Source organism: Novimethylophilus kurashikiensis (genome assembly GCF_003112435.1).
Lineage (GTDB): Bacteria > Pseudomonadota > Gammaproteobacteria > Burkholderiales > Methylophilaceae > Novimethylophilus > Novimethylophilus kurashikiensis.
In genome coordinates this window covers 517070-629559 of sequence record NZ_BDOQ01000003.1, presented here as the reverse complement: position 1 = coordinate 629559, position 112490 = coordinate 517070, and the positions used below count along the sequence as shown (strand labels likewise).

Genomic DNA, 112490 nt, shown 5'->3' with positions numbered 1-112490 from the left:
GCTGTACAAGACAGAAAAAATCAATCCTATGGGCGGCTGTTTGCCAATTCTGGTTCAAATTCCGGTATTCATCGCGTTGTATTGGGTGCTGCTAGGCAGCGTTGAAATGCGTCACGCACCCTTTATCTTGTGGATCAAGGATTTGTCTGCGACCGACCCCTATTATGTCCTACCTATCCTGATGGGCTTGACCATGATTATCCAGAGCAGCTTGAATCCCCCGCCGCCGGATCCTGTGCAGGCTAAAGTGATGAAGATCATGCCGGTCGCTTTCAGCGTATTCTTCTTCTTCTTCCCTGCTGGGTTGGTGTTGTACTGGTTAGTGAACAATATTCTGTCCATTGCACAGCAGTGGGCGATCAACCGTTCGATTGAAGGCGCCAGCAAAGGTGCCAAGGCCTGATGAAGGCACTATAGCCGCCATCGCCACCGCACCGGGGCGAGGCGGCATCGGTGTGATACGAGTTTCAGGGCGGGCCGCGCCCGATATCGCAGTCACCATTCTTGGACGCTGCCCCTCCCCCAGACACGCTACATATATCGACTTCCTCGATACCGATGGTTCCACTATTGACCGTGGTATCGCTATCTATTTTCCAGCGCCTCACTCTTATACCGGAGAAAATATCCTCGAGTTGCAGGGGCATGGCGGAACCGCTGTTCTCCAACGCTTGCTGCAACGATGCCTTGCTTTAGGTGCCAAGCTTGCCGAGCCCGGTGAGTTTACCAAGCGGGCCTATCTCAACGACAAGTTGGATCTTGCTCAAGCAGAGGCTGTAGCGGATTTAATCGACGCCTCTACCGATTTGGCTGCGCGTAGCGCCATGCGCTCTCTGTCCGGAGAGTTCTCTTCACATGTCCACGCCTTGCGCGAGCGGCTCATCAATCTTCGAATGTATGTCGAAGCGTGTCTGGATTTCCCAGAAGAAGATATCGATTTCATCACAGAGGGTGGCGTAATCGATAAATTGGAGTCCATCAGAAACGAATTGTCGCTCCTTTCGACTACGGCAAAACAAGGGAGCATTCTTCGCGAAGGCATTCAGGTCGTCTTGATCGGTCAGCCGAATGTTGGCAAATCGAGTCTCATGAATCAGTTGGCAGGACAGGATATTGCCATAGTGACCGCTATCGCCGGAACAACACGGGATACTATACGCAGTGAAATTCAGTTGGAGGGGGTCCCTATTCATGTGATCGATACCGCCGGGCTGCGCGAAACAGTCGATGAAGTGGAAATTTTTGGCATTCAGCGAACTTGGCGAGCCGCAGAAACTGCGCATATCGCATTAATTCTGGTTGACGCAACTCATGGCATTACCGAAAACGAAAAATCGATTTTGGCGCGATTAAGTGGCGTTCCTCAACAAATATGGATTCACAATAAAATCGATTTGGTTAATTCGAGTCCTGAAATTCGGGAGGTGGATGGAAAAACGCATATTTTCCTGTCCGCCAAAACGGGACATGGTATTTCCCTCCTGAAGCAGCATCTACTCGAACTTGCCGGATGGCGAGCTGGGACAGAAGGCGTTTTCATGGCTCGCCAGCGTCACTTAAAAGCGCTGGATGGTGTTTCACAATCTATTGAAAATGCGAAGAAAAACCTCAATCAGGCCGAGCTCTTAGCGGAAGATTTAAGGCTGGCGCAAGAGTCTTTGAACGAAATCACCGGCGAGTTCACTTCAGATGATTTGCTAGGAGAAATTTTCGGTCGATTCTGTATCGGCAAGTAAACGTTCCACGTGAAACACAAGGTTTTGGCCTGACAACGCGTGTTTCATGCAGTATCATTAACGACTTTTCTCAATGGGCAGAAAAGCCGTTTTCTAATGCAATTCCCTGAAATATTTGATGTAATTGTGGTGGGTGGTGGCCATGCCGGCACAGAAGCCGCATTAGCCAGTGCGCGCATGGGGCGAAAAACCCTTTTATTGACTCACAATATCGAAACTTTAGGGCAAATGTCATGCAATCCGTCCATTGGCGGGATTGGTAAGGGACATTTGGTCAAGGAAGTGGATGCGCTTGGTGGCGCAATGGCCACTGCGACCGATGAGGGTGGTATCCAGTTCAGGATACTCAATTCATCCAAAGGCCCTGCAGTCAGGGCTACTCGCGCTCAGGCTGATCGCATTCTTTACAAAGCAGCTATCCGGTGGCGCTTGGAAAACCAGCCCAACCTATGGCTGTTTCAGCAGGCGGTCGATGACGTCATTATTGAGGGTGACCGTATTGCTGGAGTCATTACCCAAATCGGTCTACGGTTCAAAGCCAAGGCGGTTGTGCTGACGGCGGGAACCTTCCTGAATGGGCTCGTGCATGTTGGGCTAGAAAACTACCGTGCAGGGCGAGCCGGAGATCCCCCGGCAATTTCATTGGCTGCGCGGTTGCGGGAGTTGAGCCTGCCTGCGGGGCGTTTGAAAACAGGTACACCTCCTAGGATTGACGGTCGCACGATCGATTATTCCGTACTGGAGGAACAACCAGGGGATGATCCTGTACCCGTGTTTTCTTTTCTAGGAAGTCCCGAACAACATCCACAACAGCTGCCTTGCTGGATTGCGCACACCAACGAACGTACGCACGAAATCATCCGCAGTGGGTTGGATCGCTCGCCCATGTATACAGGTGTGATTGAGGGGGTCGGTCCGCGCTACTGCCCTTCGGTTGAAGATAAGATCATGCGATTTGCCGGAAAGGAGTCGCATCAGGTTTTCCTCGAGCCTGAGGGATTGGCGACAAACGAAATTTATCCGAACGGGATTTCTACTAGTCTCCCTTTCGACGTGCAAATCAACCTCGTACGCAGCATCAGGGGTTTGGAGAACGCACACATTCTTCGGCCTGGCTATGCCATTGAATACGATTATTACGACCCGAGAGGGTTAAAGAATTCGTTTGAAACGAAAGCTATTCAAGGTCTGTTTTTCGGCGGGCAAATCAATGGTACGACTGGCTATGAAGAAGCCGCGGCGCAAGGTCTGTTAGCGGGTATTAACGCTGCCTTGTATGCCTGGGATGAGCCGGCCTGGTGTCCGTCTCGGGATCAAGCTTACATTGGCGTGCTGGTAGATGATTTGATTACTCGTGGCGTCAGCGAACCCTACCGTATGTTTACCAGCCGAGCCGAGTATCGGTTGATGCTGCGTGAAGATAATGCCGATATACGATTGACAGAGGTTGGCCGCAAAATAGGGGTTGTCGATGATGTTCGTTGGGAGGCATTTAGCAGGAAACAAGAAGCTATTGCGCGGGAAACTGAGCGTTTGAAAAGAACTTTTGTTTACCCGGCAATGTTGGATGAGACGATAGCTACCGCTGTCCTTGGTAAGCAGATCGAACGTGAATACCCGCTCTTCGAATTGCTACGTAGGCCCGAAGTGAGTTACGAAGCCCTCCTCTCGCTAACTGGAGATGAAGGTGAAAGTGATCCCCAGGTACGGCAGCAGCTGGAGATTAGTGCTAAATATCAGGGGTACATCGATCGCCAGCAAGATGAGATTCAGCGCTCTCGTTATTATGAATCGTTAGAAATACCAGAGGATCTCGATTACCGAGATGTGAAGGGGTTGTCGATTGAGGCGCAGCAGAAACTCAATGTCTACAAGCCCCAGACGCTGGGCCAAGCCGGACGAGTGTCTGGCATTACCCCGGCGGCAGTCTCATTATTGCTTGTATATCTTAAGAAAAAGTACAAAGCCAAAAATACCAAGGATTTGGGAGACGCTGCTTGAGCCAAGAACAATTGCTGGGGGATGGCTTGTCTGCATTAGGGCTGGCCTTGTCGCGGGAAACACAAGAAAAACTGCTCGAATATCTGGCGTTGATCAGTAAGTGGAACAAGGTGCACAACCTAACCGCAGTGCGAGATCCGGAGGAAATGGTGGGTTTGCATCTACTAGATAGCCTCGCGGTGCTCCCTCATTTGAAATGCTCGACGCTGTTGGATGTTGGCAGCGGCGCAGGCCTCCCAGGAATTCCGCTAGCTCTGGCGCGACCAGATCTTAAGGTGACGATCCTTGATTCAAGCCATAAAAAGACAACATTTCAGCGACAGGCAAAAGCAGAACTTGGAATTTCTAACCTTGAAGTTGTGTGCTCACGCGTAGAGCAATTCAAGCCTGCTCAACAGTTCGATTGTGTCATCTCCCGCGCGTTTTCAGATATTGCAGAATTTTTGAAACTGACTGCGCATCTAGTGGAACCTGATGGGCATTGGCTCGCGATGAAGGGGGTTTACCCCTATGAGGAGCTTGCTCAGGCTGGATTAGAGAATGTGGAAGTAGTCCCCCTGAGTGTGCCGGGTGTGGAAGCACATAGGCATCTTGTTCGTATTGAGGCAAAAAAATGAAAATCCTTGCAGTAACGAACCAGAAAGGTGGGGTTGGCAAGACGACCACTTGTGTCAATCTCGCTGCATCCTTAGCCGCAACCAAAAGAAGAGTTCTACTGATCGACCTTGACCCACAGGGTAATGCAACGATGGGGAGCGGGATCAACAAGGATGCCCTTGCTTCCTCGGTGTATGACGTACTCATTGATGACAAGGCGCTTACGGAAGTTATGGTACGAACCGAAAAGGGTAAATACGATGTGGTGCCGGCGAATCGCGAGTTGGCTGGGGCGGAGGTTGAGCTAGTCAATGAGTTTGCGAGAGAAACGCGACTTAAAAGCGCATTGGCAAAACTACAAGATGAATATGATTACATCTTGATCGACTGCCCACCTGCATTGAACCTAATTACCGTTAATGCACTGACAGCTGCACAATCGGTCCTGATTCCCATGCAATGTGAGTACTACGCGCTTGAAGGTTTGTCCGATTTAGTTAAAACCATCAAAAAAGTCCGCGCACATCTTAATCCTGTACTGGAAGTAGAAGGCTTGCTCAGGACGATGTTCGATAACCGAAATATGCTGGCGCAGCAGGTCTCGGCTCAGCTGGAACGTCATTTCGGCGACAAGGTATACCGGACGGTGATCCCAAGAAACATCCGTTTGGCTGAGGCGCCGAGTTATGGCGTCCCTGTGTTATTCCATGATCGCGCATCGAAAGGTGCCCAAGCTTATCTTGCGTTAGCAGGCGAGATTATCAATAGAGGTGTTAAGAATGGCTAATATGAGGGGGTTGGGGCGTGGGTTGGACGCTTTGTTGGGCGGCGATTTGGAAACGGTTGCCAGCAATGATGCGCTTCGTACGATGAAGGTTGGCGCCTTGCAGCCGGGCAAGTATCAGCCCCGGACACAAATGGATCAGGATTCCTTGCAGCAACTGGCCAGTTCAATCAAGACGCAGGGCATCATGCAGCCAATTCTAGTGCGGGCTGTGACTTCAGAAAAATACGAAATCATCGCCGGTGAGCGCAGGTGGCGCGCCGCTCAGCTGGCTGGGCTTGCCGAAGTGCCAGTCCTGGTCCGTGAAATCCCGGACGAAGCCGCTTTGGCGATGTCTTTGATCGAGAACATCCAGCGCGAAAACCTGAACCCCTTGGAAGAAGCAGTTGGGATCAAGCGGCTGGTGGATGAGTTCAGCATGACACATCAACTTGCGGCGGATGCGGTGGGCCGGTCGCGAGCTGCAGTAACCAATCTCTTGCGTTTGCTTAATCTAGCGCAACCAGTCCAGGATTTGTTGATGCAGGGAAAGATCGACATGGGGCATGCGCGCGCTCTGCTCTCCCTCAATGGAGCTAAGCAAATCACGACGGCGGAATATATTTCCCAGAAACAACTTTCGGTGCGCGAAGCTGAAGCCTTGGTAAAGCGGTTGATGGATAACGGTGAAAGCAATTCCAAGCCGGACAAGAAAGAAGACAAGGACGTATTGCGACTTCAGGAAGAGTTGGCTGAAAGCTTGGGTGCGAAAGTTAGGATTCAAGCATCTAAGAGCGGTTCTGGGACGGTAAGTATTCGCTATCACAATTTGGACCAATTGGATGATTTGATCGCCATTATGAAAAGACGATGATTCTCAAGCCAAGCAAAGTGAAATGAAAAAATCACTTTTGACTTGACTAGAAGGTCCGAAATCGTTGAAAATCTTTTGGTTTAGCTAAGCCGATGTGGGACGAGGGCAAGCAATGGATAATGTAACAAGTATTGCTACGGCTTTCGATAAGGCCCTTCGCCGGCAGCTGATCGTGACGCTGGTGCTAAGCATCTTGGCATATTTCGCTGCTGGCATGAACGCGGCCACATCAGTATTAGGCGGTGCTGCTGCAGCAATTTTAGGCGGATATGCAGGCATGAAAGTGGCAGAGGGCGGTAAAGCAAGCACGCCGGGCGGCGCACTCATGGTGCTGCTTAAGGCTGAGGCTGTAAAGCTCGGTGTGATTGCCGTGCTGCTGTTTGCGGTATTTAAGTTTTATAAGGGGTTGGTTCCACTGGCCCTGATTGGTGGTCTTGCTTGTGCGGCGCTCATCTCGGGCGCAGCGTTGCGGACCTTGGATGCTGATAAAAATTCGTAGGGTTTAGGAATGTCGACTGAACAAGCGCTGACGCCAGCGAGCTACATTGAGCATCACCTCAGCTTCAATGCGAAGGCTGTGGGGGATGGTGGTTTTTGGACGCTCCATATGGACACCTTGGTAATGTCCTGGTTGTTGGGTGCGGTTGCCTTTGGTTTGCTGTGGTGGATCGTTCGTGGCGCAACCGCTGGAGTGCCTACCAAGCGTCAGGCCTTTGTGGAGTTGCTGGTGGATTTTGTTGATACCCAAGTTAAAGGTATTTTTCACGGCAATCGTCATGCTTTCGTTGCTCCAGCAGCCTTGACAGTGTTTGTCTGGGTTCTGCTGATGAACGCAATGGACTTCCTGCCTGTGGATGTGATGGGGCAGCTTTATCACAATGTGCTGGGTTTGCATGCATGGCGTAGCGTCCCGACTTCGGATGTGAACACGACCTTCGCATTGGCGCTCTCAGTATGGCTGCTGATGATTTTCTTCAGCATCAAAGTCAAAGGTATTGGAGGGTGGGTTCACGAGTTATTCTGCTCCCCTTTCGGTTCTAATCCTTTAGTGTGGCCAGCCAACTTCCTGTTCAATCTGATTGAGTATGTGTCTAAGCCCCTTTCTCATTCGCTGCGTTTGTTCGGCAATATGTATGCGGGCGAAATTATTTTCCTGCTGATCGGCATGTGGGCGGCAACCGGGCTTTCCGGTTCCATCTTCGGTTCGATTCTTGGTGCAGGTTGGGCAATCTTCCATATCTTGATCGTTGTGCTCCAGGCATTCATTTTCATGATGTTGACCGTCGTCTACATTGCGATGGCTCACGAAAGTCACTAACCCTTTTCTTCACCCTCTTAAAATCTCGAAAGGAAATCTAAAGATGGAAAACTTGCAACTGTTGGCGATGATTCAGGCGTACACCGGTATCGGTATCGGTTTGATCATCGGTCTGGGCGCTGCTGGTGCTTGCGTGGGTATCGGTATCATGTGTGCCAGCTTCCTGGAAGGCGCTGCTCGCCAACCCGAAATGATTCCTGCACTGCAAGCAAAGGTTTTCCTGCTGCTGGGTCTGATCGACGCTTCCTTCATTATCGGTGTTGGTCTCGCCATGATGTTCGCGTTTGCAAATCCGCTGTTGGGCGTTGTTGCTGCTCACTAAGTTATAGGCTGGGTTTTAACAGCTAGGAGCTGAAATGAACATTAACCTGACACTGCTGGCACAGGCCGTATCGTTCGCGATCCTGATCTGGTTCACGGTGAAGTTCGTATGGCCGCCGTTGCTGACGGCGGTTGAAACTCGCCAAAAAACCATTGCCGACGGTCTGGCCGCTGCTGAACGCGGCAAGCATGATCTGGAACTGGCATCCAAGCGCGCAGCACAAGAGCTGCACGCTGCCAAGGAAAAGGCATCTGAAATCATTGCTCAAGCTGAAAAGCGTGCAACTGAGATCATCGAAGAAGCCAAAGGCAACGCTAAGATCGAGGGTGATCGCATCATCACCGGTGCCAAGGCTGAAATCGAGCAGGAAGTGAATCGTGCCAAGGAAGGTCTGCGTCAGCAGGTTTCCGAATTGGCGATTACTGGCGCCGAGAAAATTCTGCGCCGTGAAATCGATACCAAGGCGCATGCCGACATGCTGAGCGCCATCGCCAAGGAGCTGTAAGACTATCATGGCTGAAGCGGTCACCATTGCAAGACCTTATGCCGTAGCCGTATATCGGCTGGCTAAGGAAAAGAACGCGCTAGCGCGCTGGTCCGAAATGCTGGCATTTGCGACGGCGGTTTCTTCCGACCCGCAAATGCTGGCGCTCAACGATGATCCCAACACCCCCTCCTCGCAAGTAGAGAAGGTGTTTCTGGCAGTCTGTGGCGACAAGCTGGACGAGAGCGCAATCAATTTGATCAAGCTGCTCGTCGAATACGACCGCCTTAACCTGTTGCCTGAAATCGCTCGGTTGTTTGAAGAGTTGAAGGCTAACGACGAAGGTGTGCTGGATGCCGAAATTACGGCAGCTACCCAACCTGACGAAACGCAAGTGAACATGCTGGTAAGCCAGCTGGAAGCACGTTTCAAAAAGAAGGTTCTGGCACACGTCAAGGTTGATCCGGAAATTATTGGTGGCGTGATGATCGAGATCGGCGACACCGTTATAGACGCTTCGGTGCGTGGCCGCCTCCAAGAGATGGCGTATACGCTGAAAGGTTAGGAGACATAAATGCAGTTAACCACTTCTGAAATCAGTGAACTGATTAAGAGCCGGCTGGAAAATTTCAATGCCAGCGCTGAGGCTCGTACTCAAGGCACCGTGGTCTCCGTGACCGACGGTATCGTACGCGTCCACGGTCTTTCCGACGTGATGCAGGGCGAAATGCTTGAATTCCCGGGCAATACCTTCGGTATGGCCCTTAACCTGGAACGCGACTCCGTCGGTGCCGTGGTTCTGGGTGAATATGAACACATCTCCGAAGGCGCTACGGTCAAGTGTACCGGCCGCATTCTGGAAGTACCGGTCGGCCCGGAGTTGCTCGGTCGCGTGGTCAACTCCCTAGGTCAGCCGATCGACGGCAAGGGACCGATCAACGCCAAGCTCTCCGACAAGATCGAAAAGGTGGCTCCTGGCGTTATCGCCCGTCAGTCGGTTTCGCAGCCTGTGCAAACCGGCCTCAAGGCAATTGACTCCATGGTGCCGGTTGGCCGCGGTCAGCGCGAACTGATCATTGGCGACCGTCAGACCGGTAAGACGGCTGTTGCGGTCGACACCATCATCAATCAAAAGGGCCAAGGCGTTAAGTGTATCTACGTCGCTATCGGTCAAAAGGCTTCGACCATTGCTAACGTGGTGCGTAAGCTGGAAGAGCACGGCGCGCTGGAATACACCATCGTCGTGGCTGCTTCAGCTTCCGAATCCGCAGCGCTGCAATTCATTGCACCGTACGCAGGTTGCACCATGGGTGAATACTTCCGTGATCGCGGCGAAGACGCGCTGATCGTGTATGACGACTTGACCAAGCAAGCTTGGGCTTATCGTCAAGTGTCCCTATTGCTGCGCCGTCCTCCCGGCCGCGAAGCTTATCCTGGCGACGTTTTCTACTTGCACTCCCGTCTGCTCGAACGTGCTGCTCGCGTGAACGAGGAGTATGTTGAGAAGTTCACGAACGGTGAAGTCAAGGGCAAGACCGGTTCTTTGACCGCGCTGCCGATTATTGAAACCGCTGCTGGCGACGTATCTGCATTCGTGCCGACCAACGTGATTTCTATTACCGACGGTCAGATCTTCCTGGAAACGGACCTGTTCAACGCTGGTATCCGCCCCGCTATCAACGCCGGTATCTCTGTGTCTCGCGTCGGCGGTGCTGCGCAAACCAAGGTCATCAAGAAGCTGGGTGGCGGTGTTCGTCTGGCATTGGCTCAGTACCGCGAACTGGCTGCATTCGCGCAGTTTGCATCTGACCTTGACGAAGCAACCCGCAAGCAGCTCGAGCGCGGTCGTCTGGTGACGGAACTGATGAAGCAGGTTCAGTACTCGCCGATGAGCGTCTCTGAAATGGCTGTGTCTCTGTACGCTGCTAACGGCGGTTACCTGGACGATGTGGCGGTAAACAAGGTTCTATCCTTTGAATCCGCACTGCTCTCCTTCCTGAAGTCCAAGTACAAGAGCCTGATGGACAATATTGAGTCCACCAAGGATCTGAGCGGCGACGACGACAAGGCTTTGGCCGCCGCCATCAAGGACTTCAAGGCGACCAACGCTTACTAAGCCGGAGGCCCGAATGGCTGGCAGCAAGGAAATACGAACCAAGATCAAGAGCGTTGAAAACACGCGCAAGATCACCAAGGCCATGGAGATGGTGGCCGCATCCAAAATGCGCAAGGCGCAGGAACGGATGCGTGCTGCCCGCCCCTATGCCGAAAAAATCCGTAACGTGGCAGCGCACTTATCGCATGCTCACCCTGAGTACAAGCACCCTTTCCTGGTCGCACGTGAGAACGTGAAAAATGTCGGGATTGTCGTGGTGACCTCGGACAAGGGTTTGTGCGGTGGCTTGAACACCAACGTGCTGCGTCTCTCGCTCAACAAGATGAAAGAGTGGGAAAGTTCTGGCAAGAAGGTATCTGTGAGCGCTATTGGCAACAAGGGCCTGGGATTCATGAGCCGTATCGGCGGTAATGTGCGCTCCCAAGTGACCGGGCTCGGTGATGCGCCGCATATGGATAAGCTCATCGGACCGCTAAAGGTCATGCTGGATGCTTATGTCGCTGGCGAGATCGATGCGCTGTACGTTAGCTACACCCGCTTCATTAATACCATGAAGCAGGAAGCTGTCGTTGAGCAGATTCTTCCGCTTTCCGGTGAACGGCTGGGAGCTGCTGAAGGCCGTTGGGACTACATCTACGAGCCTGATGCGCAAGTCATTATTGACGAGTTGATGGTGCGTTACGTGGAATCGCTGATCTACCACGCTGTTGCTGAAAACATGGCTTCCGAACAGAGCGCTCGTATGGTCGCAATGAAGGCTGCATCTGACAATGCCAAGAATGTGATCGGCGAATTGAAGCTGGTGTACAACAAGGCACGCCAAGCCGCGATTACCAAGGAAATTTCCGAAATTGTCGGTGGCGCAGCTGCGGTTTAAGCGCCGTTACGGGTTAACGAATTAAAGATAGACGGGAAATCAACATGAGTTCTGGAAAAATTGTTCAGTGTATCGGCGCGGTGGTTGACGTAGAGTTTCCTCGCGAATCGATGCCTAAGGTATACGATGCCCTGGTGTTGGATGACACCAGCAGTACTTTCGCCGAAGCCGGCTTGACGCTGGAAGTCCAGCAGCAACTGGGCGACGGCGTGGTGCGTACCATTGCCATGGGTTCCTCCGATGGCCTACGCCGCGGTATGGCTGTGAAGAATACTGGTTCGCAAATTAGCGTTCCGGTCGGTCACGGCACTTTGGGTCGCATCATGGACGTGCTGGGTCGTCCGATCGATGACGCAGGTCCGATTGCAAGTGACGAAAAGCGTTCTATTCACCAAGAAGCTCCGAAGTTCGACGAACTCTCCCCTTCCGTTGACCTGCTGGAAACCGGCATCAAGGTGATCGACCTGGTTTGCCCGTTCGCCAAGGGCGGTAAGGTCGGTCTGTTCGGCGGCGCCGGTGTGGGCAAGACCGTGAACATGATGGAACTCATCAACAACATCGCCAAGCAGCACTCAGGTCTATCGGTGTTCGCAGGGGTGGGTGAGCGTACCCGTGAAGGTAACGACTTCTACCACGAAATGAAGGACTCCAACGTTCTGGACAAGGTGTCCATGGTGTTCGGTCAGATGAACGAACCTCCGGGCAACCGTCTGCGCGTGGCTCTGTCCGGCCTAACCATGGCCGAGAAGTTCCGCGATGAAGGTCGTGACATTCTGTTCTTCGTGGATAACATCTACCGTTACACGCTGGCCGGTACCGAAGTGTCTGCACTCCTGGGCCGTATGCCTTCCGCCGTGGGTTACCAACCGACGCTGGCTGAAGAAATGGGCCGTCTGCAAGAGCGTATTACTTCGACCAAGGTGGGTTCCATTACCTCCATCCAGGCCGTTTACGTCCCTGCTGACGACTTGACCGACCCTTCTCCGGCAACCACCTTCTTGCACTTGGATTCCACCGTGGTGTTGAGCCGCGATATTGCAGCCTTGGGCATCTACCCCGCTGTTGACCCGCTCGACTCGACCTCGCGTCAGCTCGACCCGCAAATCGTAGGCGAAGAGCACTACAGCGTGGCTCGTGCCGTTCAGTCCACGTTGCAGCGCTACAAGGAACTGCGCGACATTATCGCGATTCTGGGTATGGACGAACTGTCTCCTGAAGACAAGCTCAGCGTTGCTCGCGCACGTAAGATCCAACGTTTCTTGTCCCAGCCGTTCCACGTTGCTGAAGTGTTTACCGGTTCTCCCGGCAAGTACGTTCCGCTTAAGGAAACCATCAAGGGTTTCAAGGGCATCGTCAACGGCGAATACGACCATCTGCCTGAGCAGGCTTTTTACATGGTCGGCGGCATCGAAGAAGCTGTTGAAAAAGCGAAGTCCCTGTAATTACAGAGGCAAAGAGAGATTATGGCAATGACCATCCACGTCGATGTGGTAAGCGCTGAAAAATCCATTTACTCCGGGCTGGCAGAAATTGTGGTCGCCCCTGGCGTAATGGGTGAGCTCGGCATTCTGCCACATCACTCTCCGCTCATTACTCGCATCAAGCCGGGTCCGGTCCGCCTCAAGGTGCCGGATCAGGCCGAAGAAGAAGTTTTCTTCGTTTCCGGCGGAATCCTCGAAGTCCAGCCAGGTGTGGTAACTGTCCTTGCCGACGTTGCTATGCGTGGTCATGACATCGATGAAGCCAAGGCGCTTGAAGCCAAGGCAGCCGCAGAAGATGCAATGCGTAATAAAGGCTCTGAAATCGATTATGCGCGTGCTCAAGCTGAGTTGGCAGAAGCTGTCGCTCAGATTGCAACGCTTGAGAAGATCAAAAAGAAAACGCACTAATTCAGTAGGTTATAACTATATCAAGGCAGCCAGTGGCTGCCTTTTTTGTTTTATACTTACGCAATGCAAAAACCCCCCCTTAACGTCGTTATCCTTGCTGCAGGCAAGGGGACGCGCATGTACTCCGATCTTCCAAAAGTTCTTCATCCGTTAGCTGGCCGCCCTTTACTCAATCACGTCCTAGATACTGCTAGAAATGTCGATGCGAACAAAGTGTGCGTTGTATATGGTTTTGGCGGGAATATGGTTCCAGACACTATTGCAGACCAGAGCATCGCATGGGCTCTTCAGGCTGAGCAGAATGGAACAGGTCATGCAATGCAGCAAGCACTGCCACATCTTGACGTCGATGCGACTGCATTGATGCTATTAGGGGACGTACCGTTAATTGAGGAAAGCACCTGTCGCGAGGTTATTCAGCAAGCCGAGAACGGTAATCTGGTCGTATTGACCATGAATAAAACTGATCCTAAGGGTTATGGGCGGATTGTTAGGAATGCCGATGGGAATATCACATCCATCGTTGAACACAAGGATGCAACGGAGCACCAACGAACAATCCGCGAAGTAAATACCGGAATCATGGCTGCACCTGTAGAACGGTTGAAGAAATGGTTACAACAACTGCGCAACGATAACCAGCAAGGCGAGTACTACTTGACGGATATCATCGGTATGGCCGTCATGGAAGGCTTGCCCGTGACAAGCGTACAAGTCAAGCATGAACACGAAGCCATGGGCATTAACAGCAAGGCTGAGCTTGCCTTGGCCGAGCGTATTTTCCAGCGACGACAGGCAGATGCACTGCTGGCGAAGGGAGTCACGCTAGCAGATCCGAGCAGAATAGACATCAGGGGATCAATAAATTGCGGACGTGATGTCTTCATAGACATTAATTGCCTATTCGAAGGTGATGTAGAACTAAGCGACGGCGTTACGATCGGACCCAACTGCATCATCAAGAACTCGTGTATAGCATCAGGAACCACTATTCAGGCCAACTCAGTCATGGAAGAGGCACGTATTGGCGAAAATACCAGAATAGGTCCATTCGCACGAATTCGCCCTGGCACTGTCATCGAAAACCAGGCCCATGTCGGGAATTTCGTTGAAGTGAAAAACAGCCGCATTGGTGAGGGTAGCAAGGTCAATCATTTGAGTTATATTGGCGACAGCGATGTTGGCTGCGATGTGAATGTGGGCGCTGGAACAATTACCTGCAATTACGATGGCGTTAACAAGCACAGAACGGTCATCCGCGACCGTGCCTTTATTGGTTCTGATTCACAGTTGGTGGCACCAGTTGAGATTGGGGAAGGCGCAACCATCGCGGCCGGATCGACCATTACGAAAAACGCTCCGGCTGGTGAATTGACCTTGTCTCGGGGCAAGCAAGTTACGATTAGCGGCTGGAGACGGCCAGAAAAGAAGAAATAGTATGTGTGGAATTGTCGGGGCGATCGCAAGCGGCGATATCGTTCACACCCTGGTAGATGGCCTTAAAAGGCTCGAATACCGTGGGTACGATTCGGCTGGGGTAGCGGTTCTGGATCAAGGTGAGATCAAACGTGTGCGCCGCATCGGCCGTGTAGCTGAGATGGAGCGTGCTGTTAAAGAGACCGGGCTGGAAGGGGCTGTTGGCATTGGCCATACTCGCTGGGCAACCCACGGTGGTGTAACAGAGCCGAATGCTCATCCGCATATATCAGGCGAACTTGTTGCGGTGGTGCACAACGGAATCATCGAGAATCACGATGAAGAGCGAGATTGGTTGAAGTCCTTGGGCTATGTTTTTGAATCCCAGACCGATACAGAGGTCATCGCACATCTGGTGCACCATTATTACAAGCAAACAGGCGATTTATTCGATGCGGTACGGCAAGCGATCAAGCGCTTGAAGGGGGCTTATGCCATCGCCGTAATCGCTGCAGATAAGCCCGATCAAATGATTTGTGCGCGCATGGGGTGTCCACTGCTGGTTGGCCTCGGCGAACATGCCAATTACGTGGCTTCGGATGTCTCTGCACTGCTTGCTGCAACCCGTCGGGTGATATTCCTCGACGAAGGCGATGTTGTCGAGTTAAGTCGCGAAGCGGTGAAGGTCATCGATAAGAATGGCAATGCGGCCGACCGCGCCGTACATGTCTCCGACGTCAGCCTCACATCGTTGGAACTTGGGCATTTCAGCCATTTCATGCAGAAGGAAATTCATGAACAGCCTAAGGCACTATCGGACACTATCGACCAGGTAATCGAAGGTGGATTGGACCCCAGCCTGTTCGGGGAAAATGCCTTGCAGTTGCTGCAAGACATTGAAGGAGTGCAGATCCTCGCTTGCGGCACTAGTTACTATGCCGGGATGGTGGGCAAGTACTGGCTGGAATCAATCGCCGGGATTCCAACCAATGTCGAAATCGCCAGCGAATACCGCTACCGCGACGTTGCGGCCAATACCAATTATCTCATTCTCACGCTTTCGCAGTCCGGGGAAACGCTGGATACGATGGAAGCGCTGAAATATGCGATCTCCTTGGGCCACGAAGCGACATTATCGATCTGTAATGTTCGGGAGAGCGCCCTCCCTCGTGCTAGCCGCATGGTGTTCTACACTCGTGCTGGCGCAGAAATTGGCGTGGCGTCGACCAAGGCGTTTACTACTCAGTTGGTTGCGCTGTTCACCCTCTGTCTGACGTTAGCGAAATTACGTGGCAGGCTTGATGCGAAGCAGGAAAGCGAGTACCTCGATGCACTGCGCCACTTACCGGGCAGCGTTCAGCACGCGCTCAATCTTGAACCCCAAATTAAGGCATGGGCCGAACGGTTCGCTGATAAATCGCATGCCTTGTTCCTGGGACGCGGTCTGCACTATCCCATCGCCCTTGAGGGTGCGCTCAAGCTCAAGGAGATTTCGTACATTCATGCCGAAGCCTACCCAGCCGGAGAATTAAAGCACGGACCTTTAGCGTTGGTCGATGCAGAAATGCCGGTCGTGGTCATTGCGCCTAACGACAGCTTGCTGGAAAAGGTGAAATCCAACATGCAGGAAGTTCGGGCGCGAGGCGGTGAGTTGTTCGTATTTGCCGACCTTGATAGCCATTTCGGTGAGCAAGAAGGCGTGCATGTAATCCGGACGCCGCGTCATGCGGGTGTACTATCACCGGTTGTGCATGCGATACCGGTACAGTTGCTGGCCTACCACACAGCCTTAATGCGAGGTACGGATGTGGATAAGCCACGCAATCTTGCCAAGTCAGTTACCGTGGAATAAGGATAAAAAATGTCGGTTGTGGCGGTGTTCAATCAAAAGGGCGGCGTGGGGAAAACCACCACGAGTTTGAACTTGATGGCAGCGCTGGCACAGCGAGGCCGATATCCGCTTGGTATCGATCTAGACCCACAATCTCACCTGACGCTGGCATGCGGCATCAAATCCATCCCCAGTTCGGAAACCGTATACGCCTTCTATGCCGAAAACAAGCCGCTTTCGCAGATCATGCGAGAACTGCCAAGCGGGGCGCATATCATCCCGGCACACATGGAGTTGTTCAAGATTGATTCGCTCTATGGTCGTAATCCCAATATCACGAGCCAGCTAAAACGCGGCCTAACGCAGGAATTACTGCCGGACGAGATGATCCCGGTGCTCATCGACTGCTCGCCGATGCTTGGAGTGCTTTCCCTCAATGCAGTATTTGCATCCCAACGGTTGCTGATTCCGGTATCAGCAGATTATCTTTCCATGCAGGGCGTTAACCGGTTGGATGCTGCCTTGCGTGTACTCGAAAAGCCCCTGGGCAAGCGCATCGATCGGCGTATCGTGGTGACGCGTTTCGACTCTCGCCGCAAGCTCTCATACGATATCTACGACAAGCTGCGGGAGCACTACGGTAAGGATTTGTGCGAAACCCGCATTGCTGAGACGGTTGGACTTGCCGAAAGCCCGGCACACGGGAGAGACGTCTTTACCTTTGCCCCTCACAGCCAGGGTGCCAAGGATTACAACGCGCTTGCAGAGGAGCTGCTGGATAGTGGGTTCTTTAACCCGAACTAGTTAAAGCGGTTTATCCTCCAGCCGTGGTTTGCGAGGCGCACGTCGTGTAAGCCAATCCCACAGCGGTGCCGGTAAAACCCGCATGAGTCGGCCAAGGGCAGCCATCTGCCAAGGTAGGATCGCATAGCGGCGCTTCTTTTCAATGATTGCCATCATCTTCCCCGCGGCTGCATCCACTTCCATCATGAAAGGCATGCGGTAGTGGTTCACATCGGTCATCGGAGTTCGAATATAGCCGGGGGAGATGGTAGTAACGCTCACACCGCTGCCTGAGAGCTCCGAACGCAAACTTTCCAGATAGGTGATGGCTGCTGCCTTAGATGCAGAGTAAGCGCTAGCCCCAGGAAGGCCTCGGATGCCTGCAACACTGGCAATCCCAACCAGCCTCCCTTCACCCTTCTGCCGCATGAGGGATACAAACGGTAAAAAGGTGTGCACCATTCCCAGGACGTTGATATCCATTATCGCGCGAAAAGCCGAAGCATCTTCGGGACGTTCGGTTAGCGTGCCGCGGGATACGCCGGCATTGGCGATAACGATATCCGGCAGACCAAATTGATCGATAAAATTGGACGCAGCTTGCTGCATTGCGATGGGATCGCGCACATCTACCAGGTAAACGGCACAGGGAACATCCAGCGACTCGGCAAGCATCTGCAGACGCTCGGCATTGCGGCCAACTAATCCCAAGTGCGCACCTTCAGCAGCGTATTGTCTAGCCAGCGCAGCCCCGATCCCGCTGGAGGCACCAGTAATAAAAACCCGCCGAGCGGCGGGTTCTGTGCGGGATGAAGCTGTTGGAATCAACGCTTCTGGGCCTTTTCCTGGCGTACCTTTTCAATCAGGTAGTCTGCAACCTTCAAGGCTTGCTCGTTACCGCCGGCCAAAGTGCTGGAGGTGTAGTAGCGTCCATCGATAATTAATGTCGGAACGCCGGTCGCGCCGGAGGCGCGGAACACTTGTGCAGCCTTCATAAGCTTGGTGTTGACCGAGAAGGAATTGAAGGTTTCTTCGACTTTCTTGCGGTCGAGGCCGCTCTGCTTGGTGATCCAGTCAACCGTTGCCGCTTCATCGTTGGGCAGGAAGAGATGCTGCTTATGAAGTGCATCGAACAGCGGCTGATGCAGCTTCTCAGTCAGCCCCAAGGCTTCGAGTGTATAGAAGGCTTTGGCCATGGGGGCCCAATCAGGACGCGGCAAACCGGGAATGCGCTTGAAAGCGACATCCTTGGGCAGCTTCTTGACCCAGGCATTGAGCGTGGGCTCAAGCTGGAAGCAGTGCGGGCAGCCGTACCAGAACAATTCCGTGACTTCGATCTTGCTCGGATTATCCGTAGGAATTACGGCCTGGGTTTGCATATAGTCGAAACCAGGCTGCGGCTCGGCGGCAGCAAGCGAGGCGAACAGCATGAGAACAGCAGCGACAAACGATTTCATGTGGATTCCTTCTATCTCTATTGGTCTGGAACGTTGTTGCGAATCTTGATCAGATCTGCATTGAAGCCATTACGGGCCAACTCGGCGCGCGCCTTGTTGATCTCGTCAAGGTTTGATAACGGGCCGACGCGTACGCGATGCAAAATACCTTTATCGGGAATATTGGCAGTCTGTACCACAGCTTCCAAGCCGATCAACGCCAGCTTGGCTTTGGCATTGTCCGCTTCCTGCTCGGTCTGAAACGCGCCGACTTGCAGGAAGTAGCTTTCAGTGGCGGGCTTCTCGCTCGGCTGAGACTTTTGCTCGCTTTGCTTGATTTCCTGCTCTGAAACGGGAGACTCATTGCCAGTCAGGATGCCGTAGAAGGTGAAACGGTCTTCCTTCTTGGCATCCGGCTGGGCTTCAGCCTTATCAGCTGGAGCATTCTTATCTGCTTTTTCGGCTGGTTTTTCTGCAATCGAAGGCTGCTCAGCTGCTGGTTGAACGCGCTCATGGAATGCGCTTCCACCTTGCTTCACGAAAACAGCTACGCCGACGGAAGCCCCGATTCCGAGTAAGAGTCCGACCAGCAATCCGGAGAGAAACGGGCTACCCTTACTGCCGCTTGATTTGGACTTGGGAGCCGGTTTGTAGTCTTTACTCATTTACATTTTCTCCGGGGCGGTAACGCCAAGCAGGTCTAGGCCCGACTGCAGCACCTGGCGCGTGGCTAAGACTAGGGAAAGGCGCGCCAGTTTCACAGCCTCGTCATTTACCAGGAATTGGTGGGCGTTGTAATAGCTGTGTAGATCGCCAGCGAGGTCTTTTAGGTAATAAGCGGCGATATGGGGCGAGAGTTCGCGGGCCGCGTTATCGACGACGTCGGGATACTCTGCCAAGCGTTGCAACAGCGCCGTTTCATGGGGCTCCTTCAGTACCGACAAATCGACATCGATCAGGCTGGCTTCATTGCCGCCCCACTGCTCCAGAACACTGCAAATCCGGGCATGCGCGTACTGGATGTAGTACACCGGATTGTCATTGGTCTGGGCGCGGGCGAGGTCGATATCGAACACCAACTGCGAATCGGCACGACGCGCAGCGAGGAAGTAGCGGGTGGCATCGCAGCCGACTTCGTCGATGAGGTCGCGCAAGGTGACGTAGCTGCCGGCCCGCTTGGAGATCTTAACCTCTTCACCGCCGCGCATCACGGTCACCATCTGGTGCAGCACATAGTCCGGCCAGCCTTGCGGAATACCAACGTCCAAGGCTTGAAGCCCGGCCCGCACGCGGGTAATCGTGCTGTGGTGGTCAGCGCCCTGTTCGTTGATGACGCGCTCGAAGCCGCGTTGCCATTTGTCCTTGTGATAGGCAACATCCGGTACGAAGTAGGTATAGCCGCCTTCGCGCTTTCGCATCACACGGTCTTTGTCATCGCCGAAGCTGGTAGTGCGCAGCCACAACGCGTCGTCCTGCTCATAGGTATGGCCGCTGGCGATTAAGTTCCTGACGGTTTCCTCGACCTTGCCTTCGGTATAAAGCGCGGATTCCAGCGAGAACACGTCGAAGCTGACCTGGAAAGCCTTGAGATCCAGATCCTGCTCCCGGCGTAGATAAGCCACCGCAAAATGGCGAATCGCCTCCATATCGTTTGGATCGCCCTTGCCGACGATGTGTTGGTCTTCAGCATCGATGGTCAGACGTGCCATATAGGCATTGGCGACATCGATGATGTAATCGCCGCGGTAACCGTCTTCTGGCCAGGCAGGATTATCCGGGCCAATGCCTTTGCAGCGCAGTTGAACGGACAATGTCAGGTTATCGATCTGTTGGCCGGCGTCGTTGTAATAGAACTCGCGGGTTACGTCCCAGCCCGTGGCATCCAGAAGCCGGCACAAGCAGTCGCCGACTGCTGCACCCCGCCCATGGCCGACATGCAGCGGGCCAGTCGGGTTGGCGGAAACGAATTCGACCATGACCTTGCGGCCTTCGCCCGTGGTATTTCTACCGAACGCAGCACCTTGCGCATGAATCTGGCCGACCACGGCCGTCTTGGCGGCAGGCGACATGAAGAAATTGATGAAGCCGGCGCCGGCGATTTCTGCTTTTTCGAGATACGGTGAACCAGGCAGTGCCTTGAGCAATGCTTCGGCGATGGCGCGTGGATTCTGGCGCAACGGCTTGGCCAGCGACATCGCCAGGTTGGTGGCGAAATCCCCGTGCTGAGCAGTCTTGGGGCGCTCAATCAGGATGGAGAAATCTTGCAGGTCGGGGGCAACGGCCTTTGCCGCTTGCGCCAGCAATTCGGTAAGATGCGCTTTCAAAGTATTCTTTTATATAAAAAGCAGTATTTTAACGTTTTCCATTAACGGCTGCATTGCAATAACGCGTCGGCCACACCTTCTGATGACATCCCGATGAGCATTTTGCGCGTCGCCCTGGACGTGCCGCTGGACACGCTGTTCGACTATCTCGATGCCGGCCATCAGGCAGAGGTCGGTATGCGCGTTCTCGTCCCTTTTGGCAGGCGGCAAATGGTCGGCGTCGTGCTTGAGATCGTGGAGCAATCGCAGCTTGATAACGACGCACTCAAACCAGTGCTCGAAGTTTATGGCGGTGAGCCCACGCTTTCATCAGAAATACTACGGCTACTTAATTTTTGTGCGGACTACTACCATTATCCGCTGGGGCAGATCGTTATGTCCGTGCTGCCGGGAAGATTGCGGGAGGCCCGCCTTGCCCTGCTGGAAAAAATTCTGGGATATCGCCTGAGCGAGCTTGCTCGGCAGGCCAGTTTGGAAGTATTGCCCAAGCGGGCCTTGATTCAACGCCGACTATGGCTGGCGTTAGAGAAACAAGGATCGTTGACGGCTGAAAACCTCGGGGAAACCAGCGACAACTGGCACACTGCAATCAAAGCCATGCAAGCCGCAGGATGGGTGGAATGCGTTGAACTAAAACACGTCATCCCATCAGCGCCGTCAGCGATTGCGAGGCCGGCACTAAACGAGGATCAGGCCGCAGCAGTAGAAGCGGTTACCCGGCAATTAACGGGATTCAAGGCTTGGTTGCTGCACGGCATCACTGGCAGCGGCAAAACCGAGGTCTACATGCGCTTGTTGGAAAGCGCATTGGCCGCGCCTGAAGCCCAGGTGCTGGTCTTGGTGCCCGAGATCAATCTCACCCCCCAGTTGCAAGCGCGCTTCAAGGCTCGGTTTCCGCACGAACCCATGGTCGCCCTTCACAGCCAGATGAGCGACGGCGAGCGGCTGCGCAATTGGCGGCAAGCTGAATCCGGTTTGGCTCGCATCGTCATCGGAACGCGGCTTTCCGTTTTCACGCCCATCCCCAACCTCAAGCTTGTGGTTGTGGACGAAGAGCACGACGGTTCCTACAAGCAACAGGACGGTATGCGCTACTCGGCGCGGGATGTGGCCGTGGTGCGGGCCAAACAGGCCGGCATTCCTATCGTCCTTGGATCAGCCACGCCTTCGCTGGAAACCTGGCACAACTCCCAAGCCGGTCGTTATGCCTTGCTGACGCTTGGCCAGCGCGCCGTAGCGCAGTCGCAACTCCCGGACATCATCACCCTGGATGCCCGCACTCCCCAGCTTAAGGACGGGCTGACGCCGGCGTTGATCAATGCCCTGCATGATCGCCTGGCGAAGGGAGAGCAAAGCTTGCTGTTCATTAATCGGCGAGGATATTCGCCGGTGCTGCTTTGTTCAGCCTGTGCTTGGGTCGCGCCATGCGAACGGTGTAGCAGCCGCTTGGTAGTGCACTTGCGCCAACGACGTCTCAAGTGCCATCACTGCGGGCATGAAGAGCGTATCCATGTTCAATGCCCCAACTGCGGCAATCCCGATCTTCATCCCACAGGTCATGGAACACAGCGGCTCGAGGCCACCCTTGCGGAGCTTTTTCCCGAAGCCAGGGTGCTGCGTGTGGATCGGGACAGCACGCGCCGCAAAGGCGCGCTGGAAGACATGATGGCCGAGGTGCATGGCCGGCGGGTCGATATCCTGGTCGGAACGCAGATGCTGGCGAAGGGGCACGATTTTCCCAATCTCACCCTTGTTGGCATCATCGATACCGACAGCGCCTTGTTCAGCCCGGATTTTCGTGCGGCTGAGCGCTTGTTCGCCCAACTCATGCAGGTGGCAGGGCGCGCAGGGCGTGCAGAAAAACCAGGGGAAGTCCTGATCCAGACGGCGTTTCCGGACCATGTGTTGTTTGAAGCACTCAAACGCCACGATTATGCGGCCTTTGCCACAACGCTGTTGCAAGAGCGCAAGACGGCCATGTTCCCGCCCTATTGCTTTCAAGCGCTGTTGCGGGCCGAGGCGCAGAAGTTTGAACCGGTACGGGATTTCATCGCTGAAGCTGCCAATATTGCCTATGGTTTGGACGGCGCCGTGATGGTTTACGATCCAGTGCGTCCGACTATGGCGCGGCTCAACGGTATGGAACGCGCGCAGCTCCTGGTACAAGCCGAGCATCGTCAAGCATTGCAGGCATTCCTGAAGCAGTGGATGGGGATGCTGCGGAGCTTGCCGCTGGCTGCCAAGGTGCGTTGGAGCCTGGACGTCGATCCGCTGGAAATCTAGTGACCGGGAATCAAGCCGGTCTTGGGTTTGGGCGTGACGTAACGCGTGTTGATCGAACCATCCGGCTCAAGCAGCTTGTGCTCATGCTGCCATAACTGTTCCGCTCGATCGCGCATCTCGGCGCTTGAATAATTACGTTCCTCAAGCACGATGCCGAACGGCCCTTTGAATTTGGCGTGATAAGCGGTGGCTGTTGTCCCAGGCTGAGTCTTCCTGGATTTGGCTGGCAGAGAGGTGACTTTGGCAGAGGACTCCTGTTCAGCAGTTTTGCCGGGCGCAGTATTTACCATAGGACCTGAAATTTCCGGAACGCTGATGCCCAGTGCCTGTTGTAAACCTGCTTTGGCCTGTGCCTCATCGCTGAAACATCCTGCACGTTGCCAGGTTTTTCCACCGTCAGTGCTGTAATGCGCCCAAAACGGCTGGGCTGGAGAGCAGCTAGGATCCTTCACCGAGCCGTTACCTCCGACGCAATAGCGTATTCCCTCCGGGCATGCGGCGATTTCATCCTGGGGTGTCGTTGAAGCGGTTTTATTTGCTGGAGGAATCGTTACCTTTGCCAATTCGGCGATTTCGCCCGTTTTATGGTGGCGATAAAGTGCCACGGTGAGTGCGAACGCGCCGGCAAGCAGCAGCGATAAGCCGATGACGAGGCTACGACGCAATGTTTCAGGCTCCGGCTGGGCCGCGTAGAAGTCGCTGAAAGGATTGCTACGGGGTGGACTGTCGGATGATGGGTGTGGGGTGGAGCTTGAGGACGCCTTATGTTGCGAGGCCGTCTCGGCGACAAGCGGAGTCCCGCATTGCGAGCAAAATCTTGCACTGTCCTCGCTGTCGGTTCCGCATGTCGCGCAATGCATCCTGTCTCCTGTGATAGTCCGCCTTATACGCCGTGGTACGGGCGGCTTAGTTCATGAACGGCTTCGATCAATGCCGCGGCATTTTCGGGTGGCGTGAATTGCGTAATGCCGTGGCCGAGGTTGAACACGTGCCCGCTGCCCTTGCCGTAGCTGGCGAGAATAGCTGCTGTCTCGCGCTGGATTGCCGCAGGGTTGGACAACAGCACGGCCGGATCCAGGTTGCCTTGCAATGCAACCTTGTGACCCACGCGAGCACGCGCCTCGCCGATATCGATGGTCCAATCAAGGCCCAGCGCATCGGCGCCGATGTCGGCCATGGCTTCAAGCCAGAGCCCGCCACCCTTGGTGAAGACGATGCAGGGAACGCGGCGCCCCTCGTTCTCCTTCTTCAAGTTGGCGACGATCTTCTGAATGTAGGCCAGCGAGAACTCGCGATAGGCTGCATGCGAAAGCGCACCACCCCATGAGTCGAAAATCATCACAGCCTGTGCACCGGCTTCGATCTGGGCATTCAAATAAGTCGTTACCGATTGTGCCGTCACATCCAGGATGTGATGCAGCAAATCGGGACGCTCATAGGCCATCTTCTTGATGACCAGGAAGTCGGTCCCGCCCTGCCCTTCCACCATGTAGGTCGCGAGTGTCCAAGGGCTGCCGGAAAAACCGATCAACGGTACTGAGCCGTCCAGCGCGTGGCGAATCTGCTTCACCGCGTCGATCACGTAGCGCAAGTGATCGTACGGGTCAGGGATCGTCAAGTCGCGGATTTCCCATTCCTCGCGCAGCGGACGTTCGAATTTTGGACCTTCGCCCTGGGCAAAGTACAGACCCAAGCCCATCGCATCCGGAATGGTGAGAATGTCCGAGAACAGGATGGCGGCGTCAAGCGGGAAGCGCGCCAATGGCTGCAGGGTGACTTCCGTGGCGAGATCCGGGCTCTTGCACAGGTTGAGGAAATTGCCGGCCCGCTTGCGGGTTTCGTTGTATTCGGGAAGGTAGCGGCCTGCCTGGCGCATCATCCAGACCGGCGTGTATTCGGTGGGTTCGCGCAGGAGGGCGCGCAGAAAGGTATCGTTCTTGAGATGCGTCATGAAATCGGCCGCTTATAAATGACGATGAGCGCAGATGAAACCGAATACTGCCAGCGGTTTTCTGCGCTCATTCAGGTTTTTAAAATTGGTTAGCGAGGTAGCGTGCTGCTGCCCATCAGGAATTCGTCCACGGCGCGAGCGCACTGGCGGCCTTCGCGAATTGCCCAGACCACCAGGGATTGGCCGCGGCGAACGTCGCCAGCTGCAAACACCTTGGGGACGGAAGTCGCATAAGCGTTATCGCCCTCGGTCGAGGCCTTGGCGTTGCCGCGAGCGTCCTTGTCCACGCCGAAAGCTTCCAGCATGGAGCCGACCGGATTGGTAAAGCCCATCGCCAGCAGCACTAGATCAGCCTTCATTTCGAATTCCGAACCGGGAATTTCGACCATTTGGCCGTCCTTCCACTCGACGCGAGCGGCGATCAGCTTTTTCACCTGGCCGTTTTCGCCTTCGAAGCGCTTGGTCACGACGGACCAGTCGCGCTCGCAGCCTTCCTCGTGGGAGCTGGAGGTACGTAACTTGATCGGCCAATTGGGCCAGGTCAGCGGACCGTTTTCCTGCTCGGGCGGTTGCGGCATGATTTCGAACTGGGTGATGGACGCAGCACCATGACGGTTGGACGTCCCCACGCAGTCGGAACCGGTATCGCCGCCGCCGATGACGACGACGTGCTTGCCTGTTGCTCGGGTCGGATTGGGCTGGTCGCCCGCCACTTCCTTGTTCTGCGGGATCAGGAATTCCAGCGCATAGTGAATGCCGTTCAGCTCGCGGCCGGGAACCGTCAAATCACGTGGTTGTTCGGCGCCGCCGGTGAGGATCACCGCGTCGAATTCCTTCAGCAGTTCTTCCGGCGAAACGCTTTGCTTGGCGTCGTTAACGATCCCCTTGCTCGGCATTGTCTTGCCGACCCAGACGTTGGTGCGGAACTCCACGCCTTCGGCGCGCATTTGCTCCATGCGGCGGTCGATATGGCTTTTCTCAAACTTGAAGTCGGGAATGCCGTAACGCATCAACCCACCGATGCGATCGTTCTTCTCGAACAGCACAACGGAATGGCCTGCGCGCGCCAATTGCTGCGCAGCAGCGAGGCCGGCCGGGCCGGAGCCTGCAACGGCAACCTTCTTGCCGGTCTTGACTGCGGGAACCTTAGGTACGACCCAACCGTTTTCCCATGCCTTGTCGATGATGGCATGTTCGATCGACTTGATGCCGACGGCATCGGTGTTGATGTTGAGCGTGCATGCGGCTTCGCAAGGTGCCGGACAGATGCGGCCGGTGAACTCGGGGAAGTTGTTGGTGGAATCCAGCACTTCCCACGCGCGTTGCCAATCCTGACGGTAGACCAGGTCATTCCAGTCGGGAATGATGTTGTTGACCGGGCAGCCGTTCATGCAGAAAGGAATGCCGCAGTCCATGCAGCGTGCGCCCTGAACCTTGGCTTCATCGTCGGACAGGTGGACGACGAATTCCTTGTAGTTCTTGACGCGCTCTTCAACCGGGCGGTTGGCCTCGGACAAACGCTGATACTCTAAAAATCCAGTGGGCTTGCCCATTGTTACGCGGCCTCCAGCAGTTTCTGTTCGGCGAGCTCAATGAGGGCTCGCTTGTACTCGTTAGGCATGACCTTGACGAACTTGGCGCGGTACTCGTCCCAGTTTTCCAGGATGGCCTTGGCGCGCGGGCTGCCGGTATAAGCGGCGTGCTTCTCGATCAAGGACTTCAAGGTGATTTCGTCGGGTTGGCCCATGTGGTGCACGGCGTCGGACGGTACGTTGTCGACGTGATGGACTTGTTCCAACGACACCATGCTCATGTTGCAGCGCTTGGCGAACAAGCCGTCTTCGTCCAACACGTAGGCGACGCCGCCCGACATACCGGCGGCGAAGTTGAGACCGGTTTGGCCCAGCACGACCACGGTACCGCCGGTCATGTATTCGCAACCGTGGTTGCCTACCCCTTCGACGACGGCGGAAGCACCGGAGTTACGCACGCAGAAACGTTCGCCTGCGACACCGCTGAAATAGCTTTCGCCGGTGGTGGCGCCGTACATCACGGTGTTGCCCACGATGATGTTGTCGGCAGGTTGACCACGGAAGGCTTGCGGCTTGCGAATGATGATCTTGCCGCCGCACAGGCCCTTGCCCACGTAGTCGTTGCCTTCGCCGACGAGGTCGAAGGTAATGCCATGCGCCAGGAAGGCTGCAAAGCTCTGGCCAGCGGTGCCGGTCAGCTTCACCGTGATGGTGTCGTCAGGCAAGCCGTCGTGACCGTGGCGCTTGGCGACTTCATGCGACAGCATGGTGCCCGCGGTGCGGTTGATGTTGGTGATCGGTGTTTCGATAACCACCTTCTCGCTCTTTTCCAGGGCCGGTTTTGCTGCAGCGATGAGCTTGTTGTCCAAGGCGTGTTGCAGGCCGTGGTCCTGTTCTTCACTGTGGAAGCGGGCCACGCTGGCGTCCATCTTCGGTTGATAGAAGATGTTGCTGAAATCGAGTCCCTGGATCTTCCAGTGGTCGATGCCGGCTTGCATGTCCAGCAGGTCGGCGCGACCGATGAGGTCGTCGAACTTGCGGATACCCATTTGCGCCATCAGTTCGCGTACTTCTTCAGCAACAAAGAAGAAGTAGTTGACCACGTGCTCGGGCTGACCGGTGAACTTCTTGCGCAGCACCGGATCTTGCGTGGCCACGCCCACCGGGCAGGTGTTGAGGTGGCACTTGCGCATCATGATGCAGCCTTCGACAACCAGAGGCGCCGTCGCGAAGCCGAATTCGTCGGCACCGAGCAGCGCACCGACCACGACGTCACGACCGGTCTTCATCTGGCCGTCGACTTGCACGGCAACACGGCCACGCAGGTGGTTCAGCACCAGGGTCTGCTGGGTTTCGGCAAGGCCGAGCTCCCACGGCGTACCGGCATGCTTGATAGAGGACAAGGGCGAAGCGCCGGTGCCGCCGTCATAGCCGGAGATCACGATGTGGTCGGACTTGGCCTTGGCCACGCCTGCTGCCACCGTACCCACGCCTGTCTCGGACACCAGCTTGGTGGAGATCGAGGCGGACGGGTTCGCATTCTTCAGATCGTGAATCAGCTGTGCCAGGTCTTCAATAGAGTAGATGTCGTGGTGCGGCGGGGGCGAAATCAGGCCGACGCCGGGCACGGAGAAGCGTAGCTTGGCGATGTACTCGGACACCTTCCCGCCGGGCAGCTGGCCGCCTTCGCCGGGCTTTGCGCCTTGCGCCATCTTGATCTGGATCTGGTCGGCGGACGACAGGTATTCGGCAGTAACGCCAAAACGGCCCGAGGCGACCTGCTTGATCTTGGAACGCATGGAATCGCCGGCCTTGAGCGGGATATTGGATTCGACGCGGCTCTTGCCGATCATTTCGGCCAGCGTCGTATCCTTGCCCACAGGTTGGAAGCGGACCGGATCTTCGCCGCCTTCGCCGGTGTTGGACTTGCCGCCGATGCGGTTCATGGCGATCGCGAGCGTGGTATGTGCTTCGGTCGAGATCGAGCCCAGCGACATGGCGCCGGTGGCGAAGCGCTTGACGATATCCTTGGCGGATTCCACTTCTTCCAGCGGCACGGGTGCGCCGGCAGGCTTGATCTCGAACAGGCCGCGCAGCGTCATGTGACGGCGACTCTGGTTGTTGATCAGCTTGGCGTATTCCTTGTACGTGTCGTACTTGCCGCTACGGGTAGCATGTTGCAGCTTGGAGATCGATTCCGGCGTCCAGAGGTGGTCTTCGCCGCGCACGCGGAAGGCGTATTCACCGCCGGCGTCCAGCGCATTCGCCAATACCGGGTCGTTGCCAAACGCGGCTTGGTGCTGGCGCAGGGCTTCTTCCGCCACTTCGTCAAGGCCGATGCCTTCGATCTTGCTGGCGGTACCCAGGAAGTACTTGTTGATGAACGCGCTGTTGAGGCCGATGGCTTCGAAAATCTGCGCGCCGCAGTAGGACTGGTAGGTTGAAATGCCCATCTTGGACATGACCTTGTACAAGCCCTTGCCGATCGCCTTGACGAACTTCTTGCCGGCTTCCTTGGCATCCGGCACGTTGAGCGAGGCAATGGTCTCGAACGCGAGCCACGGACATACGGCTTCGGCGCCGTAGCCGCCCAGCAGCGCGAAGTGGTGGACTTCGCGGGCAGAGCCGGTGTCGATCACCAAGCCGGTGTTGGTTCGCAGGCCGCCCTTCACCAGGTGATGGTGCACGGCAGCGGTCGCCAGCAGCGCCGGAATCGCAACGCGATCCTTGCTGACGTTGCGGTCGGACAGGATCAGGATGTTGTAGCCGTCGTGCACGGATTGCTCGGCAGCGGCACACAGGGCTTCAATCGCAGCGCTCATGCCTTCCTTGCCGTTGACGGCCGGATAGGTCATGTCGACCACGAGCGAGCGATAACGGCCGTGGGTGGACGCTTCGATGTTCTTCAGTGCTTCCAGGTCTTCCGGCAGCAGCACGGGTTGGCTGGCTTCCAGGCGCGGCGGCGGGTTGATTTCGTCGATGCCGAGCAGGTTGGGCTTGGGGCCGATGAAGGTGACCAGCGACATGACCAGTTCTTCGCGGATCGGGTCGATCGGCGGATTGGTCACTTGCGCGAACAGCTGCTTGAAATAGGTGTAGAGCACCTTCGGGCGGTTGGAGAGTACCGGCAAGGCGCTGTCGTTCCCCATGGAGCCCGTGGCTTCTTCGCCGTTGGTGGCCATCGGTTGCAGGATGAACTTGAGATCTTCCTGTGTGTAGCCGAAGGATTGCTGTACGTCGAGCAGTTCGGCCTTCAGTTCCGGTTTGGCGTCGGACTTGGGCAGATCGCCCAGGAAGGTGCGGGATTGCTCGATCCACTGGCGGTAAGGCTTGGCCTTGGCCAGTTGATCCTTGACTTCGGTGTCGTCGATGATGCGGCCTTGTTCCATGTCGATCAGGAACATCTTGCCGGGCTGCAGGCGCCACTTCTTGACGATCTTTTCTTCCGGGAAGGTCAGCACGCCCATTTCGGAGGCCATCATGACGTGGTCGTCGTCGGTGACCAGGTAGCGTGCGGGACGCAGGCCGTTACGGTCGAGCGTAGCGCCGATCATGCGGCCGTCGGTGAAGGCCACAGCAGCCGGACCGTCCCACGGTTCCATCAGGGCTGCGTGGTATTCGTAGAAGGCGCGACGATCTTCGTCCATGAGGGGGTTGCTGCCCCAGGCTTCGGGGATCAGCATCATCATGGCGTGCGGCAGGGAATAGCCGCCGGCGACCAGCAGTTCGAGCGCGTTGTCGAAGCAGGCGGAGTCGGACTGGCCGTCGTCGATCAACGGCCACAGCTTGTCGAGGTCTTCGCCCAGCAGCGCCGAGCGCATGGCTTCATGACGCGCAGCCATCCAGTTGACGTTACCGCGCATGGTATTGATTTCGCCGTTATGGGCGATCATGCGGAACGGGTGTGCCAAATCCCAGGCCGGGAATGTATTGGTGGAGAAGCGCTGGTGCACCAGGGCAAGCGCGGAAACGACACTTTCGTCCTGCAAGTCCTGGTAATAGGTGCCGACTTCGTTCGCCAGCAGCATGCCCTTGTATACGATGGTGCGGGAAGACAGCGACGGGACGTAGAACTGGTCGCGGTCGTCCAGCTTGAGCGCACGAACGGCGTGTTCGACGCGCTTGCGGATCACGAACAGCTTGCGTTCGAAGGCGTTCTGGTCGGCGGCGTTGCTGCCGCGGGCGATAAACACCTGGCGCATGACCGGCTCGATGGCGCGGGCGGCGGCGGCGATATCGCTGTTGTCGCGAGGCACGTCGCGCCAGCCCAGGAAGCTCTGCCCTTCTTCATGGATGATGCGGGCAATGGCGGATTCGCAAGCCAGACGGCCGTTTTCGGATTGCGGCAGGAACACCATGCCGCAAGCGTATTCACCGACCGCAGGCAGCGTGATGCTCATCTTAGCGGCTTCCTTGCGCAGGAATGCGTCCGGCAGTTGAAGCAGAATGCCTGCGCCGTCGCCCAGCTTGGGGTCGTACCCGGTGGCGCCGCGGTGCGTCAGGTTGCGCAGGATTTGCAGGCCCTGCTGAACGATCTGATGACTCTTTTGACCCTTGATGTGCGCGATGAAGCCGACGCCGCATGCGTCGTGTTCATTCGACGGGTCGTATAAACCTTGCTGCTCTGGCATTTCCTGCCCCTGTCCAATCCCTCGTCTAACCATTCGACAAAACCGTCAACGCTCGCAAACCGAGGGTGTTCGCGGCGCTTGCGCCTATCCGTAGATAAGCGTTTATGAAATCTGGAGTGAAACTTTACTATCATACCCGCGTTCGGCCCTCCAATTCAACCGTGCCGTTGCTGCGGTTGTTTGATTTCTTTCGTTTTTGACAGAAGAAATGCCGGCTTGTTTTTCCTCTATGAGGATATGAGTTAAATCAGGCACGACTTGTGCATGGGATAGGTAAAGTATTCGAGGAACACGTCATGACAATGTCAGCTACTCCCTACATCGCAGCCTTCAGCCAACTCCGGTCGCAAGCGCTGTCTTCTCTCATTGGCCCGGATCAGGACGGGAGTAGTTTGTTCATGGCAGCAATCAGCGGACAATGGCCTTCGCAGGGCGCCTCGGGCGATCTCTGGAGCACCTTGTCGCCGTCTTCCTCTGGCACAGGGCTTTCCGCTACCGGCCGCAACCTGGCCTTGTTCGATCCTGAATCTGCTTATCAGATGATGACGGTGATCAACAACAAAGACGTGCTGTATAAGGCGCAGTATTTCGAACTGAACAGCATGAAGGACGGTTTGGCCTCGATGCAGCAGGCAGCACAGTCACTCGATATCACATCGGCGATGGATAACGACAGCATCCGTTCCCAACTCCAGAGCTTTGTGGATCGCTTCAACAGCTGGATCAAGCAGTTCGGCGCGGACATGCAGCAAGGCGGTTTGCTGGCCGGTACTCAAGCCGCTCAGGTAGCGCGGCGCGAGTTGGATCAGAGCATTAAAAATATGTTCTTCGGAGTGCAGGACGGAGTACATGGCTTGGCCGATCTGGGGATTTCCATCGACGCCAGGACGGGTAATGCCGTTCTCGATACCGCTAAGTTAGACAGCATGTTGGCGAGCAACAAGCAGGGGGTGGTCGATACGGTCCAGGCATTCGCCGCAAATTTTGCCGAGGCGGCAAAATTGCTCAACTCGGACGGCAATTTCATGCCGCGCCAACTCGATAACCTCAACCGCGCCATTCACTACATCGACGATCATAGCAGTGCCTTGCAAGCGGAGTTCGGCACCGGCGATGCAGTTCATCCTACTGGCGCTATCGCGCAGGCTTTGGCGGCGTACAACCGCGTTTTCGGAAGCTGAGAAGCGATGGTTGTGAACCGTCGCCCCAAGTGACCTACTGATTAGATGTTTGATTCTGCCGTTGCCGCAGCGGCCAATGCTTCATGTGCCTGCTGGTCGGCGTGATAGCTGCTGCGTACCATGGGGCCGCAGGCGGCATGGGTGAATCCCATGGCCAGCGCTTGTTCCTCGAACCACGTGAAGCGATCGGGCTCCACGAAACGCAGCACGGGCAGATGGTGGGCGCTGGGTTGCAGGTATTGGCCCAAGGTCAGCATATCTACGTCATGGGCTCGCAGATCGCGCATGACCTCCAGGATTTCCTCGTCGCTCTCCCCTAGTCCCAGCATCAGGCCGGATTTGGTCGTTACGTGCGGATGTGCGGCCTTGAAGTCGCTCAGCAATTTGAGCGAGTGTGCGTAGTCGGCACCGGGGCGGGCTTGTTTATAAAGACGCGGCACGGTTTCGAGGTTGTGGTTAAGCACGTCGGGAAGCGCTGTGCTCATGGCGGCCAGCGCAGGTTCCAGGCGGCCGCGAAAATCCGGCACCAGGGTTTCGATGCGTATGGCTGGAGAGGCCGCGCGGACAGCGCTGATGCAATCGGTAAAATGCTTGGCACCGCCGTCGCGCAAATCGTCGCGGTCGACGCTGGTGATGACCACGTACTTGAGCCGCATGGCAGCAATGGTGCGCGCCAGGTTATGCGGCTCTTCGGCATCGGGCGGCAGCGGCTTGCCGTGGGCCACGTCGCAGAACGGGCAGCGACGAGTGCAGAGATCGCCCAGGATCATGAAGGTCGCCGTGCCGCCGCTGAAGCATTCGCCGATATTGGGACAAGTGGCCTCTTCGCAGACCGTGTGCAGCTTGTTCTCGCGCAAAATCTCCTTGATCTCGCGGAAGCGTGGGCTGTCCGGCACTTTCATGCGTATCCATTCCGGCTTGCGCGGTGCCGGTTGCGGAACGATCTTGATGGGGATGCGCGCGGTTTTTTCCGCGCCTTTCTGTTTGACGGTCATAAGCGGTTGAGCTGGTTCAGCAGCAATGTTTTCAGTTGGGCCGACAAGGTTGCCATATCGGCCGGTATGCCTAGATCACGGGTCTGGGTTACTTCCAGCCCGCGATAGCCGCAAGGATCGATGGCATCGAACGGCGACAAATCCATATCGATATTCAGGCTGAGCCCGTGATAGCAGCAGCCGTTTCGCACTCTCAATCCCAAGGAGGCGATTTTTCGGTTTTCCACATACACGCCCGGCGCATCGGCACGGGCTGCGGCAGCGATCCCGTATTGTCCGAGCAGTGCAATCACCGCGTTTTCCATGAGGCTCACCAAAGGTCGGATGGAAAGGTCGCGTCGCTTGAGGTCGATCAGGAAATAGACGATGAGCTGCCCTGGTCCATGATAAGTAATCTTGCCACCGCGGTCCGTCTCGACTAGCGGAATATCCTGTCGAAGCGGCGGCTGCACATCGCGTTTATTCAGGCCCAGCGTATAGACCGGCGGGTGCTCGGTGATCCACAGCTCGTCCGGTGTGTCGGCAGACCTTGCAGCGTTGAACGCCTGCATCGCCCGCCAGGTATCGGAGTAGTCGGTCCTGCCGAGTTCGCGTGTCTGCAAGGGAATTACAGGACGACCTTCACCCATGGATGCGAGGTGAGTTCACGGTACAAATCGTCCAGCTGCGGCTTGGAGGTCGCGGTGACGGTGCAGGTTACGCTGAGGTATTTGCCGCCCGAACTGGCACGCATGGCAAAGCCTGTCATGTCGAAGTCCGGCGCGTGCTTGCGCACCACGGTTACGATTTCCTCGGCAAAGCCTTCACGCGTCTCGCCCATGATCTTGATGGGAAAATCGCAGGGAAATTCCAATAGGGTTTCTTCGTCGGCCATTAGTCGGGCCTCCTCATCACATGCGCCTTGTAGTCCTGATAAAGCGCGTACATTTTCTTGAACAGTGGTCCGGGTTTTCCATTATTGATGGGCTGCCCGTCCAGTTGGGTGATCGGAAGCACTTCCCGCGTGGAGGACGTCATCCACAATTCGTCAGCCCGGCGCACCCGCTCCTGATCATACTTGCCGATTTCATACGGCATGCCGTGGGCATCGGCGAGTTCGAGCACCAGGTCGTAGGTGATGCCCGGCAGCATATGGTTGTCCTTGGGTGGCGCCATGATGACGCCGTTTTCCACGAAAAAGATATTGCTGGCTGAGCCTTCGGTCAGGATGCCATCGCGGAACATGACCGCTTCTGCAGCTTGATGGTCCACGGCCGTCTGGCGCAGCAGTACGTTGGGAAGCAGCGAAATCGCCTTGATGTCGCAACGGTCCCAACGATTATCTACAACCGAAACTGCTGCAACGCCTGTCTCTACCAGTGCCTGAGGCGGATGCACAAGCAGGCTGCTCATCATGAACACCGTGGGCGTGACTTCCTTGGGAAAAGCGTGATCGCGCTTGGCGACGCCACGGGTCAACTGCAAGTACAGGTACTGGTCTTCGCCATCGTTGCGGGCGATCAGTTCCTCGATCAGCTCGATCCATTGTTCGCGGCTGAACGGGTTGTCCAGCCGGATACCGTCGAGGCTATGTTGCAAGCGGTGCAAGTGCTCCTCGATCCGAAACGCCAGTCGCGAATACACCGGCACCACTTCGTAGATCCCATCGCCGAACACAAACCCGCGGTCCAGCACCGGCACGAACGCTTGGTCGAGCGGTAGGAACTGGCCGTTGAGGTAGACGATAGGCTGCATGCGCTTAACTTAGTGGAACTTGAGCTTTAGGGTGTCCCACAAGCGACCGAAGATGCCGGCAACCGGCACTTCCTTGGCTGCTACCAGGTTGCGTTCCTCGATCACCTTGCCGTCCAGGGTGAATTGAATCTTGCCCACCACCTGGCCCTTGGCGACCGGCGCGATCAACGGTTGCATGCTGGTGACGCTGGCCTTGATCTGGCTGTAGGTGCTCTTGGGATAGGTCAACGCCAAATCGCTGTCGACCGTGGCGGCCAGCGTGTTGTCGCTGCCCTTCCACACCTTGAGATTGCTGATGGTCTGGCCCTGCTTGTACATCATGCGACTTTCATAGAACTGGAAGCCGTAATTCAGCAGCTTCTGGCTCTCGGTCGTGCGCGCTGTGTCGGTCGGGGCGCCCAGTACCACGGAAATCAGACGCATGTCGCCCTTCTTGGACGAAGCGATCAGGCAATAGCCGGCGGAAGACGTATGACCGGTCTTCATGCCGTCGACGGTCGGATCGATCCACAACAGGCGGTTGCGGTTCATCTGCGTGATGTTGTGGTAGCGGTATTCCTTCACGCCATACAGACGCTTGTATTCGCTCGGATAGTCGCGAATCAACGCTTCGGAAAGCAGCGACAGGTCGTAGGCCGAGGTGTAGTGGTTGGGGTCGGGCAGGCCGGTGGCGTTGACGAAGTGAGTGTCCTTCATGCCGAGGCGTGCTGCTTCCTTGTTCATCAGGTCGGCAAAGGCTTCTTCAGTCACGGCGATGCCTTCCGCAAGCGCCACGCTGGCGTCGTTGCCCGAGATGATGATCATGCCTTGCAGCAGTTCGTCGACCGTGACCGGCTTGTTCGGCTCGATGAACATGCAGGAACCCGCGCCACCGCCGCAGCCCGCGCCGCCGCCCTTCCAGGCCTTGACGCTCACCGGCAACTGTTGGGTCAGCGTGAGATGGCCGTTCTTGACGGCCTTGAACACCAGGTACGCCGTCATCAATTTGGTTAGCGAGGCCGGCTCGATGCGTTCATGCGCACCTTGCTGGGCGATGATGTTGTCGCTGCTGAAATCTCGCAGGACGAAGGACTTGGCAGCGAGTGACGGCGGCGGAGGAATGGTGTCGGCCAGCGACGGCAGCGGCATCAGCAAAGGCGTTGCCGCCATCAGCAGAATGGAAAGAGTGCGTTTCATGGTCTCGAAAAGTTATTGATTAGTGACGACGGCGTTGAGCCCCAGGGACTGCTTGAGCTGCGAGGCGGTGCGTTCGGCTTCGTCGCGATTGGTGAATGGCCCGAGCCGGACGCGGTGGATGCCGTCATTATACCAGCTCTCCACATTGCCTCCCTGAAGCAGGCCGCTGTTCAAAATTCGGTCGCGCAGTTGATCGGCGTTGTCCTTCTGCTTAAAGGCACCTACCTGCACGAATGTTCCAGATGCGGCTGATTTGTCGGATTTCAAGGGTGTGGCGGTCGCGATAGTCGGTTGTCGCGGGTCGATCAGCTCGACCTCGACGATACCGCTGCCCTTGCCAATCAGCCCCAGTTTGTGGGCTGCCGCATAGGAAAGGTCGATCAGCCGATTGTCCTTGAATGGACCGCGATCGTTGACCCTGACGATGACTGAACGGCCATTGTCCGGGTTGGTGACGCGTACATAACTCGGGATCGGCAGGATGGTATGCGCGGCGGTCATGCCGAACATGTCATAGACCTCGCCGGTGGAGGTTTTCTGGCCGTGATAGCGCTTACCGTACCAGGTCGCCACACCCCGTGCCTTGTAAGGCTGGAACGAAGTCATGGGGGTGTAGTTGACGCCTAGGGCGGCATAAGGCTTGTTGGCTCGCGCCATGAGGGGTTCGTCACGCGGGACGGCATCGGGAATGGCATCGAAATCCGGTTGCGGGCCGTCCATGGGGCCGTCGTCGAGATAATAGCCGCCCTTGCGAGGCTTGCCGGAGGCAGACTTGTCCGTGGCGGCATCCTTGCTACCGCTTTTCTCTACCGATGCCGGTTCCGGCTTGGTATTGGACATGCCGCCCATGCTGCCGCAACCGGCGAGAACCAATATGCTCACGACCCAGATGAGGTGCTTGATCATGATGCCACCAACTTCTTATGTGTTTGAATACTCATCAAAATACCAAATCCAAGCAGCAGCGTCACCAAGGAGGTGCCGCCGTAGCTGATCAGGGGTAGCGGTACGCCGACCACGGGCAGGATGCCGCTCACCATGCCCATGTTGACGAAGGCGTAGGTGAAGAAGGTCAAGGTGATGCTGCCCGCCAGCAACCGGCTGAACATGTTCTGCGCATTGGCCGCAATGACGAGACCGCGGGCGATGATGGCGAGGAACAAGAGCATCAATAATGAAATCCCCAATAATCCGAACTCTTCGCCGAACACCGCAAAGATGAAGTCGGTATGACGTTCCGGTAAAAAGTCGAGCTGGGCCTGCGTGCCGTGCAGCCAACCCTTGCCCGCAAAACCGCCGGAACCCAGCGCGATCATGGCCTGGATGGTGTGGTAGCCGGCGCCCAGTGGGTCTTGGCTGGGGTCGAGCAGAATCAGCACGCGCTTGCGCTGGTAATCGTGCAGCAACGGCCACACGATGGGGATGAGCGCGCCGATGATGACCGCCAGGCCGCCCATGATGCGCCAGCTCAAACCCGCTAGGAACAACACATAAAACCCGGACGCGCCGATGAGCAGCGCAGTACCGAGATCGGGCTGCTTGACGATGAGTCCTAACGGTAAGGCCAGCAGGATGGCTGCCATACCGTAATCAGCGAGGCGAAGCGTGGCTTCACGACGCGCAAAGTACCAGGCCAGCATGAGCGGGACGGCGAGTTTCATGCCTTCAGATGGCTGGATACGAGCCACGCCCAGGTTGAGCCAGCGACGTGCCCCATGGCTAACATCACCGAACAACGCGACCCCAACCAGCAGCAGCAAGCCCAGCACGTAGGCAGGCACGGCAATGCTCTCGAGGCGCTGCGGCGGGATGTGGGACACCACCCACATCAAGGTAAGCGCCGCGCCCAGATTGATGATCTGGCGCAACACTTGATCGGTACTTTGACCGGAGGCGCTATACAGGACGAACAGGGCCACCATAATCACCAATAGCAGCATGCCCAGCAGAAAGCGGTCGATGTGGACGAACGCTTTTTTCAGCCAAATATCAATCATGCGGCGCGTCTCCCGATTCCGATTCCAATGGAGCAGGTTGGTTGGGTTCCTTGCCCAGCAGGTAATAATCCATCACTTGGCGCGCAATCGGGCCTGCGGCCGAACCGCCGTGACCGCCGTTTTCCACAATGACGGCGACCGCGATCTTGGGGTCTTCCGCCGGTGCGTAAGCAATGAACAAAGCGTGGTCTCGATGGCGCTCGTCGAGCGCGCTGGCGTTGTACTTTTCGCCCTGCTTGATGCCTACCACCTGCGCCGTCCCGGTCTTGGCGGCAATATCGTAGGTGGCGCCGGCACCTACGCTTGCGGCTGTACCGCCGGGCTTGGTCACGTCGACCATGCCCGCTCTGACCAGATCGAGATGCTCCGGGTTCAGGTTAAGTTTGTCGACAGTTTGAATGGGAACCGGGCGCGTCACGCCGGAGCGGCTTTCCTGGATGCTGGTGACGAAGTGCGGCTTCACGGCGGCACCGTTGTTGGCGAGAATGGCCGTGGCGTACGCGAGCTGGAGCGGAGTCACTAGCGTGTAACCCTGGCCGATGCCGGTAATGACGGTTTCGCCGGGGAACCACTTCTGTTTCCAGCGCTTGGCTTTCCAGGCCGGTGTCGGCAAGAGGCCGCTGCGTTCGCCTTCGATATCGATGCCGGTTTTCTGGCCGAAGCCGAAATGCGTCAAAAATCCAGCGAGCCGGTCGATGCCGAGGTCGAGCGCAAGGCCGTAGAAAAACGTGTCGCAAGAGACCGTAATGGCACGGCGTACATCGACCTGCCCATGACCTCCGGGTTTCCAGTCGCGGTATTTGTGGGTACTGCCCGGCAGCATGAAGTAGCCGGGATCGGGCACGGAATAAGGCGGTTCGCGCTTGCCGTTCTCCAGCCCCGCCATCGCGACGAAGGGCTTGAAGGTCGAACCCGGCGGGTAAATCCCCTTGAGTGGGCGATTGATCAAGGGCTTGTCGAGCGATTCGTTGAGCGCCTTCCAGTTTTCCGAATCGATACCGTCCACGAACAGGTTGGGATCGAAGGTCGGCATGCTGGCATAGGCCAGGATTTCGCCGTTGGTAGGATTGATCGCGACCAAGGCGCCACGGTGTTCACCGAAGGCTTTTTCCGCAATGTCTTGCATCTTGCTGTCGATGGAAAGCACCAGGTTGTCGCCGGGAATGGGCGCTGTGCTGGACAGCACACGCACCGCATGGCCGTCTGCATCGATCTCCACTTGCTGAAAGCCGGTGGTGCCGTGCAGCTGGCGCTCGTAGCTTTGTTCCAGGCCTGATTTACCGATGTGGTCCGAGCCCTTGTAGTTCGAGATGTCGCCGCTCTTGTCCAGCATCTTGAGGTCGGCGTCGTTGATGCGGCTGATGTAGCCGAGGATATGCGCGCCCATGGCCCCTTGCGGGTAATGGCGGAACAGGCGGGACTTGATCTCGACACCGGGAAAACGATAGCGGTTGACCGCGAACAGCGCCGCTTCAGTTTCGGTCAGATGGGTGCGCAGCGGAATACTCTCGAAATTGTGGCTCTGGTCGCGGAATTTCTTGAACTGCTTGCGATCGTTCGGCGTGATTTCGATGATCTTGCTGATGTCGTTGACGGTTTTTTCAACGTCGTCGACCTTGGAAGGCGTGATTTCCAGCGTATAGGCGAAGAAATTGTGGGCGAGCACGACGCCCTTACGGTCGAGGATCAGGCCGCGATTGGGGACGATTGGGACTAGCGAAATGCGGTTGTTTTCAGCCAGCGTCTGGTAGTGGTCGTAGCGCAGCACCTGCAAGTGGAACAGGCGTGCCAGCAAAATGGAGAAGCATACGAGTACCATGGCCGCTGCCACCCCCAAACGGAGACGGAACTGGTGTTGCTCGCGCTGCGGATTCCTGAGTTCGGACGACTTCACGCTTCGCGCTCGCCGGTCACCTTGATTTTGGAGTAGATCACCAGTTGCCACAGCAGGATGCCGGAAACGCTGGACAACAGATAACTCCATTCCGGCACTTCGCTGCCACTGAACAACTTGAGGATCAGCAGCACGACTTGGGCGATCACCAGCAGGCCGAAGACGAAGCCCAGTTGCTGCCAACGCGTGAACAGCGTGACACGACGTTGGTAGTACACCGCGACGAACGCGGGCACGACATAAGCCAGTGCGTGTTGGCCGAACAGGTCGCCGCCAGCCAAATCCACCAGCATGCCCATGAACCACGCCGTACCGATGTTGCACAAATGCGGCGTGCGAATCAGCCAGTACAACAGTACCAGCAGCACGAAGTCCGGCCGCAGCATCAGCCCGAACCCAGCCCAGGGCAACATGTAGAGCATGAGCCCGGCGAACAGCGAGCCATAGACCTGGCCGACACTAACGGGGCGCATGGTGTCGGGATTCCTTCTTCTTCGGGAGGGGATGGGGTTCGTCCAGCGGAATCGCGGCGGACGGCATGGTGGTGAGGATCAACACCTGGCGATGACGGTCTGTGCCAGCAGTGGGTACGCAAATGATATGGGCAAAGGGCGAATCGACATTGCGCTCGACCTTTTTCACGATGGCGACCGCCAGACCCACGGGATAAGTCCCGTCTATGCCTGATGTGACCAGCTTATCGCCTTCGTGAATGTCCACATTTACCGGCAGATAAGGCAAGTCCAGCATGTTGTCGCGCCCATGGCCGAATGCAATGGCGCGTAGGCCGTTGCGTTCCACTTGCACCGGCACGGCCAGTTCGCGGTCGGTAATCAGGGTGATCTCGCTCGAGAAAGGGTAGGCGCGGGTGACTTGCCCGATGACGCCTGCGCCATCCACCGCGGCCTGGCCGGCAAGCACGCCCTGCTGGCTACCGAGGTTGACGATGATGCGCTGGGCGAACGGGTCGCGGCTGACGTGGAGGATTTCAGCCATGCGCGCTGGCTGCTGCATGGCTTGGCGCGCCTCGAGCAGTTGCCGTAAATGGTCGTTTTCGGCTTGCAGGGAGGGCAGTCGCTGGAGGTCGACGGCCAGGCGCGCGGTCTTGTCGCGCAGGACTTGTGTTTCCTGGTTGAGCGACTCGACGGTGGTGAAATGGTCCTGGATGCTGCGATAAAGCCGAACCGGGCTGGTGGCGATGATTTCCAGCGGGTGCAGCAGCGTGGCGAAGCCCTGACGGACTTCACCCAGGTAATGCAAGCGAGCATCGACCACCATCAAAACCAGCGAAACCGCCGCGAAAAAGGTGAGGCGTGCGAGAGGGCTGGGGCCGCGGACGAAAAAGTTGGTCTGCTGGTGTTCCATCGGGCGTGGTCAGCTTTCAGTCATCAGCAACAAGGCTGCTGGCGGCTGAAAACCGATCGACGTCTTACTCATAGGCAAATACGTTGCCCAGCTTGTCCATTTCTTCCAGCGCACGGCCGCTGCCGCGTGCCACGCAGGTGAGCGGGTCTTCGGCGACGATGACCGGCAAGCCGGTTTCTTCCTTGAGCAGGATGTCGAGATCGCGTAGCAGTGCGCCGCCCCCGGTAAGCACCATGCCTCGCTCGGCGATATCGGCGCCCAGTTCAGGCGGGGTTTGTTCCAGTGCTGATTTCACGGCGCCGACGATGCTGTTGAGCGGTGCGGTGAGTGCTTCCAGGATTTCATTGCTGGAAATGGTGAACTTGCGCGGCAGGCCTTCAGCCAGGTTGCGGCCGGTGACTTCCATTTCCTTGACTTCGCTGCCCGGGAAGGCGGAGCCGATGTTCTTCTTGATCAGTTCGGCAGTCGGCTCAGAAATCTGCATGCCGTAGTTGCGGCGGATGTAGTCGATGATCGCTTCGTCGAAGCGATCGCCGCCGACGCGTTCGGACTTGGCGTAGACGACGCCGCCCAGCGAGATCACGCCGACTTCCGTCGTGCCGCCACCGATGTCCACGACCATGGAGCCGGTCGCATCGGCCACGGGCAGGTCTGCGCCGATGGCGGCCGCCATCGGCTCCTCGATCAGGAACACTTGGCGGGCACCTGCGCCGATGGCGGATTCGCGAATCGCGCGGCGTTCCACCTGGGTAGAACCGTAAGGCACGCAAATGATGATGCGCGGGTTTGGCGAGAACATGCGCGATTCGTGCACCTTGCGGATGAAGTACTTGAGCATCTGCTCGGTGATGGTGAAGTCGGCGATCACGCCGTCCTTCATCGGGCGAATCGCCTGGATCGAGGCCGGGGCCTTGCCCAGCATGCGCTTGGCTTCCGCGCCGACGGCGAGAATGGTTTTCTTGCCGGCCGGACCACCTTCGGTGCGGATGGCGACAACCGAGGGCTCGTCGAGCACGATGCCTTTGCCGCGCACGTAAATCAGCGTGTTGGCGGTGCCGAGGTCGATGGCGAGATCATTGGAAAAATAACTGCTTAGGAAACCTAACATCTGATAAATCCTGGGTCGTTGCGGCGCAGGTGGGGCACCGTTTAGGGGGCGTTAGCAAATCGGGATATAATACCGGATATTGCCTTGAAAATTAAGCTATGTCACTGACAACCGACGACGTAAAACGCATTGCCCATCTTGCTCGTATTGAAATCGGCGACGATGAGGCGCAATCCACGCTAAAGCAGCTTTCCGGCATCTTGGGGCTGATCGAGGAAATGCAAGCGGTCGATACCGCCGGCATAGAACCCATGTCGCACTCGCAGGACCTGACGCAGCGTTTGCGAGACGATGTGGTCACGTCAACCAACCAGCGCGAACTGTTCCAGTCCATCGCGCCGGCCGTGGAAAACGGTCTCTACCTCGTTCCCAAAGTCATCGAATAATACCGCCTATCATGATCCACGCAAGTCTGAAAGACCTCGCGGCCGCGCTTGCCGCCAAGAAAATTTCCAGCGTTGAGCTAACGCAGCTCTACCTCGACCGCATCGAACGGCTCAACCCCGACATCAACGCCTACATCACCGTCGATGCTGAGAAAAGCCTGGCTCAGGCCCGTGCTGCCGATGAGCGCATCGCCAAGGGCGAAACCGGCCCATTGACCGGCGTTCCCATCGCGCAAAAGGATATTTTCTGCGCCAAGGATTGGATCACGACTTGCGGCTCCAAGATGCTGGGCAACTTCGTCGCGCCGTATGACGCTCATATCGTCGAACAGTTCAATCGTGCGGGCGCCGTCAATCTCGGCAAGACCAACATGGACGAGTTCGCCATGGGGTCTTCTAACGAAACGTCTTACTTCGGCAAGGTAAAAAACCCCTGGGATCGCGAACGCGTCCCCGGCGGCAGCTCGGGCGGTTCGGCCGCAGCCGTAGCGGCGCGCCTGGCACCGGCTGCTACCGGCACTGACACCGGCGGCTCCATCCGTCAACCAGCCTCGTTGTGCGGTCTTTCCGGCCTGAAGCCTACCTACGGCGTGTGCTCGCGCTACGGCATGATCGCGTTCGCTTCCAGCCTCGATCAAGCAGGCCCGATGGCGAAATCGGCCGAAGACCTAGCGCTCATGATGAACGTCATGGCCGGCTTCGATCAGCGCGATTCCACCAGTTTGCAGCGCGAAAATGAAGATTACACACGCGATCTCGACAAACCGCTGGCCGGCCTCAAGATCGGCCTGCCCAAGGAATACTTTGCCGAAGGCCTCGATGCCGGTGTGGCGCAAGCCGTGCAGGAAGCCATCGACCAATACCGCAAGCTGGGCGCGGAAACCGTCGAGATCAGCCTGCCCAACACGCGCCTCTCTATTCCTGTTTACTACGTGCTGGCGCCCGCGGAAGCTTCGAGCAACCTGTCGCGCTTCGACGGCGTGCGCTACGGCTATCGCGCACCGGAATATACCGATCTGCTGGACATGTACTCCAAGACCCGTGCCCAGGGCTTCGGCGCCGAGGTCAAGCGCCGCATCATGATCGGCACCTATGTGCTCTCCGCCGGCTACTACGACGCTTATTACCTCAAGGCCCAGAAAATCCGCCGCCTCATCGCGCAGGATTTCGAGGAAGCCTTCAAGCATTGCGACGTCATCATGGGTCCGGCTGCACCTGGCACTGCATTCAAGGTGGGCGAAAAGACCAGCGACCCGGTACAGATGTACCTGGAAGACCTTTACACCATCGCCGTCAACCTGGCGGGCCTGCCCGGCATGAGCATCCCGGCTGGGTTCTCGAATGGCCTGCCCGTCGGCTTGCAGATCATCGGCAACTACTTCAGCGAATCGCGCATGCTGGGGATCGGTCACGCCTTCCAGCAGGCGACGGATTGGCACACCAAGGCCCCGGCCGGTATCGAGTAAGGATTGCCATGCGCTACTGGCTCATGAAATCGGAACCGTCGGACGTCTCGATTGACGATCTGGCGTCATTTCCCAACCAGACTGTGGACTGGTACGGCGTGCGCAATTACCAGGCGCGCAATTTCATGCGGGACCAGATGCAGGTGGGCGACGGCGTGCTGTTCTACCACTCCAATTGCGATGAACCGGGAATTGCCGGGATTGCCGAAGTAAGCAGGCTGGCCTATCCGGATCGCACGCAGTTCATCGAAGGCCACAAGTATTTCGATCCCAAGGCCACGCAGGAAAGCCCGCGGTGGTTCAACGTGGACGTGAAACTGGTGCGCAAGACGAGGCTGCTCAGTCTCAAGGAGCTGCGCGACACGCCGGAACTTGCCAACCTCCGCATCCTCCAAAAAGGCAATCGCCTTTCCATCACGCCGGTCGATCCGCGCGACTGGGAAATCATTCTCGACAAGCTCAAGTAAGGGGTAGACATGGGTCAGCGGTATAGTGAGTTAACGCCCGATCTGACCCGTTTCATCTGGGAGCAAAACATGTTCTTTGTGGCCTCGGCGCCTGCGGAAGGGCATGTGAATGTGTCGCCCAAGGGGCTGGATACTCTGCGGGTGTTAGGTCCCAAGACTGTGGTCTGGCTGAATGTCACGGGCAGCGGCAACGAAACGGCGGCGCATGTACTCGAAAACGGCCGCATGACCTTGATGTTCTGCGCCTTTACCGGGCGCCCCATGATCCTGCGGTTGTACGGCAAGGCGCGGGTTATTCATCCACGGGAAGAAGACTGGTCGGCATGGCTTTCGCATTTCGGCGACCTGCCTGGCGCTCGGCAGATTTTCATTTTGGATATCGAGCTGGTGCAGACTTCGTGCGGCATGGCGGTGCCATTGTTCGACTTCAAGGGCCAGCGCCAGGAGTTGATCGGCTGGGCCGACAAGAAAGGCCCAGACGGGATTGCGGAGTATTGGGAAAAGAAGAACCAGGTCAGCCTGGACGGCAAACCCACAGGCATTTTCGAGGGCGGCGAACTCTAGCGCAGAAGGCCTTGCCTGCATTCAAAGTAAGCCGATTCATTCTAGCCAATCGTCCTCAATACGACCGTTGCTGCAGGCGAGGCCGCCTGCGCTACAGTCCCTTAACCCAGGAAGAGTTTGTACGCCGGGTTCTTGCTTTCGTCCCAGTAGATATAGCCCAGCTTGTCCAGGAATTCCTGGAAGGCTTTTTTCTCCCCTTTCGGCACCTGCATGCCGACCAGTACGCGACCGTAATCCGCGCCATGATTGCGGTAGTGGAACAGGCTGATGTTCCAGCCCGCACTCATGCTATCCAGGAAGCGCATCAAGGCGCCCGGGCGTTCGGGGAATTCGAAGCGGTAGATCAGCTCATCCGTGACCCCCGGCGCGTGACCGCCGACCAAATGCCGGATGTGTAGCTTGGCCATTTCGTCGTCGGTGAGATCGATGGCGGCGAGATCATGCTTTTTCAGGCTTTCCACGATCTTGGCGGCTTCGGCACGATTGGAAACCTGTACACCGGCAAAGACGTGCGCGGCGGTGGCATCGGAATAGCGGTAGTTGAATTCTGTGATGTTGCGCGAGCCCAGCAAAGCGCAGAACTTCTTGAAGCTGCCCGGCGTTTCGGGGATCGTCACCGCCAGCACCGCCTCGCGCTGTTCGCCCAGTTCGGCGCGTTCGGCTACATGGCGCAGGCGGTCGAAATTCATGTTAGCGCCCGAGGCGACGGCGATCAGCGTCTTGTCCTTGAGCTTGTGGCGCTTGGCGTATTCCTTGGCGCCGGCAATGGCGAGTGCGCCGGCCGGTTCCAGGATGGAGCGGGTGTCCTCGAACACATCCTTGATCGCGGCGCAGATTTCATCGGTATCGACCAGGATCATCTCGTCCACGTATTCCTGGCAGAGCCGGAAAGTCTCCTCGCCTACCAGCTTGACCGCGGCACCGTCGGCAAACAGGCCGACCTGGTCGAGCTGAACGCGCTTACCGGCATTGAGAGAGCGGTTCATCGCATCGGCGTCAGTCGCTTCCACGCCGATGATCTTGATCTCTGGGCGCAGGCGCTTGATGTAAGCCGCCACCCCCGAGATCAGGCCGCCGCCCCCCACGCAGCAAAACACCGCATGGATGGGATCGGGATGCTGGCGCAGGATTTCCATGCCGATGGTGCCCTGCCCGGCAATCACTTCCGGGTCGTCGAACGGATGCACATAGGTCAGCTTTTCGCGCTTTTCCAGCATGTGGGCATGCGCGCTGGCTTCGTCGTAGGAGTCGCCTGCGAGCACGACTTCTCCGCCGCGTCGCGCTACGGCATCGACCTTGATTTGCGGCGTGGTGGTCGGCATCACGATGACGGCGCGACAACCCAGTTTTTTGGCAGAAAGCGCCACGCCTTGCGCATGGTTGCCGGCCGAGGCGCAGATCACGCCGCGCTTACGCTGCGCTTCGGTGAGCTTGGCCATTTTGTTGTACGCGCCGCGAATCTTGAACGAAAACACCGGCTGCATGTCTTCGCGCTTCAACAGGATGCGGTTGTTGATGCGGCGCGACAGATTGGAAGCCTCTTCCAGCGGGGTTTCCACCGCAACGTCGTAGACGCGGGCGGTCAGGATTTTTTCCAGGTAATCGTTTTTCATCAGCGAATGGCGCGTGTATTATTGAGGATTCGGGCAATTATAAAGAATTTAGGAGCACTACATGGCATCACAAGACGAACTCAAGCAGGCCGTGGCCAAAAAGGCTGCCGAATATGTCAAGGGCGGCATCATCGGCGTGGGTACCGGTTCCACTGCCAACTTTTTCATTGAAGAGCTGGCCAAGGTCAAGAGTAAGATCGACGGCGCCGTGGCAAGCTCGGAAGCAACGGCTCAGCGCCTGCGTAACCATGGCATCGAAGTGCTCGACCTGAACGACGTCAGCCCCGGCGACCTCGAAATCTACGTCGACGGCGCGGACGAAATCACCGAACACATGCACATGCTGAAGGGTGGTGGCGGTGCATTGACCCGCGAGAAGATCGTGGCAGCCGTGGCACAGAAGTTCATCTGCATTTGCGACCAGACCAAGCTGGTGCCGGTTTTGGGCAAGTTCCCACTGCCGGTTGAAGTGCTGCCGATGGCACGCAGCCATGTGGCACGCGAACTGGTCAAGCTCGGCGGTCAGCCCAAGCTGCGCGATTTCACCACCGATAACGGCAACCTCATTTTGGACGTGCACGGTCTAACCATTCTTAACCCGGTCGAGATGGAAGCGCAGATCAACCAGATCGTAGGCGTGGTGACCAACGGTCTGTTCGCCGCTCGTCCGGCTAATGTGTTGTTGCTGGCAACCGATGACGGCGTGAAGACCATCACCAAGTCATAATACTTTCATACAGGTGCAATAAACTGGTGATTTCCGATACCAGGCAAGGAGTTTCCTGATGCAATCCGAACATACCTTCAAACAATACGATGCTGAGCTGGAAGCGGTACGTGCCAAAGTGCTGCAAATGGGTGGCATGGTGGAGGAGCAGATTGTCAACGCGATCGACGCCTTGCTGGAAGCCAACGTTCCCCTCGCCAACCAGGTCGTCGAACGCGATCACGCGATCAATGCGCTCGAAGTCGCGGTTGACGAGGCTTGCACCACCATCATCGCGCGTCGCCAGCCGACTGCAGGCGACTTGCGCATGATCATGATGATGGTGAAAACCATCACCGACCTGGAACGTATCGGCGACGAAGCCACCAAGATCGCCCGTGTCGCCAACAAGATCTACGAATCGGATCGCCTGTACACGCCTCGCTTCAACGAAATCAAGGCAATGTGCCTGCAAGTGTGCGAGATGCTGCGCATTGCTTTGGATGCTTTTGCCCGCCTCGACGTCAGCCGCACCGTCGAAGTGGCGCGCCAGGACATGCAGGTGGACGACGATTTCCGCGCTGTCACGCGCCAGCTGATTACCTTCATGCTGGAAGACCCGCGTACCATCTCGATGTCGTTGGAAATCATGTTCATCGCCAAGGCCATCGAGCGCATGGGCGACCACGCCAAGAACATCGCCGAATACGTGGTGTACATGGTCAAAGGCAAGGACGTGCGCCACACCACCGTGCAGGAAATGGAAAAGGAAGCCCTGCGCTGACCTTGAATCCGGACAGGGCAGTTTCCCGTCCTGTCATGATGCCTCCCGGCATCTGCATGCTGTAGACAAAGAAGGATATTTTGAAGCCCTCCGCACAGCCGACATTCTCAGAAATTGCCGCCGTCGATCTCGGCTCCAACAGTTTCCGCCTGCAAATGGCGCGCGTGGTAGACGGCCAGTTGTTCATGCACGACTCCCTGCGCGAAATGGTTCGCCTTGGCGCAGGGCTCAATCCCGATAAAACCCTCTCCCCAGAAGTCATGCAGCGCGCCATTGACTGCCTCAGTCGATTTGGCGAGCGTTTGCGCGGTGTCGACCCGCATGCGGTGCGAGCCGTGGCGACCAATACTTTTCGTGTTGCCAAGAACGCCCGCGAACTGCTGGAGCGAGCGCAGGATGCGCTGGGTTTTCCCATCGAAATCATCGCTGGGCGCGAAGAGGCGCGGATGATCTTCATCGGTGTTTCGCACGGTTTGCCGCCGTCTGCCGATCCTCGTCTTGTCATCGACATCGGCGGCGGTTCGACGGAATTCATCGTCGGCCAGAATTTCGAGCCGCAGAAGATGGAAAGCCTGTACATGGGCTGCGTGAGCTACAGCATGAGGTATTTCGCCGACGGCAAATTGTCCGAAGGCAACCTGCGCCGTGCAGAAATTGCCGCACGTTCGGAAATCCAGGGCATCCGCCGGGAATTTTCTGCAGGACATTGGGGCGAAGCCATCGGCTCGTCCGGCTCAGCCCGGGCGTTGGGTGAAATCCTCCGGCTCAACGGCTGGTCGGACGGCGCCATTACGCGCACCGGTCTGGCCGAGCTGAAGAACGCCCTGCTGCGAGCCAAGGATCTGCGCAAGCTGGATTTGCCCGGCCTATCTTCTGAACGCGCGCCCGTACTGCCCGGCGGTTTTTCCATCATGTCCGCGGCCTTTGCCGAGCTCGGCATCGAGCGCATGACCGTCGCCAACGGTGCGTTGCGTGAAGGCGTGCTATACGAGCTGCTGGGCCGTATTCAACATCAGGACACGCGCGAAGCAACGGTGCGGCAGTTCAAGCGGCGCTATCATGTTGATGGGCCGCAGGCGACCCGCGTCAATGCGCTGGCTCAGGGCTTGCTGAAGCAGATCGAACACAAGCTGGAAATGGAGCGGGAAGTTGCGCGTCAATATCTGGGATGGACCGCCCGATTGCACGAAATCGGTATTTCCATTGCACATTCCGGCTATCACAAGCATTCGGCCTACATCATCGAGAACGCCGATATGCCCGGCTTTTCTCGCATGGACCAACAAATGATCGGCATGCTGGTACGTGCGCAGCGCCGCTCGCTGAACAAGCTGCCCACGTTATCCCATGACCCCGATCATCTCGCCATGATCCTGGCGCTGCGCCTTGCCGTACTGTTCCATCGCAACCATATGGATGTCGATTTGCCGAAAGTCAGGCTGCAGTGGGGTGACAATGGCTACAAGCTGAGCGTGGACGAGGCCTGGCTGGCCGACAACCCTTTGACCGATGCCGCACTCGCTGCCGAAATTGCGTATTGGCAAGACATCGGCATGACGCTGCAGGTCAATGCCTGAGTGAGTCTGCAACGGCTCAATTCTTTAGGAAACAAATCAAATGGCTGCGTTTACCAAAGTCGTGCTCTATACCGATACCGACGGCTATGCAAAATTTCGCGAGGAAACGGTCGAACTGACCGAGGGCAAGCCGGAAGCGCGCCTTTCCCAGATTCTCCCAGCCACCGGCTGCCAGTTGCGCCAGAGTCCCGTAGGCTTCCGCAGCCAGTTTCATTGCACTGAAAAGCCGCAGTGGCTGTTCGTATTGTCAGGCGCGATGGAGATCGGGTTGCAGGACGGTAGTTCGCGGATTTTCAGGGCGGGCGAGCATTTCTATTCTGCCGATGTGCTGCCGGAAGGGGCGGCATTCGACTCCAAGGTACACGGCCATTGGAGCCGCCAGGTGGGCGACGAGCCGTTGGTCACCTTGTTCGTCAAGGAATAAACGGGGCAGCTTCGCCCCGATTACTCTTCCCGGGCCAGTTCCTGGCCGAAATTCGCCAATAGGTGTTCCTGGGCGCTGTAAGGCTGCGCCCGGCCCGGTTTCTTGTGTCGGTAGCACCCGTCTGCCTGCATTTCCCAGGCTTGCAGGTTATCCTTGAGGTAAGGCTCGAGGCCTTCTTTCAGCACGCGTTTCTTGAGTTTTTGATCAAGCACCGGAAAGCAGGTCTCGATACGGCGGAAGAAGTTGCGGTACATCCAGTCGGCGCTTGCCAGGTAAACATCCTGCGCGCCGCCATTGAGGAAGTAATAAATGCGCGAATGCTCAAGGAATCGCCCGACGATGGAGCGCACGCGGATGTTCTCCGATACGCCTGGAATGCCGGGCTTCAGCGCGCACACGCCGCGGACAATGAGGTCGATCTGCACGCCGGCGACGGAAGCCTCGTAAAGTGCCTTGATGATGTCCGGGTCAAGCAAGGCATTCATCTTGGCGATGATGCGCGCCTTGTGGCCAGCCTTGGCCTGCTCGGCTTCGTTGTGGATCGCCTTGATCAGCTTCTGGTGCAGTGTGAACGGCGACTGCCACAAATGACGTAGCTTGGTGGCTTTGCCGAGTCCAGTAAGCTGGGCGAAGATGTCGTTCACGTCCTCGCAAATTTCAGCATGGCATGTGAGCAGGCCGAAATCGGTATAAAACCGTGCTGTGCGCTGGTGGTAGTTACCTGTGGAAAGGTGCACATAGCGATGCAGCTTGCCGTCCTCGCGTCGTACCACCATCGCCATCTTGGCGTGTGTCTTATGGCCCACCACGCCGTACACAACGTGAGCGCCTACTTTCTCCAGTTTGGCCGCCCAATTAATGTTGGCCTCTTCATCGAAGCGTGCCATCAACTCCACGACCACGGTCACTTCCTTGCCTGATCTTGCTGCATCGATCAACGCTGTCATCAGGGTCGAATCCGAACTGGTGCGGTAGACGGTTTGTTTGATCGCCAGCACGTCCGGGTCGGCCGCTGCCTGCTTGATGAACTCCACCACCGGGTTGAAGGACTGGAAAGGCAGGTGCAGCAGGATATCGCCCTTGCGGATCGCCTTGAAGATGTCCGGTTCCTTGGTGACCTCGCGGGGAATGCTGGGCATGTATCGGGTGTACTTGAGGTCCGGGCGGTCTACCCAGTCGGGAATCTGCATCAGGCGCACCAGGTTCACCGGGCCGTTGACGCGATAAAGGTCTTCCGGATTGAGGCCGAATTGCCCGAGCAAAAAGGCCGCCATTTCCTGTGAACAATTATCCGCGACTTCCAGCCGTACCTCGTCGCCGAACTGGCGCTGGGTCAGTTCGCCCTGCAAGGCCAGGCGCAAATCCTTGATTTCTTCCTCGTCCACGATCAGGTCGCTGTTGCGGGTCACGCGGAACTGGTAGCAGCCGCGTGCCGTCATGCCTGAGAACAGTTCATCGACATGGGCATGCAGGATCGAAGACAGGAACACGAAGCCGTATTCGCACCCGGCGATTTCCGACGGCAGGCGAATGACGCGCGGCAAGGCACGCGGCGCTTGCACGATGGCCATGCCGGAGTTGCGGCCGAAGGCGTCCTTGCCTTCCAGTTCCACGGCGAAATTCAAGCTCTTGTTGAGCACACGGGGGAACGGATGAGCCGGGTCCAGCCCGATAGGCGTCAATACAGGCATCAATTCGCGGAAGAAATATTCGCGGATCCAGGCCGCCTGTTCCTCGTTCCAATGCGTACGCCGGATGAAGTGGATGCCTTCTGCCGCCAGTTCTGGCGTGAGGACTTCGTTGAAAATCCGGTATTGGCGTTCCACCAGTTCGTGCGCGATGTGGCAGACCTGCGTGTAGGTCTGGGTCGGTGTCATGCCGTCCACGCCGGCCAGTGCCGTCTTGAACTCGATCTGCTCTTTCAATCCGGCGACGCGGACTTCGAAAAACTCATCGAGATTGCTGCTGACGATACATAGGAACTTGAGCCGCTCCAGCAGCGGGTTTCGCTGATCCTCGGCTTGGGCCAATACCCGTTGGTTAAAGGCCAGCAGGCCGAGTTCGCGATTGAGGTAATACTCTGGTGAAGTCAACTTGGTCGGTGGGGCCATTGTTCGGACTTGGCAGAATATTTAAGAAAGATGACGTTTTTATGACAACTTATTGCGGGACGAAACCGGACGGCTTTTCAGCGCCTTCGCCGAAGAAATAAGCCTCGGTCTGCTCGGCCAGGTATTTGCGTGCCTGGGGGTCGGAAAGGCTCAGGCGATGCTCGTTGATCAGCATGGTCTGGTGTTTTTTCCAGCCTTCCCAGGCTTCCTTGGAAACGTTTTCATAAATGCGGCTGCCGAGTGCGCCAGGATACGGCGGAAAATCCAGGCCTTCGGCTTCGCGACCGAGTTTGATGCATTTAACCATTCTTGCCATGACTGCTCCTTGAAACTGTGTGAAAACGAGGCCATCTGCAAAGGCCAGCGTGACGGTTGGCGCTTTGTTGTTTTATAGCCGGGGGATGGCTTCCATCATAGCTTAAAGCCGCGCAGATTGGCGAGAATGCCCATGCCCGCCAAGCACCACACGATCACCGCGCCGGAAGGCAGGTCGAACACGGCGGACAAGGCCAGGCCGATGGCATAGGCCAGTCCGCCAATCACATAACCGCCGGTCAATTTTCGTTTTTCCGGCCAATTGCGCACCGCCAGCGCAGGCAGGATGAGGCTGGAAAACACCAGGTACACGCCCACCAGTTGCACCGAGGCCGTGACTGCGACGGCAAACAGCGCGTAAAAGCCGAAGTGCTCCAGCCGCTTCCTGCTACCGAACCAGATCGCCAGCGTCAGCACGGCCACGGCTGCTGCCGGAATCAACTGCGTCGGCGTCACCCAAAGGATCTGCCCAGAGAGCAGGTCTTTCAGATGCTCGCCGCCATGCGGATTGTTGGCAAGCAGCAGGATGCCGGCGGTGGCCGCCAGCACGAAGACGGCGCCGATGAGGGCTTCCTGGACCTCGGGCCAGCGCTTTTCCGTCCAGGTCAGCAGCCAGGCACCAGGGATGGCTGCCGATAGCGCCGCTATCTGCACTGCCCAGCCTTGCGGCTCGAAGCCGAGCAAGTCGGCGGCGATCACCCCGAGCCCGGCGATCTGTGCCACGGCCAGGTCGATGAACACGATGCCGCGTTTCAACACCTGTTGGCCTAGCGGCACATGCGTGGCAAGTACCAGCAACCCCGCCAGCAAGGCGGGGCCGAGGATGCTCAAATTAAGGGTGTCGAGGTTCATTTGGCGGCATCCAGCAGGCGTTGAATGGTGTCGTCGAACAGGCTGAACAAGTCCTTGGCCTTGTCGTCGCCACCTACGGAGAAGGGCAAGGCTACGGCGGGAATCTTGGCGCGTTCGGCCAGCCACTGCGACGCGCGGTCGTCGTTGTAGGCAGCGCGGATCACCATTTTGGCGGGTTGGCGCTTCAGCTGGTCCAGCACTTCGGCAAGATGGCTGCTGGTGGGTTCCACGCCGGGCTTGGGTTCCAAAGCCGCCACTTCCTTGAGGCCCAGCCAGTCTTCCAGATACGGGAATCCCTTGTGCTGCACGACGATGGACATGCCCTTGAGCGGTGCGGCTTGTGTCTCCCAGCGCTTGATGGCGTCTTGCCAGCGTTGCGAGAAATCCTGATGGCGCTGTTTGTAGAACGCGGCATTGGCAGGGTCGACCTCGGCCAGCCGTTGGGCCAGCGCATCGGCGACCTTGGCGATATTGCGTGCATCGGTCTGGATATGCGGGTTGCCCTGGGCATGCACGTCACCGTCGGCGCGATCCAATCGCGAAGGAATCTCCAAACGGCGCACGTAATTGCCTGCCTCGAAATATCCGGGCTTGCCCGGCTGAATCTCGCTGTTACCGCTCTGGCGCAGCACCATGGGCAGCCAGCCGATCTCCAGTTCCATGCCGGTGCATACAGCCAGGTTGGCCGAGCGTGCCTTGGCGATCAGGCTGGGCTTGGCTTGAACGTGGTGCACGTCCTGCAAGGCCTGGGTGGCGTTATAGACTGAGACTTTGTCGCCACCTAGTTCCTGGGTCAATGCGCCCCACTCTGGTTCGCAAGCAAAGATATTCAGCGCGGCCTGCGCAGGGAGGACGGCCAGGGTGAGCAGCGCGAAGGCCAGGGTTTTAATCAATTTGTGCATGGTCGAACTCCTTAGAACTTGTGGGCACCGTGGGCGCCCAGGCTCATGATGTATTGAACGAAGAACTGATTGTCGGTCTGGTTCTCGCGCGATTTGTCCTGCGCCAATTGCAGGCGGATGCGGCTGAACTCGCTCGGGCTGTAATCAAGCATGGCGGTGATGCGGCTCGGGTCGTAGCCGTCGTTGACGATACTGGCCGTGTTGCTGTCGTAGCTGGCACTGCCGCTGTCGAGCTGGTCGTAGCGCAAGCCAACGCGCCAATACGGCCGGAACTGGTACACACCCTGCAAATACCAACCGGACTGACTGGACGAATAGCGGTCGGCGGAGGCCACGTGGTCGATGTCGTAGGTGAGATCGCCGGTTTCGCTGCGATGCAGGTATTCGCCTTGCAGCTTGAAATTGGTCACGTTGGTATTGCCGTTGGGCGCCCATTTCCAGACGAAATCGGCAATCCACAGCCTGCTGGTACCGCTGAACTGGTTGGTGATGAAACTGCCGGCGGTGTCGAGGTCGGGAGATTGACGCTTGTCGGGCGAGGTGCGGAGGTAGGAAAGCCCGGCGCGCCAGCTGCTGCTCACGCCGATGTCGCCGCCCACATGGGCAAACAGGCTGCCCATGGCGGCGCCGTTCTTGTCCTTGCCTTCGGTCCCGGCGATACGTCCGCGGCCAGCTTCGGCCCCCAGTTCGAGGAACAAATCGGTCGGTGCTACCCATTTCACCTGGACGCCGTCGTCCCCGTATTGGCCGCCGAGGAAGGCTTGGTAGACGAGCGGATTGTCGACGAAATCCCAGGTATGTGCGTGCTGTTCGTTGAGGTAGCCCACTCCGGAGAAAAAACGCCCGCCTTTGACGGTCAAACCTGCCGGCAGCGCCGTAGTCTGCACGAAGGCTTCTTCTACGCTGACGGTGTTGTCCGGGGCCAGTGCCAGGTTGAGCCCGCCGTAGAAATAGTGGTCGATATTCGCGTACACCCCCAGCTCCGATTCCGCCAGGCTCAAGCCGCGCACGCCCGGCCCAATTTCGCCGCCGGCCTGGAATCCGGTGATGTGGTAATCGGAATTCTGCGAACGGTTGGCGTAGATGCCGGAAAGGATCAGGGAGATGTCCGGGTTGAACGCATTGCTGCTGGCGGGTGCCTTGCTGGCAGAGGCTTCGATGGCAGCAGATTCGGCCTTGGCTGCGCTTTCCTCCGCTTTGCCGGCACTGGCTTGTACCTGTTCCAGCTTGGTTTCCAAGGCTTGAATGCGCGATTCGTAGCTGTTGCGCATCTGCTGGACTTCTGCCCGCAGTTTTTCCATTTCGTCGCTATCGTTGGCGGACGCCAGCAGGGGCGTGCCGAAGGCCAGCGCTACAGCGCTCGCCACGAGTTTTTTTGTAATCATGATGACCTCGGTTAAAAATGAGCAGACGCACCGCTGGCAAACAGCCTGCGGTGCGGATTAGAGCTATCGTTAAACGAGGATAGGTGGTGCGCGGGCGGCGTAGTGGCGAGTGGTATCGGTCGCGTGACCGATATGGTCCTCGGCCGACACTGCTTGCTGGTCGGAGGTGACGGCGAAAACAACGTGGCTGATGCCGACGGCGCTGCCGAGTGAAGCATAGGTGACGCACTTGTCGCAAAACGCGGCATGCGTGGCCTTGTTGTCTGGAGAGGAGCCGCCTTGGGTTTGCCCTTGCTCGTCCGCCAGGTGCGAGAGCGCGTGCACAGCCGCACCCTGTTGCCCGAAGGCGAACAGGAAGGCGAGCGTGAAGACGAGGAACAAACGGCGAATCATGGGCTTATTCTATCTCAACTTTGCTGACCGATTCTGACCGCATGAAGGATGCCGCACTGTCGGCCTTTGCGGCTTTTCCGTTAAAATGCGGTTTTTATCCCACGGTTGCAGCTGTTCGCTGCGCCTCCAGTACCCCACATGAATCCAACGCCTCCCGTCGTACTCACCTTTGCCGGCACCGACCCCACCAGCGGCGCAGGCTTGCAGGCTGACATCCTTACCTTGTCCAGCATCGGCTGCCACCCGGCGTCAGTGGTTACGGCGGTCACCGTGCAGGATACGTTGGGCGTGGACAACGTCATGGTGTTCGACCCCGAATGGGTGGAAGAGCAAGCGCGCGCTGTGCTGGAAGACATGGAAGTCGGCGTGTTCAAGCTTGGCATGCTGGGCAGCGTGGAGAACGTTGCCATCATTGCGGAAATCCTCGCCGATTACCCGGATGTGTTGCTGGTGATGGATACCGTGCTCGCCTCCGGCCGCGGCGATGAGCTGGCGACCGAGGAAATGCAGGAAGCCATGCGTGACCTGCTGCTGCCGCAAGCTTCCATCATCACGCCCAACAGTATCGAGGCGCGGCGCCTGGCATTCTTCGACGACAGCGAGGAAGACGAGGAAAACGCCTCGTTGGACGAATGTGCCAAGCGACTTCTGGAAATGGGTTGCGAGCACGTGATGATCACCGGCACGCACGAACGCAGCCTGGACGTGACGAATACGTTGTACGGCCACAAAGGCCACAAGCGTTCCTGGCAGTGGGAGCGGCTCCCCGGCAGCTATCACGGCTCCGGCTGTACCTTGGCATCGGCAATTGCAGCCTGTCTCGCGCACGGCCTGACCATGGAAGAAGCCGTTGCCGAAGCGCAGGAATATACCTGGGCCACGCTCAAGGGCGCCTTCCGCCCCGGCATGGGCCAATACATTCCGGATCGCCTGTTCTGGGCGCGCGACGAGGATCAAAAGCGCGAGGATGAAGACCATCAGCATTAACGGCTTATACGCCATTACGCCGGACTCGGACGACCGTGATGCGCTGTTGCGCAAAGTCGAAGCTGGGTTGACCGGTGGTGCGCGGGTGATCCAGTATCGCAACAAGACCGAAGGTGCGCCGCACCTAGAGATGGCGAAGGGCATCGCCGCGCTTTGCCGACAGTTCAATGCCGTATTCATCGTCAACGATGACGTGGAACTGGCACTGCAAACCGATGCCGACGGCGTGCATCTGGGCCGCGACGATGGCGATATCGCCCCAGCACGGTCAAGCTTGGGTGCCGGCCGCATCATCGGCGTGAGTTGCTACGGCAGCTTGGCGCGGGCGTTGGAAGCGCAAGCCGCAGGTGCCGATTACGTGGCCTTCGGCAGTATGTTCCCCTCTTCTACCAAGCCGCAGGCGCCGCACGCCCCGCTCTCGCTGCTGACCGAGGCACGGCAGGTGCTGCAAGTTCCCATCGTTGCGATCGGGGGCATCACATTGCACAATGCGCCTCAAGTCGTGGATGCCGGTGCCGACGCCGTGGCCGTGATCAGCGCCGTATTCGATACCCCCGACATTGCGCAGGCCGCGCAGGCATTTTCCAATCTTTTTTAGAAACCCAGACATCATGAGCAAAAACCAGCAGTTGTTCGAACGATCCCAGAAACTCATTCCAGGCGGCGTCAACTCGCCGGTACGCGCCTTCCGCTCGGTGGGCGGCACGCCGGTGTTCTTCAAGCGCGGCCTAGGAGCGTATGTCTGGGACGAGGACGACAACCAGTACGTGGATTACGTCGGCTCCTGGGGGCCGATGATCCTGGGTCACGCGCATCCTGAAGTGATCGAGGCTGTTCGCGAAGCGGCGGGTAATAGTTTGTCGTTCGGCGCGCCCACGGCTCGCGAGCTGGAAATGGCGGAGCTCCTGATCAAGCTGGTGCCCAGCATGGAGCAGGTGCGCCTGGTCAGCTCCGGCACTGAAGCGACCATGAGCGCAATCCGCCTGGCACGCGGTTTTACCGGACGCAGCAAGATCGTCAAGTTCGAAGGCTGCTACCACGGCCACGCCGATGCCTTGCTGGTGAAGGCCGGTTCCGGCGCTCTCACTTTCGGCCAGCCGAGTTCGGCCGGCGTGCCGCCTGAAGTCGCAGCGCACACCATCACGTTGTCCTATAACGACATCGCAGGCGTGGAAGAGCTGTTCGCCACCATCGGCAGCGAAATCGCTTGCGTCATCGTCGAGCCCGTCGCAGGCAACATGAACCTGATCGCGCCCGCCCCCGGCTTCCTGCAAGCCCTGCGTGCGCAGTGCTCCCAGCGCGGCGCGGTCCTGATTTTCGACGAAGTGATGACGGGTTTCCGCGTGGCCCTGGGCGGTGCGCAAGGGCTCTACGGCATTACGCCCGACCTCACTACGCTGGGCAAGGTCATCGGCGGCGGTCTACCTGTAGGTGCTTTCGGCGGACGCCGCGACATCATGCAATGCCTGGCGCCGGTGGGTCCGGTGTATCAGGCCGGTACGCTGTCCGGCAATCCGGTCGCCGTGGCAGCTGGGTTGACGACGTTGAAGCTGGTGCAGCAAGCCGGTTTCTACGATCGCCTGACCGCCCGCACCGCGCAGTTTGTAGATGGGTTGAAGCAGGTGGCCAAGGAGAAAGGCGTGACCTTCAGTGCGCAAAGCGTAGGCGGCATGTTTGGCGTGTATTTCAGCGAACAAGCGCCATCGAGTTACGCCGAAGTCATGCAGTCGGATAAGGATGCCTTCAACCGCTTCTTCCATGCCATGCTGGAAAACGGCGTTTACCTGGCGCCTTCGGCGTTCGAAGCCGGCTTCGTCTCCGCTATGCACGGTGATGCGGAAATCGAGAAGACGCTGGACGCGGCGCGCAGGGCTTTTGGCGCCTGATCGACAGCAGTAGAAATAAAAACGGCGGCAGGTCTGCGAAGACCGCCGCCGTTTTTTATTTGGGCTTTGGGTTTATTCCACCTTCAAGCGTTCTACGACCTTGCCCTGCTTGATGTGGGATTCGATGATTTCGTCGATGTCTTCCCGGTCAATGAATGTGTACCAGACAGCCTCGGGGTACACCACCATCAAGGGGCCTTCGCCGCAGCGGTCGAAGCAACCGGCGCGATTCACGCGCGTCTTGCTCTCGCCGTTGAGCTTTTCGGCCTTGATGCGCGACTTCATGTAGTCGAACAGCGCCTCGGTATTGCCGGTGCCGCAGCATAGGGCGCCGTCCTCACGCTGGTTGAGGCAAAAAAATACGTGATGTTGGAAGTGGCTCATAATGTTATGGCGAGTTTTTAAAAGCTAGTTGGCGGATGAGGCGAGAGATTCTTCGCGGGTGAAGGTCCAGGTACGGGTGATGCTGAGGATGTCGGTGTCCTTGCGTATGTCCGGGGTAAAGGCGGCATAGGGTGCGGCTAGCTCGACGATGCGCTTAGCGGCGTCATCGAGCACCTTGTAGCCTGAGCTTTGGTTGATTTCCAGGCTTTCGATAGTGCCGTCGGCGCGAATGGACACCGTCATTTTGAGTTTGCCGTAGATCTTCTGGGTTTTGGCCGCTTCGGGATAATTGAGGTTCCCCACTTTTTCCACCTTCTGGCGCCAATCCTCGACGTAGGCGGCAAACTTGTATTCTGCAGCGCGGGCACCGATGAACTTGCGCTTGGGGCGGCGCTGGTAATCGTCTTGTTCCTTGGCGATCTCGGCCTCGAGTTGTGCGGCTTGCAACAGGCTCTTGCTCAAGAGATCGCTGGCTTCGACCTGAGGTTTGGCCGCGGCAGTCGGGGTGGGCGTCTGCTCGACTTGGCGTGTGGATTTGAGCTGCGTCATGGTCTGCTGCACGCGCTGTTCCAGTTGCTGCACCTTTTGCTGGCGTTCGACGCGATCGGCCTCGATCTGCGCGACTTGCGCCGCCATGCGCTTCTCGGAGGCATCCGGCGTGGCGCTGGTATCGACCGCCATTTTTTTCGCCGAAGGCAACGGCGACTTCATGCGCCGTTTTTCTTCCGTATTGCCGCCGCGATCCAGGTTGGTCTGCGCCAGCGCATCGGCCTTGATGGGGCGCGAATTGGTCTTGGCGTTGACCAGGATCACATCCAGCGTTGCCAGGTTGTCCTGAAGTTTTTTGAGATCGGGCAGGCTGAAATTGATGCCGCCAATGACAATGGCATGCAGCGCCAGGGAAACCCCTAGCGCGACTTCGAACAGATGGGTCCGGGCGTAGGCCAACCAGGATTTCAAGCCGCCAACCTCTCCAGCAATTTACTGTGAATGCCGCCGAACCCGCCGTTGCTCATGACCAGGATATGGTCGCCGGGTCGGGCCTCACGGGCAATGGCCTCGACCAAATCGTGCAAATCGTTCTTAGTGACGGCTTTATTTCCCAACGGCGCCAGGGCCTCTGCCGCATCCCAGCCCAGGTTGCCGGCATAGCAGAAGACCTGGTCGGCATCCTTCAGGCTGCCCGGCAGCGCAGTTTTCATCACGCCCAGTTTCATGGTGTTGGAGCGCGGTTCCAGCACGGCGAGGATGCGGGCCTTGCCGGTCTTGGCGCGCAGCCCTGCCACGGTGGTCGCTATCGCAGTGGGATGGTGGGCGAAATCGTCGTAGACGGTGATGTCGTTGACCACGCCGCGGATTTCCATGCGGCGCTTCACGTTCTCGAAACGGCCCAGTGCATCGCAGGCAGTCTTTGGCGTTACGCCGATGTGTCGTGCTGCGGCGATTGCGGCCAGTGCGTTGCTTCGGTTGTGGGCGCCCATCAGGCTCCATTCCACACGGCCTTGCGGCTGTCCGGACAATTCCACGGTAAAGCTGCCGTCTGGTTGTACATTGGTAGCGCGCCAGCCGGTGGCGTGATTGAAATGTTCAGTGGGCGTCCAGCAGCCTCGCGCCATTACGCGCTCCAGGCTGTCTTCCTCGCCGTTGGCGATAATGAGTCCTTGCCCTGGCACCGTGCGTACCAAGTGGTGGAACTGGGTTTCGATGGCGTTGAGGTCGGCGAAGATATCAGCGTGGTCGAACTCCAGGTTGTTCAGCACCGCCGTGCGTGGGCGGTAGTGGACGAACTTGGAGCGTTTGTCGAAGAAGGCCGTGTCGTATTCGTCGGCTTCGATCACGAAGAACGGCGATTTGCCCTTGGGTTCCTGCCGGGGAGCACCGGGCAGGCGAGCGGAAAGGCCGAAGTTCTGGGGCACCCCGCCGATGAGGAAGCCTGGGCTCAAGCCCGCGTCTTCGAGGATCCAGGCCAGCATGGAGGTGGTCGTCGTCTTGCCGTGTGTGCCGGCGACAGCCAGCACCCATTTGTCGTGCAGGATGTTCTCGGCGAGCCATTGGGGGCCAGAGACGTATGGGAGGCCACGATTGAGAATGGCCTCCATGAGTGGATTGCCGCGCGAGACGACGTTGCCGATGACGTAGATATCCGGGTTGAGCTCAAGCTGATCTTCGGAGTAGCCCTCGATGAGATCGATGCCCTGCGCTTCCAGCTGAGTACTCATGGGCGGATAAACATTGGCATCGCAACCGGTGACGCGGTGACCGGATTGCTTGGCGAGGGCGGCGATACCGCCCATGAACGTGCCGCAAATGCCGAGGATATGGATGTGCATTAGTCGGATTTCTTGGTGAAGGACGCTTTGGCCGGCTGCTTGTCCAGCTTGAGGCTCGCGCCTGAAAAGTTCATGAGGGCCGCCATGATGCTGCCGGCGTCCGTTTTGCCGTTGATGTTGGTAATGACCAGCCGGCCCTGGCCCTGTTTCAACGCATTTTGAAAATCGTAGATAGCGCCGATGATTGTCAGTTTGCCTGCGCTCACTTCGGCGTCGAATTTGTTGAGCGCGAACGTGACTTGCAGGTTGACGTTGGTCTGCACGCCGGTCAGCCATTGTTCCTCGGCATCTTGCTTTGGGTTCTTGGGCGGGAGCTTGATGGTGGCGAGCTCGCGCTTGATGGCAGGTGAGTTGTCCGCGTCCTTGCTATACGCGGCCTTGATGGCACCGCAGGCCGAATGGCCGATCACAATAAGCAGCGGCGTATGCAGCTGGCGCACGCCGTATTCCACCGATCCCTCGGACGTGGCGATCTGGTTGCCGATGTTGCGCACCACGAATAAATCGCCGTCCGGCGTTTTGTCGAAGGCTTGCATGTGTACGCGCGAATCGGCACAGGTGACGACAGTGGCGCGAGGCTGCTGTTTTTCCTGGAATGGCTTGAAGTAATCGGGCTTGTGGGATTTGACGAAGGCGGCGTTGTCGTCCATGAGGTTGCGCACTACGCCGCGCAGCTGTGCGAATTCGTCGCCGGCGGCATCTTCCTGGGCCAATGAAGGCAGACTGGCAAGCGCTAAATACGCCAACCCCAGCCAACTACTCAATCTCATGCCGTTTAAAACCACTCGCACCCCGAACCCGTTATTTTGCCTGCGACGCCAGCCCATGCCCTGCCGATTCAGGGCTGGCAATAAACGGCGTATAATAAGGCATTTATCGCATCAGTAGGAATTGCCGGCGGGGTGCCGGCCGCCGGGGCTGAAGCGCCGGTCGATTGCCATGACACCAGATGGGTTTGCCCAGAAACAACAAAAATGGATTCGACACCTTGCCGCGTATTTCGTGAGGGCCTAGCTCAGGTGCTGGCGTTTATCCCGCTGAACCGGGAGCGCATTTAGCCTTGAACCTGCCAGAACACACCGAGATATTCCTGGGGCGCCAGCCGATCCTGGACGCCAGCCAGAACGTGGTGGCCTATGAGCTATTGTTCCGCTCGGGCTGGAACCTGAGTGCGAACGTCACCAACGACGTGCTGGCGACTGCAACTGTGATTACGAACACAGTCAGTCATTTCGGTATCGACAACGTGCTGGACAAGCAACTCGGGTTCATCAACGTGTCCTACGAGTTGCTGATGAGCGACGTGCTCGAGCTGTTGCCTAAGGAACGCATCGTGCTCGAGATCCTAGAGACGGTGAAGATCGACCCCAAGGCAGTCGAGCGCTGCCGCGAGTTGAAGGCCAAGGGCTTTCGCCTGGCTTTGGACGATTTCGAATACGACGATTCGTACGATGAGTTGTTCGAGGTCGTCGATATCATCAAATTCGATATGCTGCTTTCCTCACCCGAGCAGGTCGAGGCGTCTTTGGAGCGCATACGGCGATGGCCGCAGATTCAGCTGCTGGCGGAAAAGGTGGAAGACCTCGAGCAGTTCCATCGCTGTCATGCCTGGGGATTTTCGCTGTTCCAGGGCTACTTTTTCGCGCGGCCGGCGATTTTGTCAGGCAAGAAAGCCAATCCTCGCCAGCTGGTGCTGTTGCGGGTAATGAACCAGATCATGAACGACGTCGAGATCCGCGAGATCGAGAATACGTTCAAGGAAAGCCCCAACTTGGTGTTGGGCCTGTTGCGCTTGGTGAATTCGGTCGGCATGGGGCTGCGGCTCAAGATCAGTTCGCTGCAACAAGCGCTGGTAGTGCTGGGACATAAGCATTTGCAGCGCTGGGTCCAGCTGTTGTTGTATGTGCAGGACGGTACCATCGCCACCAATCCTCTGATGCAAATGGCGGCCACACGGGCAAGAACAATGGAATTGCTGTGCCAGTCGCGCAGCAAGCAGGTGGATGCCGATGCTGCGTTCATGACTGGCATCTTGTCGCTGGTGGACGTGCTGTTGGGCATGAACATGGAAGACATCCTCAACCAGCTAAGCCTGTCCGAGGATGTACGCGATGCCATTCTGTTGCGTCAGGGTTACCTGGGGCGGCTTCTCGCGCTGATGGAAAGTGTGGAAATCGGCGATTTTTCGTCGGTTGCCGAAGGCCTGGAAAGCCTGCACCTCACCGCGGCCGATCTCAGCCATGCCGAGTTGGAGGCCATGCAATGGGTCGGCCAGCTGGGCGAAATGGTCGATTAACAATTTTTCCGGTTTGTTCAAAACCGACGATTGCTTGAAAGCAGGTCAATGACTTACACACTCTCCCCGACTGAAATTCAACTTCGGGACATCCTGTCGCGCCGCATCATGATCCTGGACGGTGCCATGGGCACCATGATCCAGCAGTACAAGCTGACCGAGCAGGATTATCGCGGCACGCGCTTTGCCGATTTCCAGGGCCCGCTGGGTGAAAAAACGGGCGAGCCCAATCATGTCCACGGGCCGGGCTGCGGTTGTGGCGGGCACGAGGCGCCGCAAGCCAATGGTCGCGAGTTGTTCCTTAAGGGCAACAACGAGCTGCTGACGCTGACGCAGCCGCATGTCATCAGCGAAATTCACGAAAAATATCTCGCTGCCGGTGCGGATATGATCGAGACCAATACCTTCGGCGCGACCGGCGTTGCGCAGAGCGATTACCACATGGCGCATCTCGCCTATGAGATGAATGTCGAGGCCGCCAAGTTGGCCCGTGCCGCTTGCGATAAATATTCGACACCGGACAAGCCGCGCTTCGTCGCCGGTGCACTCGGCCCGACACCCAAGACCGCGTCGATTTCGCCTGACGTGAACGACCCGGCTGCGCGTAATGTGACCTTCGACCAATTGGCCGAATCGTATCTTGAACAAGTGCGTGGGCTGGTGGCTGGTGGTGCGGATATCCTGCTGGTCGAGACCATTTTCGATACGCTCAATTGCAAGGCGGCGTTGTTCGCCATCGAAACCTTCTTCGACGAGGTCGGCTACCGCATGCCGATCATGATTTCGGGTACGGTGACGGACGCTTCCGGTCGTATCTTGTCCGGACAGACCGTGGCGGCCTTCTGGAACTCGGTGCGTCATGCGCGGCCGTTGTCCATCGGCCTTAACTGCGCACTGGGCGCGACGTTGATGCGACCTTACGCCGAGGAACTGTCGCAAATCGCCGATGCGTTCGTCAGCGTCTACCCCAACGCCGGCTTGCCGAACCCGATGAGCGATACCGGCTTCGACGAAACACCGGACATCACCTCGTCGCTGGTCAAGGAGTTCGCTGAAAGCGGCTTCGTCAACATCGCCGGCGGCTGCTGCGGTACGACGCCGTCGCATATCAAGGCTATCGCAGATGCCCTCAAGGACGTGCCGCCGCGCAACATTCCTGAGATTCCGCAGGCGACGCGCCTTTCTGGCCTGGAGCCTTTCACCATCGACGACAGCTCGCTGTTCGTGAACGTCGGCGAACGTACCAACGTCACCGGTTCCAAAGCCTTCGCCCGCATGATCCTTAACGGGCAGTACGAAGAGGCCTTGAGCGTGGCGCGCCAACAGGTGGAAAACGGCGCGCAGGTGATCGACATCAACATGGACGAGGGCATGCTGGACGCGGTTGCCGCGATGACGCATTTCCTCAACCTGATCGCTTCCGAGCCGGATATCGCTCGTGTGCCCATCATGATCGACTCGTCCAAGTGGTCGGTCATTGAAGCGGGCCTGAAGTGCGTGCAGGGCAAGGCCATCGTCAATTCGATTTCCATGAAGGAAGGCGAAGAGGAATTCCTGCGCCAGGCCAAGCTGTGCCGTCGCTATGGCGCGGCCGTGATCGTGATGGCCTTCGACGAGAAGGGTCAGGCCGACACCTTTGAGCGCAAGACCGAAATCTGCAAGCGTGCCTACGATTTGCTGGTGGAAAAGGCCGATTTCCCGCCTGAGGACATCATTTTCGACCCCAATATTTTCGCCATCGCGACGGGGATCGAAGAGCACAACAACTATGCCGTGGACTTCATCGAAGCGACGCGTTGGATCAAGCAGAACTTGCCCTTTGCAAAAATCTCCGGCGGTGTTTCCAACGTAAGCTTCAGCTTCCGCGGCAACGACGCGGCGCGCGAGGCCATCCATACGGTCTTCCTCTACCACGCCATCAAGGCAGGCATGACCATGGGCATCGTCAACGCCGGCATGATCGGCGTATACGACGATCTCGACCCCGAGCTGCGCGAGCGTGTCGAAGACGTGGTGCTCAACCGCCGTCCTGACGCCACCGAGCGCATGATCGAATTCGCCGGTACGCTGGTGGCGGGAGGCAAGAAAGAAGCCGCCACGCTGGAATGGCGCGGGACGGCGGAGAATCCGGTACCCGTTAACAAGCGCATCGAACATGCGATGGTGCACGGCATTACCGAATTCATCGTTGAGGACACGGAAGAGGCACGACAGCAGGTCATGGCCAACGGCGGACGCCCGATCCACGTCATCGAAGGTCCGCTCATGGACGGCATGAACGTGGTGGGCGACTTGTTCGGCCAGGGCAAGATGTTTTTGCCGCAGGTAGTGAAGTCCGCTCGCGTGATGAAGCAGGCCGTGGCGCACCTGATTCCGTTCATCGAGGAAGAAAAGCGCCTGGAGGAAGAACGCACGGGCATCGTCGCCAAGCCCAAGGGCAAGGTAGTGATCGCGACGGTGAAGGGCGACGTGCACGACATCGGCAAGAACATCGTCTCGGTGGTGCTGCAGTGCAACAACTTCGAGGTGGTGAACATGGGCGTCATGGTGCCGGCCTCGGAAATCCTGGCCAAGGCCAAGGAAGAAGGCGCGGACATCATCGGCCTCTCCGGACTCATCACACCTTCGCTGGAAGAAATGGCCCACGTCGCCAAGGAAATGCAGCGCGATCCGCATTTCCGCGGACTCAAGACGCCACTGCTGATTGGAGGCGCCACGACTTCTCGCGCCCATACCGCAGTGAAAATCGCGCCCAACTATGAAGGGCCGGTGGTCTACGTGCCGGATGCCTCCCGTTCTGTTTCCGTGATGCAGTCGCTGCTCACGCCGGAACAGCGCGATACTTACATCGCCGAATTACAAGCGGACTATGAACGCGTTCGGACTCAGCATGCCAACAAGAAAGGCACGCCACTGCTGACGCTGGCCGAAGCACGCGCCAACAAGGCCAAGGTGGAGTTCGCAGGCAACAACGCACCGACCAAGCCCAAGTTCATCGGCCGTCGCGTGTTCAAGAACCTCGACCTCAACCTGCTGGCCGACTACATCGATTGGGGTCCGTTCTTCCAGACCTGGGATTTGGCCGGGGCTTATCCCGCCATTCTGCAAGACAAGGTGGTTGGCGATGCCGCAACCAAGGTGTTCGCCGAAGGCCAGGCCATGCTGAAGAAGATCATCGAGGGCCGCTGGCTCACCGCAAACGGTGTGATCGCACTAATGCCGGCTAACAGCGTCCACGATGACGATATCGAGATATATACCGACGAATCGCGACAGGAAGTCGCCTTCACCTGGTACGGCATGCGTCAGCAGACGGTAAAGCCGGTGATCGATGGCGTGCCTCGCCCTAACCAGTGCCTGGCGGATTTCATCGCACCTAAAGGCTCAGGAATTGCCGATTACATTGGACTATTCGCCGTCACCGGCGGGCTGGATATCGAGAAGCACGTGCAGCGCTTCCTCGATGCCCACGACGATTACAGCGCGATCATGGTCAAGGCGCTGGCCGACCGCTTGGCCGAAGCCTTCGCCGAATACATGCACGAACGCGTTCGCACCGACCTGTGGGGTTATGCCGCGGATGAAAAGCTTTCCAACGAGGCGCTTATCAAGGAGCAGTACCGCGGCATTCGTCCGGCGCCCGGCTATCCGGCCTGTCCAGATCACACGGTGAAACCCGACATGTTCAAGCTATTGCAATGCGACGAGATCAGCATGACGTTGACTGATTCCTTTGCCATGTCGCCCGCTGCATCGGTCTCCGGTTTTTATCTCGCGCATCCGGATGCCAAGTATTTCAGCGTGGACAAGATCGGTGAAGATCAGCTTCTGGATATGGCGCAGCGACGCGGCGTGGATCGGGAATACCTGGAGCGCTGGCTGGCGCCCAATCTGTCTTAATGGCTCACGGATAAGGACAAGCTCATGGTAACGAAATCGGCGCAAAAAGAGCTGGAAGGGCCGGAGATCAAGGCGATTCTCGAGCAGGGCATTGCTATTCCGTCTCAGCCCAAGGTGCTGATGGAGCTCGATGAACTTGCCAGCCAGCCTAATGTGAGCGTAAAGGCGGTGGCCAAGGTGATCGCCAAGGACCCGGCGTTGCTGGCGAGTGTCTTCAAGGTGGTGAATTCGCCCGCTATGGGGCTCTCAAAGCGCATCGATTCTGCCGAGACGGCGGTGACGTTGTTGGGACTCAAGCAAATTACCAATTTGCTCAAGAGCATCGCCATCCGCCAGGCGCTGGGCGGTAAATCCCTTGCCTACGAGAAGTTTTGGGAGCGCTCAGGCGATATCGCGAAACTTGCGGCCATCATCGCCAAGAAACAGGTCTCGGTGTGCAATATCTTCCCCGATCAGGCCTATATGGCCGGGCTGTTTCATGATTGCGGTGTCCCTGTCCTGATGCAGCGCTTCCCGAATTATTGCAAGGCGCTCGATAGCCAGAATCTCGAACACTGGCCGGAGCTCGACGCCGAGGACAGGCTGTTCAACACCGATCATTGCGTGGTGGGCTATCTGGTCGGTAAGCACTGGCGCCTGCCGGATTTTATTCTTCGATCGGTACGTTTCCATCACGAAATCTGGTCGGTGGCGCACCCGGCCATCACTATGGTGGCCATGCTGCAAATGGCAACGCACTTGTACAACCTGATGATGAAGCTGCCGCAAGAAATAGTCTGGGAAGACAATTGGCGCAACGTGATCGAAGAACTCGGGATTCCCGAAGACGGCTTGCTCGAGTTTGAAGAGGATGCGTTGGAGACATTTACCCTGGGCGGATAATGAAGGTGGACAAAACCGGCCTGGATTAGTTAAATAGTGCTTTCAGCATGCAATAACAGGTAACAATCCACCCCATGCTAGTAGCGTCCCAACCCAAAGAAATCGAGCCAGCAGAAGTTCAGGCCATACTCGGCCAAGGCGTCACCTTGCCACCCCAGCCCAAGGTGCTCATCGAGATCGATCGATTAGCCAATGAGCCCCGGGTCAGCGCCAAGGCCATTGTAGCTAGCATTGCGACAGACCCTGCCTTGATGGCGGGCTTGTTCAAGGTCGTCAATTCGCCCGCAGTCGGCCTTTCCAAGCGTGTGGATTCCGCGGAAATCGCCATTAATGTGCTAGGCCTGACGCAGGTCGTCAATATTGTCAAAAGCATCGCCGTCCGTCAGGCTTTGGGGGGCAATTCCGCAGCATTCGAGAAATTCTGGGAGCGTTCCGGGGATATTGCCCAGATCGCCGCCATTATCGCCAAGAAGCAATATTCCATCTGCAGCATTCCGCCCGACCAGGCTTATATGGCCGGGCTTTTCCACGATTGCGGCGTGCCGGTGTTGATGCAGCGTTTCTCCGATTATTGCCAGAGTCTGGCGAGCGGAGCGTGGCCCGACCTGGTCGAAGAAGACAAACGCCACGACACCGATCATTGTGTCGTGGGGTATATGGTGGGTAAGCATTGGCGCCTCCCCGACCTCATTCTGGGCGCAATTCGCCATCACCATGAAGTCCCGACGGTTATTCATCCATTCAAGACGATCATCGCCCTGCTGCAAACAGCAACCCATATCTACAATGTCATGCAGAAATTGCCGGTAGAGCGCGAATGGGCTGCTTGTGCGGAATTGGCCGTCGAAGAGCTGGGCATCAGCCTCAACGGGATGGAAGAGTTTGAAGAAGAGGTGGCAGAGAACTTTACCGCCGGTTGAAATGAAAAGGGGAGCACCTTGAAAGAGCTCCCCCTATTAGGCCTTACTTCAGTTTTGCGAGCTGTGCTTGCAATTTTTCCAGCGTGGAGCGGAAATTCTCCAGTCGTTCCTTCTCCTGGGCCACCACTGCAGCCGGGGCGCGTTCTACGAAGCTGGCGTTCGATAGCTTGGCATCCGCTTTTGCGATTTCACCTTGCAGACGTGTCACTTCTTTGGATAGACGCTCCTTCTCGGCGGCAACGTCGATTTCCACCTTGAGCATCAAGCGGAACTCGCCGGCCAGGGCCACGGGCGCATCGGCATCCGGAAGTTCAGCCACGATCTCAACCTCGGCTAACTTGGCAAGCGGCTTGAGGTAAGGCGCGACAGCCTCCAAATCGGCCTTGGGACCGGCAGCCACCAGCGGCACTTTCTGGGCCGGGGACAGATTCATCTCGCCGCGCAGGCTGCGGCAGGCGTCCACGGCTTGCTTGAGGTTGGCCACCCAGGTTTCCGCAGCCTCGTCGATCTTGGCGGTATCACTCTTGGGATACGGTTGCAGCATGATGCTCTCGCCGTGGCGATCTGCCAGCGGTGCAACCTTCTGCCAAAGTTCCTCGGTGATGAACGGGATGACCGGATGTGCCAGGCGCAGCACGGTTTCCAGCACGCGCAGCAGGGTACGGCGCGTGGCGCGCTGCTGGGCTTCGGTACCGTTTTGCAGTTGGACTTTAGCCAACTCGACGTACCAGTCGCAGTACTCGTCCCAGACGAACTTGTAGATCGCCTGCGCCACGTAGTCGAAGCGGTAATCGGCAAAGCCTTTCTCGACCTCGGCCTCGGTGCGCTGCAAAAGACTCACGATCCAGCGGTCGGCCGGCGAGAAGTGCAGGTAGCCCTCCGGTCCGCAGTCGTGGTTGCAAGGTTGCATACCGCAATCCTTGCCCTCGACGTTCATCAGTACGAAGCGTGTCGCGTTCCACAACTTGTTGCAGAAGTTGCGGTAGCCCTCGCAGCGGTGCATGTCGAACTTGATGTCGCGGCCGGGGCTGGCTAGCGAGGCGAAGGTGAAGCGCAGCGCGTCTACACCGAACGCTGGAATGCCCTCGGGGAATTCCTTGCGCGTCTTCTTCTCGATGCTTTCGGCCTGTTTGGGGTTCATCAGACCAGTGGTGCGCTTCTTGATCAGCTCGTCCAGGCTGATGCCGTCGATCAGGTCGATCGGATCGAGCACGTTGCCCTTGGACTTCGACATCTTCTGTCCTTCCGCATCGCGGATCAGGCCGTGTACATAGACGTCCTTGAACGGAATCTTGCCGGTGATGTGCTTGGTCATCATGACCATGCGCGCCACCCAGAAGAAAATGATGTCGAAACCTGTCACCAGCACCGAAGACGGCAGGTAGAGGTCGAGCGCGGGGTTGGATTTCTCGGGCCACTCAGGTGTCCAGTCCAGCGTGGAGAACGGCCACAGCGCGGAGGAATACCAGGTATCCAGCACATCCGGATCGCGCGTCAGCACGCCGGCGTAGCCTTCCTCATCGGCCAGGTGGCGTGCTTCTTCCTCGTTGTGCGCGACGAACACTTCGCCGTTGACGCCGTACCAGGCCGGAATCTGGTGACCCCACCACAATTGACGCGAGATACACCAGTCCTGGATGTTGTTGAGCCACTGGTTGTAGGTGTTGACCCAGTTCTCGGGTACGAAACGGATTTCACCGTCAGCCACCACATCCAAAGCTTGTTGAGTGATGCTCTTGCCGTCTTTGCCCGGCTTGCTCATGGCGACGAACCACTGGTCGGTGAGCATGGGCTCGATCACGACATTGGTACGGTCGCCGCGCGGCACCTTGAGTTTGTGCTTGTCGATTTTCTCCAACAACCCAAGCGCTTCGAGGTCGGCGACAATCGCCTTGCGTGCATCGAAGCGGTCCATGCCCTGATATTTTTCTGGGGCATGGTGATTGATCTTGGCATCCAGCGTGAGGATGGAGATCATCGGCAGGTTGTGGCGCTGGCCTACGGCGTAGTCGTTGAAGTCGTGCGCCGGGGTGACCTTCACTACACCGGTGCCGAATTCGCGATCCACGTATTCGTCGGCGATTACGGGGATTTCGCGGTCGGTCAGCGGCAGCTTCACCATCTTGCCGATAAGGTGTGCGTAGCGTTCATCCTCGGGGTGCACCATGACGGCGGTATCGCCCAGCATGGTTTCGGGGCGGGTGGTGGCGACGGTTAGCGTGTCGGAGCCGTCAGCCAGCGGGTAACGAATATGCCAGAGGAAGCCGTCCTCTTCTTCGCTCACTACTTCGAGGTCGGAAACGGCCGTGTGCAGCTTAGGATCCCAATTGACCAAGCGCTTGCCGCGATAAATCAGACCTTCGCGGAACAAACGCACGAAGGTTTCGGTAACGATCTTGGACAGACCGGAATCCATGGTGAAGCGCTCGCGACTCCAGTCGGGCGAGGTGCCCAGGCGGCGCATCTGGCGCGTGATCGTGCCGCCGGAGTATTCCTTCCACTCCCAGACTTTTTCCAGGAATTTTTCGCGGCCCAGGTCGTGGCGCGAAACGCCTTGCGCATCCAGCTGGCGTTCTACCACGATCTGCGTGGCGATACCGGCATGGTCAGTGCCCGGCTGCCACAGCGTATTGTCGCCGCGCATGCGGTGGTAGCGCGTCAAGGCATCCATGATGGTCTGGTTGAAACCATGGCCCATATGCAACGTACCCGTCACATTGGGCGGCGGCAGCAGGATGCAGAAGTTATCGGATTTGGTGGTGTCGAGCCCGGCAGAAAAATAGCCGCTGGATTCCCATAATTCGTACCAACGGCCTTCTATGTTCTTGGGTTCAAAAGATTTGTCTAGTTCGCTCATGCCGTGGATTTTACCACGGCCAACCACCCGGCTGCCCCACCCGCCATCAGGAACAGCCCCAGATGAAACCAGCCCCAGCGCACGTATTTGCGCACCAGTTGCTGCGGTGAAAGGTTGGCGATGAGGTAGTGACGACCGTCGGCAGGCACCCGTATGACATGAACTCCAGGCTGCTGGCGGATTTCGCGGTGCTGCTTTTCCACTTCTCGCTGGGCCGCGCGTCGCGCAAGTTCCCACTCCTGCAGGTCGATCTGGCCGTCCTTGTTGAGGTCGAAACGTTCGAGCAGCATGGGGCGGTTGCGCTTCCATTCCGCCAGCAGGGCCGAGACGTCTTCGTTGAGGTTCAAATCGCTGTTGGCGCCGCCCAACGTGGAAAACTCACCCAGCACGTAGAGGTTGTCGCTCGGCATTAACAGTTCCTCGATGTGCTTGTAATTGCCTTCGTACCAGGTATGGACGTGGGTAGTGATGACTTCCGCATCGTCCGGGTCGACCAGCACGCGTCCCGTGCCGTCCTCGATGCCGAACATGCTATCGCTGGTGCCGCGATCGACCACTTGCCATTTTTTTTCCGAGTCTTTCTGGTAAGTGACGTAGCGGTACCACACGCAAGGCAAGCTGCCGAGCTTGCCTTCGGCGAGATATTCCTTGTCACGGCAGGCGCGCCCATAGATTTCCGCATAACCTTGGGCTGCCGAGCCGATCTTGGAGGTCGGGATATCGGCAATGGCGCGGTTGCGGCGCAGGTTGGCCGACCAGGCCAAGAAGCTGATGGCAGAAATCGCCACCAGCGAACCGGTCCAGGCCAGCGATGTGCCGATCTTGAATGCCACCAGCAGCAAGACCAGATGGCTGCCGGAGGTGATGAGGTTGGCGTAGCCTACCCTCAGCGTTTTCAACATGTAGCGCTAACCGGGCTTGGTTTTAGCCGAAACGCTGCGCGATGTCGACATCCTGCAAATCGGCGGCTTCGAACTTCAGCAAGTCGAAAGATTTGAAATTGAACATCCGTGCCACGACGAGATCGGGGAACTGCTCAATGCGCACGTTGTTGATGTTGACGCTTTCGTTGTAGAACTCCCGCCGATCGGCGATGGCATTCTCGATGCCCGTGATGCGGCCTTGCAGGTGCAAAAACTGCTCGTTGGCCTTGAGCTCAGGGTAGGACTCCACCAGTGCGAACAGGCTGCCGAGCCCTGATCTAAGCGCGGACTCCGCAGCGCCAAGGGCGGCAATATCCTGGCTCTCGCGAGCCGTAGCGACGCGGGCGCGCGCCTGGATGACTTTCTCCAGCGTCGCCTGTTCGTACTGCATGTACTGCTTGCAGGTATCGATGAGCTTGGGCAATTCGTCGTGGCGCTGCTTGAGCAGCACGTCGATATTGGCCCAGGCCTTGGCGACGTTGTTCTTGATGCCGACCAGGTTGTTGTAGGCCGTGATGAAGTACACCAGCGCGATGGCCAGCACCGCCCAGAAAATCATGCCTCCCATTGTTTTTCTCCCTATTCACGCGGGTGATTTCCCCGCCCCGCAACTCTAATGAATTCTGCTAGGATTTCAAGCCACTATAACAAGCAAGGACGAGGGGGCTTTCATGCTGCAACCATTGTGGAGCTGGGCGATTCTGGGTTTGCTGCTGTTGGGCATGGAAATGCTGACCGGCACCTTTTATATCCTCTGGTTCGGTATTGCGGCCCTCTGCGTTGCGCTGCTGATCGCGCTCTTCCCCCATCTCTCCACCGCTATCCAATTATTGGCATTTTCCGTATTGTCGCTGGCCTCGCTCGCCGTTTGGCGCCTTAAATACGCCAAGACCCAGCCGCAACTTCGAGTCGGGCAATCACGCGGCGAAGAGCTTGGACGTGTAGGCCGCATCACCCAGCCCGTCTCGCCCTCAAGCCAAGGTCGCATCGAATTCACGGTGCCCGTGCTTGGCAGCCGCGATTGGATCGCCATTTCAGAACAAACCCTGCAACCCGGCGACGAAGCCCAAGTGGTCCGTGTCGAAGGCAACTATCTGCGCGTCGAGCGTAAACAACACTAAGGAGCTCACCATGCTGTCATTCCTCATCGTTCTCTTGTTCCCCGTTGCCGTCGGCATCTGGCTGGGGGTGCGCATCGTGCCGCAAGGCGAAGAATGGGTGGTCGAGCGCCTGGGACGCTTCCACCGCGTGCTGGAGCCGGGCCTCAACATTATCTTCCCCATCATCGACCAGGTGCGCTACAAGGTCACTACCAAGGACATCATCCTCGACGTACCGGAGCAGGAAGTGATCACGCGCGACAACGCCGTCATCCTTGCTAACGCGATTGCCTTCCTCAAGGTCACCAACATCGAGCGCGCCGTCTACGGCATCGAAAACTTCCGCGAAGCCATGCGCAACATGGTGCAAACCAGCCTCCGCTCCATCATCGGCGGCATGGACCTCAACGAAGCCTTATCGTCGCGCGACCGCATCAAAGCCGAACTCAAGGCAGCTATCGCCGACGAAGCCGTCGATTGGGGCTTGACGGTGAAATCGGTGGAAATCCAGGACATCAAACCCTCTGCCAACATGCAGCAGGCGATGGAAATGCAGGCTTCCGCTGAACGTGAGCGGGTGGCACTGGTAACGCGGTCGGAAGGCGAGAAGCAGGCGATTATCTTGAATGCCGAGGCTCGGTTAGAGGCTGCACGCAAGGATGCTGAGGCTCAGGAAGTTGCGGCTAAGGCCAGCGCGGAATCCATGCGCATCATTGGGGATGCGGTGAAGGACAGTAATTCCTCAGCGACTTTCCTGTTGGGCGACCGCTATATTCATGCGCTTCAAAAGCTGTCGGAATCGGATAACAGCAAGCTGGTGCTGATGCCGGGGGATTTGATTGCGGCGGTGAAGAATTTGGTGGGGTCGAAATAGCAGTGGAAATGGACGTTTTTGTCATTCCGGGGGCTGCGTAGCAGAACCCGAAATCCAGAGGTTTGAGAAGGCGGGGGAAACTCGGTTTTTTGTTGGGTTAAAACCGTCGGTCTCGCCCGACAGGCGAGTTCTTTTCTTGTGCTCGCCCACAAGAAAAGAACCAAAGAAGAAGGCTCCCCTCCGCTGCTCACCAAGTCGGGCGGTTGCGGAACTCGGGCTTGCAGCCCTCAGGCAGTCCTCGCCGACTACCCCCGACTTGGCTGTGCTGCTCGGCGGTGCATCAGGAAAAGGGCCGCCAATTACCTATTTAGGTATAGGTTGTAGTGTTAAGACGCATTGTTTCTTAATAAAAACTTTCTAATAAATGATGCCAATACCATTTTTATTATTTACATTTTTGTTCTCGCTAACATTTCCTATGAAAGCGGTTTCTTACGAATTGGATGCGGCGACAAAAGCTTTGCTTAACGAGGTTTCAGGGTTTAGCTGGGACGGTCCTGAGTTCAAGCGGGAGTGGACTCCGTTCAACGGTCGTCTCATAGATAACATTCTTGCAGATCAAACTATTGTTCGCTTCGCACTTGATGGATCTTTGGGCGGAGCATGTTCACGAATTCAGGTCATTCGTGACGGCAAGATCGAGTTTGATAAAGAACTGCAAAATAATGATGAATATGGTGCACATCTTAGCTGCACCTTGATAAGCAGTATCAGTCCAGTAACTACATATCCAAAAATACTAGTCTCGCATAATTCTGGAAGCGCACACTGCTGCTATAAATATGAGTTCTATTCTATTTTTCCGCCCAAATTAATTGCCAAGTTATCTACAGGCAACGCTAGTCTTGAGGTGGGGGATGAGGCGCTTTCAACTACCGATGATACCTTTGCATATTGGAATACTTCTTTTGGTGAGTCGCCAGCTCCGGCAGTAGAACTTTTATTCCAAGGCACTAAGCTCACAGTTAGTCCTGAATCTATATCCAGACATAGTGGGTGGGATGGGCAACTATTCGAATTAGTAAAATACGAGCTATCAAAATCCCCTTACGCAATAAGAGAACAATTCCACGTACATCGTGAAAATGAGTGGGGAGTGCCCCCAGTGCTATGGCAGGAAATGCTAAATTTTCTTTATGCTGGACAACCAAAGAATGCTTATATTTTCTTTAATGAAGCATGGCCTGCTGATGTTGGAGGAAAAGACGTTTTTTTTAGGTCTTTTTTAAAGCAACTCTGGACTAGTCCTTATTACCCAGAAATCTGGGTGTTGAGTGGATATCCTAAAGAATTTGCGAGACCAGAAAGTGCAGGGAACTAACAACATGAATATCGCAGTGTATCCCCTGTGCACCCGCCGAGCAGCACAGCCAAGACGGAGTAGTCGGCGAGGACTGTCCTAGGGCTGAAAGCCCGAGTTCCGCAGCCGCCCGGCTTGGCGAGCAGCGCAGGGAACCCTCGTAGAAGGCGGGGCGCGGGGTGCCCTTCTCTTCGGTTATCCTTCTCTTGGGCAAGCAAGAGAAGGTAACTCGGTTGTCGGCCGAGACCGAGGGTTTTGGTTCTAAATTCAAAAGCACTGGAATCCGGATCAAATCGGGAATGACACCCCTCACCCCATCCCTCTCCCGCAAGGGGCGAGGGAGTTAAAACACCTGAATTTGAACCAAGTCTGGAATAGCTGATTAAGGCTAGTTATCGGGTAGCAAGAAACTACTCAGCCGTAACCTCTCCCCCCAACGCCCCCACCACATCCCCCAACATCTTCCTCAACTCCCCCGTCATCAGCGCGAAGTCGGTAGCAAACGCATCCTCCTGCTCATCCTGCCGCGCCTGTTCCTTGATGATATCCAGCGGTGCCAAGCGCTTGATCTGCAGGTTGTCGTGCAGCACGAACGAAAGCTTGTCGTCCCACGTCATCGCCAGGCGGGTGACTTCCTTGCCCGATTGAATGTGCTTGGCGACCTCTGTGTCGTCCAGTGCATGGCGAACGTAGCGAATGGTCGCTCCGCTTTCGCCGCGACCGCGAAGTTCGCAATCCTGGTCCACGGTGAAACCGCTGGGTACTTCGCCGCCGGCGAGCCAGTCGGTCATGGCGGTGCAGGGCGAGATTTGAGTACGCAGGAAGGTGGAAGAATAGTTGTCCAGGCTCTTGATGAGCATTTCCGTCACCTCATCCGCCTTGGTGACATTGGCGGCGTCGACCACCATCCACTTGTGTTCGGGGTCGATCCACACGTGAGTTTTGCGGCGGATGGCGAAAGCGCGGGGGATCAGCTCGTCGGTGACGGCTTCCTTGATCTCCTTCATCTGCTTGCGGCCCGGCTTGTAGCCTTGCTGTTCTTCGATCTCAGCCGCTCTTGCCTTGGCAACCTGGTTGATAACGCTGGAAGGCAGCAGTTTTTTTTCTACGCCCAGCGCGATCATGAAAGCGCCGCTCATCGTTTCGACCAGCGATTCGCTATTGTCCTTGGGCGACACCCAGCCGCGGTTTTGCACGTCCAGGCCATTGCAAGATTGCAACGCCAGCTTGCCGAGGTTTTCTTGCAGGGTATCGGCGGTATCGGTCCAGTTGGTGAGCCGGTAGATGAGAAGATTCTTGAACCACATCTGCGTTTGCCTTAGAGAGAGAAAAGGGGGCGGATTTTACCCGAGAACAAACGTTTTCTGAGCGGTTGGGTTTGCTGAGGAGCGCTAGATTTGTAACGCATTGCGTTATATAACGTATGGCGTTACAATTTTTGTATGATTATCGGCTTTGCCTCAAAAGAAACAGAAAAAATCTGGCACGGCACAGTTTCGCTGAAGCTGCCGCGTGAAATTCAGCAGGTCGCCTTGCGAAAACTTTTCATGCTCGATAAGTCGCAAACATTGGAGGATTTACGCGTTCCGCCGGCCAATCGGCTGGAGATGCTGAAAGGCGACCGAGCCGGTTTTTACAGTATTCGAATCAACGACCAGTGGCGGATTTGTTTTATCTGGACAGAAGCAGGACCGGACCAGGTCGAGATCGTTGATTATCATTGAGATACCTATGGAAACTTTGAACAACATTCACCCCGGCGAAATTCTGCTTGAGGAATTTCTGAAGCCGATGGGGATCAGCCAGAACCGGCTGGCGAATGCTATCGGCGTGCCACCCCGCCGCATCAATGAAATCGTGCTGGGCAAGCGCGCGATTACCGCTGATACCGCGTTGCGGCTGGCCAAGGCCTTGGGTACTTCGGTGCAATTCTGGATGGGGTTGCAGGACGAGTACGAGCTACGCGAGGCTCGCAGCAATATCCAGGATCAATTGGATCGGGTTCTTCCGCTCGCGGCCTAGCCGCATACCGCACAGCTCGGATCTTTCTTCAGCTTAATGTTGCGCCACTCCATTGAGAGCACATCGAGTAGCAGCAATCGGCCTTCCAGGCTCTCACCGATGCCTAGTAGTAACTTCATTGCCTCCGCCGCCTGCGCGGTGCCTATCATGCCGACTAGGGGCGCGAATACGCCATTCTCGGCGCAGCGCATTTCCTCGTCGGCACCCATGTCGGGGAACAGGCAGTTGTAGCAGGGGCTGGTGTCATTGCGGAAGTCGAAGACGGTGATCTGGCCTTCGAAGCCGATGGCGGCGCCGGAGACGAGGGGTTTCTTCAGTGAATGACAGATGCGGTTGAGCACATAGCGAGTACGGAAGTTGTCGCTGCAATCGATGACCACATCGGCTTGCCGTGCCAGCTCCGTCATTTCTTCCGGGGTGGATTTCTTGGGTACTGGAACGACGGTGATTTCCGGGTTGATGCCATGCAGCGTCTGCTGTGCGGAAACAGCTTTGTTAATGCCGACAGCAGCGGTGTTGTGGATCACCTGGCGCTGCAGGTTGGTGAGATCGACATTATCGAAATCACAAATTGTGAGCTTGCCCACGCCGCCAGCGCCAAGATACAACGCGGCTGGCGAGCCCAAGCCACCCGCACCAACGATGAGAGCGTGCGATTCGGCCAGTTTTTGCTGGCCTTCAAACGCGATCTGGGGAAGCAGGATGTGGCGGCTGTAGCGCAGGAGCTGGTTGTCATTCATGCATCATAGTTTAAGGCAGTTGGCCGGCCGAGACCATGCGGTTGAAGTATAGGGTGGCTGGAATCCACAGGACGAAGTCGTCAAATTCGCCACCTGGTGCTGCAGTGTTGGCGGTGAGTTCGCGGCTGAAAAATGAGGCCGTACCGCTAGCATTGGCGTCTTCATCGCTATTGGTGGTCGATCCGTCTGCTGCTTGAATGGCTTGATCGGAATAGCTCCAGCGCCCGTTTTTGCCGAAACTTAGAACAACGGCGATCACGGTACTGGTGTTGGTGAGATTGATAGCGGTGCCGGTTGTATCGCGGGTTTTAATTAGGATATCAGGCGTGCTCGTCAGGCTGACTTTGGGCGTTGCATCGATAAAGACTTGCGTGGCACTGTACCGATAGAGATGCCCCCAGCCGTCGAGTTTGGGCACGGCGAGCTCTGACCACGGCAGAAAGCCCACGCGCTTGTTGCAAATTCCGGAGACCGCCCGGTCCTCGCGGCCGTCGGAAACCGATATGGCAGGGCAAGGCAAATGCCCGTTCGCCATGGCAAAACCCAGCAAGGCTTCTCGGATATCGCTCATGGCGCGGCGAGTCTCGGTGTAATTGCGCTGGTCGAGCTGCGCTGAAATCGGCATCAACAAGCCGCCCAGCATGAGGCCGACGACGACCAGTACCACTGCCATCTCGATCAAGGTAAATCCGGCGGCCGCTTGCTTCATGGCAACGGGCATTGTTTGACTAGAGTATTGGTGGCGCAAACGCGCGTCGTCCAGACAACGCTGCCTCCGCCTACACGAATACTGGCCTGGGTCTGTGCACCTCGCACCGAGAGGCAGCCGGTTCCGCATTGTTGGGGAAATGTCGTCCCCGGCTGGAAATCGCTGCCGACGGAATAAGTGACGAGCGGCAGCCATTGGTTGTTGACCAGCCAAACGTTGAGTGCAGAAACGGCGAAATTGAGGTCGCCATAGGGGATGTATTGCGAGGTCGATCCTGACTGCTGGACATAGCTCGCATTTGCAGCCCAGGGGTAGACATGGTTTTTGTTGTAATACCAAAGTAAGCCGTAGGTGGGATTGCTGGTGCCCATGAGTTCCAGCGCGATGCGCTTACGCAACGGGCCATAAATGTCTTCGGCACTGATGGCAATGAGATTGTCGTTGAATGAAGTTGTCGGGACGGAGACGACGAAGGTCAACGCGCCAGTTACCGCGTCGTAATTGCCGGTGGCGTTGTTGATGCCGTTCAAACTTTCCAGGTAATTCGACGCTGTCACGTTTCCACCGCAGGTTGTCGCGGTACTAGTCCTTGCTTGGCCTGACCTCGGTGCTCCCGGGGCCAAGATTACGGCAGCGAGCTTACTGGCGAGCACGTTGCCGTTCTTGTCCTTCAGGGTGATCGTTCCCTGGGTGTTGCCGTTAAGCGGAAAATTGACGCGGCTGTTGCTACCGGAGACGTTCATGGTGTTGCGAAAGATGGGAGATAACGCGTACCACAGACATTCGTCGTCGCCGTCCCGCAAATCGCCGGTCCCGAGTTGCTTCCATGGCAGGCGTCCGATATAGGCGGTGCAATTGGTCCCGCTCGTGGAGGCGCTGCCGCTGTTGGTCGTATCCGTGCATGGCAGGGTGCCGGGTTTGCTGGCGTTGGAAACACTCCAGCCTATCAATGCTGCTTTGGCAGTGGTGAGCGCGGCGGCTGTTTTCTGCTCGCGCAGGGTTTGCGAGCTTTGAGACAAGGTGTTGCGGGCCAGCCAGGAGGTCATCGCAAGGCCGAGCGCCAGTACCAAAGCCATCGCGAAGATACCTTTTTGCCCGCGTTTTGGCGCCATTTAATGGGTGGTCCCCGTTTGTTGCACCACAATGTTGTCTACTGCTTTCCCTGTGACGGTATCGAGGTGCTGTCCCGGACGCAGTGAGAGCCGGTGCTGCGGAAGGTCGAGGCGAACGCGATCCGAGTTCTGGCGCAACTTACCGATCTGAACGTTCTCTTGATGGGTGTCTTCCTGAATCGGCTGACGGTTTAGCCAGACCGTCCCTTTGCCGTCACTGCGCTGGACAATGCCGTTTATCTCCAGCTTTGGTAGCGGGGCGGGAGTGGATGGTGGTTGCGGTGGGGACGATTGTTCGAGTTGCCGTCTTTCGGCCGGGGTGAAGAACAGGCGTCCCAGTGGCGAGGGATCGGCCAGCGCGACGGCCGAGTAAATATTAATTAAGAAAATGGCCCACTTTTTCATATCGCCGCCTTGGATTCGGAAAACGTAATCCACTGGAATTCGCAGTGCGCATCAAGTTCATGATGAAGCTCTTGAGTGGTGACAATGGTGCACTTGCGGGGGATGACCGGAGCTAGCTGCTGAGACGGGAGTGCGGCAAACAATTGCAACAACGCTTCCTCATGCATCAGCAAAAGATGCAGCCGCATGACAGAACTGCTTAGTTGCAGCCCGGAAGAGGCGTCTTTAACAATCTGCGGCTGATCGAATTCATATTCAATCGGTTGCCAATGATGCCTTGCGGCAATATAGCTTAAATGGTCGATCCAGGCTTTACGGTTTTCTTCTCCGATCAAGCCTCGTTGTTGCAGCTGCCGATAACGCGGCAAGTCACGGGCCATTTCGGCTTCTTCCGCCACTTGGGCGCGCAGTTGTTGCTTGGCATTTAAATAAGCTTGATTGGCCATATCCCGATTCAGGTGTGCCTGGGATGCCCATCTCAAGGTTACGGTGAGCGTAGCGATACAGGCGAGCACAATGCATAGAAATACGGCAACTCTGTATTTAAGCGATCGGAAAAGCACTAAGTGCTCTCCTTGAATTTGATGCGAAGGCGAAATGTTTGTGGCGTTAGCGTGTTAGGTGATTGTGTATTTCCATGGAGCGGCTTGGCGACGTCAGGCTGTTCATTCTCGATGGTCGCAATCGATGGATGCGCTTTTAGATGCGTGACCAGAGTATTCAGTAACGTAGCGTCTCGGCTGTGGATTTTTCCCTCGACAACGGCGAATTGCGGTGCATTGGGCACTGGCAGTACTGTTGCGTGCTCCCCCAGTTGCCATTCCAGCTTGTCGAGTTGGATCTCGGGTAGCTTGTCGAGGGCGGCCGATAGTACTTGCATGAATTCCAGCGGAGTGCGGTAGCTGTGTTCTATTCGCGACGCCAATTCGACAGTGGCGTATAGCTGTTTTCCTGATGGCGTCTGTGAGTGAGGTTTCGCTGAGGCATAAGGCGGCAATTGACGGGTCAGCTTAGACAAATCTTCAGCCTCCTGTTGAAGTTGAATGGCGGTGGAAATATGAATGCCCGCAGCCACGGCAGTGGAGGTGAGAAGTGCTGCACCGGCGAGATTCAGGCCGAGCCGCAGTTGCTGGGAGCGTGAGCGGGCCATTTGGCTAGGCTGGGCGAGATTGCCAGGACAGCCATGTAGCGCGATCACGGCCATGAATAGTAGGTCAGGGTGCTGGCTGAAAGTGTCATCAGCGAGTCGCAATTGCTTTTCGAGAATTTGCGACGGAATGACCTGACAGGTTGTTTCAAAAGCATCAGCCAAACCTGCTTCTTCTACGCCCGCAAACACGACCTGGAGAGGTGCACTGGTGCCCGCAGTCTGAGCATTGAGCAGATATAACAGGGCTTTCTCGGTTTCGCCGACCAAGTGATGCGGAGCGTCAGACGTCGCGTTGACAGTCCGGCTCATTGATAGAGCGCCTTTGACGAAATGGTTCTGGCGCAGGCTGTGCTGGTGGCGAGTGATGAGCAGAAGATTTTCGGTACTTAGGCTGAGTATGCGCGCCAGACGGTGGCATGCCACGGGCATCTGGGCGATGCCGGAAAGCGGATGCGCAGAACGTTCGACGATGTCGAGCCAAGGATGCAGTAGCGCTTCCTGTGTGAGAGCGGTAAAAAGGTAGCGGTCATCCCGGCGCCCTTCGGATTCGCGTCCCATGCAAAGCGCTGCCTTGTAGACGTGGCTTGGCTGGAATTGGTCGAGCTTGCGCCGAACCATTGCGGATCGCCCTATCCCAAGCACGTGCGGCAGGGTTTCCAGCTTCAATGACTCATCCGGGCTATCGATCAGGAGGTGGCAGGTGGCACCGCTGAATCGCCCAAGCCAGCGTGCGAAATTCTCATGACCGATTTCGGAGTGCTCGAAATGCTCAAGCGTGATGAGTCGATTTCTACGCCACACGCCCGCAGTGACGTTTTGGCGGCGAAGGCAAACGATGATTTTGCTGCCCATCACAGCCGAATCTCCGAAATGGCATCGTAGATCGGCCCCAGGATCGAAAGCATGGCCAAAGCCATCAGACCGCCCAACAGAATAGTGAGCGCAGGTTCGAGCAGGCTGAACAGGGTTTCGATGGTGTGCTGAACATCGCGATCGTAATACTCGCTGACCCGGTCGAGCGCAGCATCCAGATGCCCCGTCGTCTCGCCGATGTGAAGCATGCGTATTACCAGTGGCGGAAATGTCCCGGTTTTTTGCAAGCTATCGCTTATGGCGATGCCGGATCGGATATCGTCTATGGCTGTATTGAGGTGCGACGCGACGTGCAAATTACCGACTACATCGCGGCAATGCTCCAGTGCATCAAGCAGGGGAATGCCAGTTCGGTACATCAGGGCCAGGTAACGTGCAAAGCGAGCCATGATGGATTTCTGCAGCAGGGGACCGATCACCGGAATGCGCAATTTGCGGCCATCCCAGTAGTTGCGGGCAATGGGTGAACTGGCAATGATCCCAATCGCCAATGCTAGGCATACCACCATACCCAAAAGCCAATGCCAGCCGTGACGTGCAAAATGCGCGGACGTTTGCAGCATGAGCTCGGTATGCCAGGGCAGCGATTGCCCGGAGCTTTTGAAAAAGGCCGCCATTTGCGGCACGAGATAGGCAAGCAGGAATGCCGTGGAGGCCAACACGGTCGTGAGCACGAGAGCGGGGTAGATCAAGGCGCGATGCAGTTTCTTGGCGGTTTCGTCGTGCCAGCGTAGCGTTGCTGCGAGATGTCCGAACACTTCAGGCAAGCGGCCTGTGACCTCACCGATATGAATCAGGGTGATCAACAGCTGGGGGAAGGCATGACTGTGGTGGGATAGTGCTTGTGATAAGGACTCCCCGCTTTCGATGGCGACCTTTGAATGGGCAAGCGCCAGGCGGAGGGCTGGCTGTTCGGTTGAGATATGAAGTTCGGCTAGGGCTTGCAGCAGCGGCACGCCGGCATGGAGCAACTGCTCCATTTCAAGACAGAACAAGGCTTGATGGTGCCGTGTGACGCCGCGCGAAAGGAAATTCCTAGTGCTTGCAGTCTTGAAGGAAATAAGGTCGAGACCGAGGCGATGAAGGCTATGCTCCAGCTCGAGCGCGCTGTTTGCCGCGAGCTGGCCTCTGGCAAGTTTTCCCGTTGCATCCATCGCTTTATAAGCGTAGTGATGCATGGCAGGCGCTGGGTCAGGCGAGCTGGAAGATATCCACGACGCGGGCCAGCTCTTGCAAGCTGGTCTGTCCGTCAGCCACGAGTCGGAGTCCGTCACGCGCCAGTGGCGTATAACCTCGCGTCATCGCGTTTTGCAGCAACTCTTGCTTGTTGGCTCCCTGGACGATCAGGGATTCCAATTCCGCATCGACTGTCAATAACTCCATGATCGGCCGGCGTCCGAGATATCCGCTTGCATGGCAATGGCCGCAGCCGACAGCGCGATAAACAGTGCCGGGTTCAAGATTCATCTGCGTATAAATTTGATCATCCTGCGTGTCAGCCACTTTGCAGTGTGGGCATAACGTTCTTACCAGGCGTTGGGCCATGATGCCGGTGATATTTTGCGCGATGATTTCGGCAGAAATTCCCAGGTCCAGCAATCGCACCACGGCGCCAACCGCCGAGTTTGCGTGCAATGTCGACAACACGCGGTGTCCGGTCATCGCTGCGCGAAAGGCCATGTCGGCTGTTTCCTGGTCGCGCATTTCGCCTATCAGGATGATGTCCGGGTCCTGGCGCAGAATGGAGCGAATGCCTGCAGCGAAATCCAGCTGATGCGCTTCCGGCATCGATGTCTGACGCAGGAGGCCTAATGGATATTCGACCGGGTCTTCCAGCGTCATGATGTTGACGCTCTCGTCGTTCAAGGACGAAAGCATGGAGTACAGCGTCGTGGTTTTGCCGCTTCCTGTCGGGCCGGTAGCAATGATCAGCCCTTCCGGCCGCGTCATTACGCGGCGGACTTGCTGGACTAATGTAGGACTCGCGCCGAGTTGATCGAGCGGGATGATGGCCTTGTCCCGATCCAGCACCCGGAGCACTAGGTTTTCGCCATGAATAGTGGGATGGCTAGCAACACGAAAATCGATGTTGCGTCCGCTGATCTGCTGGGTGAAATGCCCGTCTTGAGGCAAGCGACTTTCGGCGATGTCCATGCCGGCAAGTATTTTAATGCGGCCGGTAATGGCCTGGCGATGCGTGGAATGAAGGCTGCGTACTGTGTGCAGCACGCCGTCGATTCGATAGCGGATGCGCAGGAAAGTGTGCTCCGGTTCCAAGTGGATATCAGAAGCCCGGCGATTAATGGCGTCCTTGAGCAACGCATCGACCAGGCGAATCATGGGCTGCGCATAATCTTGTGAGCTTGCAGCTAAATGGCCGTAATCCCTCTCGCCTGTCTCGATTTCTTCGAGGATGCTATCCACCGACAATTCGTAGCCGTAAAAGCGATCCAGACAGGCTTCCAGCTGGGCTTCGCTCGCGAGCAATGGTTTGATCTGAATCTCGGATCCGACTTGCGCGCTTAATCGGTCAAGTGCCAGTAGGTCGGAAACATCGGTCATGGCAATCGATAGGGTCGCCATGTTTTCGTCGAAAGCGACGGGAATGGCGCGATGGCGGCGGGCCGTGGCCTCGGGAATCCATTTCAGGGCGGTCGGGTCGGGCGAGATCGAATTCAGGTCGATGCTTTCTGCCCCATGCGACGCTGCAACGGCATCGCGCAGAGCGGCATCTTGAATAAAACTCAGTTGAACGAGCAGTTTGTCGAGCGGGGTTTTGGTACGACTTTGCTCAAGGAGCGCGATGCGCAGCTGATCCTGGGTGACGAGGCCTTGCGTGAGGAGCAATTCGCCCAGCTTTGTTTTTCTTCTGAGTTCTGCCATGGTGACCGCCAATGTTGTTTTTGTTTTGGACCATTATGCATCAACTTCAACGACTCTGAACAGGGTTAGTGATTTATCCCGGCAGCGTTATTTTTCCTGCCATGGGGCTACTTTCAGCAGCAACGCCATCCCTGGAATGGCCAAGACGAAACACAGCAGGAAAAACTGCGTCCATCCCAGCCAATCCACCAGCCAGCCGGTTGCCGCATTGGCAAAGGTGCGTGGCACGGCTGCGAGGCTGGTAAAGAGCGCGAATTGCGTTGCGGTATAAAGCGGGTTGGTGGTGTGCGCGATGAACGCCACGAACGCCGCCGTGCCGAGCCCGACGCCGAAGGCCTCTACACCGATGACGACGGCTAGCCATGTCAGGCTGTGGCCGACGCTGGCGAGCCAGGCAAACCCGAGGATCGCCACCATCTGGATTGCCCCGAAAACCCACAAGGCACGGTTGATGCCGAGCTTGACCATCCAGGCCCCGCCCAACAATCCCCCGATAACGCTGGGCCAGAGACCTGCATTCTTCGCGATGAGGCCGATTTCGGTCTTGCTGAAGCCCATGTCCAGGTAGAACGGCGTTGCGAGCGCGGTGGCCATGCTGTCGCCCAGTTTGTAGAGAAAAATGAACGCCAGTACCAGCAAGGCCGAGCGCCAGCCGTGGCGCGTCATGAATTCGTGAAAGGGCTCGACCACGGCTTGCCGGAGGGTACGGGGCGAGCCTTGAATAACGGCCGGCTCCTTGACCAGCAAAGTCATGAGCAGACCGGGCAGCATGAATAGCGCGGTTAGCAGGAAGACCGTATTCCACGGGAGATGATCCGCCAGTACGAGCGACAAGGCGCCGGGCACCAGACTCGCCACTTTATACGCGTTAACATGTACAGCATTGCCGAGGCCCAGTTCGATGTCAGGCAATAGTTCACGTCGGTAGGCATCGATCACCACGTCCTGCGAGGCTGAAAAAAAGGCCACCAAGGCTGCCAGGTATGCAATCGACCAGAGATCAAGCGTGGGGTGCAAATTGCCGAAGGCCGGAATACTGAGCAGCAAGGCTATTTGGGTCAGTAATAGCCAACCGCGGCGGCGCCCCAGCGGCAGCGTGTAGCGGTCGAAAAAAGGTGCCCACATGAACTTCCAGGTAAACGGCAGCTGGATAAGCGCGAACAGGCCGATGGATTTGAGATCGACGTGTTCGGACCGCAGCCATGCCGGCAACAGGCTAATGAGGATGTAGAGCGGAAGTCCGGACGAAAAGCCGGTGAAGACGCAAATCAGCATGCGCCGGTTGAACAGCGCGGTTTTCCAGTCGGTTTCAGTCATCGCGACACCATACCCGATTTCGCAAACGCTGTGCCACAATGCAGTAGCGCAGGCGGCCCCGCCTGCATCAAACACCTTATCTAGAATGAAATGCGGGCGAGGTTGCCTGCGCTACAGGGCATGCTCGAACTTACATACTTTTCTGCTTTTCTCGTTGGATTGCTTGGTGGCGGTCACTGCGTTGGGATGTGCGGCGGCATCGTCGGCGCGGTCACCATGTCCTTGCCGGGGCAGCAGCCGAAAACACCGTTCTTGCTGGCATACAACCTGGGACGAATCGCCAGCTATACCTTGGCGGGTGTATTGGCGGGATTGATCGGCGCTTCCAGTTTCTTTTTGCAGCACGTGTTGCCGATCGAGAAAGTGCTGTACGGTCTCGCGAGCTTGATGCTGGTCGTGCTGGGGCTCTATCTCGGGGGGATTTGGCAGGGTGTGTTGGTGCTGGAGCGCGTGGGTTCCGTGCTATGGCGAAAGTTGCAGCCGCTGTCGAAAAGGTTGCTACCCCTAAAAACTGCACCTCAAGCTGTCATGCTCGGCATGGTCTGGGGCTGGCTGCCCTGCGGGCTAGTGTATTCCGTGCTAGTGGCAGCACTTGCCACGGGCAGCGCCGCTCAGGGCGGCTTGCTGATGCTGGCGTTCGGGCTGGGAACGTTGCCCACTTTGCTGGCGATGGGCATGGCTGCGGTCAAGCTCAAGGCTTGGTTGCAGAATGTTTGGGTGAGAAGAGCTAGCGGGTTGCTGGTGCTGGGGTTCGGGCTATTCGGCTTGCTGCATCTTTTGTAAGACAGCCGGGCCTGCCTTGCATCAAGCGGTCTGGAAGCGATACATCGCCAGATTGCCCAGTAGATTGGGCATGAAGTCCACTTCCTTGCCATCCGCCATCACCAGACGTTCCTTCACCTGAATACCGTGCCCCTCGCAAAATACATCGAAATCACGGATGGTGCACATGTGGACGTTGGGCGTGTCGTACCACTGGTAGGGCAGGCTCTTGGATACGGGCATGCGGCCTGCGGCGATGTTCAAGCGATGCTTCCAGTAGCCGAAATTGGGGAAGGTCACGATGACTTCTTTGCCTACGCGCAGCATTTCCAGCACGATGCCCTCGGTCTGGTAAACCGCTTGTAGCGTTTGCGACAGGATGACCACGTCGAAGGAGTTGGCCTCGAAACCCGACAAACCTTCCTCCAGGTTCATCTGGATGACGTTGATGCCGTTCTTCACGCAAGCGAGCACATTGGCGTCTTCTTTCTCCACGCCGTAACCGCGGACGTTGAGGGTGTCGCGCAGATAGCCGAGCAGCGAGCCGTCGCCGCAGCCTAGGTCAAGGACCTTGGACCCCGGAGCAATCCAGCGTGCGATGGCAGCGAAGTCGCGGCGTTCAGTCGCGGCCTCGGCGAAGTGTTGGTGAGCCTGGGCTGGAACGTGCGTCATTTAGAGATTCTCCAGGTAGGCGCGAACGACATCGTGATAGTGCTTGTCGGGCATCAAGAAAGCATCATGTCCGTGTGCAGCCTCGAGCTCAGCGTAAGTGACGGCTAGCTCATTGTCCAGCAGTGCCTTGACGATTTCGCGTGAACGGGCCGGCGAAAAACGCCAGTCGCTGGTGAACGAAACTACGAGGAAATCAGCCTTGGCGCGTTTCAATGCAGCCGATAAATCACCGCCGAAATCGGCTGCCGGATCGAAGTAATCCAAGGCGCGGGTCATGCGCAAATAGGTGTTGGCATCGAACTCGCCGGCGAACTTGTCGCCTTGATATCGCAAATACGATTCCATCTCGAATTCGACGTCGAAGCTGTATTTCACCTCGCCGTGCTTGAGCTTGCGGCCGAACTTGGCGCCCATGGCATCGTCCGAGAGATAGGTGATATGGCCCAGCATGCGGGCGATACGCAAGCCGCGGCGCGGCACCACGCCGTGCTCGTAATAATCCCCGTCGTGGAATTCTGGGTCGGTGATAATGGCTTGGCGCGCAACCTCGTTAAACGCCATGTTCTGCGCTGTGAGGTTGGGCGCAGCGGCAATGACGAGCGCATTTTTCACGCGATCCGGATAGGACAAGGTCCATTGCAGTGCCTGCATGCCACCCAGGCTACCCCCCACGATGGCTGCAAATTGCTTGATCCCCAGGGAATCTGCAAGACGGGCTTGCGACGTGACCCAATCCTCGACGGTGACAATCGGGAAGCCGGAGCCCCAGGGTTTGCCGGTAGCCGGGTTGATGGTCTTGGGCCCGGTCGAGCCTGCACAGCCGCCCAGGTTGTTGACGCCGATGACAAAGAAACGGTTGGTATCGAGGGGCTTGCCCGGCCCGATCATGTTGTCCCACCAGCCCGGATACTTGTCGTCCTCGCGGTATTTGCCGGCGACGTGATGCGTACCCGACAGCGCGTGGCAGATCAGCACCGCATTGGATTTTTCGGCATTGAGCGTGCCGTAAGTTTCGTAAACGAGATCGTATTCTGGCAAAACAGCCCCGCATTTGAGGGCGAGCGGTTCGCTGAAATGCGCGGTTTGCGGGGCAACGATGCCAACGGAATGAGTATCGGACATAGCGCGATTATACTATGGCTTATGACACAAGCTTATCCGACCAATGTCGTTCCTTATCTCGATGCTGCGCCTCAGCTCGGTACAGGGGTCTACGTCCATCCCAGCGCCCAGGTCATCGGCGATGTGTACCTCGGTCATGATGCTTCTGTTTGGCCCGGCACAGTGATTAGAGGGGACGTCAACAGCGTCCGCATCGGACACAGTTCCAATATCCAGGATTTGTCCGTGCTGCACGTGAGCCATAAATCGAGTTGGGATCCAGGCGGTTCACCGCTCATCATCGGCAACAACGTCACTGTAGGGCATCGTGTCATCCTGCACGGCTGCGAGATCGGCGACGAATGCCTGATCGGCATGGGCGCCATTGTCATGGACAAGGTCGTGGTACAACCACGTGTACTGATCGGCGCCGGGGCGCTGGTGCCGGAGGGCAAGGTGCTGGAGTCCGGGTATTTGTACCTGGGCAGCCCGGCACGCAAAGTCAGGGCGCTGACCGAGGCCGAACTGGCCCATTTCCAATACTCCGCTCAGCATTACATTCGCCTTAAAAACAATTACATGAATGCTGCGGCTGGCTGAATCTGCTATCATTCAGCCCCTCACCCAAGCTTTGCTCTAAGGAACATCATGCGTCTCGAAGTTCACCTCCACGGCTACGTCGAATTGTGCGAAGGCGTATCGCGGCGTCAGGTCGAGAATGCGCTGCGGCCGCTGTTCGATTACCTCGATGTCGAGAACATGAGCGAGGTGCGCAGCCTGGAAGAACACCAGCCCGGCATTGCCTACCATCAGCGCGATTTCAGCGTTGAAATCTGCTGCACGCTGGATGTCGGCAACAGCTTCTTCGGGGCGTTGGAGCGCTCAATGACGACCCTGGGCCAGCTGGCTGAGCAGGGCACTGCGATCGAAGTCATCCTCTACCACGAGGATGGTCGCGATGAAACCCAGCTGATCTTCATCGGCCCCACGCCCGATGCCATCTACGACGCCCAGCGTCGCCGCATGGTGGAAGATGTTAGCGCCTTGCTGCGCCGCCAGTTCAACGATGCGTCCACCAATGAAGTGATTGCCCTGGTGAATGAGTTATTCCGTCGCGAACGCAACCGCCCTGCCGCCGCGCAAGAAGAAAACGACGAATTCGCCAACATGCAGCCGCCCGCCAACGAGCGTCACAGGCTGCATTAAACTGGTTTGAATCAATAAAAAGCCGAGGATATCCTCGGCTTTTTGCATTTAAGGGACAGCCTTTAAGGCCTTTGCCCCAGGGTGACGCGCAAAATCCCGGAAAGATCGGCGACAGATCGGACCTCTATGAAACTATTTGCGCGCATCAAATCTGCCACTTTCTTGGCTTGGTCGTAACCGTGCTCCAGCAGCAGCCAGCCTTGCGATTTCAAATGCCCAGGCGCTTGCGCAACGATTTCCCGAATGTCGTTCAGTCCGTCTGTACCGGAAGCCAATGCTGAAGAAGGCTCGAAGCGCAAATCGCCTTGGGCGAGATGCGGGTCGCCTGCGGCAATGTAAGGCGGATTGCTCACGATGACGTCGAACTCCTCGCCACCCAGGGACGAAAACCAATGACTCAACAGAAAATCGGCATTGGGGGCGTCGAGCGCTTCTGCATTGGCTTTTGCCACTTCCAGTGCAGCCTCGGAACGATCGATGCCTACAACCTGGGTTTGCGGACGGTTTTTGGCAATGGCAATAGCAATCGCGCCGCTTCCGACTCCCATGTCCAATACACGCATAGCCTGCTGATCAGGAATCAGCGCGAGCGCGGTTTCCACCAGGATTTCCGTATCCGGGCGCGGAATCAGTACCGCAGGCGTCACATTGAACGGTAAACCGAAGAATTCCCGCTGCCCCAGCAAGTAAGCGACCGGCTCGCCGTTCAGGCGGCGTTCCAGCAACGATTCAAATGTCTGATGCTGATCGAGAGCCGGCGTGTCCTGTTCGTGCGTAATCAGCCAGGCACGAGACACACCGCCCAGGGCCCGACTTAGCAGCAACTGCGCTTCGATGCGTGCTTCGGTTTCGGGCAGTTGCAGACGTTCGGCGAGACATTGCCGGGCCTGGCTCAGTAGTTGAACAACCGTGGGAGTCATGTAAATCGGATTCTTGAGAATGGCGCATCTTACCTCCTGCCAAGCTCGGACTGTAGATTTTGACAAAGCAAGCGTTGCGCTATCCGGGGGTTCTCGTTAATCTTCCCTGGCTGGGCAAGTATCGATTCGATGCGCAGGATTAATTCAAACATTAAGGGGAGAATCAAAATGTCTGAAGCAAACGCAAATGATAAGAATATTGCCGTACTGACTCATATCGGGGGAATTTTTTTCGGGTTCATCCCGTCTCTGATTGTGTGGCTGTTGAAGAAGGACGACAGCCCGTATTTGGGCGAACAGGCGCGCGAAGCGCTGAATTTCCAGATTACCCTGCTGATCGGCTACATGGTGGCTTGGGTGCTGACTTTCATTCTGATCGGTCTGCTCGTGTTCGCGCTGTTGTGGATTACGAACATCATCCTTTGCATCATGGCGGCGGTTGCTGTCAGCAAGGGCGAGGATTACCGCTATCCCTTCGCGTTGAGACTGATTAATTAAGATTTGTAATTAGGATTTTATTGATGAACAACCCTCTGCTTCACTTCAGCGGCCTGCCGCAATTCGACCAAATCAGGCCCGAGCATGTCACGCCGGCTATCGAACAGCTCCTGACCGAAAGCCAGGCGTTGCTGGATCGCCTGCTGGCCGACAGCGCCGAGCCTACCTGGGAGAATTTCGTGCATCCGCTGGATGACGCCGAGGAAAAGTTGTCTCGCGCCTGGTCACAGGTTTCGCACACCAATGCCGTGGTTAACACCCCGGAACTGCGGGAAGCCTACAACACCAACCTGACCAAGCTCACAGCCTTCTACGCCGATTTGTCGCAAAACGAAGCGCTTTACGCCAAGTTCAAGCAAATCCGCGCCAGCGCAGCTTTCGAGGGCTATAGCGCGACCCGCAAGAAGATCATCGAAAACGAACTGCGCGATTTCCGCCTGGGCGGCGCCGAATTGCCGACAGATAAGAAGGCGCGATTCAAGGAAATCCAGGAAGAGCTTTCCGCGCTGTCTTCCAAGTTCGAAGAAAACGTCATGGACTCCACCGATGCGTTCGCCTTGTATGTCGAGGATGCATCCCGTCTTTCCGGCATTCCTGAGGACGCCAAGCATGCAGCACGCGATGCTGCTGAAAAGGACGGCAAGCAGGGCTGGAAGTTCACCCTGCACTTTCCCTCCTACATGCCGGTGCTGCAATACGCCGACGACCGCAAGCTGCGCGAGCAATTATATTTCGCCTATGCCACACGGGCTTCCGAATTCGGCAAGCCGGAACTGGACAACACAGGCCTTATCGCGCAAATCCTCAAGCTGCGCCAGGAAGCCGCCCAGCTGCTGGGCTATGCCAACTACGCCGAAGAATCGCTGGTGACGAAGATGGCGCAATCGCCGGCTCAGGTCATGGATTTTCTCCTCAGCCTGGCCCAGCGGGCGCGCCCCTTCGCCGAGCGCGACATGGCGGAGCTGCGCGAATATGCCCAAAGACTCGGCCTGGACGAGATGGACGCCTGGGACGTGGCCTACGTCTCCGAAAAACTGCGCGAGGAGCGCTATGCTTTTTCGGATCAGGAAGTGAAGCAGTATTTCCCCGAGCACATGGCGCTGCAAGGCTTGTTCCGCGTCATTAGCACGCTATACGGCGTAGAGGTGCGCAAGTCGCAAGCGCCGGTATGGCATTCGGATGTCGGCTTTTATGAAATCGTCGACCGCGCAGGCCAGCTCATCGGTCAGTTCTACATCGATCTCTATGCCCGCGACAAGAAACGCGGCGGAGCCTGGATGGATGAGGCCATTACCCGGCGTCGGAAAGCTCATGGTATCGAAACGCCGGTGGCCTACCTCACCTGCAACTTCTCGGCCCCGGTGGGCGGTAAGCCTGCGCTATTCACGCACGACGAAGTGATCACGCTGTTCCATGAATTTGGTCACGGCTTGCATCACCTGCTTACCAAGGTCGAGGAATACGGCGTTTCCGGCATCAAGGGTGTGGAGTGGGATGCCGTGGAACTGCCCAGCCAGTTCATGGAGAACTTCTGCTGGGAATGGGATGTACTCCAGCACATGACGGCGCATGTCGATACCGGAGCGCCGCTGCCTCGATCCCTTTACGAAAAGATGGTCTCCGCCAAGAATTTCCAGGCCGGGATGCAGACCCTGCGCCAAATCGAATTCGCGCTGTTCGATATGCGCCTGCATTGCGAATTCGACCCCAACGGTGCCAAATCGGCGCTTGATCTCTTGCTGGAAGTCCGCGACGAAGTGGCGGTGGTGTTCCCGCCCGCCTACAACCGTTTCCCCAACAACTTCACCCACATCTTCGCCGGCGGTTATGCCGCAGGCTATTACAGCTACAAGTGGGCGGAAGTGCTTTCGGCCGACGCCTTCAGCCTGTTCGAGGAAAACGGTGTGCTGAGCGAAGAAACCGGGCATCGTTTCTGGAGCGAAATCCTGGCTCAAGGCGGGTCGCGCCCGGCGTTGGAGTCCTTTGTTGCTTTCCGCGGCCGCGAACCGACGTTGGATGCTCTGTTGCGCCATAACGGCATGGTGGAGATGACAGCTTGAAAACGATGCAGACAGTTCTCGTGTTGGCGATCGGAATGCTTGCTTCCACGCTTGCCTGGTCCGGCGATTTGTATAAATGGCGGGATGAGAACGGAATCACGCGTTACAGCGACCAAATGCCTCCGGCTGGTGCCAAGGACGTGCAAAAGCTCAAGAGCACGGGTAGTTTGCTGGCTGCCGAACGTGCCGCCAACCTCATGCCGGAAGATTCCCAGCAAGCGGCGCGCAAGCATCCGATCACCCTGTACTCCTTCGCCGACTGCGGTGATGTGTGCAAAAAGGCAGAGGCTTTCCTCGACAAGCGTGGCGTCCCGTATACCCTTAAGAGTACCGATGACGACAAAGTCCAACTGCAAAAACTTACCGGAAAGCTGGAGGCGCCTGCGCTGGTGCTAGGCAATACCACACCCATTGTCGGTTTTAACGAGGCCCGGTGGAACCGCGAATTGGATACCGCTGGCTATGCCAAGACTAATCCTTATCTCAAGCCCGGCACTAGCCTGGTGACCAAGCCCCAACCCAAAACAGCCGCGCCCGTCGCTGAAGCTGCAGCAGGAACGCCTTGATGAAAATTGCCGCCTGGAACGTCAACTCACTTAAGGTGAGGTTGCCGCACGTGCTCGATTGGTTGGCCGCGAATCAGCCGGATGCGTTGTGCTTGCAGGAAACCAAGCAGGAGGACAAGGATTTCCCCGCCCAGGCACTGAAGGAAGCGGGTTACGAAACCCTGTTTTCCGGGCAAAAAACCTATAACGGCGTGGCTATCTTGAGCAAGGTAGCCGGAGCTGACGTGCAGATGGGCATTCCCGGCTTTGCCGACGAGCAAAAACGGGTGCTGGCCGCTACCATCGGCGATGTACGCGTAGTGTGCGTCTACGTGCCTAACGGTCAGAGTGTCGATTCGGATAAGTACCAATACAAGCTGCAATGGCTGCAAGCCCTGACCGAATGGCTACGCGGCGAACTGGTGAAATACCCCCGTCTGGCTTTACTTGGCGATTACAACATCGCACCGGAAGATGGCGACGTGCATGACCCTAAGGCCTGGGAGGGCCAGGTGCTGTGCAGTGATGCGGAGCGGGCAGCCTATGCCGGGTTGATCGGCTTGGGGATGCGCGACGCGTTCCGCCTGTTCCCGCAGGAAGAAAAGCTGTTCAGCTGGTGGGATTACCGCATGGCGGCTTTCCGCCGCAACATGGGACTTCGCATCGACCACATTTTGCTATCAGATGCTCTGGCACAACATTGCACGTCCTGCTGGATCGATACGGCGCCGCGCAAGCTGGAGCGCCCATCGGACCACGCACCGGTCATTGCAGAAATCGCCTGTGATTGAGCTCAGGTAATTTGCCCGATCCCGCCCCGTTCTATAAAATCCACGGTTTTCCCGCTTTAATTTAATACATCAATCTTTAAGGAAATCACATGTCCAGCAAGATCATTTTCAAGGCCGGCGAAGCCACCGTTTTTAGCGAAGGCAAGGACGTCACGGCCGCCATGCCGGAAATCCTCATCGGCGCCGTGGACGGCCCCGTCGGCCAGGCGTTTGCCAACATGATGGCGCAAAGCAAGGGCCACACCGCCATGTTTGCAGTGCGCGACATCAACCAACTGGTGCGCCCTGCCACCATGATGGTGCCCAAGGTCACGCTGAAGGATTCCATCAACATCGAACTGTTCGGCGGCGTGGTTCAAGCTGCAACTGCCGACGCGATCCTCGATTGCGTCATCGAAGGCATCATCCCGCGCGATCAAGTGAACGATCTGTGCATCGTTGCCCTAGTGTGGATCGATCCGGGCTGTGGTCCGCTGGCCAAGGAAGGCAAGCTGGATAAGGCCGACATGTACAAGAACAACTACGATGCCACCAAGCTGGCGATCAAGCGCGCGCTCAACGACGAGCCTTCCGTGGAAGAACTCATCAAGAACCGCAACACAATCAAGCACTGCATGTGGGAAGACAGCTGGGATCAGAAGTAATCCCGCGTGTTCCGCCGGTGCGAATCCGGCAAAAGCAAAAAAGGCAGCCTCGGCTGCCTTTTTTGTTGGGCTATGAACGCAAATGTAGGTCAGTAGTCGGGATGGCGGCCGGTGGAATAACCGGCAGGCACGTCTTCCTGGTAACGCCCGCAATCCTTGCAGAAATGGTCGTTCATGGTGGGGCAAAGCGTGAGATGCGCGCCGCCGCAGTATTTGCAAGGCGGGGCGAAGTGTGCGGGACCGTGCTTGGCCTCATGATGTGCGTGAGCGACACGGGCGCTGCCTAAACCGTATTTATTATCCATGGGAAAACTCCGCTCGAATGTGGATAAATACTGATACGTCCCTATCTTATGCCGATGCTTAAAAAAATCAAACAAATTAATGGGATATAAAAATCCAATTAGAGCTTTCGCGTAAGCAGCGTTCTTACGGGCGTGGGAATTGCGGCCTCGATAGCGTCGTCGAGACTCAGCCAAAGCGTTCCAGAAGGTTGGCTGGCGGGACGTCCAATTACACATAGTGGCTGCGGTGTAATTTCGAGGCGGAAATGGGTGAAAGTATGGGTCAAGGGTGCCCAAGTTTGACCCAACTCGGCTTCGAGGCCGAAACGACTTTTGATGATTGCCGCATAGTCCTCGCCAATGGCGGCCTCCGGCAAACTCCACAGCCCTCCCCAAATGCCGCTGGAGGGCCGTTTTTCCAGCAGGATATCTTCGCCGTCCATGATCACCAGCATCACTGTCTCTTTTTCCGACAAGGCTTTGCGCGGCTTGGGCGAAGGTAATTCCGTCGTCAACGATTCGCGCAGGGCCACACAATCGTCCTGCATTGGGCAGCGTAGGCAATCGGGCTTGGTTCGCGTGCATAACGTCGCTCCCAAGTCCATCAGGCCTTGGGTATAGCGTTCGATATCTTCAGTCGGTAGCAGGCTCTCTGCCAGCACCCACATTTGTTTCTCGATAGCTGGTTGTCCTGGCCAGCCGGAGATGCCGAATACACGGGCAAACACGCGCTTGACGTTACCGTCCAGGATGGCTTGGCGTTGGCCGAAGGCAAAGGAGGCAATGGCGGCCGCGGTTGAGCGGCCGATACCTGGGAGTGCTTGGATATCCTCGAAATTCTGCGGAAAAGTGCCCTGGTGCAGCGTCACCATGCGCCGTGCTGCTTCATGCAGGTTTCGGGCGCGTGAATAATAACCGAGACCGCTCCAATGTTGCAGCACCTCGTCTTCATGGGCTCCTGCAAGCGCGGCGATAGTGGGAAAGCGCGTCATGAAACGCTGGTAGTAGGGAATCACCGCGCTTACCTGGGTTTGCTGCAGCATGATTTCCGAAATCCAGATGGCGTAGGGATCGCGGGTGTTCTGCCAAGGCAGGGTATGGCGTCCGTGTTGGCGTTGCCAGTCGATCAGTTTTTGCGAGAAATTTTGCATGAGACGTGGTTAAAATGGCTGGCCGTTGAATTTTCGCCAAAGGAAGCCGAGATGAAACTTGCCTTATGTTGCCTGATTGTTGTGCTGCTGAGCGCCTGCGGCGAAAGCAAGCAGCCTCCGCCACCCAAACTGTTCGAATCCCAGCGCCAGGCGCTCGATAAAGCCAAGGGGGTCGAGCAAACCGTGAACCAGCAGGCCGAGCAGCAAAAACAGGAAGCCGACCGCCAGACCGACTGATCAGGCGTTGAGCTTGTTCAAGAGCGGTTCGATTTTTTCCGAATCCGGGCTGCTCAGAATCTTGCGCACCATAAGGCTGAGCTTAGGCAGGCTGGTCTGCAACACCTGACGTTTCACCGCCAGGATATTGGCCGGATGCATGGAGAACTGCCGCAGTCCGAAGCCCAGCAGCATACGTGTCAATCGCGCATCCCCTGCCATTTCGCCGCATACCGAAACCGGCTTGCCCGCCTTGTGCGCCGCCTTGATGGTGCGTTCGATCAGTTGCAGCACCGCTGGGTGCAGCGGCTGGTAGAGGTGCGCCACAGTGTCGTCGGTACGGTCGATGGCAAGCGTGTACTGGATCAGGTCATTGGTGCCGATGGAGAGGAAATCCAGTTTGCGGGCGAACACATCGGCCGCAATAGCCGCGGCTGGAATTTCTATCATGCCTCCTACGGGTACCAGCTCGTCGAACGGAATTTTCTCGTCGCGCAGGCTTTGCTTGGCGCGGTCGATCAAATGCATGGTCTGGCGCAGTTCGCCCTGGTTGCACAGCATGGGGATCAGGATCTTCACCTTGCCGTAGTGCGAGGCCCGCAGGATGGCGCGCAACTGGGCATGGAACAGCTGCGGTTCTGCTAGGCATAAACGGATGGCACGCAGGCTTAGCGCCGGATTGGCGCAAGTGCGGGCGCTTTCCGGATCGATCTGCTTATCGGCGCCAATATCCAATGTGCGGATGGTGACCGGCATGCCCTTCATGGCTTCGGCCACCTGCCGATAAGCCAGGAATTGCTCTTCTTCCGTCGGCCAATCTCGTCGGTTCATGAACAGGAACTCGGTACGGTACAAGCCCACACCAGTCGCTCCCGCGGCCTTGGACTGAGCGACGTCTTCCGGAATTTCGATATTTGCGTGCAGCTCGATGGCTGTGCCGTCGAGGGTGACGGCTTTGGTCTGCTTGAGGCGCTTGAGTTTTTGTTGCTCGAGCTCCCATTGTTCCTGCTTGAGGCGATATTCGGCCAGCGTGTCCTTGTCCGGGGCAATGATGACCACACCTTGCTGGCCGTCGACAATGATCAGCTCGCCGTTTTGAATGAGACCGCGGGCATGGTGCAGCGCGACGATGGACGGAATATTGAGGCTGCGCGCCAGAATCGCCGTATGCGAGGTTGCGCCGCCCACGTCGGTGATGAAGGCCGCGAACTGGTGCTGCTTGAACTGGATCGCATCGGCGGGAGACAGATCGTGCGCCACCAGGATGATGCTTTGCTCCTGGCGCGAGAGCGAAGCCTGGCCTGGATGTCCCAGCAGCACCTTGATAACGCGCTCAACCACTTGTACCACGTCGAACTTGCGCTCGCGCAGGTAGGCATCGTCGATTTCGTCGAACTGCGCGACGAGATCGTCCATTTGCAGCTTGAGCGCCCATTCGGCGTTACAGTTCTCGTTGACGATGATGTCCTTCGGCGCTTCCGACAATGCGCGGTCGGAGAGGATCATCAAATGCGTGCTGATGAACGCGCCCATTTCCGCTGGGGCGTTGGACGGCAGGTTGTCGCGGATGTTTTCCAGATCCTTGGCGACAGTGTTGACGGCGTGATTGAAGCGCGCGACTTCGGATTCCACCAACTGGTCAGGAATGTTGTAGTGAGCGACTTCGAGCAGTGCGTGCGAAACCAGATGGGCGTGGCCGATGGCGATGCCGGCCGAAACGCCTACCCCATGCATGGTAAAGCTCATCGCGCCTCCCTTCCTTGGGTTGCCGTCTGCATCGGGCTTCACTCCCCTTCGCCGAACTTGTCGTTGATCAAGGCGAGAAGTTTTTCCATGGCTGTGGCTTCGTCGCCGCCGTTGGTTTCAAGCGTTACCTTGGTGCCTTTACTCGCGGCCAGCATCATGACGCCCATGATGCTTTTGGCGTTGACGCGGCGACCGGCGCGTTCGATCCAGATCTGGCTATCGAATTGCCCGGCCACCTGGGTCAGCTTGGTGGAAGCGCGGGCGTGCAGACCCAGCTTGTTGATGATTTCGACTTCCTGCCGCATCATGATTTGCAAATGTCCTCGGTCATGTGAATGATGCCTCCAGTGCCGCCCGACATGGCTTTTTCCAAGAGGACATGCAAGGGTTCGTTACGGTAGGACAAAGCGCGTACTAGCATCGGCAGATTGACGCCGGAAATGCCCTCGACGCGGCCTGGTTCCAGCAGGCGACTGGCGATATTGCAGGGGGTGGCGCCGTAGATGTCTGAGAGGATCAGCACGCCGCCGCCCTCGTCTTCGTTCAGTTCGCTCACCATGGAACGCGCGAGTGGGAGCAGGTCCACGGGATCGTCATGGACCGAGACACCGAGTTGCTTGAGCAACGGTGGCCGCTCGCCCATGACGTGGGTCGCACAATGAATCAAGCTGTCGCCTAGCGATCCATGCGCGATGATCAAAATTCCAATCATAGTTTCAAAATCCTTTTTTACCGCTCGGTGGGCTTTAGTTGCCCAGTCAAGCGGAGTCCCCCCGAGTGAAATGTGCAGGCTTCATGCCAATTCCCGATGCCTGACCAATACGCGTTGTTGTTGTGCTCTAAAGTGTTCTGCAAGCCGTTCCACAAAATACACGGAGCGGTGTTGCCCGCCGGTGCAACCGATGGCCACAGTGAGGTAGCTACGGTTGTCCCTGACAAAGCATGGCAGCCATTTTTCGACGTAGCCGCGGATATCCGACAGCATTTCCAGGGCGGCTTCCTGGCTTTCCAGAAAGCGGATGACCGGCTCGTCGCTGCCGGTAAACGGGCGCAACACCGGGTCGTAGTGCGGATTGGGCAGGCACCGCACGTCGAAGACGAAATCGGCGTCGAGCGGAATGCCGTGCTTGAAGCCGAAAGACTGGAACAGCAGCCCCAAGCCGCTGTGATCGAGTGCGATGAAGTCCTTGACCCAGGAACGCAGGGTATTGGCTGAAAGCTCGCTGGTGTCGATGCGATGACCGAGATTCGCCAGCTCGCACATGAGCTCGCGCTCGGCCTGGATGCTTTCGGCCAGGGTGCGGCCTTCGTCCGACAAAGGATGGCGACGACGAGTTTCGCTAAAGCGTTTGACCAGGGTTTCGGCGCTGGATTCTAGAAACAGCAAGTGAAGGTCGGTGCCGCGCGCCTTGAGTTCATGCACCTGGCTCGGCAGCTCTTCTAGGCGGGTGCTGCGGGTGTCCACGCTGACGGCGACAGTTTGGTGCCCGGCAGCTTGCAGATGTTCGACCACTTGCGACAGCATGCGGGCAGGGAGGTTGTCCACGCAGTAATAACCGCTGTCCTCCAACGCCCTGAGGGCGATACTTTTTCCCGAACCGGACAATCCCGTCACTATTACCAGCTGCATGGGCTAATCCTTGTGGCCTTGGGCCATGCTGCGTTTGATCTCGCGATGCTGGCGCTGCATGAACTGGCGCGAGCTATTGATACCGCGCAGCAGCAGGATATGGTTGCGCACGGCGACTTCGACCAGCACGGCAAGGTTGCGACCTGCCGCCACGGGCAAGGTCACCTTGGGAATCTTCACGCCCAGCACTTTTTCGCTCTGGGATTTGATCTTGATGCGGTCGACTTCGCTCTGGGCCAGGTTTTCCGCCATCTCGAGCTGCACGATGAGGTCGAGTGGCTTGGTCGGCTTGATGGCATTGTCGCCGAATAAGGCCCGCACGTTCAGGATGCCCAACCCGCGTACTTCGAGGAAATCCTGCAACATGGCGGGGCAGCGCCCCTCGATGCGCTCCGGCGAAACGCGGTAGAAATCGGCGATATCGTCGGCAACGAGGCGATGGCCGCGACTGATCAGTTCGAGTGCCAATTCACTTTTACCGATGGCGGCATTGCCCTTGATCAGCACGCCGAAACCCTGCACTTCCATGAACACGCCGTGCGCGCTGGTGGTTTCTGCTACGGCCAGTGCCAGGTAATGGCTCAGCACGTCCATCAGGCGGGGGCTGCGCTCGGGCGAGCAGAACAAGGGGGTATGGCTGTCGTCGGCTGCCGTCAGTAAATCCTTCGGCGGCTTTTCGCCGTTGGCGACTACGACTGCGGCAAGATCGGTGGAAAAGAGATTCTTGATGCCCTGCTTCAGCCCGTCATGATCAAGGCTGCGCAGGTAATCCATCTCGGCGCACCCCAGCACTTGTACACGGTTGGGATGCACGAAATTCAGGTGGCCGATCAAGGCCAGGGAAGGCTTGGTGACGGCCTCGCTGGTAAGAAGATTGCCGCCGCCTTCCTTGCCTGCGACCCAGGTGAGTCGCATTTTGCGGCGCGTATCGCTGAAGAGTTGGGCAACGGTAATCTGGGCCATATCTATTCACCCGCCGCCAGTGCCGCGCTTGATGCTGCGGCATCGGCGGCGGTTCAGGTGGTTACTGGACGATGTGCTTCACGCTACCCTCGGAACGGTGATGGTCCGAGACTTTTTCCTTGAATTTCAATACTTGGCGGTCCAACTTGTCGGCCAGGAGGTCGATCGCCGTGTACATGTCCTCGCTGCTGCATTCGGCATGGATGTCGTTGCCGGGAACATGAATCGTGGCTTCTGCTTTTTGGACCAACTTTTCCACGCTTAGCGTCACTTTGACAACAATCACGTTATCGAAGTGGTTGGTGATGCGTTCGAGCTTGGACTGAACGTAATCGCGCAAAGCCGGGGTGATGTCGAGGTGATGTCCGGTCAGATTCAGGTTCATGATACTGCGCTCCTTTGCTTGGGTTAAACCGGTTAAATGGACTTACGCTGGCTGGCTGCAGGTATCTGCAGCGATTCTCGATACTTTGCGATGGTGCGCCGCGCCACAACGATGCCCTGTTGTCCCAGAATATCCGCGATCTGGTTATCCGACAACGGTTTGCGCGGTTCTTCGGCGGCGACAAGTTGTTTGATCAAGGCGCGAATCGCAGTGGCCGAACATGCGCCGCCCGATTCGGTTGCCACGTGGCTACCGAAGAAATACTTAAGCTCGTAGACCCCGCTGGGGGTGAGCATGTACTTTCGCGTTGTTACCCGCGAAATGGTCGATTCATGCAATCCAAGTTCGTCGGCGATTTCGCGCAGCACCATGGGGCGCATGGCCACGTCGCCGTGCTCGAAGAAGTTGCGTTGACGATCGACGATGGCCTGGGAGACGCGCAGGATAGTAGCGAAGCGCTGCTGGATGTTCTTGATGAACCACTTGGCTTCCTGCATCTGGCTTGTCAGGTACTGGCTGGAGCTGTCGCGGTTGCGCGTCAGAATATCGGCGTACATGCGGTTGATGCGCAGCTTGGGTACCGCGTCGTTATTCAGGCTGGCGATCCATTGGCCCTTGATCTTCTTGACGACGACTTCCGGCTGCACGTAATGCTCGGCCTCGATACGAGTAAAACCGGCACCGGGGCGGGGGTCCATGCGTGTAATCAGGGCTTGTGCGCCGCGCAGGGTTTCGTCGTCGCAACGCAGCAGTTTCTTGAGTTTGGCGTAATCGCGAGAGGCGAGCAGCGGCAGGTTGCCTCGGACGATACCTAACGCCGCATCGCGGTAAGGCGTGTCTTCCGGTTGGTTGAGCAGCTGCAATTCCAGGCACTCGGCCAAGTCATGCGCGCCGATGCCGATCGGATCCAAGTGCTGGACTAGTTTGAGCGCGGTTTGCAGCTCCAGAAGCTCGATTTCCTGTTCGGGAGGCAGCATGGCTGCGACCTCCTCCAGCGGTTGATCCAGGTAGCCGTCATCGTTGATGGTGTCGACCAGCAGCGCGGCCAGCATCAGGTCGCGCTCTGAGAGCGGCATCAGGCGTAGCTGCTCCAGCAGATGCTCGCGCAAGGTCGGCGTGTCGGGCTCTTGGAAGGTGTATTCGGTGTCGTCGTCGTCGCTCGCGGTGCCGGAGGTTTTTTCCCAGCGTTCGCTCTCCAGCGACGAGAAATCGGTTTCTGCCGTATCGGGTGACTCCGGTGCTGGTTCGGGCGCTGCTTCCACCTCGCTGCTTGAACTGCCGGCACTATCTGGCACTGTCGGAACGAAGTCTTCTTCCGCCCCACGCTCCAGCAACGGGTTTTCCTGCAGCATCTGCTCCATTTCCTGGCTCAGCTCAATCGAGGACAGTTGCAGCAAACGGATGGATTGCTGCAACTGCGGCGTGAGCGCGAGATGCTGGGACAGGCGAAGTTGTAATGACTGCTTCATAAACCCTTACAGGTGGAAATTCTTGCCCAGATACACTTCCCGGACGCTTTCGTTGGCAATGATTTCCTGCGGCGACCCCGACGCCATCACGCGGCCTTCGTTCACGATATAAGCCCGGTCGCAGATGCCCAGGGTTTCTCGCACGTTGTGGTCGGTAATGAGGATGCCGATGCCTTGTTCTTTCAAATAGCGAATGATTTTCTGGATATCGATGACCGCGATGGGGTCGATACCGGCGAACGGTTCGTCCAGCAGGATGAATCTCGGATTGCTGGCGAGGCAGCGTGCGATTTCAACACGGCGGCGTTCTCCCCCGGAAAGACTTACGGCAGAGTTGTTGCGGAGATGAGTGATGTGCAGTTCCTGCAACAGCTCGTCAAGACGCAGTTCGCGCTTGTCTTCCGGAATGTCTTTTTGCAGTTCCAGAATCGCCATGATGTTTTCCGCCACGCTGAGCTTGCGGAAAATCGACGGTTCCTGCGGCAAATAGGAGAGGCCGAGCCGTGAACGGCGATGAATGGGCAGCTTGCTGAGATCATGGCCGTCCAGCGAAATATGCCCGGCGTCGAGCGGCACCAGGCCAACCATCATGTAGAAGCTGGTGGTCTTGCCCGCGCCGTTGGGGCCCAGCAGTCCAACGATTTCGCCGCTGGACAGCTGCATGGAAATGTCATGGACCACGGTGCGCGCCTTGTAGCGCTTCTGCAACCCCTGAACCTTCAGTTCACTCACAATCGAAACCTTTGCTGCGGAGGCGCTTCACAGCGCATCCTGGTGTGTTCTTAAGGCTTGGCGTCGGCCGGTTTTTGCGCCGCACCCTTGGCCGACTTAGGCTGGATCACCGCATGCACGCGACCCTTGGGATTTTCGGCGGTGGCCGTCTTGGGACCGCCGATGACTTCGGCGTACTCGGCGCCGGCGTCGTACATGATGTAATCGCCGTGGACGATGTCCTCGCCGCGCTTCACCCAAGCTTTCACGTACAACTGGACCTTGTCCATGTGGCCGTCATATTCGATACGCTGGCCGCTGCCCTGGATGTATTCTTCCTTGCCTTCCATTTTCTGGCGGAAAGTGGCGGGATTGCCCGTGGCGGTACCGTGCTGGAAACCGTCCTGGTCTTCGCGAACGATCAGCTTGTCGGCATGGATTTCCAGCGTGCCTTGGGTCAGGATCACGTTGCCGGTGTAGGTGCTGATTTTCTTGGCGTCGTTGGACGTCAGGTTGTCGGATTCGATGTCGATGGGCTTGTCGCGGTCGGCTTTCTCGGCCAGTGCGAAGGGGCTTGCCAACAGCATGCACAGCAGGAAAAGGAATTTAACGTGCGGGATTCGCATAGTGTCTCCGGGATCTGGTCTGCCCAGTCTTGGTCTGTGTGGTTTGTTTCGAATTGTTGGTGACGTTTGAGGCGGGTTTCTTAGCCGGCAGTGTTGTCGGCGGCATTTTTGTACGGTCGAAATGCGATTTTACCCGGCCTTTGAGCGTCAAAATATGGGCCTTGTTGTCCAGTTCCATTCCCGTTGCATGGATCACCGTCTTGGGGGCCTGGAGGATAGTCACAGGTTTATCTGTTTTTAGAATGCCCTGGTCCGGGATGGCATGCAGAAATTCGGTCTGCAGCGTGAGCTCGCCTTTTTGCGGCGTTGCTGCACGCACTACCTTCACATTATCCATGAAATACACATTTTCGCCATTGGGCGAAATCTGCCCCCGCTCGCCGGTTGCCTTGATCGCAGGCTTGCCCGTGGGGAATTCATAAAACACGGGCTTGAGCACGTCCGTGGTGTCGTTGTCGGGGTAATGCCGCATGTCGATGCCTGACAGCGTGTAACGCAGGCTACCGTCAGGTGCCGTGCGATGGATGGAGAAATTGGTGACGATATAGTCGGGATCGTGGCGTGCGCTACCGTCGCGCTTTGGGCCGGGCGGCACAACGATGCGATCGATCCAAAGCGTGAGCGCGGCCAGCAGGGCTAGCACGATAAGCGAGAACCAGATGGCGGGAAGACCTCTCATGAATTTTGATCGGCCTGGTTACCTGAGGTACTGCGCCATTTGTGCATCGTAGGTACCTTGCGCCTGCATGATGAATTCGCAGGCTTCGCGCACCGCGCCGCGACCTGCAGGACGGGTGGCGACGAAGTGGGCATGCTCCTTCACCAAGTGATGTGCCTCGGGCACTGTCAAGGCCAAGCCGCAGCGGCGCATGGGCGGCAAATCCACCACGTCGTCGCCCATGAAAGCGCATTGCTCGGGTTGCAGGCCGGTTTGCGCGAGGAGGTCGTGGAACGCTTCCAGCTTATCCTCGACGCCTTGATAGAAATGCCCGATGCCGGTGCTTTCTGCTCGTTTGGTGACGACGTTGGAAGTGCGGCCGGTGATGATCGCCATGTCTACGCCGCTTGCCTTGAGCAGTTTCATGCCTAAGCCGTCCTGGGTGTTGAAGGCTTTGTATTCCAGTCCGTCATCGCCCATGATAAGACGGCCGTCGGTCAGGACACCGTCCACATCGAAAATGACCAGCTTGATGTTGCGTGCGCGTGCGGCTGCGTCGCTCATATGACTTTGGCTCTCAGTAAATCGTGCATGTTAAGGGCGCCGACCAGGCTTCTGGAGTCGTCGACGACCAGCAATTGGTTGATCTTGCGTGCTTCCATCAACTCGACGGCCTCGACGGCCAAACGGTTGGGATGGATGCTTTGCGGGTGGGTGTGCATGACAGTAGCGACGCCGGTGCTCTGTACGTGTACCCCTTGTTCCAGGATGCGCCGCAAGTCGCCATCGGTGAAAATTCCGATAGGATGGTTTTGCTCATCCACGATCGCCGTCATGCCGATGCCGCCGCGCGTCATCTCCAGCAAGGTTTCGGACAGGCTTGCAGCTTTGCTCACGCAAGGAACGGCGCTGCCGGAGCGCATGATGTCGCGCACATGCACCAACAAGCGGCGTCCCAATGCACCGCCCGGATGGGATCGTGCGAAATCTTCGGCGCTGAAGCCGCGCGCGTCCAACAAAGCCACGGCCAAAGCATCGCCTAGAGCCAATGCCGCGGTCGTGCTCGATGTGGGCGCCAGGCCTAATGAACAAGCTTCTTCCGTGATATGAGCATCGAGATGCACATTGGATTCGCGTGCCAGGGAAGAACCGGCATTGCCGGTCATGCTGATGACTTTGACGCCAAGGCGCTTGAACAGGGGAACGATCTCCAGCAGCTCGCTGCTCTCACCGGAATACGATAGCGCCAGCACCACATCGCCGCGCGTCACCATGCCGAGGTCGCCATGGCTGGCCTCGGCCGGGTGCATGAAGAAAGCGGGAGTGCCCGTGCTGGCCAGCGTAGCGGCAATCTTGCGGCCGATGTGGCCGGATTTGCCCATACCGCTCACCACGACGCGCCCCTGGCACTGCAGGATGAGCTCGACAGCCTGCTCGAAGCTAGCGTCCAGGCGGCTTGCCAGGGCTTCCACTTCGCGGGCTTCGATGCGCAGGACTTCTCGTGCCAGGTCGAGGCCGTGGGCGGCCTTCTCGGGGACTTTTAACGGGGCTGTCATGTGCCAAGTATAAAAGGTAAACCCTTAGGGATAAAGCTTCGGCACACTATTTGCTGTAAAACTCCCTAGGTTGTTCTCCGATGTCCCTTTCGACGGGCAAGGCAGATGGTGTCAGGCAGCTGTGAGATCACCGATATGCGACAGGATGTTGCTCTGGCCCATTTTCCCCACGAGGCCAGCGCGGCGAATTTTTTCCAGTACGTTGGGGCGTACTTCGCACAGAATCAAACGAGTTTTGTGGCGTTTGCAGGTATCGAGCAAGTCCCACAGTGTCTGCAAGCCAGTCGCGTCGATGATGGGCACGCGGCTCATGCGCAGCACCAGAATGTCGGTATGACTATGGATGTTTTCCAGGGTGCTTTCCAGGCGCTCCGCCGCTCCGAAGAAGAACGGGCCCTCCAGGGCATACACGACCGCACCTTGCGGCAGCTTGAAATCGACATCCTCGATTTCTTCCTGGAGGGTGTCATGCGATTGCTGTTCAATGCTGACTGCATCGGCCATGCGCTTCATGAACAGCAGCGCGGCCAGCAGGACGCCGATGTTGACGGCGATGACGAGGTCGCCGAAGACGGTGAGCAAGAAGGTGATGAGCAGTACGGCAACGTCGGGTCTAGGGGCCGTGCGCACCATATGCATGAAGCGGTGCAGCTCGCTCATGTTGTAGGCCACAACGAACAGGATGGCGGCCAGTGCGCATAGCGGAATCTTGGAAGCCAGTGGCGCCAGTGCCAGCACGATCACCACCAGCGTCAAAGCATGGATGACGCCGGAAATGGGACTGCTTGCGCCATTGCGGATATTGGTGGCGGTGCGAGCGATAGCGCCGGTGGCCGCAAAGCCGCCGAACAACGGGGCGAAAATATTGGCGATACCCTGGCCGATGAGTTCCTGGTTGGAATCGTGGCGCGTGCCCGCCATGCTATCAGCCACTACGGCCGATAGCAGTGATTCGATCGCGCCCAGCAAGGCGATGGTGAAGGCCGGGCCGATGAGCTGCAGCATTTCCGCAAAATCCATGTTCGGCGGTGCAAAGCTCGGCAATGCTTGGGGAATACCGCCAAAGGCGCTGCCGATGGTGGCGATGTCCCAATTGAATATCGCTTGCAGTGTTGTCGCGGCAACCATGGCGACGAGCGGTGCGGGTATGCGTTTGAACACCTTGGGCGAAACGATGAGTACCGCTAGGGTAAAGAGGCCCAGCAGGGTCGCTGCCAGATTGAAGTGAGGAAAGGCTTCCAGCAGATGCCAGAGTTTTTGATGGAAATGCTCCGCTGGCACCGGACTGAGTCCGAAAAAGTCTTTCCACTGGCCTACCCAGATAATCACGCCGATGCCGCTGGTGAAACCGACGATGACGGGATCGGGAATGTATTTGATGACGCCGCCCATGCGGGTGAAGCCCATCGCCAACAGAATAAAACCCGCCATCAGCGTGGCGACCTGTAAGCCCTCGATGCCGTATTTGGCGGTGATGCCGGAAAGGATGACGATGAAGGCACCGGTGGGTCCGGCGATTTGCAAGCGGCTGCCGCCGAAGAGCGAAGTCAGGGCGCCGGCCACGATAGCGGTGTACAAGCCTTGCTCGGGTTTGGCGCCGGAAGCGATCGCAAACGCCATGGCCAGCGGCAGGGCTACTACGCCGACAATCACGCCGGACAGGAGGTTGTTAAGCCAGTGGGCTTTGGTGAGCAAACCGGCACGCTTGGCTTCGAGGATGGCGATCATGCGAGGGTTCCTGCTTCGAGGGTTTTGAGTATTATATGTTATTCTGATTAACATATTATTATCATTAAGGGTAATCATCCATGGAAAATCGCACTGCGCGTTTGACGATCCTGGTCGACCCGATCAAGAAAGAATTGTTCGAGGAGGTGTGTGCCTTGCAGGACCTCACACCGTCGCAGGTTGTACGCAGCTTAATCCGCGATTACATCCGGGAGCACGGAACGCCGGAACAGGTGGCACGCATGCCGATCGGCGGAAAGAGTCGTTTGTGACAGCCACGGTATTGCGGCCCATGCAGGCCGAGGACCATGCGTCCTTGATGGAACTGTGGCGGGCCTCCGAAGGTGTCATCTTGCGTGAAAGCGATACGCCCGACGCCATGGCACGGTTTCTCGCCCGTAACCTCGACACCAGCTGGGTGGCACTCCATGACAATGCCATGGTGGGTTCCATCATGGCGGGGCAGGACGGGTGGCGCGGCTATCTGTATCACGTTGCCGTACACCCGGATTGGCGTCGGCAAGGCATCGGCACGCAGCTGGTGGAAAAGGCGGTGGCAGCCATCCAGAGCCGCGGCATTCCACGGATTCACTGCCTGGTGAAGCACGATAACGCCGATGCCCAGGCATTTTGGCTCAAACATGGGTTTACACGCCGCGACGACGTGGTCGATTTCGCGCTGTAACGCGGCTCCAGCCGGGGCTGTCCCGATATCCGGTAACATAAGACCATTACAATAAAAACGAGTAACGGCGGGACTTCCCGCCGAATTTGAAAAGTTTCGAACGCATGCCCACCCTCAAGATTATTTTATTGCTGCTCACCAGCGCCGTCCTCGCCGTCGGAGTGATGCGCGCCTGGCGGTTGCCCTCGCTGCTGGCCTACTTCATGGTGGGTTTCGCACTGGGACCGCATACCTTCGGATTGGTGGCCGATACCGAAGCAGTACGCGGCCTGGCCGAGTTCGGCGTGGTATTCCTGATGTTCAGCATCGGGCTGGAGTTCAGTCTGCCGCAGCTTTATGCCATGCGGCGTACCGTGCTGGGTCTTGGCGGCGCGCAAGTGCTGTTGACGTTGGGCGTCGTGGTTGCGGCGGCCATGATGTTGGGCATCGAGTGGCGCGAATCTTTCGTCATCGGCGGCGCATTGGCGATGTCTTCCACGGCCATCGTGTCCAAGATGCTGGTGGAGCAGGTTGAGCTCAACTCGCGCCACGGCCGGCTCTCCATCGGCATTTTGCTGTTCCAGGATATTGCCGTAGTGCCGCTGCTGATCCTGATTCCTGCCTTGGCGAGTGCCGATGGCAATTTGGCGGCCCTGCTCGGTACATCGGCACTCAAGGCTGGCGTGGTGCTGGCCGTGCTGCTGTATTTCGGCAAGGCGCTGATCAACCCATGGTTCGATCTCGTGGCGCGGCAACGCTCGCAAGAGCTGTTCGTGCTCAACGTGCTCATGATTACCCTGGGCCTGGCCTTCGCTACCAAGTTTGCTGGGCTGTCGTATGCGCTTGGCGCATTCGTCGCCGGCATGTTGATTTCGGAAACGCGCTATCGATTTCAGGTGGAAGCGGATATCGGTCCGTTCCGTGACATCCTGCTGGGCCTGTTCTTCATTACCCTGGGCATGCAACTGGACATCCACGCCTTGTGGGCCAACCTCGGCTGGATCCTGCTGCTCACGGGAGCTGTCATCGCGGTCAAAGCTGGCTTGATCACCGGCATTTGCCGGTTATCCCGGCACGAGACCGGCGTCGCCTTGC

Annotated in this window: 113 protein-coding genes (2 of these 113 running past the window's edge); 52 read left to right on the top strand and 61 right to left on the bottom strand. The window is 57.3% G+C overall.

The features are described from left to right. From yidC to NMK_RS06435, 18 genes are all read left to right on the top strand, one after another. A protein-coding gene (gene yidC / locus NMK_RS06520) for a membrane protein insertase YidC (protein ID WP_109014934.1) crosses the window boundary here: on the top strand, positions 1–403 show its end. Its footprint begins 1214 nt before the window's first position; only the last 403 of its 1617 coding nucleotides appear in the window; its start codon lies off the left edge, out of view; its stop codon occupies positions 401–403. After that, a complete protein-coding gene (gene mnmE, locus NMK_RS06515; protein ID WP_227871392.1) occupies positions 372–1736 on the top strand; it encodes a tRNA uridine-5-carboxymethylaminomethyl(34) synthesis GTPase MnmE in 1365 nt (454 codons plus the stop codon). The genes yidC and mnmE overlap by 32 nt, the downstream gene beginning before the upstream one ends. A 96-nt stretch (positions 1737–1832) precedes the next feature. Beyond that, positions 1833–3737 (top strand): tRNA uridine-5-carboxymethylaminomethyl(34) synthesis enzyme MnmG, encoded by a 1905-nt coding sequence (mnmG, locus tag NMK_RS06510; RefSeq protein ID WP_109014932.1) that lies wholly within the window; start codon positions 1833–1835, stop codon positions 3735–3737. After that, entirely contained in the window at positions 3734–4354 is a 621-nt protein-coding gene (gene rsmG / locus NMK_RS06505; protein WP_109014931.1) for a 16S rRNA (guanine(527)-N(7))-methyltransferase RsmG, read from the top strand. The genes mnmG and rsmG overlap by 4 nt, the downstream gene beginning before the upstream one ends. After that, complete coding sequence (locus tag NMK_RS06500; protein WP_109014930.1) at positions 4351–5121, top strand: ParA family protein; 771 nt, start codon at positions 4351–4353, stop codon at positions 5119–5121. The genes rsmG and NMK_RS06500 overlap by 4 nt, the downstream gene beginning before the upstream one ends. Further along, positions 5114–5971: a ParB/RepB/Spo0J family partition protein gene (locus NMK_RS06495; protein WP_109014929.1), complete on the top strand. Its 858-nt coding sequence runs from the start codon at positions 5114–5116 to the stop codon at positions 5969–5971. The genes NMK_RS06500 and NMK_RS06495 overlap by 8 nt, the downstream gene beginning before the upstream one ends. 112 nt (positions 5972–6083) lie before the next feature. Next, positions 6084–6470: an ATP synthase subunit I gene (locus NMK_RS06490; protein WP_109014928.1), complete on the top strand. Its 387-nt coding sequence runs from the start codon at positions 6084–6086 to the stop codon at positions 6468–6470. Positions 6471–6479: 9 nt separating this feature from the next. After that, the gene (gene atpB / locus NMK_RS06485) at positions 6480–7289 is read left to right on the top strand and encodes a F0F1 ATP synthase subunit A (protein WP_109014927.1); all 810 of its coding nucleotides are present in this window, start codon (positions 6480–6482) and stop codon (positions 7287–7289) included. A gap of 43 nt (positions 7290–7332) precedes the next feature. Next, the gene (gene atpE, locus NMK_RS06480; protein WP_109014926.1) at positions 7333–7611 is read left to right on the top strand and encodes a F0F1 ATP synthase subunit C; all 279 of its coding nucleotides are present in this window, start codon (positions 7333–7335) and stop codon (positions 7609–7611) included. A gap of 34 nt (positions 7612–7645) precedes the next feature. Next, entirely contained in the window at positions 7646–8116 is a 471-nt protein-coding gene (locus NMK_RS06475) for a F0F1 ATP synthase subunit B (protein ID WP_109014925.1), read from the top strand. Between the two features lie 7 nt (positions 8117–8123). Further along, positions 8124–8660, top strand: a complete 537-nt coding sequence (locus NMK_RS06470) for a F0F1 ATP synthase subunit delta (RefSeq protein WP_109014924.1) — start codon at positions 8124–8126, stop codon at positions 8658–8660. A 9-nt stretch (positions 8661–8669) separates the two neighbouring features. Then, entirely contained in the window at positions 8670–10211 is a 1542-nt protein-coding gene (atpA, locus tag NMK_RS06465) for a F0F1 ATP synthase subunit alpha (RefSeq protein ID WP_109014923.1), read from the top strand. 13 nt (positions 10212–10224) lie between these two features. Beyond that, a complete protein-coding gene (gene atpG / locus NMK_RS06460; RefSeq protein ID WP_109014922.1) occupies positions 10225–11088 on the top strand; it encodes a F0F1 ATP synthase subunit gamma in 864 nt (287 codons plus the stop codon). Positions 11089–11132: 44 nt separating this feature from the next. Beyond that, positions 11133–12530 carry a F0F1 ATP synthase subunit beta gene (gene atpD / locus NMK_RS06455; protein WP_109014921.1) on the top strand — a complete coding sequence of 466 codons (1398 nt, stop codon included), beginning with the start codon at positions 11133–11135 and terminating at the stop codon, positions 12528–12530. A 21-nt stretch (positions 12531–12551) separates the two neighbouring features. Next, positions 12552–12977, top strand: coding sequence for a F0F1 ATP synthase subunit epsilon (locus tag NMK_RS06450; RefSeq protein WP_109014920.1), 426 nt, complete (start codon positions 12552–12554; stop codon positions 12975–12977). A gap of 63 nt (positions 12978–13040) precedes the next feature. Further along, positions 13041–14414, top strand: a complete 1374-nt coding sequence (glmU, locus tag NMK_RS06445) for a bifunctional UDP-N-acetylglucosamine diphosphorylase/glucosamine-1-phosphate N-acetyltransferase GlmU (protein ID WP_109014919.1) — start codon at positions 13041–13043, stop codon at positions 14412–14414. A gap of 1 nt (position 14415) precedes the next feature. After that, positions 14416–16245: a glutamine--fructose-6-phosphate transaminase (isomerizing) gene (glmS, locus tag NMK_RS06440; protein ID WP_109014918.1), complete on the top strand. Its 1830-nt coding sequence runs from the start codon at positions 14416–14418 to the stop codon at positions 16243–16245. A 9-nt stretch (positions 16246–16254) separates the two neighbouring features. Beyond that, entirely contained in the window at positions 16255–17028 is a 774-nt protein-coding gene (locus NMK_RS06435) for a ParA family protein (RefSeq protein WP_109014917.1), read from the top strand. Here the strand turns inward: NMK_RS06435 and NMK_RS06430 are convergent, their stop codons facing one another. Genes NMK_RS06430 through argS form a run of 4 tightly spaced genes read right to left on the bottom strand, consistent with a single transcriptional unit; the run spans position 17029 to position 20767 of the window. Further along, positions 17029–17832: an SDR family oxidoreductase gene (locus tag NMK_RS06430; protein WP_109015092.1), complete on the bottom strand. Its 804-nt coding sequence runs from the start codon at positions 17830–17832 to the stop codon at positions 17029–17031. After that, positions 17832–18464 carry a thiol:disulfide interchange protein DsbA/DsbL gene (locus NMK_RS06425; RefSeq protein WP_109014916.1) on the bottom strand — a complete coding sequence of 211 codons (633 nt, stop codon included), beginning with the start codon at positions 18462–18464 and terminating at the stop codon, positions 17832–17834. Before NMK_RS06425 ends, NMK_RS06430 begins: the two co-directional genes overlap by 1 nt. A 17-nt stretch (positions 18465–18481) precedes the next feature. Then, on the bottom strand, positions 18482–19108 hold the full coding sequence (locus NMK_RS06420; protein WP_109014915.1) for an SPOR domain-containing protein: 627 nt from the start codon (positions 19106–19108) through the stop codon (positions 18482–18484). Then, positions 19109–20767, bottom strand: a complete 1659-nt coding sequence (gene argS, locus NMK_RS06415; protein ID WP_109014914.1) for an arginine--tRNA ligase — start codon at positions 20765–20767, stop codon at positions 19109–19111. Between the two features lie 93 nt (positions 20768–20860). Here argS and NMK_RS06410 point away from each other — a divergent pair, with 93 nt between their 5' ends. Then, positions 20861–23050, top strand: a complete 2190-nt coding sequence (locus NMK_RS06410; protein WP_109014913.1) for a primosomal protein N' — start codon at positions 20861–20863, stop codon at positions 23048–23050. Here the strand turns inward: NMK_RS06410 and NMK_RS06405 are convergent. The 4 genes from NMK_RS06405 to gltB form a co-directional block, all read right to left on the bottom strand. Beyond that, entirely contained in the window at positions 23047–23910 is an 864-nt protein-coding gene (locus NMK_RS06405) for a zinc ribbon domain-containing protein (RefSeq protein ID WP_109014912.1), read from the bottom strand. The two genes, NMK_RS06410 and NMK_RS06405, sit on opposite strands and share 4 nt — an antisense overlap. A gap of 23 nt (positions 23911–23933) precedes the next feature. Next, positions 23934–25001, bottom strand: a complete 1068-nt coding sequence (hemE, locus tag NMK_RS06400) for a uroporphyrinogen decarboxylase (protein ID WP_109014911.1) — start codon at positions 24999–25001, stop codon at positions 23934–23936. An 89-nt stretch (positions 25002–25090) separates the two neighbouring features. Further along, positions 25091–26554 carry a glutamate synthase subunit beta gene (locus NMK_RS06395; RefSeq protein WP_109014910.1) on the bottom strand — a complete coding sequence of 488 codons (1464 nt, stop codon included), beginning with the start codon at positions 26552–26554 and terminating at the stop codon, positions 25091–25093. 2 nt (positions 26555–26556) lie between these two features. Then, positions 26557–31164, bottom strand: coding sequence for a glutamate synthase large subunit (gene gltB, locus NMK_RS06390; RefSeq protein WP_227871391.1), 4608 nt, complete (start codon positions 31162–31164; stop codon positions 26557–26559). A 296-nt stretch (positions 31165–31460) separates the two neighbouring features. Between gltB and fliD the strand changes: the two genes are divergently transcribed. Further along, positions 31461–32345 (top strand): flagellar filament capping protein FliD, encoded by an 885-nt coding sequence (gene fliD / locus NMK_RS06385; RefSeq protein WP_109014908.1) that lies wholly within the window; start codon positions 31461–31463, stop codon positions 32343–32345. A gap of 41 nt (positions 32346–32386) precedes the next feature. On the opposite strand, the gene lipA is transcribed toward fliD, so the two are convergent. The 11 genes from lipA to NMK_RS06330 form a co-directional block, all read right to left on the bottom strand. Beyond that, positions 32387–33340, bottom strand: coding sequence for a lipoyl synthase (lipA, locus tag NMK_RS06380; protein WP_109014907.1), 954 nt, complete (start codon positions 33338–33340; stop codon positions 32387–32389). Continuing rightward, positions 33337–33969: a lipoyl(octanoyl) transferase LipB gene (lipB, locus tag NMK_RS06375; RefSeq protein ID WP_109014906.1), complete on the bottom strand. Its 633-nt coding sequence runs from the start codon at positions 33967–33969 to the stop codon at positions 33337–33339. Before lipB ends, lipA begins: the two co-directional genes overlap by 4 nt. Next, on the bottom strand, positions 33948–34214 hold the full coding sequence (locus NMK_RS06370) for an HP0495 family protein (RefSeq protein ID WP_109014905.1): 267 nt from the start codon (positions 34212–34214) through the stop codon (positions 33948–33950). The genes lipB and NMK_RS06370 overlap by 22 nt, the downstream gene beginning before the upstream one ends. Further along, positions 34214–35074 carry a D-amino acid aminotransferase gene (locus tag NMK_RS06365; RefSeq protein ID WP_109014904.1) on the bottom strand — a complete coding sequence of 287 codons (861 nt, stop codon included), beginning with the start codon at positions 35072–35074 and terminating at the stop codon, positions 34214–34216. The genes NMK_RS06370 and NMK_RS06365 overlap by 1 nt, the downstream gene beginning before the upstream one ends. A 9-nt stretch (positions 35075–35083) precedes the next feature. After that, the gene (locus NMK_RS06360) at positions 35084–36250 is read right to left on the bottom strand and encodes a D-alanyl-D-alanine carboxypeptidase family protein (protein WP_109014903.1); all 1167 of its coding nucleotides are present in this window, start codon (positions 36248–36250) and stop codon (positions 35084–35086) included. Positions 36251–36262: 12 nt separating this feature from the next. Continuing rightward, positions 36263–37156 (bottom strand): septal ring lytic transglycosylase RlpA family protein, encoded by an 894-nt coding sequence (locus NMK_RS18955; RefSeq protein WP_305778752.1) that lies wholly within the window; start codon positions 37154–37156, stop codon positions 36263–36265. Continuing rightward, positions 37153–38247 carry a rod shape-determining protein RodA gene (gene rodA, locus NMK_RS06350; RefSeq protein WP_109014902.1) on the bottom strand — a complete coding sequence of 365 codons (1095 nt, stop codon included), beginning with the start codon at positions 38245–38247 and terminating at the stop codon, positions 37153–37155. Before rodA ends, NMK_RS18955 begins: the two co-directional genes overlap by 4 nt. After that, the gene (gene mrdA / locus NMK_RS06345; protein WP_227871390.1) at positions 38240–40141 is read right to left on the bottom strand and encodes a penicillin-binding protein 2; all 1902 of its coding nucleotides are present in this window, start codon (positions 40139–40141) and stop codon (positions 38240–38242) included. Before mrdA ends, rodA begins: the two co-directional genes overlap by 8 nt. Continuing rightward, positions 40138–40614 (bottom strand): rod shape-determining protein MreD, encoded by a 477-nt coding sequence (mreD, locus tag NMK_RS06340; RefSeq protein ID WP_109014900.1) that lies wholly within the window; start codon positions 40612–40614, stop codon positions 40138–40140. Before mreD ends, mrdA begins: the two co-directional genes overlap by 4 nt. Continuing rightward, the gene (gene mreC / locus NMK_RS06335; protein WP_109014899.1) at positions 40601–41506 is read right to left on the bottom strand and encodes a rod shape-determining protein MreC; all 906 of its coding nucleotides are present in this window, start codon (positions 41504–41506) and stop codon (positions 40601–40603) included. The genes mreD and mreC overlap by 14 nt, the downstream gene beginning before the upstream one ends. A 64-nt stretch (positions 41507–41570) precedes the next feature. Then, on the bottom strand, positions 41571–42614 hold the full coding sequence (locus tag NMK_RS06330) for a rod shape-determining protein (protein WP_109014898.1): 1044 nt from the start codon (positions 42612–42614) through the stop codon (positions 41571–41573). 98 nt (positions 42615–42712) lie between these two features. Between NMK_RS06330 and gatC the strand changes: the two genes are divergently transcribed. The 4 genes from gatC to NMK_RS06310 are packed head-to-tail and all read left to right on the top strand — an operon-like array spanning position 42713 to position 45497. Next, positions 42713–43000, top strand: a complete 288-nt coding sequence (gene gatC, locus NMK_RS06325; protein WP_109014897.1) for an Asp-tRNA(Asn)/Glu-tRNA(Gln) amidotransferase subunit GatC — start codon at positions 42713–42715, stop codon at positions 42998–43000. Between the two features lie 11 nt (positions 43001–43011). Continuing rightward, a complete protein-coding gene (gatA, locus tag NMK_RS06320) occupies positions 43012–44466 on the top strand; it encodes an Asp-tRNA(Asn)/Glu-tRNA(Gln) amidotransferase subunit GatA (protein ID WP_109014896.1) in 1455 nt (484 codons plus the stop codon). An 8-nt stretch (positions 44467–44474) separates the two neighbouring features. After that, a complete protein-coding gene (locus NMK_RS06315) occupies positions 44475–44933 on the top strand; it encodes an EVE domain-containing protein (RefSeq protein ID WP_109014895.1) in 459 nt (152 codons plus the stop codon). Positions 44934–44942: 9 nt separating this feature from the next. Continuing rightward, the gene (locus NMK_RS06310; RefSeq protein WP_109014894.1) at positions 44943–45497 is read left to right on the top strand and encodes a pyridoxamine 5'-phosphate oxidase family protein; all 555 of its coding nucleotides are present in this window, start codon (positions 44943–44945) and stop codon (positions 45495–45497) included. Positions 45498–45598: 101 nt separating this feature from the next. Here NMK_RS06310 and ilvA read toward each other — a convergent pair whose 3' ends face one another. Beyond that, entirely contained in the window at positions 45599–47110 is a 1512-nt protein-coding gene (gene ilvA / locus NMK_RS06305) for a threonine ammonia-lyase, biosynthetic (protein ID WP_109014893.1), read from the bottom strand. A gap of 61 nt (positions 47111–47171) precedes the next feature. Between ilvA and rpiA the strand changes: the two genes are divergently transcribed. The 4 genes from rpiA (at position 47172) to NMK_RS06285 (ending at position 50601) form a co-directional block, all read left to right on the top strand. After that, on the top strand, positions 47172–47837 hold the full coding sequence (gene rpiA / locus NMK_RS06300; protein ID WP_109014892.1) for a ribose-5-phosphate isomerase RpiA: 666 nt from the start codon (positions 47172–47174) through the stop codon (positions 47835–47837). 58 nt (positions 47838–47895) lie between these two features. Further along, positions 47896–48600, top strand: a complete 705-nt coding sequence (gene phoU, locus NMK_RS06295) for a phosphate signaling complex protein PhoU (RefSeq protein ID WP_109014891.1) — start codon at positions 47896–47898, stop codon at positions 48598–48600. An 80-nt stretch (positions 48601–48680) separates the two neighbouring features. Next, on the top strand, positions 48681–50177 hold the full coding sequence (ppx, locus tag NMK_RS06290; RefSeq protein WP_227871389.1) for an exopolyphosphatase: 1497 nt from the start codon (positions 48681–48683) through the stop codon (positions 50175–50177). A gap of 40 nt (positions 50178–50217) precedes the next feature. Then, positions 50218–50601 carry a cupin domain-containing protein gene (locus NMK_RS06285; protein ID WP_109014890.1) on the top strand — a complete coding sequence of 128 codons (384 nt, stop codon included), beginning with the start codon at positions 50218–50220 and terminating at the stop codon, positions 50599–50601. A 20-nt stretch (positions 50602–50621) separates the two neighbouring features. Here NMK_RS06285 and ppk1 read toward each other — a convergent pair whose 3' ends face one another. From ppk1 to NMK_RS06255, 6 genes are all read right to left on the bottom strand, one after another. After that, positions 50622–52712, bottom strand: a complete 2091-nt coding sequence (gene ppk1 / locus NMK_RS06280) for a polyphosphate kinase 1 (protein WP_109014889.1) — start codon at positions 52710–52712, stop codon at positions 50622–50624. A 49-nt stretch (positions 52713–52761) separates the two neighbouring features. Next, a complete protein-coding gene (locus NMK_RS06275; RefSeq protein ID WP_109014888.1) occupies positions 52762–53028 on the bottom strand; it encodes an oxidative damage protection protein in 267 nt (88 codons plus the stop codon). Positions 53029–53123: 95 nt separating this feature from the next. After that, positions 53124–53879 (bottom strand): metal ABC transporter permease, encoded by a 756-nt coding sequence (locus NMK_RS06270; RefSeq protein WP_109014887.1) that lies wholly within the window; start codon positions 53877–53879, stop codon positions 53124–53126. Beyond that, complete coding sequence (locus NMK_RS06265; protein WP_109014886.1) at positions 53876–54781, bottom strand: metal ABC transporter substrate-binding protein; 906 nt, start codon at positions 54779–54781, stop codon at positions 53876–53878. The genes NMK_RS06270 and NMK_RS06265 overlap by 4 nt, the downstream gene beginning before the upstream one ends. Before the next feature lie 11 nt (positions 54782–54792). Next, entirely contained in the window at positions 54793–56166 is a 1374-nt protein-coding gene (locus NMK_RS06260; RefSeq protein WP_109014885.1) for a hypothetical protein, read from the bottom strand. A gap of 69 nt (positions 56167–56235) precedes the next feature. Further along, positions 56236–56559: a DUF2946 family protein gene (locus NMK_RS06255; protein ID WP_109014884.1), complete on the bottom strand. Its 324-nt coding sequence runs from the start codon at positions 56557–56559 to the stop codon at positions 56236–56238. A 138-nt stretch (positions 56560–56697) separates the two neighbouring features. Between NMK_RS06255 and thiD the strand changes: the two genes are divergently transcribed. From thiD to hemL, 3 genes are read left to right on the top strand one after another with little or no spacing between them, the layout of a single operon-like run. After that, positions 56698–57546, top strand: coding sequence for a bifunctional hydroxymethylpyrimidine kinase/phosphomethylpyrimidine kinase (gene thiD, locus NMK_RS06250; protein ID WP_109014883.1), 849 nt, complete (start codon positions 56698–56700; stop codon positions 57544–57546). Next, positions 57527–58144: a thiamine phosphate synthase gene (thiE, locus tag NMK_RS06245; protein WP_109014882.1), complete on the top strand. Its 618-nt coding sequence runs from the start codon at positions 57527–57529 to the stop codon at positions 58142–58144. Before thiD ends, thiE begins: the two co-directional genes overlap by 20 nt. Positions 58145–58154: 10 nt before the next feature. Further along, complete coding sequence (gene hemL / locus NMK_RS06240) at positions 58155–59432, top strand: glutamate-1-semialdehyde 2,1-aminomutase (protein ID WP_109015089.1); 1278 nt, start codon at positions 58155–58157, stop codon at positions 59430–59432. Between the two features lie 72 nt (positions 59433–59504). Here the strand turns inward: hemL and NMK_RS06235 are convergent, their stop codons facing one another. The 4 genes from NMK_RS06235 to NMK_RS06220 are packed head-to-tail and all read right to left on the bottom strand — an operon-like array spanning position 59505 to position 62916. Further along, complete coding sequence (locus NMK_RS06235; RefSeq protein ID WP_109014881.1) at positions 59505–59816, bottom strand: (2Fe-2S) ferredoxin domain-containing protein; 312 nt, start codon at positions 59814–59816, stop codon at positions 59505–59507. 24 nt (positions 59817–59840) lie between these two features. Further along, positions 59841–60776 (bottom strand): TonB family protein, encoded by a 936-nt coding sequence (locus NMK_RS06230; RefSeq protein WP_227871388.1) that lies wholly within the window; start codon positions 60774–60776, stop codon positions 59841–59843. Beyond that, the gene (gene mpl / locus NMK_RS06225; protein WP_109014880.1) at positions 60773–62146 is read right to left on the bottom strand and encodes a UDP-N-acetylmuramate:L-alanyl-gamma-D-glutamyl-meso-diaminopimelate ligase; all 1374 of its coding nucleotides are present in this window, start codon (positions 62144–62146) and stop codon (positions 60773–60775) included. The genes NMK_RS06230 and mpl overlap by 4 nt, the downstream gene beginning before the upstream one ends. Next, positions 62146–62916, bottom strand: a complete 771-nt coding sequence (locus NMK_RS06220) for a carbonic anhydrase (protein WP_181376180.1) — start codon at positions 62914–62916, stop codon at positions 62146–62148. The genes mpl and NMK_RS06220 overlap by 1 nt, the downstream gene beginning before the upstream one ends. Before the next feature lie 290 nt (positions 62917–63206). Between NMK_RS06220 and NMK_RS06215 the strand changes: the two genes are divergently transcribed. From NMK_RS06215 to NMK_RS06200, 4 genes are all read left to right on the top strand, one after another. Next, positions 63207–64442, top strand: coding sequence for an EAL and HDOD domain-containing protein (locus NMK_RS06215; protein WP_109014878.1), 1236 nt, complete (start codon positions 63207–63209; stop codon positions 64440–64442). A gap of 48 nt (positions 64443–64490) precedes the next feature. Further along, positions 64491–68342 (top strand): methionine synthase, encoded by a 3852-nt coding sequence (gene metH, locus NMK_RS06210; protein WP_109014877.1) that lies wholly within the window; start codon positions 64491–64493, stop codon positions 68340–68342. A gap of 24 nt (positions 68343–68366) precedes the next feature. Continuing rightward, a complete protein-coding gene (locus tag NMK_RS06205) occupies positions 68367–69224 on the top strand; it encodes an HDOD domain-containing protein (protein ID WP_109014876.1) in 858 nt (285 codons plus the stop codon). A gap of 74 nt (positions 69225–69298) precedes the next feature. Next, positions 69299–70144 carry an HDOD domain-containing protein gene (locus tag NMK_RS06200; RefSeq protein WP_109014875.1) on the top strand — a complete coding sequence of 282 codons (846 nt, stop codon included), beginning with the start codon at positions 69299–69301 and terminating at the stop codon, positions 70142–70144. Between the two features lie 43 nt (positions 70145–70187). On the opposite strand, the gene NMK_RS06195 is transcribed toward NMK_RS06200, so the two are convergent. Genes NMK_RS06195 through NMK_RS06185 form a run of 3 tightly spaced genes read right to left on the bottom strand, consistent with a single transcriptional unit; the run spans position 70188 to position 74483 of the window. Then, the gene (locus tag NMK_RS06195) at positions 70188–73001 is read right to left on the bottom strand and encodes a valine--tRNA ligase (RefSeq protein ID WP_109014874.1); all 2814 of its coding nucleotides are present in this window, start codon (positions 72999–73001) and stop codon (positions 70188–70190) included. Beyond that, positions 72998–73903 (bottom strand): hypothetical protein, encoded by a 906-nt coding sequence (locus NMK_RS06190; RefSeq protein ID WP_109014873.1) that lies wholly within the window; start codon positions 73901–73903, stop codon positions 72998–73000. Before NMK_RS06190 ends, NMK_RS06195 begins: the two co-directional genes overlap by 4 nt. Before the next feature lie 22 nt (positions 73904–73925). After that, positions 73926–74483 carry a LemA family protein gene (locus NMK_RS06185; RefSeq protein WP_109015087.1) on the bottom strand — a complete coding sequence of 186 codons (558 nt, stop codon included), beginning with the start codon at positions 74481–74483 and terminating at the stop codon, positions 73926–73928. A gap of 112 nt (positions 74484–74595) precedes the next feature. On the opposite strand from NMK_RS06185, the gene NMK_RS06180 reads away from it, so the two are divergent. The 3 genes from NMK_RS06180 to NMK_RS18240 all read left to right on the top strand — a co-directional run bounded on the left by NMK_RS06180 (position 74596) and on the right by NMK_RS18240 (position 77219). Beyond that, positions 74596–75045, top strand: a complete 450-nt coding sequence (locus NMK_RS06180) for an NfeD family protein (RefSeq protein WP_227871387.1) — start codon at positions 74596–74598, stop codon at positions 75043–75045. A gap of 10 nt (positions 75046–75055) precedes the next feature. Further along, a complete protein-coding gene (locus NMK_RS06175; RefSeq protein ID WP_109014872.1) occupies positions 75056–75898 on the top strand; it encodes an SPFH domain-containing protein in 843 nt (280 codons plus the stop codon). 418 nt (positions 75899–76316) lie between these two features. Beyond that, positions 76317–77219: a hypothetical protein gene (locus NMK_RS18240; RefSeq protein WP_146187132.1), complete on the top strand. Its 903-nt coding sequence runs from the start codon at positions 76317–76319 to the stop codon at positions 77217–77219. Between the two features lie 389 nt (positions 77220–77608). Here the strand turns inward: NMK_RS18240 and NMK_RS06170 are convergent, their stop codons facing one another. Next, positions 77609–78505, bottom strand: coding sequence for a recombination-associated protein RdgC (locus tag NMK_RS06170; protein WP_109014871.1), 897 nt, complete (start codon positions 78503–78505; stop codon positions 77609–77611). Positions 78506–78640: 135 nt separating this feature from the next. Here NMK_RS06170 and NMK_RS06165 point away from each other — a divergent pair, with 135 nt between their 5' ends. Next, positions 78641–78922 (top strand): type II toxin-antitoxin system RelE/ParE family toxin, encoded by a 282-nt coding sequence (locus NMK_RS06165; RefSeq protein WP_109014870.1) that lies wholly within the window; start codon positions 78641–78643, stop codon positions 78920–78922. 7 nt (positions 78923–78929) lie between these two features. Further along, positions 78930–79220 carry a HigA family addiction module antitoxin gene (locus NMK_RS06160; RefSeq protein ID WP_109014869.1) on the top strand — a complete coding sequence of 97 codons (291 nt, stop codon included), beginning with the start codon at positions 78930–78932 and terminating at the stop codon, positions 79218–79220. On the opposite strand, the gene NMK_RS06155 is transcribed toward NMK_RS06160, so the two are convergent. The 9 genes from NMK_RS06155 to NMK_RS06115 all read right to left on the bottom strand — a co-directional run bounded on the left by NMK_RS06155 (position 79217) and on the right by NMK_RS06115 (position 88409). Then, on the bottom strand, positions 79217–79960 hold the full coding sequence (locus tag NMK_RS06155; protein ID WP_109014868.1) for a HesA/MoeB/ThiF family protein: 744 nt from the start codon (positions 79958–79960) through the stop codon (positions 79217–79219). The genes NMK_RS06160 and NMK_RS06155 overlap by 4 nt on opposite strands. Before the next feature lie 10 nt (positions 79961–79970). Next, positions 79971–80669: a prepilin-type N-terminal cleavage/methylation domain-containing protein gene (locus tag NMK_RS06150; protein ID WP_227871386.1), complete on the bottom strand. Its 699-nt coding sequence runs from the start codon at positions 80667–80669 to the stop codon at positions 79971–79973. Next, on the bottom strand, positions 80666–81781 hold the full coding sequence (locus NMK_RS06145; RefSeq protein ID WP_109014866.1) for a hypothetical protein: 1116 nt from the start codon (positions 81779–81781) through the stop codon (positions 80666–80668). The genes NMK_RS06150 and NMK_RS06145 overlap by 4 nt, the downstream gene beginning before the upstream one ends. Continuing rightward, positions 81782–82186, bottom strand: a complete 405-nt coding sequence (locus tag NMK_RS06140) for a hypothetical protein (RefSeq protein WP_109014865.1) — start codon at positions 82184–82186, stop codon at positions 81782–81784. It abuts the gene before it with no gap. Next, entirely contained in the window at positions 82183–82632 is a 450-nt protein-coding gene (locus tag NMK_RS06135) for a hypothetical protein (protein ID WP_109014864.1), read from the bottom strand. The genes NMK_RS06140 and NMK_RS06135 overlap by 4 nt, the downstream gene beginning before the upstream one ends. A gap of 116 nt (positions 82633–82748) precedes the next feature. Further along, positions 82749–84191, bottom strand: coding sequence for a hypothetical protein (locus tag NMK_RS06130; RefSeq protein ID WP_146187131.1), 1443 nt, complete (start codon positions 84189–84191; stop codon positions 82749–82751). Continuing rightward, positions 84188–85387: a type II secretion system F family protein gene (locus NMK_RS06125; RefSeq protein ID WP_109014862.1), complete on the bottom strand. Its 1200-nt coding sequence runs from the start codon at positions 85385–85387 to the stop codon at positions 84188–84190. Before NMK_RS06125 ends, NMK_RS06130 begins: the two co-directional genes overlap by 4 nt. Before the next feature lie 13 nt (positions 85388–85400). Beyond that, positions 85401–87092 (bottom strand): GspE/PulE family protein, encoded by a 1692-nt coding sequence (locus NMK_RS06120; RefSeq protein WP_109014861.1) that lies wholly within the window; start codon positions 87090–87092, stop codon positions 85401–85403. Positions 87093–87179: 87 nt separating this feature from the next. Next, positions 87180–88409 (bottom strand): AmpG family muropeptide MFS transporter, encoded by a 1230-nt coding sequence (locus tag NMK_RS06115; protein WP_109015085.1) that lies wholly within the window; start codon positions 88407–88409, stop codon positions 87180–87182. Positions 88410–88529: 120 nt separating this feature from the next. Here NMK_RS06115 and NMK_RS06110 point away from each other — a divergent pair, with 120 nt between their 5' ends. Then, entirely contained in the window at positions 88530–89192 is a 663-nt protein-coding gene (locus tag NMK_RS06110) for a sulfite exporter TauE/SafE family protein (protein ID WP_109014860.1), read from the top strand. A 21-nt stretch (positions 89193–89213) separates the two neighbouring features. Here the strand turns inward: NMK_RS06110 and metW are convergent, their stop codons facing one another. Together metW and metX are read right to left on the bottom strand one after the other, a co-directional pair. Then, entirely contained in the window at positions 89214–89843 is a 630-nt protein-coding gene (gene metW, locus NMK_RS06105) for a methionine biosynthesis protein MetW (protein ID WP_109014859.1), read from the bottom strand. Beyond that, complete coding sequence (gene metX, locus NMK_RS06100) at positions 89844–90965, bottom strand: homoserine O-succinyltransferase MetX (protein ID WP_109014858.1); 1122 nt, start codon at positions 90963–90965, stop codon at positions 89844–89846. Positions 90966–90986: 21 nt separating this feature from the next. Between metX and NMK_RS06095 the strand changes: the two genes are divergently transcribed. After that, positions 90987–91544 (top strand): gamma carbonic anhydrase family protein, encoded by a 558-nt coding sequence (locus tag NMK_RS06095; RefSeq protein WP_109014857.1) that lies wholly within the window; start codon positions 90987–90989, stop codon positions 91542–91544. A 48-nt stretch (positions 91545–91592) separates the two neighbouring features. After that, positions 91593–92150, top strand: coding sequence for a DUF6806 family protein (locus NMK_RS06090; protein ID WP_109014856.1), 558 nt, complete (start codon positions 91593–91595; stop codon positions 92148–92150). Between the two features lie 62 nt (positions 92151–92212). On the opposite strand, the gene prmC is transcribed toward NMK_RS06090, so the two are convergent. Next, positions 92213–93070, bottom strand: a complete 858-nt coding sequence (gene prmC, locus NMK_RS06085; RefSeq protein WP_109014855.1) for a peptide chain release factor N(5)-glutamine methyltransferase — start codon at positions 93068–93070, stop codon at positions 92213–92215. Positions 93071–93238: 168 nt separating this feature from the next. On the opposite strand from prmC, the gene NMK_RS06080 reads away from it, so the two are divergent. The 5 genes from NMK_RS06080 (at position 93239) to fae (ending at position 97608) form a co-directional block, all read left to right on the top strand. Then, complete coding sequence (locus NMK_RS06080; RefSeq protein ID WP_109014854.1) at positions 93239–93568, top strand: DUF4870 domain-containing protein; 330 nt, start codon at positions 93239–93241, stop codon at positions 93566–93568. A gap of 23 nt (positions 93569–93591) precedes the next feature. Beyond that, the gene (locus tag NMK_RS06075) at positions 93592–95628 is read left to right on the top strand and encodes a M3 family metallopeptidase (protein WP_109014853.1); all 2037 of its coding nucleotides are present in this window, start codon (positions 93592–93594) and stop codon (positions 95626–95628) included. A 5-nt stretch (positions 95629–95633) separates the two neighbouring features. Continuing rightward, entirely contained in the window at positions 95634–96194 is a 561-nt protein-coding gene (locus NMK_RS06070; protein WP_227871404.1) for a glutaredoxin family protein, read from the top strand. Continuing rightward, a complete protein-coding gene (gene xth, locus NMK_RS06065; protein WP_109014851.1) occupies positions 96194–96964 on the top strand; it encodes an exodeoxyribonuclease III in 771 nt (256 codons plus the stop codon). Before NMK_RS06070 ends, xth begins: the two co-directional genes overlap by 1 nt. Before the next feature lie 89 nt (positions 96965–97053). Continuing rightward, a complete protein-coding gene (fae, locus tag NMK_RS06060; RefSeq protein WP_109014850.1) occupies positions 97054–97608 on the top strand; it encodes a formaldehyde-activating enzyme in 555 nt (184 codons plus the stop codon). Between the two features lie 89 nt (positions 97609–97697). On the opposite strand, the gene NMK_RS06055 is transcribed toward fae, so the two are convergent. Together NMK_RS06055 and mutY are read right to left on the bottom strand one after the other, a co-directional pair. Continuing rightward, positions 97698–97913, bottom strand: coding sequence for a hypothetical protein (locus NMK_RS06055; protein WP_109014849.1), 216 nt, complete (start codon positions 97911–97913; stop codon positions 97698–97700). A gap of 98 nt (positions 97914–98011) precedes the next feature. Next, positions 98012–99043, bottom strand: coding sequence for an A/G-specific adenine glycosylase (mutY, locus tag NMK_RS06050; protein ID WP_109014848.1), 1032 nt, complete (start codon positions 99041–99043; stop codon positions 98012–98014). A 51-nt stretch (positions 99044–99094) separates the two neighbouring features. On the opposite strand from mutY, the gene NMK_RS06045 reads away from it, so the two are divergent. Further along, entirely contained in the window at positions 99095–99280 is a 186-nt protein-coding gene (locus NMK_RS06045; RefSeq protein ID WP_109014847.1) for a hypothetical protein, read from the top strand. Here NMK_RS06045 and ptsP read toward each other — a convergent pair whose 3' ends face one another. From ptsP to NMK_RS05980, 13 genes are all read right to left on the bottom strand, one after another. After that, complete coding sequence (gene ptsP, locus NMK_RS06040) at positions 99281–101005, bottom strand: phosphoenolpyruvate--protein phosphotransferase (RefSeq protein WP_109014846.1); 1725 nt, start codon at positions 101003–101005, stop codon at positions 99281–99283. Positions 101006–101043: 38 nt separating this feature from the next. Further along, positions 101044–101313, bottom strand: a complete 270-nt coding sequence (locus NMK_RS06035; RefSeq protein WP_109014845.1) for an HPr family phosphocarrier protein — start codon at positions 101311–101313, stop codon at positions 101044–101046. Next, a complete protein-coding gene (locus NMK_RS06030; protein WP_109014844.1) occupies positions 101310–101717 on the bottom strand; it encodes a PTS sugar transporter subunit IIA in 408 nt (135 codons plus the stop codon). Before NMK_RS06030 ends, NMK_RS06035 begins: the two co-directional genes overlap by 4 nt. A gap of 81 nt (positions 101718–101798) precedes the next feature. Beyond that, the gene (rapZ, locus tag NMK_RS06025) at positions 101799–102635 is read right to left on the bottom strand and encodes an RNase adapter RapZ (protein WP_109014843.1); all 837 of its coding nucleotides are present in this window, start codon (positions 102633–102635) and stop codon (positions 101799–101801) included. 3 nt (positions 102636–102638) lie between these two features. Continuing rightward, positions 102639–103598 carry an HPr(Ser) kinase/phosphatase gene (gene hprK, locus NMK_RS06020; protein WP_109014842.1) on the bottom strand — a complete coding sequence of 320 codons (960 nt, stop codon included), beginning with the start codon at positions 103596–103598 and terminating at the stop codon, positions 102639–102641. 61 nt (positions 103599–103659) lie between these two features. Next, on the bottom strand, positions 103660–103983 hold the full coding sequence (hpf, locus tag NMK_RS06015; RefSeq protein ID WP_109014841.1) for a ribosome hibernation-promoting factor, HPF/YfiA family: 324 nt from the start codon (positions 103981–103983) through the stop codon (positions 103660–103662). A 32-nt stretch (positions 103984–104015) separates the two neighbouring features. Further along, positions 104016–105452 (bottom strand): RNA polymerase factor sigma-54, encoded by a 1437-nt coding sequence (locus tag NMK_RS06010; protein ID WP_109014840.1) that lies wholly within the window; start codon positions 105450–105452, stop codon positions 104016–104018. 6 nt (positions 105453–105458) lie between these two features. After that, complete coding sequence (lptB, locus tag NMK_RS06005) at positions 105459–106184, bottom strand: LPS export ABC transporter ATP-binding protein (protein ID WP_109014839.1); 726 nt, start codon at positions 106182–106184, stop codon at positions 105459–105461. 50 nt (positions 106185–106234) lie between these two features. Beyond that, a complete protein-coding gene (lptA, locus tag NMK_RS06000) occupies positions 106235–106789 on the bottom strand; it encodes a lipopolysaccharide transport periplasmic protein LptA (RefSeq protein ID WP_109014838.1) in 555 nt (184 codons plus the stop codon). Beyond that, complete coding sequence (lptC, locus tag NMK_RS05995) at positions 106770–107468, bottom strand: LPS export ABC transporter periplasmic protein LptC (RefSeq protein ID WP_109014837.1); 699 nt, start codon at positions 107466–107468, stop codon at positions 106770–106772. The genes lptA and lptC overlap by 20 nt, the downstream gene beginning before the upstream one ends. Positions 107469–107486: 18 nt before the next feature. Further along, positions 107487–108011 (bottom strand): KdsC family phosphatase, encoded by a 525-nt coding sequence (locus NMK_RS05990; protein ID WP_109014836.1) that lies wholly within the window; start codon positions 108009–108011, stop codon positions 107487–107489. After that, positions 108008–109003: a KpsF/GutQ family sugar-phosphate isomerase gene (locus NMK_RS05985; protein WP_109014835.1), complete on the bottom strand. Its 996-nt coding sequence runs from the start codon at positions 109001–109003 to the stop codon at positions 108008–108010. The genes NMK_RS05990 and NMK_RS05985 overlap by 4 nt, the downstream gene beginning before the upstream one ends. 111 nt (positions 109004–109114) lie before the next feature. Beyond that, the gene (locus tag NMK_RS05980) at positions 109115–110731 is read right to left on the bottom strand and encodes a SulP family inorganic anion transporter (RefSeq protein WP_109014834.1); all 1617 of its coding nucleotides are present in this window, start codon (positions 110729–110731) and stop codon (positions 109115–109117) included. Between the two features lie 80 nt (positions 110732–110811). Between NMK_RS05980 and NMK_RS05975 the strand changes: the two genes are divergently transcribed. The 3 genes from NMK_RS05975 to NMK_RS05965 all read left to right on the top strand — a co-directional run. After that, positions 110812–111003, top strand: coding sequence for a ribbon-helix-helix protein (locus NMK_RS05975; RefSeq protein WP_109014833.1), 192 nt, complete (start codon positions 110812–110814; stop codon positions 111001–111003). Continuing rightward, positions 111000–111416 (top strand): GNAT family N-acetyltransferase, encoded by a 417-nt coding sequence (locus NMK_RS05970; RefSeq protein WP_146187130.1) that lies wholly within the window; start codon positions 111000–111002, stop codon positions 111414–111416. The genes NMK_RS05975 and NMK_RS05970 overlap by 4 nt, the downstream gene beginning before the upstream one ends. Positions 111417–111520: 104 nt before the next feature. Next, positions 111521–112490 carry the 5' portion of a monovalent cation:proton antiporter family protein gene (locus tag NMK_RS05965; RefSeq protein WP_109014831.1) on the top strand. 1001 nt of this gene lie beyond the right edge of the window, so only the first 970 of its 1971 coding nucleotides appear in the window; the start codon lies at positions 111521–111523; the stop codon falls past the right edge of the window.

Excerpts from the sequence above, each read along its gene's own strand:
- NMK_RS06030 (WP_109014844.1), bottom strand. The coding sequence starts at position 101,717 with ATGATTGGAATTTTGATCATCGCGCATGGATCGCTAGGCGACAGCTTG.
- NMK_RS06045 (WP_109014847.1), top strand. The coding sequence starts at position 99,095 with ATGAAACTTGCCTTATGTTGCCTGATTGTTGTGCTGCTGAGCGCCTGC.
- lptA (WP_109014838.1), bottom strand. The coding sequence starts at position 106,789 with ATGCGAATCCCGCACGTTAAATTCCTTTTCCTGCTGTGCATGCTGTTG.
- NMK_RS06190 (WP_109014873.1), bottom strand. The coding sequence starts at position 73,903 with ATGTTGAAAACGCTGAGGGTAGGCTACGCCAACCTCATCACCTCCGGC.
- atpE (WP_109014926.1), top strand. The coding sequence starts at position 7,333 with ATGGAAAACTTGCAACTGTTGGCGATGATTCAGGCGTACACCGGTATC.
- NMK_RS06365 (WP_109014904.1), bottom strand. The coding sequence starts at position 35,074 with ATGCAGCCTATCGTCTACCTCAACGGCCAGTTCCTACCGCTCGACCAA.
- xth (WP_109014851.1), top strand. The coding sequence starts at position 96,194 with ATGAAAATTGCCGCCTGGAACGTCAACTCACTTAAGGTGAGGTTGCCG.
- NMK_RS06435 (WP_109014917.1), top strand. The coding sequence starts at position 16,255 with ATGTCGGTTGTGGCGGTGTTCAATCAAAAGGGCGGCGTGGGGAAAACC.
- NMK_RS06475 (WP_109014925.1), top strand. The coding sequence starts at position 7,646 with ATGAACATTAACCTGACACTGCTGGCACAGGCCGTATCGTTCGCGATC.
- prmC (WP_109014855.1), bottom strand. The coding sequence starts at position 93,070 with ATGACTCCCACGGTTGTTCAACTACTGAGCCAGGCCCGGCAATGTCTC.
- NMK_RS06500 (WP_109014930.1), top strand. The coding sequence starts at position 4,351 with ATGAAAATCCTTGCAGTAACGAACCAGAAAGGTGGGGTTGGCAAGACG.
- glmS (WP_109014918.1), top strand. The coding sequence starts at position 14,416 with ATGTGTGGAATTGTCGGGGCGATCGCAAGCGGCGATATCGTTCACACC.
- ptsP (WP_109014846.1), bottom strand. The coding sequence starts at position 101,005 with ATGAGCTTTACCATGCATGGGGTAGGCGTTTCGGCCGGCATCGCCATC.
- NMK_RS06095 (WP_109014857.1), top strand. The coding sequence starts at position 90,987 with ATGACACAAGCTTATCCGACCAATGTCGTTCCTTATCTCGATGCTGCG.
- metX (WP_109014858.1), bottom strand. The coding sequence starts at position 90,965 with ATGTCCGATACTCATTCCGTTGGCATCGTTGCCCCGCAAACCGCGCAT.
- lipA (WP_109014907.1), bottom strand. The coding sequence starts at position 33,340 with ATGACCGTCAAACAGAAAGGCGCGGAAAAAACCGCGCGCATCCCCATC.
- metW (WP_109014859.1), bottom strand. The coding sequence starts at position 89,843 with ATGACGCACGTTCCAGCCCAGGCTCACCAACACTTCGCCGAGGCCGCG.
- NMK_RS06370 (WP_109014905.1), bottom strand. The coding sequence starts at position 34,214 with ATGGCCGACGAAGAAACCCTATTGGAATTTCCCTGCGATTTTCCCATC.
- glmU (WP_109014919.1), top strand. The coding sequence starts at position 13,041 with ATGCAAAAACCCCCCCTTAACGTCGTTATCCTTGCTGCAGGCAAGGGG.
- gltB (WP_227871391.1), bottom strand. The coding sequence starts at position 31,164 with ATGCCAGAGCAGCAAGGTTTATACGACCCGTCGAATGAACACGACGCA.
- NMK_RS06120 (WP_109014861.1), bottom strand. The coding sequence starts at position 87,092 with ATGGCAGAACTCAGAAGAAAAACAAAGCTGGGCGAATTGCTCCTCACG.
- NMK_RS06185 (WP_109015087.1), bottom strand. The coding sequence starts at position 74,483 with ATGATTTTCTGGGCGGTGCTGGCCATCGCGCTGGTGTACTTCATCACG.
- NMK_RS06420 (WP_109014915.1), bottom strand. The coding sequence starts at position 19,108 with ATGAGTAAAGACTACAAACCGGCTCCCAAGTCCAAATCAAGCGGCAGT.
- NMK_RS06265 (WP_109014886.1), bottom strand. The coding sequence starts at position 54,781 with ATGCACAAATTGATTAAAACCCTGGCCTTCGCGCTGCTCACCCTGGCC.
- NMK_RS06235 (WP_109014881.1), bottom strand. The coding sequence starts at position 59,816 with ATGAGCCACTTCCAACATCACGTATTTTTTTGCCTCAACCAGCGTGAG.
- NMK_RS06155 (WP_109014868.1), bottom strand. The coding sequence starts at position 79,960 with ATGAATGACAACCAGCTCCTGCGCTACAGCCGCCACATCCTGCTTCCC.
- rapZ (WP_109014843.1), bottom strand. The coding sequence starts at position 102,635 with ATGCAGCTGGTAATAGTGACGGGATTGTCCGGTTCGGGAAAAAGTATC.
- NMK_RS06125 (WP_109014862.1), bottom strand. The coding sequence starts at position 85,387 with ATGCATCACTACGCTTATAAAGCGATGGATGCAACGGGAAAACTTGCC.
- metH (WP_109014877.1), top strand. The coding sequence starts at position 64,491 with ATGACTTACACACTCTCCCCGACTGAAATTCAACTTCGGGACATCCTG.
- hprK (WP_109014842.1), bottom strand. The coding sequence starts at position 103,598 with ATGGCCCAGATTACCGTTGCCCAACTCTTCAGCGATACGCGCCGCAAA.
- hemE (WP_109014911.1), bottom strand. The coding sequence starts at position 25,001 with ATGACGCATCTCAAGAACGATACCTTTCTGCGCGCCCTCCTGCGCGAA.
- NMK_RS06165 (WP_109014870.1), top strand. The coding sequence starts at position 78,641 with ATGATTATCGGCTTTGCCTCAAAAGAAACAGAAAAAATCTGGCACGGC.
- mnmG (WP_109014932.1), top strand. The coding sequence starts at position 1,833 with ATGCAATTCCCTGAAATATTTGATGTAATTGTGGTGGGTGGTGGCCAT.
- NMK_RS06075 (WP_109014853.1), top strand. The coding sequence starts at position 93,592 with ATGAACAACCCTCTGCTTCACTTCAGCGGCCTGCCGCAATTCGACCAA.
- NMK_RS06010 (WP_109014840.1), bottom strand. The coding sequence starts at position 105,452 with ATGAAGCAGTCATTACAACTTCGCCTGTCCCAGCATCTCGCGCTCACG.
- NMK_RS05975 (WP_109014833.1), top strand. The coding sequence starts at position 110,812 with ATGGAAAATCGCACTGCGCGTTTGACGATCCTGGTCGACCCGATCAAG.
- NMK_RS06410 (WP_109014913.1), top strand. The coding sequence starts at position 20,861 with ATGAGCATTTTGCGCGTCGCCCTGGACGTGCCGCTGGACACGCTGTTC.
- NMK_RS06195 (WP_109014874.1), bottom strand. The coding sequence starts at position 73,001 with ATGAGCGAACTAGACAAATCTTTTGAACCCAAGAACATAGAAGGCCGT.
- NMK_RS06135 (WP_109014864.1), bottom strand. The coding sequence starts at position 82,632 with ATGGCCAATCAAGCTTATTTAAATGCCAAGCAACAACTGCGCGCCCAA.
- NMK_RS06070 (WP_227871404.1), top strand. The coding sequence starts at position 95,634 with ATGCAGACAGTTCTCGTGTTGGCGATCGGAATGCTTGCTTCCACGCTT.
- NMK_RS06175 (WP_109014872.1), top strand. The coding sequence starts at position 75,056 with ATGCTGTCATTCCTCATCGTTCTCTTGTTCCCCGTTGCCGTCGGCATC.
- NMK_RS06270 (WP_109014887.1), bottom strand. The coding sequence starts at position 53,879 with ATGAACCTCGACACCCTTAATTTGAGCATCCTCGGCCCCGCCTTGCTG.
- NMK_RS06180 (WP_227871387.1), top strand. The coding sequence starts at position 74,596 with ATGCTGCAACCATTGTGGAGCTGGGCGATTCTGGGTTTGCTGCTGTTG.
- NMK_RS06310 (WP_109014894.1), top strand. The coding sequence starts at position 44,943 with ATGGGTCAGCGGTATAGTGAGTTAACGCCCGATCTGACCCGTTTCATC.
- NMK_RS06285 (WP_109014890.1), top strand. The coding sequence starts at position 50,218 with ATGGCTGCGTTTACCAAAGTCGTGCTCTATACCGATACCGACGGCTAT.
- atpB (WP_109014927.1), top strand. The coding sequence starts at position 6,480 with ATGTCGACTGAACAAGCGCTGACGCCAGCGAGCTACATTGAGCATCAC.
- NMK_RS05980 (WP_109014834.1), bottom strand. The coding sequence starts at position 110,731 with ATGATCGCCATCCTCGAAGCCAAGCGTGCCGGTTTGCTCACCAAAGCC.
- NMK_RS05985 (WP_109014835.1), bottom strand. The coding sequence starts at position 109,003 with ATGACAGCCCCGTTAAAAGTCCCCGAGAAGGCCGCCCACGGCCTCGAC.
- NMK_RS06110 (WP_109014860.1), top strand. The coding sequence starts at position 88,530 with ATGCTCGAACTTACATACTTTTCTGCTTTTCTCGTTGGATTGCTTGGT.
- ilvA (WP_109014893.1), bottom strand. The coding sequence starts at position 47,110 with ATGAAAAACGATTACCTGGAAAAAATCCTGACCGCCCGCGTCTACGAC.
- NMK_RS18955 (WP_305778752.1), bottom strand. The coding sequence starts at position 37,156 with ATGATCAAGCACCTCATCTGGGTCGTGAGCATATTGGTTCTCGCCGGT.
- fliD (WP_109014908.1), top strand. The coding sequence starts at position 31,461 with ATGACAATGTCAGCTACTCCCTACATCGCAGCCTTCAGCCAACTCCGG.
- rpiA (WP_109014892.1), top strand. The coding sequence starts at position 47,172 with ATGGCATCACAAGACGAACTCAAGCAGGCCGTGGCCAAAAAGGCTGCC.
- NMK_RS06205 (WP_109014876.1), top strand. The coding sequence starts at position 68,367 with ATGGTAACGAAATCGGCGCAAAAAGAGCTGGAAGGGCCGGAGATCAAG.
- mutY (WP_109014848.1), bottom strand. The coding sequence starts at position 99,043 with ATGCAAAATTTCTCGCAAAAACTGATCGACTGGCAACGCCAACACGGA.
- NMK_RS06145 (WP_109014866.1), bottom strand. The coding sequence starts at position 81,781 with ATGGCGCCAAAACGCGGGCAAAAAGGTATCTTCGCGATGGCTTTGGTA.
- fae (WP_109014850.1), top strand. The coding sequence starts at position 97,054 with ATGTCCAGCAAGATCATTTTCAAGGCCGGCGAAGCCACCGTTTTTAGC.
- NMK_RS06470 (WP_109014924.1), top strand. The coding sequence starts at position 8,124 with ATGGCTGAAGCGGTCACCATTGCAAGACCTTATGCCGTAGCCGTATAT.
- lptC (WP_109014837.1), bottom strand. The coding sequence starts at position 107,468 with ATGAGAGGTCTTCCCGCCATCTGGTTCTCGCTTATCGTGCTAGCCCTG.
- NMK_RS06360 (WP_109014903.1), bottom strand. The coding sequence starts at position 36,250 with ATGAAACGCACTCTTTCCATTCTGCTGATGGCGGCAACGCCTTTGCTG.
- NMK_RS06115 (WP_109015085.1), bottom strand. The coding sequence starts at position 88,409 with ATGACTGAAACCGACTGGAAAACCGCGCTGTTCAACCGGCGCATGCTG.
- NMK_RS06170 (WP_109014871.1), bottom strand. The coding sequence starts at position 78,505 with ATGTGGTTCAAGAATCTTCTCATCTACCGGCTCACCAACTGGACCGAT.
- NMK_RS06255 (WP_109014884.1), bottom strand. The coding sequence starts at position 56,559 with ATGATTCGCCGTTTGTTCCTCGTCTTCACGCTCGCCTTCCTGTTCGCC.
- atpD (WP_109014921.1), top strand. The coding sequence starts at position 11,133 with ATGAGTTCTGGAAAAATTGTTCAGTGTATCGGCGCGGTGGTTGACGTA.
- NMK_RS06055 (WP_109014849.1), bottom strand. The coding sequence starts at position 97,913 with ATGGATAATAAATACGGTTTAGGCAGCGCCCGTGTCGCTCACGCACAT.
- NMK_RS06150 (WP_227871386.1), bottom strand. The coding sequence starts at position 80,669 with ATGAAGCAAGCGGCCGCCGGATTTACCTTGATCGAGATGGCAGTGGTA.
- hpf (WP_109014841.1), bottom strand. The coding sequence starts at position 103,983 with ATGAACCTGAATCTGACCGGACATCACCTCGACATCACCCCGGCTTTG.
- NMK_RS06090 (WP_109014856.1), top strand. The coding sequence starts at position 91,593 with ATGCGTCTCGAAGTTCACCTCCACGGCTACGTCGAATTGTGCGAAGGC.
- NMK_RS06450 (WP_109014920.1), top strand. The coding sequence starts at position 12,552 with ATGGCAATGACCATCCACGTCGATGTGGTAAGCGCTGAAAAATCCATT.
- NMK_RS06330 (WP_109014898.1), bottom strand. The coding sequence starts at position 42,614 with ATGTTAGGTTTCCTAAGCAGTTATTTTTCCAATGATCTCGCCATCGAC.
- NMK_RS05990 (WP_109014836.1), bottom strand. The coding sequence starts at position 108,011 with ATGAGCGACGCAGCCGCACGCGCACGCAACATCAAGCTGGTCATTTTC.
- NMK_RS06275 (WP_109014888.1), bottom strand. The coding sequence starts at position 53,028 with ATGGCAAGAATGGTTAAATGCATCAAACTCGGTCGCGAAGCCGAAGGC.
- NMK_RS06080 (WP_109014854.1), top strand. The coding sequence starts at position 93,239 with ATGTCTGAAGCAAACGCAAATGATAAGAATATTGCCGTACTGACTCAT.
- rodA (WP_109014902.1), bottom strand. The coding sequence starts at position 38,247 with ATGATTGATATTTGGCTGAAAAAAGCGTTCGTCCACATCGACCGCTTT.
- NMK_RS06260 (WP_109014885.1), bottom strand. The coding sequence starts at position 56,166 with ATGATTACAAAAAAACTCGTGGCGAGCGCTGTAGCGCTGGCCTTCGGC.
- mpl (WP_109014880.1), bottom strand. The coding sequence starts at position 62,146 with ATGCACATCCATATCCTCGGCATTTGCGGCACGTTCATGGGCGGTATC.
- NMK_RS06425 (WP_109014916.1), bottom strand. The coding sequence starts at position 18,464 with ATGAAATCGTTTGTCGCTGCTGTTCTCATGCTGTTCGCCTCGCTTGCT.
- mreD (WP_109014900.1), bottom strand. The coding sequence starts at position 40,614 with ATGCGCCCCGTTAGTGTCGGCCAGGTCTATGGCTCGCTGTTCGCCGGG.
- thiD (WP_109014883.1), top strand. The coding sequence starts at position 56,698 with ATGAATCCAACGCCTCCCGTCGTACTCACCTTTGCCGGCACCGACCCC.
- mreC (WP_109014899.1), bottom strand. The coding sequence starts at position 41,506 with ATGGAACACCAGCAGACCAACTTTTTCGTCCGCGGCCCCAGCCCTCTC.
- NMK_RS06200 (WP_109014875.1), top strand. The coding sequence starts at position 69,299 with ATGCTAGTAGCGTCCCAACCCAAAGAAATCGAGCCAGCAGAAGTTCAG.
- phoU (WP_109014891.1), top strand. The coding sequence starts at position 47,896 with ATGCAATCCGAACATACCTTCAAACAATACGATGCTGAGCTGGAAGCG.
- NMK_RS06315 (WP_109014895.1), top strand. The coding sequence starts at position 44,475 with ATGCGCTACTGGCTCATGAAATCGGAACCGTCGGACGTCTCGATTGAC.
- NMK_RS06140 (WP_109014865.1), bottom strand. The coding sequence starts at position 82,186 with ATGAAAAAGTGGGCCATTTTCTTAATTAATATTTACTCGGCCGTCGCG.
- NMK_RS18240 (WP_146187132.1), top strand. The coding sequence starts at position 76,317 with ATGAAAGCGGTTTCTTACGAATTGGATGCGGCGACAAAAGCTTTGCTT.
- NMK_RS06395 (WP_109014910.1), bottom strand. The coding sequence starts at position 26,554 with ATGGGCAAGCCCACTGGATTTTTAGAGTATCAGCGTTTGTCCGAGGCC.
- ppk1 (WP_109014889.1), bottom strand. The coding sequence starts at position 52,712 with ATGGCCCCACCGACCAAGTTGACTTCACCAGAGTATTACCTCAATCGC.
- thiE (WP_109014882.1), top strand. The coding sequence starts at position 57,527 with ATGAAGACCATCAGCATTAACGGCTTATACGCCATTACGCCGGACTCG.
- NMK_RS06490 (WP_109014928.1), top strand. The coding sequence starts at position 6,084 with ATGGATAATGTAACAAGTATTGCTACGGCTTTCGATAAGGCCCTTCGC.
- atpA (WP_109014923.1), top strand. The coding sequence starts at position 8,670 with ATGCAGTTAACCACTTCTGAAATCAGTGAACTGATTAAGAGCCGGCTG.
- NMK_RS06405 (WP_109014912.1), bottom strand. The coding sequence starts at position 23,910 with ATGCATTGCGCGACATGCGGAACCGACAGCGAGGACAGTGCAAGATTT.
- NMK_RS06035 (WP_109014845.1), bottom strand. The coding sequence starts at position 101,313 with ATGATGCGGCAGGAAGTCGAAATCATCAACAAGCTGGGTCTGCACGCC.
- gatA (WP_109014896.1), top strand. The coding sequence starts at position 43,012 with ATGATCCACGCAAGTCTGAAAGACCTCGCGGCCGCGCTTGCCGCCAAG.
- gatC (WP_109014897.1), top strand. The coding sequence starts at position 42,713 with ATGTCACTGACAACCGACGACGTAAAACGCATTGCCCATCTTGCTCGT.
- NMK_RS06495 (WP_109014929.1), top strand. The coding sequence starts at position 5,114 with ATGGCTAATATGAGGGGGTTGGGGCGTGGGTTGGACGCTTTGTTGGGC.
- NMK_RS06220 (WP_181376180.1), bottom strand. The coding sequence starts at position 62,916 with ATGAGATTGAGTAGTTGGCTGGGGTTGGCGTATTTAGCGCTTGCCAGT.
- NMK_RS06160 (WP_109014869.1), top strand. The coding sequence starts at position 78,930 with ATGGAAACTTTGAACAACATTCACCCCGGCGAAATTCTGCTTGAGGAA.
- atpG (WP_109014922.1), top strand. The coding sequence starts at position 10,225 with ATGGCTGGCAGCAAGGAAATACGAACCAAGATCAAGAGCGTTGAAAAC.
- lipB (WP_109014906.1), bottom strand. The coding sequence starts at position 33,969 with ATGGGTGAAGGTCGTCCTGTAATTCCCTTGCAGACACGCGAACTCGGC.